Source organism: Halomonas faecis (assembly GCF_010993975.1).
GTDB classification, from domain to species: domain Bacteria; phylum Pseudomonadota; class Gammaproteobacteria; order Pseudomonadales; family Halomonadaceae; genus Halomonas; species Halomonas faecis.
The window spans coordinates 57,672-150,105 of sequence record NZ_JAACZO010000003.1 but is presented as its reverse complement, the minus strand read 5'-3'; the positions used below and the strand labels follow the sequence as shown (position 1 = coordinate 150,105).

88 protein-coding genes, 1 other RNA gene and 1 pseudogene (1 of these 90 running past the window's edge) are annotated in these 92,434 nt (G+C 65.2%); 31 read left to right on the top strand and 59 right to left on the bottom strand.

What is annotated here, in order from left to right:
* On the top strand, positions 1 to 977 hold a 977-nt coding region (locus tag GFD32_RS02435), incomplete at its 5' end, for an aminotransferase class III-fold pyridoxal phosphate-dependent enzyme (RefSeq protein WP_163574968.1).
* Positions 978 to 1,044: 67 nt separating this feature from the next.
* On the opposite strand, the gene lpxC is transcribed toward GFD32_RS02435, so the two are convergent.
* The 17 genes from lpxC to rsmI all read right to left on the bottom strand — a co-directional run bounded on the left by lpxC (position 1,045) and on the right by rsmI (position 19,917).
* On the bottom strand, positions 1,045 to 1,956 hold the full coding sequence (gene lpxC, locus GFD32_RS02430) for a UDP-3-O-acyl-N-acetylglucosamine deacetylase (protein WP_163574967.1): 912 nt from the start codon (positions 1,954 to 1,956) through the stop codon (positions 1,045 to 1,047).
* Between the two features lie 109 nt (positions 1,957 to 2,065).
* Positions 2,066 to 3,241: a cell division protein FtsZ gene (gene ftsZ, locus GFD32_RS02425; RefSeq protein ID WP_163574965.1), complete on the bottom strand. Its 1,176-nt coding sequence runs from the start codon at positions 3,239 to 3,241 to the stop codon at positions 2,066 to 2,068.
* Positions 3,242 to 3,274: 33 nt separating this feature from the next.
* The gene (gene ftsA / locus GFD32_RS02420) at positions 3,275 to 4,561 is read right to left on the bottom strand and encodes a cell division protein FtsA (RefSeq protein ID WP_089686343.1); all 1,287 of its coding nucleotides are present in this window, start codon (positions 4,559 to 4,561) and stop codon (positions 3,275 to 3,277) included.
* Between the two features lie 190 nt (positions 4,562 to 4,751).
* Positions 4,752 to 5,483, bottom strand: a complete 732-nt coding sequence (locus GFD32_RS02415; RefSeq protein WP_163574963.1) for a cell division protein FtsQ/DivIB — start codon at positions 5,481 to 5,483, stop codon at positions 4,752 to 4,754.
* Positions 5,480 to 6,406, bottom strand: a complete 927-nt coding sequence (locus GFD32_RS02410) for a D-alanine--D-alanine ligase (protein ID WP_163574961.1) — start codon at positions 6,404 to 6,406, stop codon at positions 5,480 to 5,482. Before GFD32_RS02410 ends, GFD32_RS02415 begins: the two co-directional genes overlap by 4 nt.
* Positions 6,403 to 7,845 (bottom strand): UDP-N-acetylmuramate--L-alanine ligase, encoded by a 1,443-nt coding sequence (gene murC, locus GFD32_RS02405; RefSeq protein WP_163574981.1) that lies wholly within the window; start codon positions 7,843 to 7,845, stop codon positions 6,403 to 6,405. Before murC ends, GFD32_RS02410 begins: the two co-directional genes overlap by 4 nt.
* A 28-nt stretch (positions 7,846 to 7,873) precedes the next feature.
* Positions 7,874 to 8,962 carry an undecaprenyldiphospho-muramoylpentapeptide beta-N-acetylglucosaminyltransferase gene (gene murG, locus GFD32_RS02400; protein ID WP_163574959.1) on the bottom strand — a complete coding sequence of 363 codons (1,089 nt, stop codon included), beginning with the start codon at positions 8,960 to 8,962 and terminating at the stop codon, positions 7,874 to 7,876.
* A complete protein-coding gene (gene ftsW, locus GFD32_RS02395) occupies positions 8,959 to 10,200 on the bottom strand; it encodes a putative lipid II flippase FtsW (protein WP_163574957.1) in 1,242 nt (413 codons plus the stop codon). The genes murG and ftsW overlap by 4 nt, the downstream gene beginning before the upstream one ends.
* Complete coding sequence (gene murD / locus GFD32_RS02390) at positions 10,190 to 11,608, bottom strand: UDP-N-acetylmuramoyl-L-alanine--D-glutamate ligase (RefSeq protein WP_163574955.1); 1,419 nt, start codon at positions 11,606 to 11,608, stop codon at positions 10,190 to 10,192. The genes ftsW and murD overlap by 11 nt, the downstream gene beginning before the upstream one ends.
* On the bottom strand, positions 11,608 to 12,690 hold the full coding sequence (gene mraY / locus GFD32_RS02385) for a phospho-N-acetylmuramoyl-pentapeptide-transferase (protein WP_163574954.1): 1,083 nt from the start codon (positions 12,688 to 12,690) through the stop codon (positions 11,608 to 11,610). Before mraY ends, murD begins: the two co-directional genes overlap by 1 nt.
* Positions 12,691 to 12,704: 14 nt before the next feature.
* Complete coding sequence (locus GFD32_RS02380; RefSeq protein ID WP_163574952.1) at positions 12,705 to 14,066, bottom strand: UDP-N-acetylmuramoyl-tripeptide--D-alanyl-D-alanine ligase; 1,362 nt, start codon at positions 14,064 to 14,066, stop codon at positions 12,705 to 12,707.
* Positions 14,063 to 15,571 carry a UDP-N-acetylmuramoyl-L-alanyl-D-glutamate--2,6-diaminopimelate ligase gene (locus GFD32_RS02375; protein ID WP_163574950.1) on the bottom strand — a complete coding sequence of 503 codons (1,509 nt, stop codon included), beginning with the start codon at positions 15,569 to 15,571 and terminating at the stop codon, positions 14,063 to 14,065. Before GFD32_RS02375 ends, GFD32_RS02380 begins: the two co-directional genes overlap by 4 nt.
* Before the next feature lie 22 nt (positions 15,572 to 15,593).
* Positions 15,594 to 17,306 (bottom strand): peptidoglycan D,D-transpeptidase FtsI family protein, encoded by a 1,713-nt coding sequence (locus GFD32_RS02370; protein WP_163574948.1) that lies wholly within the window; start codon positions 17,304 to 17,306, stop codon positions 15,594 to 15,596.
* Positions 17,303 to 17,632 (bottom strand): cell division protein FtsL, encoded by a 330-nt coding sequence (gene ftsL / locus GFD32_RS02365; protein ID WP_163574946.1) that lies wholly within the window; start codon positions 17,630 to 17,632, stop codon positions 17,303 to 17,305. Before ftsL ends, GFD32_RS02370 begins: the two co-directional genes overlap by 4 nt.
* Positions 17,633 to 17,638: 6 nt before the next feature.
* Positions 17,639 to 18,595 carry a 16S rRNA (cytosine(1402)-N(4))-methyltransferase RsmH gene (rsmH, locus tag GFD32_RS02360; protein WP_163574944.1) on the bottom strand — a complete coding sequence of 319 codons (957 nt, stop codon included), beginning with the start codon at positions 18,593 to 18,595 and terminating at the stop codon, positions 17,639 to 17,641.
* A gap of 59 nt (positions 18,596 to 18,654) precedes the next feature.
* An RNA gene (gene rnpB, locus GFD32_RS02355) (RNase P RNA component class A) lies at positions 18,655 to 19,021 on the bottom strand.
* 32 nt (positions 19,022 to 19,053) lie between these two features.
* Complete coding sequence (rsmI, locus tag GFD32_RS02350; protein WP_163574941.1) at positions 19,054 to 19,917, bottom strand: 16S rRNA (cytidine(1402)-2'-O)-methyltransferase; 864 nt, start codon at positions 19,915 to 19,917, stop codon at positions 19,054 to 19,056.
* Between the two features lie 38 nt (positions 19,918 to 19,955).
* Here rsmI and GFD32_RS02345 point away from each other — a divergent pair, with 38 nt between their 5' ends.
* From GFD32_RS02345 to GFD32_RS02330, 4 genes are read left to right on the top strand one after another with little or no spacing between them, the layout of a single operon-like run.
* The gene (locus GFD32_RS02345) at positions 19,956 to 21,788 is read left to right on the top strand and encodes a penicillin-binding protein activator (RefSeq protein WP_163574939.1); all 1,833 of its coding nucleotides are present in this window, start codon (positions 19,956 to 19,958) and stop codon (positions 21,786 to 21,788) included.
* Positions 21,772 to 22,140: a YraN family protein gene (locus GFD32_RS02340; RefSeq protein ID WP_163574937.1), complete on the top strand. Its 369-nt coding sequence runs from the start codon at positions 21,772 to 21,774 to the stop codon at positions 22,138 to 22,140. The genes GFD32_RS02345 and GFD32_RS02340 overlap by 17 nt, the downstream gene beginning before the upstream one ends.
* A 22-nt stretch (positions 22,141 to 22,162) precedes the next feature.
* Complete coding sequence (locus GFD32_RS02335) at positions 22,163 to 22,756, top strand: phosphoheptose isomerase (protein WP_163574934.1); 594 nt, start codon at positions 22,163 to 22,165, stop codon at positions 22,754 to 22,756.
* Between the two features lie 4 nt (positions 22,757 to 22,760).
* On the top strand, positions 22,761 to 23,339 hold the full coding sequence (locus GFD32_RS02330; protein ID WP_163574932.1) for a BON domain-containing protein: 579 nt from the start codon (positions 22,761 to 22,763) through the stop codon (positions 23,337 to 23,339).
* A gap of 72 nt (positions 23,340 to 23,411) precedes the next feature.
* Here the strand turns inward: GFD32_RS02330 and GFD32_RS02325 are convergent, their stop codons facing one another.
* The 8 genes from GFD32_RS02325 to zapE all read right to left on the bottom strand — a co-directional run bounded on the left by GFD32_RS02325 (position 23,412) and on the right by zapE (position 29,812).
* Positions 23,412 to 23,885 (bottom strand): ClpXP protease specificity-enhancing factor, encoded by a 474-nt coding sequence (locus GFD32_RS02325; protein WP_163574930.1) that lies wholly within the window; start codon positions 23,883 to 23,885, stop codon positions 23,412 to 23,414.
* A 50-nt stretch (positions 23,886 to 23,935) separates the two neighbouring features.
* Complete coding sequence (sspA, locus tag GFD32_RS02320; protein WP_163574928.1) at positions 23,936 to 24,562, bottom strand: stringent starvation protein SspA; 627 nt, start codon at positions 24,560 to 24,562, stop codon at positions 23,936 to 23,938.
* Positions 24,563 to 24,714: 152 nt separating this feature from the next.
* Entirely contained in the window at positions 24,715 to 25,482 is a 768-nt protein-coding gene (locus GFD32_RS02315; protein WP_163574926.1) for a cytochrome c1, read from the bottom strand.
* Entirely contained in the window at positions 25,482 to 26,741 is a 1,260-nt protein-coding gene (locus GFD32_RS02310) for a cytochrome b (protein WP_163574924.1), read from the bottom strand. The genes GFD32_RS02315 and GFD32_RS02310 overlap by 1 nt, the downstream gene beginning before the upstream one ends.
* Complete coding sequence (petA, locus tag GFD32_RS02305) at positions 26,741 to 27,334, bottom strand: ubiquinol-cytochrome c reductase iron-sulfur subunit (RefSeq protein ID WP_163574922.1); 594 nt, start codon at positions 27,332 to 27,334, stop codon at positions 26,741 to 26,743. The genes GFD32_RS02310 and petA overlap by 1 nt, the downstream gene beginning before the upstream one ends.
* Positions 27,335 to 27,548: 214 nt before the next feature.
* On the bottom strand, positions 27,549 to 27,938 hold the full coding sequence (gene rpsI, locus GFD32_RS02300; RefSeq protein ID WP_163574920.1) for a 30S ribosomal protein S9: 390 nt from the start codon (positions 27,936 to 27,938) through the stop codon (positions 27,549 to 27,551).
* Positions 27,939 to 27,951: 13 nt separating this feature from the next.
* Positions 27,952 to 28,380 carry a 50S ribosomal protein L13 gene (gene rplM / locus GFD32_RS02295; RefSeq protein ID WP_089686385.1) on the bottom strand — a complete coding sequence of 143 codons (429 nt, stop codon included), beginning with the start codon at positions 28,378 to 28,380 and terminating at the stop codon, positions 27,952 to 27,954.
* A gap of 262 nt (positions 28,381 to 28,642) precedes the next feature.
* Entirely contained in the window at positions 28,643 to 29,812 is a 1,170-nt protein-coding gene (zapE, locus tag GFD32_RS02290) for a cell division protein ZapE (protein WP_163574918.1), read from the bottom strand.
* Between the two features lie 168 nt (positions 29,813 to 29,980).
* Here zapE and GFD32_RS02285 point away from each other — a divergent pair, with 168 nt between their 5' ends.
* Complete coding sequence (locus tag GFD32_RS02285) at positions 29,981 to 30,430, top strand: YhcB family protein (RefSeq protein WP_163574916.1); 450 nt, start codon at positions 29,981 to 29,983, stop codon at positions 30,428 to 30,430.
* A gap of 19 nt (positions 30,431 to 30,449) precedes the next feature.
* Here GFD32_RS02285 and GFD32_RS02280 read toward each other — a convergent pair whose 3' ends face one another.
* Positions 30,450 to 31,211, bottom strand: a complete 762-nt coding sequence (locus tag GFD32_RS02280; RefSeq protein ID WP_163574914.1) for a Nif3-like dinuclear metal center hexameric protein — start codon at positions 31,209 to 31,211, stop codon at positions 30,450 to 30,452.
* A gap of 109 nt (positions 31,212 to 31,320) precedes the next feature.
* Here GFD32_RS02280 and GFD32_RS02275 point away from each other — a divergent pair, with 109 nt between their 5' ends.
* Entirely contained in the window at positions 31,321 to 32,541 is a 1,221-nt protein-coding gene (locus GFD32_RS02275) for a Do family serine endopeptidase (RefSeq protein WP_163574912.1), read from the top strand.
* A gap of 58 nt (positions 32,542 to 32,599) precedes the next feature.
* Here the strand turns inward: GFD32_RS02275 and hisD are convergent, their stop codons facing one another.
* The 9 genes from hisD to GFD32_RS02230 form a co-directional block, all read right to left on the bottom strand.
* Positions 32,600 to 33,922, bottom strand: coding sequence for a histidinol dehydrogenase (gene hisD / locus GFD32_RS02270; RefSeq protein WP_163574910.1), 1,323 nt, complete (start codon positions 33,920 to 33,922; stop codon positions 32,600 to 32,602).
* A gap of 58 nt (positions 33,923 to 33,980) precedes the next feature.
* Positions 33,981 to 34,637, bottom strand: a complete 657-nt coding sequence (gene hisG, locus GFD32_RS02265) for an ATP phosphoribosyltransferase (RefSeq protein WP_163574908.1) — start codon at positions 34,635 to 34,637, stop codon at positions 33,981 to 33,983.
* 33 nt (positions 34,638 to 34,670) lie between these two features.
* On the bottom strand, positions 34,671 to 35,933 hold the full coding sequence (murA, locus tag GFD32_RS02260) for a UDP-N-acetylglucosamine 1-carboxyvinyltransferase (RefSeq protein ID WP_163574906.1): 1,263 nt from the start codon (positions 35,931 to 35,933) through the stop codon (positions 34,671 to 34,673).
* Positions 35,934 to 35,946: 13 nt separating this feature from the next.
* Positions 35,947 to 36,216, bottom strand: coding sequence for a BolA family protein (locus tag GFD32_RS02255; RefSeq protein ID WP_163574904.1), 270 nt, complete (start codon positions 36,214 to 36,216; stop codon positions 35,947 to 35,949).
* A 136-nt stretch (positions 36,217 to 36,352) separates the two neighbouring features.
* Positions 36,353 to 36,688 (bottom strand): STAS domain-containing protein, encoded by a 336-nt coding sequence (locus GFD32_RS02250; protein ID WP_163574902.1) that lies wholly within the window; start codon positions 36,686 to 36,688, stop codon positions 36,353 to 36,355.
* Positions 36,685 to 37,344 (bottom strand): MlaC/ttg2D family ABC transporter substrate-binding protein, encoded by a 660-nt coding sequence (locus tag GFD32_RS02245; RefSeq protein ID WP_163574901.1) that lies wholly within the window; start codon positions 37,342 to 37,344, stop codon positions 36,685 to 36,687. The genes GFD32_RS02250 and GFD32_RS02245 overlap by 4 nt, the downstream gene beginning before the upstream one ends.
* Before the next feature lie 42 nt (positions 37,345 to 37,386).
* Complete coding sequence (mlaD, locus tag GFD32_RS02240) at positions 37,387 to 37,851, bottom strand: outer membrane lipid asymmetry maintenance protein MlaD (protein ID WP_163574899.1); 465 nt, start codon at positions 37,849 to 37,851, stop codon at positions 37,387 to 37,389.
* 37 nt (positions 37,852 to 37,888) lie between these two features.
* Positions 37,889 to 38,671 carry a lipid asymmetry maintenance ABC transporter permease subunit MlaE gene (mlaE, locus tag GFD32_RS02235; protein ID WP_163574897.1) on the bottom strand — a complete coding sequence of 261 codons (783 nt, stop codon included), beginning with the start codon at positions 38,669 to 38,671 and terminating at the stop codon, positions 37,889 to 37,891.
* Positions 38,668 to 39,480 carry an ABC transporter ATP-binding protein gene (locus tag GFD32_RS02230; protein WP_163574895.1) on the bottom strand — a complete coding sequence of 271 codons (813 nt, stop codon included), beginning with the start codon at positions 39,478 to 39,480 and terminating at the stop codon, positions 38,668 to 38,670. The genes mlaE and GFD32_RS02230 overlap by 4 nt, the downstream gene beginning before the upstream one ends.
* A 124-nt stretch (positions 39,481 to 39,604) precedes the next feature.
* Between GFD32_RS02230 and GFD32_RS02225 the strand changes: the two genes are divergently transcribed.
* The 11 genes from GFD32_RS02225 (at position 39,605) to GFD32_RS02175 (ending at position 47,677) form a co-directional block, all read left to right on the top strand.
* A complete protein-coding gene (locus GFD32_RS02225; protein WP_163574893.1) occupies positions 39,605 to 40,552 on the top strand; it encodes a calcium/sodium antiporter in 948 nt (315 codons plus the stop codon).
* 32 nt (positions 40,553 to 40,584) lie between these two features.
* Entirely contained in the window at positions 40,585 to 41,586 is a 1,002-nt protein-coding gene (locus tag GFD32_RS02220; protein ID WP_163574891.1) for a KpsF/GutQ family sugar-phosphate isomerase, read from the top strand.
* Between the two features lie 17 nt (positions 41,587 to 41,603).
* On the top strand, positions 41,604 to 42,161 hold the full coding sequence (locus tag GFD32_RS02215) for a KdsC family phosphatase (RefSeq protein ID WP_163574888.1): 558 nt from the start codon (positions 41,604 to 41,606) through the stop codon (positions 42,159 to 42,161).
* A gap of 3 nt (positions 42,162 to 42,164) precedes the next feature.
* Positions 42,165 to 42,770: an LPS export ABC transporter periplasmic protein LptC gene (gene lptC / locus GFD32_RS02210; protein ID WP_163574887.1), complete on the top strand. Its 606-nt coding sequence runs from the start codon at positions 42,165 to 42,167 to the stop codon at positions 42,768 to 42,770.
* Complete coding sequence (lptA, locus tag GFD32_RS02205) at positions 42,767 to 43,270, top strand: lipopolysaccharide transport periplasmic protein LptA (protein ID WP_163574885.1); 504 nt, start codon at positions 42,767 to 42,769, stop codon at positions 43,268 to 43,270. Before lptC ends, lptA begins: the two co-directional genes overlap by 4 nt.
* 5 nt (positions 43,271 to 43,275) lie before the next feature.
* The gene (gene lptB, locus GFD32_RS02200; protein ID WP_163574883.1) at positions 43,276 to 44,001 is read left to right on the top strand and encodes an LPS export ABC transporter ATP-binding protein; all 726 of its coding nucleotides are present in this window, start codon (positions 43,276 to 43,278) and stop codon (positions 43,999 to 44,001) included.
* A gap of 156 nt (positions 44,002 to 44,157) precedes the next feature.
* Positions 44,158 to 45,576: an RNA polymerase factor sigma-54 gene (locus GFD32_RS02195; RefSeq protein ID WP_163574880.1), complete on the top strand. Its 1,419-nt coding sequence runs from the start codon at positions 44,158 to 44,160 to the stop codon at positions 45,574 to 45,576.
* Between the two features lie 90 nt (positions 45,577 to 45,666).
* A complete protein-coding gene (gene hpf / locus GFD32_RS02190; protein ID WP_089686422.1) occupies positions 45,667 to 45,975 on the top strand; it encodes a ribosome hibernation-promoting factor, HPF/YfiA family in 309 nt (102 codons plus the stop codon).
* Positions 45,976 to 45,981: 6 nt separating this feature from the next.
* A complete protein-coding gene (gene ptsN / locus GFD32_RS02185) occupies positions 45,982 to 46,449 on the top strand; it encodes a PTS IIA-like nitrogen regulatory protein PtsN (RefSeq protein ID WP_163574878.1) in 468 nt (155 codons plus the stop codon).
* Positions 46,450 to 46,487: 38 nt separating this feature from the next.
* A complete protein-coding gene (gene rapZ, locus GFD32_RS02180; RefSeq protein WP_163574876.1) occupies positions 46,488 to 47,405 on the top strand; it encodes an RNase adapter RapZ in 918 nt (305 codons plus the stop codon).
* Between the two features lie 2 nt (positions 47,406 to 47,407).
* Positions 47,408 to 47,677 (top strand): HPr family phosphocarrier protein, encoded by a 270-nt coding sequence (locus GFD32_RS02175; RefSeq protein WP_163574873.1) that lies wholly within the window; start codon positions 47,408 to 47,410, stop codon positions 47,675 to 47,677.
* A gap of 130 nt (positions 47,678 to 47,807) precedes the next feature.
* Here GFD32_RS02175 and pmbA read toward each other — a convergent pair whose 3' ends face one another.
* The gene (gene pmbA, locus GFD32_RS02170; RefSeq protein ID WP_163574871.1) at positions 47,808 to 49,148 is read right to left on the bottom strand and encodes a metalloprotease PmbA; all 1,341 of its coding nucleotides are present in this window, start codon (positions 49,146 to 49,148) and stop codon (positions 47,808 to 47,810) included.
* A 168-nt stretch (positions 49,149 to 49,316) separates the two neighbouring features.
* On the opposite strand from pmbA, the gene yjgA reads away from it, so the two are divergent.
* Positions 49,317 to 49,823, top strand: a complete 507-nt coding sequence (yjgA, locus tag GFD32_RS02165; protein ID WP_163574868.1) for a ribosome biogenesis factor YjgA — start codon at positions 49,317 to 49,319, stop codon at positions 49,821 to 49,823.
* A gap of 156 nt (positions 49,824 to 49,979) precedes the next feature.
* Here yjgA and tldD read toward each other — a convergent pair whose 3' ends face one another.
* From tldD to GFD32_RS02130, 7 genes are all read right to left on the bottom strand, one after another.
* On the bottom strand, positions 49,980 to 51,434 hold the full coding sequence (gene tldD, locus GFD32_RS02160) for a metalloprotease TldD (protein WP_407081064.1): 1,455 nt from the start codon (positions 51,432 to 51,434) through the stop codon (positions 49,980 to 49,982).
* Entirely contained in the window at positions 51,431 to 55,267 is a 3,837-nt protein-coding gene (locus GFD32_RS02155) for a YhdP family phospholipid transporter (RefSeq protein WP_163574866.1), read from the bottom strand. The genes tldD and GFD32_RS02155 overlap by 4 nt, the downstream gene beginning before the upstream one ends.
* A 4-nt stretch (positions 55,268 to 55,271) precedes the next feature.
* Positions 55,272 to 56,735 carry a ribonuclease G gene (rng, locus tag GFD32_RS02150; RefSeq protein WP_163574864.1) on the bottom strand — a complete coding sequence of 488 codons (1,464 nt, stop codon included), beginning with the start codon at positions 56,733 to 56,735 and terminating at the stop codon, positions 55,272 to 55,274.
* 46 nt (positions 56,736 to 56,781) lie between these two features.
* Positions 56,782 to 57,381, bottom strand: coding sequence for a Maf family protein (locus GFD32_RS02145; protein WP_163574979.1), 600 nt, complete (start codon positions 57,379 to 57,381; stop codon positions 56,782 to 56,784).
* A 15-nt stretch (positions 57,382 to 57,396) separates the two neighbouring features.
* The gene (gene mreD / locus GFD32_RS02140) at positions 57,397 to 57,888 is read right to left on the bottom strand and encodes a rod shape-determining protein MreD (RefSeq protein ID WP_163574862.1); all 492 of its coding nucleotides are present in this window, start codon (positions 57,886 to 57,888) and stop codon (positions 57,397 to 57,399) included.
* Positions 57,888 to 58,745 carry a rod shape-determining protein MreC gene (gene mreC, locus GFD32_RS02135; protein ID WP_163574978.1) on the bottom strand — a complete coding sequence of 286 codons (858 nt, stop codon included), beginning with the start codon at positions 58,743 to 58,745 and terminating at the stop codon, positions 57,888 to 57,890. The genes mreD and mreC overlap by 1 nt, the downstream gene beginning before the upstream one ends.
* A gap of 71 nt (positions 58,746 to 58,816) precedes the next feature.
* The gene (locus tag GFD32_RS02130; protein ID WP_163574861.1) at positions 58,817 to 59,854 is read right to left on the bottom strand and encodes a rod shape-determining protein; all 1,038 of its coding nucleotides are present in this window, start codon (positions 59,852 to 59,854) and stop codon (positions 58,817 to 58,819) included.
* A gap of 179 nt (positions 59,855 to 60,033) precedes the next feature.
* Between GFD32_RS02130 and gatC the strand changes: the two genes are divergently transcribed.
* The 6 genes from gatC (at position 60,034) to GFD32_RS02100 (ending at position 66,110) form a co-directional block, all read left to right on the top strand.
* Positions 60,034 to 60,321 (top strand): Asp-tRNA(Asn)/Glu-tRNA(Gln) amidotransferase subunit GatC, encoded by a 288-nt coding sequence (gene gatC / locus GFD32_RS02125; RefSeq protein WP_163574859.1) that lies wholly within the window; start codon positions 60,034 to 60,036, stop codon positions 60,319 to 60,321.
* A gap of 78 nt (positions 60,322 to 60,399) precedes the next feature.
* Complete coding sequence (gene gatA, locus GFD32_RS02120; protein WP_163574857.1) at positions 60,400 to 61,860, top strand: Asp-tRNA(Asn)/Glu-tRNA(Gln) amidotransferase subunit GatA; 1,461 nt, start codon at positions 60,400 to 60,402, stop codon at positions 61,858 to 61,860.
* Complete coding sequence (gene gatB / locus GFD32_RS02115) at positions 61,860 to 63,314, top strand: Asp-tRNA(Asn)/Glu-tRNA(Gln) amidotransferase subunit GatB (protein WP_163574855.1); 1,455 nt, start codon at positions 61,860 to 61,862, stop codon at positions 63,312 to 63,314. The genes gatA and gatB overlap by 1 nt, the downstream gene beginning before the upstream one ends.
* Before the next feature lie 79 nt (positions 63,315 to 63,393).
* A complete protein-coding gene (locus GFD32_RS02110) occupies positions 63,394 to 63,945 on the top strand; it encodes a cupin domain-containing protein (RefSeq protein WP_163574853.1) in 552 nt (183 codons plus the stop codon).
* A gap of 253 nt (positions 63,946 to 64,198) precedes the next feature.
* Positions 64,199 to 65,899, top strand: a complete 1,701-nt coding sequence (locus GFD32_RS02105) for a methyl-accepting chemotaxis protein (protein WP_163574851.1) — start codon at positions 64,199 to 64,201, stop codon at positions 65,897 to 65,899.
* Positions 65,900 to 65,936: 37 nt separating this feature from the next.
* Positions 65,937 to 66,110 carry a DUF6435 family protein gene (locus tag GFD32_RS02100; protein WP_163574849.1) on the top strand — a complete coding sequence of 58 codons (174 nt, stop codon included), beginning with the start codon at positions 65,937 to 65,939 and terminating at the stop codon, positions 66,108 to 66,110.
* Positions 66,111 to 66,175: 65 nt separating this feature from the next.
* On the opposite strand, the gene GFD32_RS02095 is transcribed toward GFD32_RS02100, so the two are convergent.
* From GFD32_RS02095 to GFD32_RS02085, 3 genes are read right to left on the bottom strand one after another with little or no spacing between them, the layout of a single operon-like run.
* On the bottom strand, positions 66,176 to 67,678 hold the full coding sequence (locus GFD32_RS02095; RefSeq protein WP_163574847.1) for an aldehyde dehydrogenase: 1,503 nt from the start codon (positions 67,676 to 67,678) through the stop codon (positions 66,176 to 66,178).
* Entirely contained in the window at positions 67,675 to 69,051 is a 1,377-nt protein-coding gene (locus tag GFD32_RS02090) for an aspartate aminotransferase family protein (protein ID WP_163574845.1), read from the bottom strand. The genes GFD32_RS02095 and GFD32_RS02090 overlap by 4 nt, the downstream gene beginning before the upstream one ends.
* 28 nt (positions 69,052 to 69,079) lie before the next feature.
* On the bottom strand, positions 69,080 to 69,847 hold the full coding sequence (locus GFD32_RS02085; RefSeq protein WP_163574843.1) for a gamma-glutamyl-gamma-aminobutyrate hydrolase family protein: 768 nt from the start codon (positions 69,845 to 69,847) through the stop codon (positions 69,080 to 69,082).
* A 255-nt stretch (positions 69,848 to 70,102) separates the two neighbouring features.
* Between GFD32_RS02085 and GFD32_RS02080 the strand changes: the two genes are divergently transcribed.
* Positions 70,103 to 71,476 carry a glutamine synthetase family protein gene (locus GFD32_RS02080; RefSeq protein ID WP_163574841.1) on the top strand — a complete coding sequence of 458 codons (1,374 nt, stop codon included), beginning with the start codon at positions 70,103 to 70,105 and terminating at the stop codon, positions 71,474 to 71,476.
* A 68-nt stretch (positions 71,477 to 71,544) separates the two neighbouring features.
* On the opposite strand, the gene GFD32_RS02075 is transcribed toward GFD32_RS02080, so the two are convergent.
* Positions 71,545 to 72,198, bottom strand: coding sequence for a GntR family transcriptional regulator (locus tag GFD32_RS02075; RefSeq protein ID WP_163574839.1), 654 nt, complete (start codon positions 72,196 to 72,198; stop codon positions 71,545 to 71,547).
* 145 nt (positions 72,199 to 72,343) lie between these two features.
* On the opposite strand from GFD32_RS02075, the gene GFD32_RS02070 reads away from it, so the two are divergent.
* From GFD32_RS02070 to GFD32_RS19875, 3 genes and pseudogenes are all read left to right on the top strand, one after another.
* On the top strand, positions 72,344 to 73,633 hold the full coding sequence (locus tag GFD32_RS02070; protein ID WP_205599011.1) for an NAD(P)/FAD-dependent oxidoreductase: 1,290 nt from the start codon (positions 72,344 to 72,346) through the stop codon (positions 73,631 to 73,633).
* 86 nt (positions 73,634 to 73,719) lie between these two features.
* A pseudogene (locus tag GFD32_RS20100) lies at positions 73,720 to 74,085 on the top strand (Na+/H+ antiporter NhaC family protein); the annotation flags it as partial.
* A gap of 67 nt (positions 74,086 to 74,152) precedes the next feature.
* Complete coding sequence (locus GFD32_RS19875) at positions 74,153 to 74,542, top strand: hypothetical protein (RefSeq protein WP_240455518.1); 390 nt, start codon at positions 74,153 to 74,155, stop codon at positions 74,540 to 74,542.
* A 203-nt stretch (positions 74,543 to 74,745) separates the two neighbouring features.
* Here the strand turns inward: GFD32_RS19875 and GFD32_RS02060 are convergent, their stop codons facing one another.
* Complete coding sequence (locus GFD32_RS02060) at positions 74,746 to 75,942, bottom strand: glycine cleavage T C-terminal barrel domain-containing protein (RefSeq protein WP_163574835.1); 1,197 nt, start codon at positions 75,940 to 75,942, stop codon at positions 74,746 to 74,748.
* A gap of 270 nt (positions 75,943 to 76,212) precedes the next feature.
* Here GFD32_RS02060 and GFD32_RS02055 point away from each other — a divergent pair, with 270 nt between their 5' ends.
* Positions 76,213 to 78,780: a GcvT family protein gene (locus GFD32_RS02055; protein WP_163574833.1), complete on the top strand. Its 2,568-nt coding sequence runs from the start codon at positions 76,213 to 76,215 to the stop codon at positions 78,778 to 78,780.
* A 3-nt stretch (positions 78,781 to 78,783) separates the two neighbouring features.
* Here GFD32_RS02055 and GFD32_RS02050 read toward each other — a convergent pair whose 3' ends face one another.
* The gene (locus GFD32_RS02050) at positions 78,784 to 79,827 is read right to left on the bottom strand and encodes a GlxA family transcriptional regulator (RefSeq protein ID WP_163574830.1); all 1,044 of its coding nucleotides are present in this window, start codon (positions 79,825 to 79,827) and stop codon (positions 78,784 to 78,786) included.
* A gap of 214 nt (positions 79,828 to 80,041) precedes the next feature.
* On the opposite strand from GFD32_RS02050, the gene GFD32_RS02045 reads away from it, so the two are divergent.
* A complete protein-coding gene (locus GFD32_RS02045; protein WP_240455517.1) occupies positions 80,042 to 81,775 on the top strand; it encodes a formate--tetrahydrofolate ligase in 1,734 nt (577 codons plus the stop codon).
* 1 nt (position 81,776) lies between these two features.
* Here GFD32_RS02045 and GFD32_RS02040 read toward each other — a convergent pair whose 3' ends face one another.
* The 10 genes from GFD32_RS02040 to prmC all read right to left on the bottom strand — a co-directional run.
* Positions 81,777 to 83,069, bottom strand: a complete 1,293-nt coding sequence (locus GFD32_RS02040) for an NAD(P)/FAD-dependent oxidoreductase (RefSeq protein WP_163574828.1) — start codon at positions 83,067 to 83,069, stop codon at positions 81,777 to 81,779.
* A 95-nt stretch (positions 83,070 to 83,164) separates the two neighbouring features.
* Positions 83,165 to 84,532, bottom strand: coding sequence for a glutamine synthetase family protein (locus GFD32_RS02035; protein WP_163574826.1), 1,368 nt, complete (start codon positions 84,530 to 84,532; stop codon positions 83,165 to 83,167).
* Positions 84,533 to 84,587: 55 nt separating this feature from the next.
* Complete coding sequence (locus tag GFD32_RS02030) at positions 84,588 to 85,652, bottom strand: ABC transporter substrate-binding protein (protein ID WP_163574824.1); 1,065 nt, start codon at positions 85,650 to 85,652, stop codon at positions 84,588 to 84,590.
* A 40-nt stretch (positions 85,653 to 85,692) separates the two neighbouring features.
* Positions 85,693 to 86,490, bottom strand: a complete 798-nt coding sequence (locus GFD32_RS02025) for an ABC transporter permease (RefSeq protein WP_163574822.1) — start codon at positions 86,488 to 86,490, stop codon at positions 85,693 to 85,695.
* Positions 86,487 to 87,410 carry an ABC transporter permease gene (locus GFD32_RS02020; RefSeq protein ID WP_163574821.1) on the bottom strand — a complete coding sequence of 308 codons (924 nt, stop codon included), beginning with the start codon at positions 87,408 to 87,410 and terminating at the stop codon, positions 86,487 to 86,489. The genes GFD32_RS02025 and GFD32_RS02020 overlap by 4 nt, the downstream gene beginning before the upstream one ends.
* Before the next feature lie 9 nt (positions 87,411 to 87,419).
* Positions 87,420 to 88,538 (bottom strand): ABC transporter ATP-binding protein, encoded by a 1,119-nt coding sequence (locus GFD32_RS02015; protein WP_163574819.1) that lies wholly within the window; start codon positions 88,536 to 88,538, stop codon positions 87,420 to 87,422.
* Positions 88,539 to 88,568: 30 nt separating this feature from the next.
* Complete coding sequence (locus GFD32_RS02010) at positions 88,569 to 89,885, bottom strand: NAD(P)/FAD-dependent oxidoreductase (protein WP_163574817.1); 1,317 nt, start codon at positions 89,883 to 89,885, stop codon at positions 88,569 to 88,571.
* A 275-nt stretch (positions 89,886 to 90,160) separates the two neighbouring features.
* A complete protein-coding gene (locus GFD32_RS02005; protein ID WP_163574976.1) occupies positions 90,161 to 90,925 on the bottom strand; it encodes a HesA/MoeB/ThiF family protein in 765 nt (254 codons plus the stop codon).
* A gap of 5 nt (positions 90,926 to 90,930) precedes the next feature.
* Positions 90,931 to 91,431 carry an Lrp/AsnC ligand binding domain-containing protein gene (locus tag GFD32_RS02000; protein WP_163574814.1) on the bottom strand — a complete coding sequence of 167 codons (501 nt, stop codon included), beginning with the start codon at positions 91,429 to 91,431 and terminating at the stop codon, positions 90,931 to 90,933.
* 179 nt (positions 91,432 to 91,610) lie between these two features.
* A protein-coding gene (gene prmC / locus GFD32_RS01995; protein ID WP_163574975.1) for a peptide chain release factor N(5)-glutamine methyltransferase crosses the window boundary here: on the bottom strand, positions 91,611 to 92,434 show its 3' portion. 22 nt of this gene lie beyond the right edge of the window; the window shows 824 of its 846 coding nt (coding positions 23–846); its start codon lies beyond the right edge, outside the window — the gene reads right to left on this strand; the stop codon is at positions 91,611 to 91,613.

The window sequence follows — 92,434 nt, the reverse complement described above, 5'->3', positions numbered from 1 at the left end:
CGTGTTCGAGACTCTGCCGAGGCTTGGCGAAGATGACGACCTCGACACGCTGCTGCCGTGGCACTGGAAAGACACTCTACCGGGCTGACTCACATCGCAACAGGTGGGGTTACTGGATCGTTTACGGTGACACCGCCGGCTGCATGGCGGTGTGCGACCCCGAAGAGGGCATGCACGCGCTGTTCGCCGGCTACCTGCCACGCCACCGCTTCGCCCCGGCGCCCACGGCTCCCTTCGATGCCGAGCCGGCAGCGGTGGCGGCGGACCTGGCCGCTCTGCGCAAGGTACTGGAGACACACCACCAAGAGATCGCCGCGCTGCTCATGGAGCCCCTTCTGCAGGCTGCCGGCGGGCTCAACATGACCTCGCCTCACTACCTGGCTGGCGCTAGGGCGCTCTGCGACGAGTTCGACGTATTGCTGGTATTCGACGAAGTGGCCACCGGCTTCGGGCGTACGGGCAAGCTGTTCGCCAGCGATCATGCCCAAGTCGCCCCGGACATCCTGGTGCTCTCAAAGGGGCTCACCGGCGGCTATCTCGGCCATGCGGCCACGTTGGCCACGGACCGGGTGCACGATGCCTTCATCGGCGACGGCCCCGATCACGCCTTCATGCACGGGCCGACCTTCATGGGCAACCCGCTGGCCTGCCGGGTGGCCCTGGAGAGCCTGGCGGTGTTCGAGGAGGAGGATTACCTGGGCAGGATCGCTGCGCTCAATCGCGTGCTCAGCCATGAGTTGCTGGAAGACCCGGACCTGCGCGCGCATCCGGCGGTGGTCGATGTACGAGTGCTCGGCGCCACCGCCGTGATCGAGACCCGAGCGGCCGAGGAACTCACCGGCGTGGGCGACTGGGCACGCAGCCAGGGCGTGTGGCTTCGCCCCATCGGCCGCTGGTTGTACACCATGCCGGCCTATGTCACCTCGCCCGAAGAACTGCGCAGCATTACCGACACGATGAAAGCCTGGTTTCGCTGAGCCCCTACACGACCGACGCCCCGCAAGCGGGGCGTCGAGAGGAGCTTGAAGACACGCTGGCAGAGCGTCAGGCCATGGCAGGCGCCGCATAAGAGATGGGAGCCAGCTGACGCTCATTCTCGAAGGTGACGATCTCGTAGGCATCCGGCTGATCGAGCAGGGCCCGGCACAGCTGGTTGTTGAGGGAATGCCCCGACTTGATGCCCCGGAATTCCCCGATCAGGCTATAGCCAAGCTGGTAGAGATCGCCGATGGCATCGAGCACCTTGTGCTTGACGAATTCATCGTCGTAGCGCAAGCCGCCTTCGTTCACGATGCGGTAATCGTCGACCACGATGGCATTGTCGAGACTGCCACCCAGCGCCAGGTCGTTGGCGCGCAGATATTCGAGGTCGCGCATGAAGCCGAAGGTACGCGCTCGGGCGACTTCCTTGACGAAAGACGTCGTCGAGAAATCGACCACGGCCGTCTGCTTCTGCTGTTCGAACACGGGATGGTCGAAGTCGATCGTGAAGGAGACCTTGAACCCCTGATGGGGCAGGAAACGCGCCTCCTTGTCCTCGTCGCGCACCACTACCTCACGCTTGATGCGGATGAACTGCTTCGGAGCGGCTTGCTCGGCAATGCCTGCCGACTGGATGAGGAAGACGAAAGGGGCTGCGCTGCCATCCATGATCGGTACTTCCGGAGCGCTGACGTCCACGAAGGCATTGTCGATGCCGAGCCCGGCGAGGGCCGACATCAGGTGCTCGACCGTCGCCACCTTGACGCCGTCACGGGACAGCGCGGTGCATAGCGTCGTGTCGGTCACCAGGGCCGCATCCGCCGGCAACTGCACCTCGGGTTCGAGGTCGGTACGCACGAAAACGATGCCCGTGTTGACCGGTGCCGGGCGCAAAGCCAGGTAGACCTTCTTGCCGGAATGGAGACCGACGCCAGTGGCACGGATGGTATTTTGCAGAGTGCGTTGTCTGATCATGGGCAGAAGCCAGGCCGTTGTAAGTTATCAAACGCCGTTCACTATAACACCGAACGCACGTTTCAACAAAAAAACATCGCCTGACCCGCCCAATCGAACGATAGAGCCCTCAATCGGCCTGCCGCCGCAGGAAGGCCGGGATGTCGAGATAGTCATCAAGTTCCTGTGGCGAGCGGCGCTTTTCGGCCTGCGGCTTGGGCGCCTCCTGAGGCTCGGCCTTGGCCGCTGTCGTCTGCTGGCGCATCGCCGCGGGTTGCGGCTGGGGCTTGCGGTAGTCGCGCCCCTCGACGCGCTGGGTGGATTCACGCCCGGTCGACTTTTGCTGACGCCCCTCGAGGCCCGCCGCCACGACGGTGACCCGCAGTTCGTCGGTCATCTCCATGTCGATGGAAGTGCCGACCACGATGGTCGCATCCTGTGACGCAAACTCCTGAACGGTGGCACCCACGTCATTGAACTCGCCGATGGAAAGATCCGGGCCGGCAGTGATGTTGACCAGGATGCCGCGCGCGCCGTGCAGGTCGATATCTTCCAGAAGCGGGCTACGGATGGCCTTCTCGGCCGCCTCCCGGGCACGATTCTCGCCAGTGGCACCGCCGGTTCCCATCATCGCCATGCCCATCTCGGACATCACGGTACGCACGTCGGCAAAGTCGACGTTGATGATGCCGGGGCTGGTGATCAGTTCGGCGATGCCCTGTACGGCACCGAGCAGCACGTCGTTGGCAGCGCTGAAGGCATTGAGCAGACTGGCGTTCTTGCCCAGTACCGATAGCAGCTTCTCGTTGGGAATGGTGATCAGGGAGTCGACGTGCTCGGAGAGCTCCTTCATGCCCTCTTCGGCCACGCGCATGCGCTTGGGGCCTTCGAACGGGAACGGTCGCGTGACCACTGCGACGGTGAGAATCCCCAGCTCCTTGGCCACTTGAGCCACCACCGGGGCGCCGCCTGTGCCGGTGCCGCCGCCCATGCCGGCGGTGATGAACACCATGTCGGCACCGCTGATCAGTTCGGCGATGCGTTCGCGATCCTCCATGGCCGCCTGACGTCCCACATCGGGATTGGCGCCAGCGCCGAGCCCTTTGGTGATGTCGTTGCCGAGCTGGAGGACGGTTTTGGCCGCCACGCGCTTGAGCGCCTGGGCATCGGTGTTGGCGCAGATGAACTCGACGCCTTCGATGCAACTTTCGACCATGTGATTGACGGCATTGCCACCGCCACCGCCCACGCCGACTACCTTGATGACCGCACTGCTCGAGGGTGCGCTATCTACCAGTTCGAACATAAGCCCCGTCTCCTGGACCGCGCCGCGGCCCTGTCAGAAATTTCCTTTCAACCAGCCCTTGATCTTTGCCAGCGCCGGAATCCCTTCCTTCGTGCCACGCCGGGAGACGTCTTCACGCCTGGGTTGCGCCGTCACCACCCTGCCCTGGCGGCCTGCCCCATGCCGACCCTCTTGCTGTAAGGCGTAATGTAGCAAACCGACGCCGGTAGAATAAATCGGGTTGCGCACCACGTCGGCCAGTCCACGCACATTGTGCGGTGAAGCGATGCGCACGGGCATGTGGAAAATCTCCTCCGCCAGTTCCACCACTCCTTCCATCCGCGAAGTGCCGCCGGTCAGGACGACACCGGCAGCGACCAGATCCTCGAAGCCGCTGCGCCGAAGCTCATCGCGGATCAGCGTGAACAGTTCCTCGTAGCGCGGCTCGACCACCTCGGCCAGGGCCTGGCGAGACAGATCGCGGGCCGGCCGGTCGCCGACGCTCGGCACTTTGATCATTTCGTCGCTGGCCGCCAGCTGAGTCAGCGCGCAAGCATACTTGACCTTGATCTCTTCGGCGTACTGGGTCGGCGTGCGCAGCGCCATGGCAATGTCATTGGTGACCTGGTCGCCGGCGATGGGAATCACGGCCGTATGGCGGATGGCCCCTTCGGTGAAGACGGCGATGTCGGTGGTCCCCCCACCGATGTCCACCATGCACACGCCCAGTTCGCGCTCATCCTCGGTAAGCACCGACATGCTGGAAGCAAGCTGCTCCAGGATGACCGCATCGACTTCCAGACCGCAGCGCCGTACGCACTTGTCGATGTTTTGCACGGCGTTGAGAGCCGCAGTCACCAGATGGACCCGCGCCTCGAGACGCACGCCCGACATGCCCAGCGGCTCGCGGATCCCCCCCTGAGTATCGATGGAAAACTCCTGGGGCAGCACGTGCAATACGCGCTGCCCTTCCGAAATGGCTCGAGCACGTGCCGAGTCGATGACGCGCTCGATGTCGGAGGGAGTGACTTCGCGATCCTTGATGGCCACGACGCCATCGGAATTCATGGAACTGATATGACTGCCCGCCACGCCAACATAGACGGAATGGATATCGCATCCTGCCATCAGTTCGGCTTCTTCCACGGCACGCTGGATCGATTGTACGGTCGACTCGATGTTGATCACCACGCCTTTCTTCATGCCGCGTGAAGGGTGGGAGCCGATACCCGCAATCTCGATACCGCCATCATCGGTCGGTTGGCCCACGATAGCCACCACCTTGGATGTTCCGATATCCAGCCCGACTACCATGTTGGATGCGTTGGAGGTGACTGCCATGTGCCGGGGACACTCCTAGAACTTGACCCGTAGGGGATTTCTATTATCGCTGAAATGACTGTTAGGTCCATTATAGAAACAACAGACGTTAAATCACCAGCCCAATGCCAAAAAGAGACATCACGATACGGGGAAATCTTGCCAAAAGAAACACCCGAACTCGCCGTCTGGCGGGGCGATCCGGGAATAATCACTCCTCTTCGCGTGAAGAAAGCGTTGCCTGATCGCTATCCGTTTCACCGTGCCAGGCGACTGCGACCCCGTTGGGATAGCGCAGGTCGATGTAGCGAATGTGCGACATCGCGCTTCCGAGCTGTCGCCGCCAAGCCGCAGCGAGTCGTCCCAGCCTGGCATCGCGATCATTACGCCCCAGCATCACCCAGATACTATCATCGAGCTGAAGGCGCCAGGCCCCGCGTGCTTCGAGCCGCAGCTGGCTGATGCTCAGACCCAACTCGGCAAAGCGGCCCTCCAGACGCTCATGGTAGGCAAGCACCTCGGCGCTGCTGCCGCTCGGCCCGGCGAGATCTGGCAGGTCCGCTGCAGCCACTACCGGCTCGGGGTCGAACGGCTCGCCCTGAGGGTTGAGCAGAAGATCGTCGTTCCATCGCGCCACCGGCTGCTGTTCGCCCAGTTCGAAGGCCAGCCCATAAGGCCACTCTCGCGACACCCGCACTTCGGCGAGCCAGCCGATTTCGCGGGCCTGCCGCCGTAGTTCGGGTAGGGAAATCGACAGCCACGTCCGGTCGTCGACCAGCGGGGCCAGCTGACGGCGCAAGTAATCGGCCGTGACGTGGTTCAATTCGCCGCGAATCGAAACCCGTTCGATGGGGCGATCGAGCCATAGCCACAGCGCACGCCCACCGGCAACCAGCACCAGCAGCAACAGCACCGCACCCACCAGCGAGCCGCGCAATCTCATCGCTTCGGCAAGCCCAGCGTAGTATCCAGAATGCGCAGCACCAGGGCATCGAAATCGAGGCCGGCATGCGCCGCCGACTGGGGCACCAGGCTATGGTCGGTCATGCCCGGTACGGTATTGACCTCCAACAGCCAAAAGCCGCCGCGTTCATCGCGCATTGCATCGATCCGTCCCCAACCCTCTCCGCCAATGGCTTCGAAGGCATCGCGGCACAGTTCGCCTAGGGTGGCTTCATCGGCCGATGACAAGCCACAAGGCAGATGGTAGAGAGTCTCGTTGGAGACGTACTTGGCCTCGTAATCGTAGAAACCGCCGGGAACCTCGACGCGAATGGCTGGCAGAATGGTGTCACCGAGCAGCGACACCGTGTATTCCTTGCCGGCGACGAATCGCTCGGCCATCACCTTCGCATCGAAACGCGCCGCCTCGTGATAGGCGGCCTCCAACGCATCGCGGCCATCGACGATACTGATGCCCAGCGTCGAGCCCTCATGCACCGGCTTGACGATCAGCGGCAGGCCGAGTTCGGCCACCACGGCATCCCAGTCGGCGTCGGCCTCGAGCAACCGCGCAGCCGGCGTGGGCAGACCCAATGCCTGCCAAACGAACTTGGTGCGCTGCTTGTCCATGCCCAGTGCCGAGGCCAGCACCCCACTACCGGTATAGGGAATGCCCAGCAGTTCCAGGGCGCCTTGCAGGGTGCCGTCCTCACCACCGCGGCCGTGGAGGGCGATAAAGACCCGGTCGGGAGCCAGGGTTTCCAGACCGGAGAGTCCGCCTTTCGCCGGATCGTAACCCACGGCATCGACACCCTGACGCTCGAGCGCCGACAATACTGCCGCACCGCTCTTCAGTGACACCTCGCGCTCTGCGGAGTGGCCCCCATAGAGGACGGCGACGCGCCCATAGGCTCGTGCAGTCATGGCGTCACCTCACTGAACTGCAGACGGCTTTCCGCCAGCCCCTGGGCGATGCCGCCCACATCGCCGGCGCCCTGGGTGATCAGGATGTCGCCATCGCGCAACACCCGCGCCAGCAGTGCCGGCAGCTCCGTCTTGTCTTGCACGAATATCGGATCGACTTCACCGCGCTGTCGCAGCGAACCTGCCAACGCCCGGGCATCCGCACCGGGGATCGGCGCCTCGCCAGCGCTGTAGACATCCAGCAGCAACAGGGTGTCGACCTCGGAAAGCACCTGCACGAAATCCTCGTACAGATCACGCGTGCGCGTGAAGCGGTGCGGCTGGTATAACATCACCAGGCGCCGCTGAGGCCACCCCGCACGCACGGCACGAATGACCATCGCCACTTCCCTCGGATGGTGGCCATAGTCATCGACCAGCATCACCTCGCCCTCGCCTGTCGGTGGCGCGAAGTGGCCATGCACCTGGAAGCGTCGCCCTACCCCGGCAAACCCCGCCAGGCCGCGCTGGATGGCGGAATCGTCGACGCCGGCATCGCTGGCGATGGCGATCGCCGCCAGTGCGTTGAGGGCGTTGTGCCGCCCCGGCATGGACAAGCGTACCGGCAATGGCGCCAGACCGTCGGGGCGCTCGGCGGTGAAGCGGATCTCGCCGCCCTGCTGGACGAAGTCGCTGATGCGGTAGTCGGCATCCTCGCTGAAGCCGTAGGTGACGAACTGCCGATGCAGCCGCTCGCGAAGCCCCCGCACTTGGTCATCGTCGATGCACAGGATCGCCAGCCCATAGAACGGCAGGTTGTGCAGGAACTCGATGAAGGTACCCTTGAGGCGCTCGAAATCGCCGCCATAAGTGCTCATGTGATCGGCGTCGATATTGGTGACCACTGCCACCATGGGTTGCAGGTGCAGGAAGGAGGCATCGGATTCGTCGGCCTCGGCCACCAGGTAGTCACCCTCGCCGAGGCGCGCATTGGCACCGGCACTGGTCAGCTTGCCGCCGATCACGAAGGTCGGATCGAGACCGCCTTCGCCCAGCAGGGTCGCGGTAAGACTGGTCGTGGTCGTCTTGCCGTGGGTACCGGCCACGGCGATACCGTGGCGAAAACGCATCAGCTCGGCGAGCATCTCGGCGCGACGCACTACCGGCACGCGGTGTTCATGGGCCCAGCGAATTTCGGGGTTGGTCTCGTCCACCGCCGTTGAGACCACCACCACGTCGGCATCCACTACGTTGTCGGCGTCATGACCGATGGCCACGGGGATGCCCAGGCCGACGAGTCGAGCCACCACGGGCGAAGCCTTGATATCACTGCCGCTGACCCGGTAGCCCTCGTTGGCAAGCACTTCGGCGATGCCACACATGCCGGCTCCGCCGATACCCACGAAATGAATCCGCCGGATGCGACGCATGCCCATGCCGCGCCCACGATGGGGCGGCATGCTCTGTTCGGGAATCGGTCCCAGGGTACTATTGCTCAAGACCTGTCTCCATGCAGCCGGCCACCAGACGCTCCACCGCATCGAGGTGGGCGCCACCGCGTGCATGCACGGCCATGGTGGCAAGAGTGTCGGGGGCGAGCAGCGTCGTCAGGCGCTCGGCCAGCGCCGCTGCCGTCAGTTCGGATTGCACCATCAGTGACGCACCGCCGGCTGCGACCAGCGCCCGTGCGTTGGCCGTCTGGTGATCGTCCACGGCATGGGGGAAGGGCACGAACAGCGCCGGCTTGGCGGCGGCGGCGAGTTCGGCCACCGTCAACGCACCGGCGCGGCACACCACCAGGTCCGCCCAGTCGTAGGCCGCCGCCATGTCGTCGATGAAGGCGGTGACTTCCGCGTCGACGCCCTGCGCACGATAGTGCTCGAAAGTCGCCGTTTCTTTATCCCGACCGGCCTGGTGGCGCACGTCGGGTCGCGCTGCCTCGGACAGCCGAGCCAGCGCCTCCGGTAGCCGCTGGTTGAGCGCCAGCGCACCCAGCGAGCCGCCTACCACCAGCAAACGCAGTCGCCGACCGCGCATGGCAGAGGCGGGTCGCGGCGCCTCGCCCAGCGCAGCGATCTCTGCGCGCACCGGATTGCCGATCACCTCGCCACGTCCGGCGAACGCCTGGGGGAAAGCGGCGAACACGCGCCTTGCCAAACGCGCCAGCACGCGGTTGGTGAGACCCGCCACGGCATTCTGCTCGTGGATCACCAGGGGGCGATGCAGCAACCAGGCGGCCAAGCCACCTGGGCCGCTGGCAAAGCCCCCCAGCCCCACCACCAGTGTCGGATCGAGTCGGCGAATGATGCCGGCCGCCTGCCAGACCGCTCGCGTGAGATTGAAGGGGGCCAGCAGCCAACCCGCCAGGCCATTGCCGCGAAGCCCACTCACCGCAATGCGATGCAGCGGTATCTTCGCCTCGGGAACCAGGCGATTCTCGATGCCGCGCGGACTGCCCAGCCAGTGCACCTCAATGTCGCGCTCAGCCAACTCACGGGCCAGCGACAAGGCCGGGATCACATGCCCCCCCGTACCCCCGGCCATGATCAGAATGCGGCGAGGCGGCGACGAGGTCATGAGCGGGCTCCTTGGTTGCGAGCGGGTAGAGGGCGGGAAGGAGTGGGGCGAGAGCGCTTGACGCAGGCGCGGGTTTCGATATCCGCGCGCAGCAACATCGCCATCATCACGGCACTGATCAGCAAGCTGGAGCCGCCGTAGCTCAGCAGCGGCAAGGTCAAGCCCTTGGTGGGGAGCATACCAGTACTCACCGCGATGTTGATGAAAGCTTGAGCGGCGATCACGAAGGCAATGCCGTAGCTCATGTAGGCGGCAAACGCCAGGCCCACCACTTCGGCACGCCGCCCCACGGCCAAGGCCCGCACGATAAGTAGAACGAAGAGCCCCAGCACGATGATGGCACCGACCAACCCCAGCTCTTCGGCCAGTACGGCGAAAACGAAGTCGGTGTGAGCCTCGGGCAGGTAATACAGCTTCTGTACGCTATTGCCAAGACCCGTCCCCAGCCAGTGCCCGCGCCCGAAGGCGATCAGCGCCTGGGTCAGCTGATAGCCGCTGGCGAACTGATCCGCCCAGGGATCGGCAAAGCTGGTCAGTCGCGCCAGCCGATAGGGCTCGGCAATGGCGGCGTAGAACCCCAGCACGGCAGCCCCGCAGAGAATCAGAATAAAGCGCCCCCAAGGTGCGCCAGCCATCAGCAGCATGCCCATCGCGCAACCGGATATCACCACCGTGGCACCGTAGTCCGGCTCGAGGATGAGCAGCACCGCGAAGACACCGACCACTAGCAACGGGCGCAGGAAGGCTCCCCACTGACGTCGCACGTCGGGCAAGAAGCGCTCCAGGTAGCCGGCCAGATAGACGATCAGGCACAGCTTGGCGACCTCCGAGGCCTGCAGGTTCAGGGGCACCCCGGGAATGGCGATCCACCGGCGGCTGCCGTTCACTTCACGCCCCACGACGAGTACCGCAAGCAACAGCACGACGCCGACCAGCAGCAGTAGGGGCCCGTTGGCCCGCCACCAGGCCAGTGGCACGCGCAGCACCAGGGCCCCGGCCACCAGAGCCGCCACCACGAAGGTGCCGTGCCGTAGACTGATGTGATAGGGGTTGCCGGTGAGCCCGGCCGCCACTTCAGTGGAAGCCGAGGTGACCATCACCCAGCCGACCAGCATCAGGGCCAGTACCGCCAGCAACAGCCAGCCATCACAGGGCTGGCTCTGGGACGAGAGCCGCTGGCGCAGCCGTCGCAAGCGTTGACCGCCTTGCCTTGCGGAATGGTTACGCTCAACCGCCATGCATCACCTCCCGCCGCTGCCGCTTCACCCAGTCGCGGAACGCCTCGCCGCGGGCCCGGTAGTCAGCGAACTGATCCAGACTGGCACAGGCCGGCGAGAGCAGCACGCAATCGCCGGGGCGGGCCACCTGCCGTGCTCGCCACATGGCCGCCTCGAGGTCTGTCACACGGGTCACCGCCACCTCTCCGTGGAAGGCCGCCTCCAAGCGCTCGGCATCCGCGCCGAACAGTACCGCCTCCCGGGCATAGCGGGCCAGGGGAGCGGCAAGCGGAGTGAAGTCGGCTCCCTTCCCCACACCGCCGGCGAGCAGCACCAGCCGTCCTTCGAGGGTGGGCCCTAGCCCGGCAATGGCGGCGAGCGTCGCCCCCACGTTGGTGCCTTTGGAGTCGTTGATCCAGCGCACGCCATCAAGCACTGCCACCGTCTCGCCGCGGTGCGGCAGACCGGGAAAGCGTTCGAGCACTGCGGTCATGATGTCGAGTGGCAGCCCCAGCCGCTTGCCCATGGCGAGTGCCGCCAGGGCGTTGGCCTGATTGTGTCGCCCCGCCAGGCGCAGTGCCTGCGCAGGCATCAACGGCACTTCGTCATGCATCAGCCAGTCTTCGCCGTCACGTCGAGCGATGCCCCACTCGCCGGCCTGGGGGGCACGGGTCGTGAAACGATCCTGCGCCGGCAGAGGAGTCTCGGGCCAGGTCATCGGATCCTCGGCATTGGTCACGCCATGACGAGCCCCCCGGAAGATGCCGAGCTTGGCAGCACGATAACCCGCCATATCGCGGTGTCGATCCAGATGATCCTCGGAGAGGTTGAGAAAGGCTGCCGCCTCGGCACCTAACCAGGGCGTCGTCTCGAGCTGGAAACTGGAAAGCTCCAGCACGAAAAGTTCGGCATCGGGCTTCTCCACCAACAGATCGAGTGCCGGTGTGCCCAGGTTGCCTCCCACCGCCACGCGAACCCCCGCCTCGCGGGCCATCTCGCCGAGCAGGGTGGTGACGGTGGACTTGGCGTTGGAGCCAGTGATGGCGGCAATGGGCGCATGGCAGGTACGCACGAAAAGTGCGATTTCGCCCACCAGCAGCGGCTCGCCGGTGGTGGGATGGCACCGGTCGACCAGTCCCTCGAGCCCCGGAGTCGATGGGTCGACCCCGGGACTCAGCACGATCTCCTTCGCCGGGGCGAGATCGAGCGCCGTCAATGGCCCGCAGTGGACTGCAACCCCGGGATGGGCCTCTCGAAAGGCCGACAGCCCCGGCGGCTCCTGCCGCGTGTCGGCAACCATGAAGGGAATGCCCTGGCGCGCCAAGTGGCGACAGATCGCCCGACCGGAAATCCCCAGGCCCACCACCAGAGTAATGCTCTCGGGTATCCTGACCCGGTCCCCTGCCTCGCCCACGCCGTCGAAATGCATCAGCGAACCTTGAGGGTGGCCAGGCCGACCAGTACCAGCACGACGGTGATGATCCAGAAGCGCACGATGACCCGCGGCTCCGGCCAGCCCTTCAGCTCGTAGTGGTGGTGCAGCGGGGCCATGCGGAAGATGCGCCGACCGGTGAGCTTGTAGGAGCCCACCTGCAAAATCACCGAGATGGTCTCCATGACGAAGATGCCGCCCATCACGAAGAGCACGATCTCCTGGCGCACGATGACCGCCACCACGCCGAGAGCCGCCCCCAGCGCCAGCGCTCCGACATCGCCCATGAAAACCTGGGCCGGATAGGTGTTGAACCACAAAAAGCCCAGGCCGGCACCGGCGATGGTGGCACAAAACACGGCCAGCTCACCGGCACCGGGAATGAAAGGAATCTGCAGATACTCGGCGAACACGGCGTTGCCGCTAGCGTAGGCGAACACGGCAAGCCCCATGGCCACCATCACGGTGGGCATGATGGCCAGGCCATCGAGGCCGTCGGTCAGGTTGACGGCATTGGAACTGCCCACGATCACCAGATAGGTGAGCACCACGTAGAAAACGCCGAGTGGCAGCACGAACTCCTTGAACAACGGCACGATCAGGCTGGTTTCAACCGGCGAGACGGCGGTGACGTAAAGCAGCACGGCGGCCAGACCACCGATGAGCGACTGCCAGAAATACTTCCAGCGTGCCGGCAGACCGCGCGGATTCTTCTCCACCACCTTGCGGTAGTCGTCGACCCAGCCGATGGCACCGAAGCCCAGCGTCACCGCCAGTACGATCCAGACGTAGTGGTTGGCGAGATCGCCCCACAGCAGGGTGCTGACGGCCATCGACACCAGGATCATCGCGCCACCCATGGTCGGCGTACCGGCCTTGGAGAGATGCGACTGGGGGCCGTCGTCGCGTACCGCCTGGCCGATCTGGCGCTCGACCAGGCGACGAATCATCCATGGCCCCAGAAACAGGCACAGCAGCAGCGCCGTCAAGGTGCCCAGGATCATGCGTAGGGTCAGGTAGTTGAAAACATTGAAGGCGCTCTGGAACTGCGCCAGAAAATCAGCCAGAAAAAGCAGCATGTATTGCGCTCACCTCATGCATCGGCGCGCAGTGCGGCCACGACCTCTTCCATGCCGACACTGCGCGATCCCTTGACCAGCACGCTGGCGCCAGGAGGCAGGTGGTCCAGGACGTGGCGCGTCAGCGCCTCGCGGTCATTGAAATGGTACCCGCCTTCCCCGAAGGCGTCACAGGCAGGCCGCGCTTGCGCCCCGCAGGTACCGAGCATGTCGATTCCCCGTTCCCTTGCATAGTGCCCGACCTCGGCATGCAGACGATCGGCCTCTGCACCCAATTCGCCCATGGCGCCCAGCAGGCACCAGCGCGGCCCCGGCAACTCGGCCAGCAGTGCCAGCGCCGCCTTGACCGCGCCAGGATTGGCGTTGTAAGTGTCGTCCAGCACGCGCGTACCGCGAATGCCGTCCACCACGGCAAGACGCCCCGCCATCGGCGTGGCCTCCGCCAGCCCCGCGACGACGCACTCGGCCGAGAGACCAAGCGCCAACGCCGCCGCCGCCGCCGCCAGGGCATTGGCCACGCTGTGGCGCCCCAGCAGGGCCAATTGCACGCGCCCCACCGCAAGGCCATCCACGACAAGCGTGAAAGCATAGCGTCCCGACGCATCGCAGGCCAGCTCAGTGGCACGCACCCGCGCGGTCTCGCTGAAGCCGAAGTCGAGCACCTCGCGGGGTGACGCCAGCCGCGACCACAGCGGAAAGTAGCTGTCGTCGCGATTGATCACCGCCACGCCGTCGGCCGGCAGGCCGGAGAGAATTTCCGCCTTGGCCTGGGCGATCCGTCCCATCCCGCCGAACTCACCGACGTGAGCACCGGTAACGTTGGTGATGACCGCCACCTGCGGCTCGGCCAGCGCCGCCGTCCAGGCGATTTCCCCCAGGTGGTTCGCGCCCAGTTCGAGTACCGCATGACGGTGATGCGGCGTCAGCCCCAACAGGGTCAGCGGTACGCCAATGTCATTGTTGAGATTGGCATGCGTCGCGAGTGTCATCCCCTCGGCACTCAAAACGCCCTTGAGCAGCTCCTTGACGCTGGTCTTGCCGCTGTTGCCGGTGACGGCTAGCAGGGGTCTTCCCCAGGCGCGCCGCCGAGCCCGCCCCAGCAACCCGAGAGCGAGGCGGGTATCCGGCACCCGAAGCTGCGGCAGCGGGTCGTCCAGGGGACGCTCCACCAGTGCCGCTGCGGCACCAGCCTTACGAGCCTGGGCAATGAAGTCGTGGGCATCGAAGCGCTCGCCACGCAGCGCCACGAAGAGCGCACCCGCAACGAGCTGGCGACTGTCGGTGACGATACCCGCAAGTGGCATGTCCTCATCGAGTGGCGGCACGCCCAGTTCAGCAGCCACTGCGCACAGAGTGTCGAGACCGCATCGGCTCATGCCATGGCCTCCCGCCACTCCAGCGCCAGCGTCACCGCTTCCACGTCGCTGAACGGATGGCGAACACCGCCGATTTCCTGGTAGGTTTCGTGCCCTTTGCCGGCCACCAGCACCACGTCGTCGGGCCCTGTCTCGGCCAGCACCCAGGCAATGGCCGCAGCACGCCCCTCCCGGTTCCAGGCTCGCTGGCGCCCCGCCGACGAGAGACCGGCCATGACCTGCTCGCGGATCGCTGCCGGTTCCTCGCCGCGAGGGTTGTCATCGGTAACGACCAGCCGGTCGGCATGGCGCTCGGCGACGGCAGCCATCAACGATCGCTTGCCGCTGTCGCGCCCCCCCCCGCAGCCGAACAGACACCACAGCCGACCCGGTCCGGGGAGGTGGGCACGCAACGCCGCCAGGGCATTCTCCAGCGCATCCGGCGTGTGCGCATAGTCAACGATGACCCGGGGGCAACCGCGACGAATCAGCGGCTGTAGACGCCCCGGCACCGGCGAAATGCGCGCGGCCGACTCGAACAGCGCTTCCAGCGGTGCACCCAGGCCATACAGCGTGGCCATGGCCAGCAGCAGGTTGTCGAGAGTGAAGCGGCCCAGCAGCGGAAGCGCCAGGGGAAACTCCCCTTCCGGCGTTGCGACCAGCGCCAGTTGACCCTCCGGCGAGGCCTGCCAGTCGAGCACTCGTAACGTGGCCGCCGGGTCGCTGCCGACGGCCAGCACCCGTACTCCGTCGGCCACGCCGGCCAGCATCAGCCGTGCCAGCCGGTCGTCGGCATTGACCACGGCCAGAGCAAGCTCCGGCCGGCGAAATAGACGGGCCTTGGCCGCGGCGTAGGCGGCCATGCTGCCGTGGTAGTCGAGATGGTCACGGCTCAGGTTGGTGAATATCGCCGCCGAAACCCGGCAGCCCTCCAAACGCCCCTGTTCCAGAGCGTGCGAAGACACCTCCATGGCCACCCGCGCCATGCCGTCAGCGGCCATTTCGCCCAGTGCCGCTTGCAGTCCCAAAGGCCCAGGAGTGGTCAGCCGCCCTTCTGTCAAGGCGCCCGGCCGTCCGTACCCCAGGGTACCCACCACTCCGGCCTCGCAACCCAACTGCCGGCTCAGCTCGGCGATGAAGTGGGTCACCGAGCTCTTGCCATTGGTACCGGTGACGCCGATCAGCTCGAGCGAATCGGGCACGGCATAGAGCGCTTGTCCCAGTTCGCCCAGCCGTTGGCGCAGAAAGGGCAAAGGCACCACGCGCCAATCGGCCAGCGCCTCGGGCAGCCTTTCGTCCCGCCCCAGATGATAAAGCACCCGTTCGGCACCGGCCGACAGGGCCGCCTCGACGAAATCCCGGCCATCGACTGTCTCACCGGGAACCGCCACGAAGACATCGCCCGGTTCCACGTGGCGACTGTCCTCAACCACACGCAGGCGAGCCGGCAACGGGGCGTCATCCGCTACCAGATCGGGCCAACAGCGGCGCAGTGCCGCCTGAAAACGGGCTGCTGTCACGTGCATGGACACTTCTCCGGTACGCTGGTCATTGACGCTCACGCTGGTCGGGCGGCACATCGAGCAAGCGCAAGGCACTGCCGGCCACGCGTGAGAAAACCGGGGCGGCCACGGCGCCCCCGAAATAGTCGCCGCCGCGCGGGCGATCGATCATCACCACGGTAACGATGCGCGGGTCGGAAACCGGTGCGATGCCAGCGAACAGGCTACGATAAGCATCCTTTTCGTAGCCTCCCGCCGAGGATTTGCGCACCGTTCCGGTCTTGCCGGCCACCCGGTAGCCCGGCACGGCGGCCCGTCGACCACCGGTGCCGGGCTGCACGGAAGCTTCCATGATGCGCAACAACTCGTGGGCCACCTCCGGCTCGATGGCCTCGACGCCGCTCGCTGGCTGAGCGCGCTTGAGCAGCGACGGCGACATGCGCACCCCACCGTTGGCCAGCGCAGTATAGGCGCTGGCCAGCTGCAATGCCGAAACCGACAGGCCATACCCGTAGGAAAGCGCCGCCCACTGGCTGTGTGACCAGCGCACCGGCGCCGGGAGGTTCCCCACCGCTTCGCCGGGAAATCCGGTTTCGGGACTCTGGCCGAAGCCCAGGCTGCGATAGAGTTCGGGCACCCGTGGTTCGTCGAGTTCCAGAGTGAGCTTGGACATCCCGATGTTCGATGACTTCTCGAGGATACCGGCCAGATCCAGTTCGCCATAGTTGCGAATGTCGCGAATGGTGAACTGGTCGATGCGCATCCATCCTGGGGTCGTGTCGATGACGGTGTCGAGAGAGAACTCCCCGCTCTCGAGGATGGCCGCCATGGCCAGCGGCTTGACCACCGAACCCGGCTCGAACACGTCGACGATCGCCTGGTTGCGCAGACCTTGCGGATCGAGCCCGGCCCGGTTGTTGGGGTTGTAAGAAGGCTGGTTGGCCATGGCCAGCACTTCGCCGGTGCGCGCATCGAGCATCACCACGATGCCACCGTCTGCCTCGTGCGCCGCAACCGCCTTCTTGAGCTCGCGATAGGCCACGTATTGCAGCCGTTGATCGATGGACAGCGTCAGCTCGCCGCCGGGCTCGGCTTCGCGCAGCACTTCGAGGTCACGCACCAGTTGGCCACGACGGTCCTTGATCACGCGCCGCTTCCCGGGAGTGCCAGCCAAGTGGGGCTGATAGGCGAGCTCGAGTCCCTCCTGACCGCGATCGTCGACGTTGGTGACACCGACCAGCTGTGCCGTCACCTCTCCTGCCGGGTAGTAGCGCTTGTACTCATGCTGGGCATAGACGCCCGCCACGCGCAGATCGAGTACCCGCTGAGCGGCCTCGGGTGTCAGTTGACGCCGCAAATACATGAACTCTCGATCCGCATAGCGCTCCAGACGACCATCGAGTTCGTCCAGGCTCATGCCGAGCGCCTGAGCGAGCATCAGACGCTGGATGCGATCGTCGGCGATTTCCTGAGGGTTGGCCCACAGCGTCACCACCGGCGTGGAAATGGCCAGTGGCTCACCATGCCGGTCGGTGATCATGCCGCGATGAGCGGACAACGGTTCGGTGCGCAGAATCCGCGCATTGCCCTGCCCCTGGAGGAAGGGCTGATCGAAGACGTGGAGCGTCACGATACGCGCGCCCAGCAGCAACATGCCGAGGGCGACCAACACCAGCACCAGAACGTATCGCGCCCGCCCCATGGGGGGCGACACAGGGCGATGGCGCGGCGTGCCTCCCTGTCTCGAAGAGGCGCTCATGGGCGAATCACCTCAACGTCGGTGACATCGGGCAGACGCATGTCGAGCCGTTCCACGGCCAGACGCTCGATGCGCGCTGGCGACGACCAAGTGCTTTCCTCGAGCAGCAGGCGACCCCATTCGGTCTGCAACTGATCGCGTTCGCGCTCGAGTTGCTGCAAGCGGGCGTACTGCTCCCGGGTCTGGTGACTGACGGCGATCGACGCCATGGCCGAAGCCAGGCACGCCATCACCAGCAACACCACCAGTACCAAGCGCACGCCGCCAAGCCGGCCCAAGGGCCAACCGAAGCGCGACGAACCGGAATGCTGCGATGCTACGCTCATGATCCCTCAGGCCAGCTTGCGAGCCGCGCGCATGACTGCGCTGCGCGCGCGAGGGTTGGCGTCGACCTCTGCCGGTGATGGCCGCTGAGCCTTGCCCAGCGAGACCAACCTCCTCTCGAGCTGCGCGTCGCGAATGGGCACATCACGCGGCAAGTGGCTATCGCCTCGCACGTGCTCGCGGATGAAGCGCTTGACGCGGCGGTCCTCCAGAGAATGGAAACTGATCACCACGAGATGCCCACCCGGCGCCAGGGCTTCCAGGGCGGCAGCCAACGCCGCATCGAGCTGCTCGAGTTCGCCATTGACGTGGATACGCAACGCCTGAAAGACGCGCGTCGCGGGATGCTTGCCTTTCTCCCAGGCGGGATGCGCGGCCTTGACCACCTCGGCGAGGTCCGCCGTCCGCTCGAAGGGGCTCTCGACACGCCGGCTCACGATGGCTCGTGCCAGCCGACGCGCAAAACGTTCCTCGCCATACTCCTTGAAGACCCGAACCAGTTCGGCTTCGTCGGCATCGGCCAGAAAGTCGGCAGCACTCTTTCCGCGCGTGGGGTCCATGCGCATGTCGAGGGGCCCATCGCGCAGGAAGCTGAATCCGCGCTCGGGGTCGTCCAGTTGAGGCGAGGAGACGCCCACATCGAGCAGCACGCCGGCCAGGCGACCCTGCACCCCATGGGCTGCAGCAATCTCGTCGAGCCTGGCGAACTCCCCCTTCTCGATGGTGAAGCGCGGATCGTCGATACCTCCCGCCTCGGCCACGGCCTGAGGGTCGCGATCGATGGCCAGCAACCGCCCCGTCGGCGCCAACCGCGCAAGGATGGCCCGACTGTGACCGCCGCGACCGAAGGTACCGTCCAGATAGACGCCTTCCGGGTCGTGAACCAGGGTATCGACCGCTCCGTCGAGCAGGACGCTGGCATGGCGAAAGCCGCGGGAGGGCGATTCGGGGGCGGATGACGACATGCGCTTCTCGGTATTGTGAGGCGGACGACGGCCGCAACCGTCGTGCCAACCAGTAAAACGGAGGGAGTCGGCCGATAAGCCGGGTTCTGTCGTGGACAGTCATTCCTCTAATCACTGCGTCGCCGCAGTGCTCAAGCGACCTACCCGAACCCGACGCGGGCCACGCCATGGGGTTCCTATTTGGTCTTGCTCCGGGTGGGGTTTGCCGTGCCACGCACTGTTGCCAGGCGCGCGGTGCGCTCTTACCGCACCCTTTCACCCTTGCCGGCCTCCCGCAGGAGACGTAGGCGGTCTACTCTCTGCTGCACTTTCCGTCGGCTCGCGCCGCCCAGGCGTTACCTGGCACCCTGCCCTGTGGAGCCCGGACTTTCCTCCCCCGATACCGATCTTCGAGAACGGACCGGCGGCGACTGTCTGGCCAACTCCGAGCGCAAGAATACCAGCGCCAGGTAACCCTCTCAATGACTTTGCCGCGCCTCCTTGAGCGCCTGAGCCCGGGCATACCAGACCTTCCTGGCCCCACCCAGCAACCGAGCCGCCACGCCGGCGGCCTGCTTGACGCCCATGCCTTCGTCCAGCAACGCCCCCAGCAACGCCTCCCCTTCGATCACCGTCGCCGCAACCTGACGCGACTCGGCACCGGCCAGCATGACCACGAATTCCCCGCGGGCCTGGTTGGGGTCCTGCTCCATACGCGTCGTCAAGGCCCCAGCGCTGCCCTCGAGGAATGTCTCGTACGCCTTGGTCAGTTCACGGGCCAGCACTAGGTGTCGCTGGCCCAGCACGACGCCGATATCCGCCAGGGTATCCCGAATCCGGTGCGGCGACTCGTAGAACACCAGGGTTTCCTCACGCTCCGCCAGCGCTTCCAGTCGTGTCCGGCGTGCCGCACTTCGCGCCGGCAGGAAGCCTTCGAAGAGGAAGCGGTCGGTGGGTAAGCCAGCCGCCGAAAGCGCTGCCACCAGGGCGCAGGCGCCGGGTATGGGTATCACCCTCCGCCCCCTCGCCCGCAATTCCCGAACCAGCACGAAGCCGGGATCGCTGATCAGCGGCGTACCAGCATCGCTGATCAGGGCAATATCCTCGCCTTCCGCCAACCGTGCATCGAGCTGCGCGACCCGCGCCGCCTCGTTGTGCTCGTGCAGCGACAGCAGCGGACGGTGAAGTCCCAGGTGGCGCAGCAGACGAGCGCTGTGCCGTGTGTCCTCGGCCGCCACGAGGGCGACCTCGGACAGGACGCGTGCCGCCCGCGGCGTCAGATCGTCCAGATTCCCAATCGGTGTGGCGACCACGTACAATGATCCAGAGCTCGAATCCGACATGAGGGCTCCCGGCAAGCGACGACAAGGGACACGTTATCATGGACAAGACGCTTCGCGGCCTGCTGGCCACCGTACTGCTCGCTCTGCTGATCGGCGGCTGTGCGTATCAGCCAGGACCGACCGAGCGGCTCCCCGACGATCCGCAAGCGCTGCTCGAGCAGGCCAGCCAGCAAGAAGGCGAGCAGGCGGCCGTCAGCCGCCTTGAAGCGGCCGACATCCTAGCACAGCAGGATCAGCGCACCCAGGCGCTCGAGGTCGCCTTGGAGCTCGACGACGCGGCACTCGACGACGCCGACTACCAGCGCTGGGGACTGCTGCTGTCACGACTCGGCAGCGAGGCAGAAGACACCACAGCCGTGCTCCGCGCCACCCAGGACATCGACGCGCGCGACATCGACCGGGAGGCGGCGAACACCCTGCGCGAACGCCGCGGGCGCGCCCTGGCCGAGATCGGCGAACACCTGGCTGCAGCCCAGGCTCTCCTCGCCGTACAGCGCGACACCGACGCTACCGCGCTCAACGAAGGCATCTGGCATTCACTGTCACGCCTCGACGGTCAGCAATTGGCCGCACTGGCAGATGGCGCCGAACGACTCACCGAGGGCTGGATCGAACTGGCACGGTTGACCCGCGATGCCGGCAGTGACATCGAACGTCTATTCTCGCAGATCGACGCTTGGCGCGACCGCAACCCGCGCCATCCCGCTGGCCGTGAAATCCCCAGCGACCTGCTGGCCCTGCGCGAACTGCGCGGCCGGGAGATCCGCCACGTTGCCGTCTTTCTACCCGAGTCGGGCCCGCTGGCCAGCGTCGCCGAGGCAATCCGCGAGGGGCTTCGCACCCACCACCTCAACGCCGTGGAGCGTAACGGAGGGCTGCGCATGAGCTTTTTCGACTCGAGCCTGGGCGACCTAGAGCTCCTCTACGCCGAGGCGCGCGATGCCGGAGCACAGGTGGCCATCGGTCCTCTGGACAAAGAGCAGGTCTCTCGGCTCGAGGAACGCGATCGCGTACCACTGCCGACCCTGGCCCTCAACTATGGCGAAAACGACCGCAACCGGGCTGATCAGCTCTACCAGTACGGCCTTTCGGCCGAGGACGAGGCGCGCCAGGTCGCACGCCGTGCCCGTGAGGACGGCCACCGCCGTGCTGCCATGTTGATTCCCGATAACGACTGGGGACGTCGGGTAGGCCAGGCCTTCGAAGCGACATGGCAACGCAACGACGGCACCATCACCAGCCGTGTCGCCTACGCTCCGTCCGGTTCAGCCACCGAAAGCACTCGGCGCGCCCTGGGCGGCAACCCCGACATGCTTTTCCTGCTCGCCGTTCCCAGCTTTGCTCGGCAGGTTCCCCCCACGCTCGACTACTACGATGCCGCCGAGCTGCCCATCTACGCCACCTCGCACCTCCATGAGGGGCGTCCCCAACCCTTGCTGGACCACGATCTCGACGGTGTCAACTTCATCGACATCCCCTGGCAGATCCCCGATGCCGCGGTCGGCGGCGAGGAAGCCCTGCCCTTCCAGGCCAGCTACCGTCAACTGCGCGAAGATGCCGACCCATCGCTGTTCCGCCTGCTGGCCATGGGTGTGGACGCCTACGAGCTGGCATTACGGCTACCCCAGTTCCGCCTGCTCCCCGACAGCGAATTGTTCGGTGCGACCGGCACGCTGAGCGTGGGAAACGACGGTCGCCTTCACCGTCGCCTGCCATGGGCCCGTTTCGAGAACGGCCTGCCCCGTCCCGTGCTGGTTACCGACTTTCTGAATGACGGCGGCCTGACCGACGATGCCCAGCGCCTCGAAGGCACCCCGCTCGGCAGCGAGCCACTGGTAGCTCCGGAGAGTGGCGATGGCGCACGGCAGTGACGCCCGGGCGCGGGGTTCGCAAGTCGAGCAATGGGCGGCCGAATGGTTGGTCGCCCGGGGGCTCGTGCTGGTAGCCCGCAACCAGCACGCCAAGGGCGGCGAGCTCGACCTGGTCATGCGCGACGGCGACACTTTGATCTTCGTCGAAGTGCGTCACCGTACCGATTCCCGCCACGGCCACCCGCTGGAGACGATCACCGCCGCCAAGCAGCGCCGGCTGATCAAGGCAGCGCGTTTTTATCTCACTCGCAACCGGCTATCATGTCCCTGCCGCTTCGATGCCCTGGCCGTAACCGGCAAGCCACCCGAACTCGATTTCGAGTGGATTCAAGGCGCCTTCGAAGCTTTTTGAGCTCCGAGACCAGGACCCAAGAATGGATTTCCAGCAGCGAATACTCGGTCATTTCAACGCCAGCATCGACACCAAGACCTACGCCAGCGAGGTTCTACCGCCCTTCATCGAGGTCGCCAGCCAGATGATGGTCCAGTGCCTAGTCAACGAGGGTAAGATTCTCGCTTGCGGCAACGGCGGCAGCGCCGGCGACAGTCAGCACTTCTCCTCGGAGCTGCTCAACCGCTTCGAGCGCGAGAGGCCCAGCCTGCCGGCCCTGGCATTGACCACGGACACGTCCACGCTCACCTCCATCGCCAACGACTACAGCTACAATGATGTCTTCTCCAAGCAGGTGCGCGCCCTGGGCCAGCCTGGCGACATCCTGCTCGCCATCTCCACCAGCGGCAACTCCGCCAACGTGATTCAGGCAATCCAGGCAGCCCATGACCGCGACATGACGGTAGTGGCGCTCACCGGCCGCGACGGCGGCGACATGGCATCGCTGCTCGGCCAGGACGACTGCGAGATCCGCGTGCCGGCCACCTCCACGGCACGCATTCAGGAGGTGCACCTGCTTGTCATTCACTGCCTGTGCGACCTCATCGACGAACAGCTCTTCGGTACTAGCGAGTAGCCCCATGACCCGATATCGTCTCATTCCGATTCTGCTCCTGACCGCCCTGCTCGGCTTGACCGGCTGTACGGCCATCACGGGCGTCACTCATCCCGGCACCATCGAGGAAAACTACGGCACACGCACTCTGGGCACGCAGGTCGAGGACGAAAGCATCGAAACCAAGGTCACGCACAACCTGCGTCGCAGCGACTCGCGCCTGGACGATGCGCGCATCAACGTCGATGCCTACAACGGAGTGGTGCTGCTCACCGGCCAGGTGCCCAGCGAAGAGCTCAGGCAAATGGCCAGCGACATAGCCAGCGATGTACGCAACGTGCGCGACGTGCACAATGAACTGGCCATTGCCGGCAACCTTCCCGCCAGCCAGCGCCTGGCGGACACCTGGCTCAATACCCGCATCCGTACGACCCTGGCCGCCGATGAAACCATCGATACCAGCCGCCTGCGCTTCATCACCGAGAACGCCAGCGTCTATATCATGGGGATCGTCACCCGTGCCGAGGCCGACCGCATCGTCGATGCCGTCTCCGAAGTCGGTGGCGTGCAACGTATCGTCAAGGTCTTCGACTACCTGGACTGAACGTCGATAAACGACAACGGCAGGCCTCCCGGCCTGCCGTTGTGACTCCCTCTTCCCCGCACGGGGATTGCGCTACTTGACGACCCTCAGCGAAGGACGTCCGCGGGACGGCGACTCGTCATCAGCAGCGCGGCCGCTTTCCGATTCGCGCTCACGATCCTCGTCGGCCTGCACCGGCCGCTCCGTCTCCGGTGCAGACACGTCCTCGGTCCGTTCGGCTTCGGGCTGGGGCATCACCGGCTCGTGGCCGAATACCATGCCCACTCCTGTCTCACGGGCATAGATCGCCACCAAGGCACTCGTCGGCACCACCACCTGCATCGCCTGCCCCCCGAAACTGGCATGGAAGGAGAGGCAGGCATTGTCGATGACGAGATCCCGAACCGCCGTGGGCCCCACGTTCAGCACGATCTGGCCGTTCTGCACGAACTGACGGGGCACCTTGACGCCCGACTGCTCGGCATCCACCACGACATAAGGCGTTTGCTCATTATCCAGCAGCCACTCATAGAGGCCCCTGGCGAGATAGGGACGGCTCGACAGCATCGGTTGCCTTCCTCCAGTTGGTTACACTCGCCTCGCCAGCATCATGGCGTTCAAGCGCGGATTTCGCGCTCGCGCTCACTTAGCGAAGCAATGAAAGCATCGCGCTCGAACAGCCTGTCCATGTAGCTGATCAGCGGCTTGACCTGCTTTTCGGGCAGCTCGATACCCAGTTCCGGCAACCGCCACAGAATCGGGGCAATGCAGCAGTCCACCAGCGAAAACTCCTCGCTCATGAAATAGGGCATATCCTCGAAGATGGGCGAAATGCCGACCAGGCTCTCGCGCAGCTCCTTGCGCGACTTCTCGACGTCTTTCTTTCCGCCTCGCTCGATTTGCTCGACCAGGGGGCACCATTCACGCTCGATACGATGCATCCACAGTCGGCTCTGAGCACGCGCCACCGGATAGACCGGCAGCAAAGGCGGATGCGGAAAACGCTCATCGAGGTACTCCATCATCACCTTGGATTCATAGAGAACCAGATCCCTGTCCAGCAGCGTGGGCACGCTGTTATAAGGGTTGAGGTCGGCGAGCTCCTCGGGACGCTGATCGCCGCTGACCTCCACGATGTCCACCGCGACGCCTTTCTCGGCCAGCACGATGCGCACACGATGACTGAAGTGATCATCGCTACCGGAGTAGAAGGTCATCGATGACCGCTTGGCCACTACACCCATGAAACATTCCTCGCATCAAATCGAATTCGAATGATAACACGCGAGCCACCTGGCAGGGGCGCCGACGTTACACCCTACCTCGACCTCGCGACAACGCACAGGGGGCGCACGGCCTCGGCCATACGCCCCCTGAACTACCACTGACCGTGAGATCAGTGAACGTCGCGCCAGTATTCGCGTTTCAAAAGATACGCCAGCACGCCGAAGATGAAGATGAAGATCAACACCTTCGGACCCAGGGTCTGGGCCTGCAGCTTCGATGGCTCACCAACGTAGGCCAGGAAGTTGGTCAGATCGTAGACCGCCGCCTCGAACTCGTCGGGCTCCATGGCGCCCGGCTGGGTGACCTGCAGCACGTCGCACGACTGGTACTTGCCGGTCAACGGATCGAGCTCGGCGCCCTCCACCGGGCGGTCGCTCTCCGCACAGACCTGCTCTTGCACGCCCTGCAGCGGTTCGAGCACGTTGGGCATCGACACCATCTCGAACACCTGATTGTTGACCCCATTGGGACGCTCGGGATCGCGGTAGAAGGTGAGCAGATAGGAGTAAATCCAGTCGGTACCGCGCACGCGCGACTCCAGGGTCAAGTCAGGTGCCGCGGCACCGAACCAGTTGGCCGCGTCCTCTTCGGCCATCGCGTTGTGCATCAGATCATTGTAGGCCTGATCGGAAGAGAAGATCAGGTTCTGCTCGACCAAATCCTGGGGCATGCCCAGATCCTCGGCAGCCCTGGCAAAACGCTGATGCTCCAGGGAGTGGCAGCCCATGCAGTAGTTGGTATAGAGCTGCATGCCCCGCTGCAGTGATGCCTTGTCATCGAGATCCGGGGTCATCGAATGAGGCACGTCTGCAGCGCCGGCTCCCAATGCCGAGAGCGGCACCAGCGCGAAGAGCAGTGCGAACAGTTGCTTTTTCATTAGCCAGTCACCCTCTCCGGAACGGGTTTGGTCTTCTCCAGCCGAGTGTAGAGCGGCATCAGCAGGAAGAAGGCGAAGTAGAGCGCGGTGCACAGCTGGGCAACGGCAGTGCGCAGTGGCGTGGCGGGCAGTGCGCCCAGTATGCCCAAGATCACGAAGCTCACGGCGAACACCACCAGCATGACCTTGGACATCCACCCCTTGTAGCGCATGGAGCGCACCGGGCTGCGATCCAGCCAGGGCAGCACGAAGAGCACGGCAATGGCCCCGCCCATGAAAATCACACCCAAGAACTTGGCATCCAGCCCGAACACCGAGAAGGTAATGGCGCGCAGGATCGCGTAGAAGGGCGTGAAGTACCACACCGGAGCGATGTGATCCGGCGTCACCATCGGGTTGGCCGGCTGGAAGTTGGGCGCCTCGAGGAAATAGCCGCCGCCTTCGGGGAAGTAGAAGACCACCACCATGAAGACGAACAGGAACACCGCCACTCCGAAAATGTCCTTCACCGTGTAGTACGGGTGGAAGGGAATGCCATCCAGCGGCTTTCCGGACTCGTCCTTCTTGGCCTTGATGTCGATGCCGTCCGGATTGTTGGAACCGACCTCGTGCAGGGCGATGATATGCAGCACCACCAGCGCGAGAATCACGATGGGCAGCGCCACCACGTGCAGGGCGAAGAAGCGATTCAAGGTGATACCGGAAATCAGGAAGTCGCCACGAATCCATTGAGTCAGGTCCGGACCGATCACCGGGATGGCCGAGAACAGCGAGATGATGACCTGGGCGCCCCAGTAGGACATCTGGCCCCACGGCAGCAGGTAGCCCATGAAGGCTTCGGCCATGAGCACCAGGTAGATGGCCATGCCGAAGATCCAGACCAGCTCGCGAGGCGCCTTGTAGGAACCGTAGAGCAGACCACGGAACATGTGCAGGTAGACGACCACGAAGAACGCGGTTGCGCCGGTGGAGTGCAGGTAGCGCAACAGCCAGCCCCACTCGACGTCGCGCATGATGTACTCGACCGAACGGAAGGCCCCCTCGGCCGAGGGATTGTAGCTCATGGTCAGCCAGATGCCGGTGAGTATCTGGTTGACCAGCACCAGCATGGCCAGCGAACCGAAGAAGTACCAGAAGTTGAAGTTCTTCGGGGCATAGTACTTGGACAGGTGATCCTGCCACATCTGCGTGGCGGGGAAGCGATCATCGACCCAGCGCATGATCCCGCTTTCCGCCTTGGCTTTGTTCGGGTTACCCATCAGGCAGTCTCCTCGTCTTCGCCAACGATGATCACATCGTCGCTTTCGAAGCGGTACGGCGGGACCTCCAGGTTCGTCGGCGCCGGCACGTTACGGAACACGCGCCCCGACAGGTCGAAGAAGGAGCCATGACAGGGGCAGAAGTAGCCGCCCGGCCAGGCTTCCATGTCCACGTCTTCCGGTTCGGGGCGGAACAGCGGCGAGCAGCCGAGGTGCGTGCAGATCCCGATCAGCACCGATATCTCGGGACGAATCGACCGTAGCGGCCCGGAGACGTACTCGGGCTGCTGTGGCTCGTTGGACTCCGGGTCGGCCAACCGTGACGTATCGAAACTCTCCGTACGCTCGATCATTCCGGGTGTGCGCTTGACGATCCATACCGGACGCCCGCGCCACTCGACGATCATGCGCTGCCCTTCCTCTAGCTTGGAGACGTCCGCTTTTACGGGCGCGCCCGCTGCCCTTGCCCTGGCACTCGGCTGCCAGGAAGCCACAAAGGGAACCGCCACTCCTACGGCACCCACCGCACCCACCACGGTGGTCGCACCCAAGAGGAGACGGCGCCGCCCTTTGTTCACGCCGTTATCTGCCATGTTATGGTTTCTCCCATCAGCTTACCCGGTGATCCATCACGGGATTTTCTTCCCGCGACCACGGATACCAAATCCGCCACATAGTAAGGAATCGCGCCGTCATGCACAAGACGAACGAGGCCTGACGAAGGTGGCATTTATCTTGCAAGCCCCTGTCTGAAAAAGAAAAAGCCCAGGCAACCGCCTGGGCTTTTTTGTCGCAGTAATGACTGTATCAGCGCTTGGAGAACTGCGGGCGACGGCGTGCTTTGCGCAGCCCCACCTTCTTGCGCTCGACCTCGCGGGCATCGCGGGTGACATAGCCTGCCGCACGCAACGGCTGGCGGAACTCCTCGTTGTACTGCATCAACGCCCGAGTAATACCGTGACGGATGGCTCCTGCCTGAGCGCTGCCGCCACCGCCCTTGACGGTAACGTAGACGTCGAACTGTCCGAGAGTGTCGGTCAGCTCCAGCGGCTGGCGAACGACCATGCGGCCGGTCACGCGACCGAAGTACTGATCCAGCTCGCGGCTGTTGACGGTGATCTTGCCGGTGCCCGGCTTGAGAAAGACGCGGGCAGTGGAAGTCTTGCGGCGCCCGGTACCGTAATACTGCTGTGTCATGGCGATGACCCCCTCAGATGTTCAATTCTTGCGGCTGCTGGGCGGCATGCGGGTGCTCGGCACCAGCGTAAACCTTCAGCTTGGAATACATGGCGCGCCCCAGGGGGCCCTTCGGCAGCATGCCCTTGACGGCAGACTCGATGACGCGCTCCGGCGCATGAGCGATCATCTGCTCGAAGCTCATGGAACGCAGACCACCCGGATAGCCGGTGTGGCGGTAATAGTTCTTGGCCCGGGCCTTGTTGCCGGTCACCTGAACCTTTTCGGCATTGACCACGACGATGTAGTCACCGGTATCGACATGGGGGGTGAACTCGGGCTTGTGCTTGCCACGCAGGCGACGAGCGATCTCGGTGGCCAGTCGGCCGAGCGTCTTGTCCGTGGCATCAACGACGTACCAGTCGCGCTGCACGGACTGCGGTTTGGCAGTGAACGTCTTCATGGATGAAAGCACCACATTGGATGTATTGGATCCAGCCGCCGGCGCTGCCGGCATGGGATCGTCCCTATTTTTCTTGGTTGTCCGCCCGCAGGCGAAACAACGGTCGAGCGAGCGCGCATTCTACACGAGCGGCCACCGCCAAGGCAATGCTGGAAGCTGGAAGGCAGCATGGTGACACCAACCCTGACGTCACAAGGTTTTCTTCCAGCTCAAGCCCGCGCAGCGGGCGCTCTTCCCGCTTCATGCTCCCGGCGAAGCCGGGTCAGGGCTTGTGCGGCAAGGCCAGGTATTCCCGGGACTGCATCTCCCGCAGACGTGACAATGTGCGCTTGAATTCGAAGGCAAGACGCCCCTCGGCATACAACTGGTCCACGGGCACCTCCGCCGACATCAACAGCTTCACGCCGCGATCGTAGAACTCATCGACCAAGTTGATGAAGCGCCGTGCCTGGTCGTCGGTGGCCCCGCTCATGCCCGGCACGTTCGAGACCAGCACGCTGTGATACTCGCGGGCCAGCTCGATGTAGTCGTTCTGACTACGGGGCCCATCGCACAGTTCGTGGAACTCGAACCATACGACGTCATCGTGCAGGCGGCGCGCATGCAGCACCCGGTGGTTGATCTCGATGGCCACGTCGGACTCGCCTTCGTGCCCGGCAATCTCGCGAAAGCTGCGCGCTAGCTCCGTCTCGGCCGAGGCGTCGAGTGGCGCATGGTAGATTTCGGCGCGCTCGAGCGCACGCAGCCGATAGTCGATACCCGAATCGACGTTGACCACTTCGCAGTGCCGTTTGAGCAGATCGATGGCGGGCAGGAAGCGCGCCCGTTGCAGGCCGTCCTTGTAGAGTTCGTCGGGTACGATGTTGGATGTCGCCACCAGCACCACCCCTCTCTCGAACAAGGCCTCGAGGAGGTTGGCCAGGATCATGGCATCGGTGATGTCCTTGACGAAGAACTCATCGAAACAGATCACGCGGGCTTCGGCGGCGAACTTGCCGGCAACGAGGGTGAGCGGATTCCTCTCTCCCTTGTAGTGATCGAGGTCGTTGTGGACGCGCTGCATGAAACGATGGAAGTGAGTGCGCATCTTGTCCGGAAAAGGCAGCGCCTCGTAAAAGGTGTCAACCAGATAGGTCTTGCCACGGCCCACTCCCCCCCAGAAATAGAGGCCTCGAATCGATGGCAGAACCGGCTCCTCCCGCACCTTGTCGCCACGACCGAACAACCCCGCCACCTTCGACTTGAGGCCCTTGCCACTGGGCGTGTCGCGTGGCCCCGGGCGCGGGCTGGCAACGAGTTCGTCGTAGAGCCGCTGCAAATGTGCGACGGCGCGCTCCTGGGCTGGATCGTACTGAAAATCTTCCCGTTCGAGGTCAGCTCGGTAGCACTCCAGCGGTGTCGCAACGCCCTGAGCAGTCTCGGTATCGCGCATGACGGTTCCTGGTTCGGCGTGATCGCTTGGGTATGAAGGCAGCCATTATACGCATCCCAGCCACCCGGCGCAGGAAGACTTCTGGCGCGTTGACCCCGAGACCACCGGCACCTCTATAATGGGCACGCACGTCGGCCCACCACCCAGTCACGCGCACCGAACGGAGAGATGCAAGTGGAATACGGCAACATCAACTGGATTCTGGCCTTCGCCTGCCTGGTGGCTGGCGGCGGCTTCGGCGCGATGGGGTATCACCTGGCCGGCGGCGGCGCCAACCGGCGTCAGCGTCTTCGCCGACAGCTGGCCGAGCGTGAACGGGAACTGACTCAGCTGCGCGAACGACTCAGCGAACACTTCACTGAAGTCACCTCGCTGGTCAACCGGTTGCAGCGGGAATCTCAGGCTCTGGAGCAACGTTTGGCGGACGACGCGGCCGCCCTTGGCGAGAAGGCACCGGCTGAACGTCGAGGGCTGGAGGCGATCGCTGACGATACCGCGGCCCCTACCGTCCCCACTCCGCGTGACTATGCCGACGGCCGCGGCGGCACCCTCTCCGAGGACTTCGGCCTCAAGCCCAGCACGGAGTCTGCTGCGGAGCCGCAGCCCCCACGCTACTGACCTCGGCGCCCGGTGTCACCTAGGCGGGATTGTCGATATCGACGAAGCGATGTTCGACACCGAATTCCCGCGCTAGCCAATCGCCCAGCGCCTTGACGCCATAGCGTTCGGTAGCGTGGTGGCCGGCCGCCAGATAGTGGATACCCAGCTCGCGTGCCAGGTGCGTCGTGCGCTCGGAAATCTCCCCCGACAGGAAGGCATCCGCTCCTGCCTCCCAGGCCTGAACGATCATGTCCTGGGCGCCCCCGGTACACCAGGCAAGACGCTGAATATCGCTGCGCTCCGGCGCTTCGATCAGCAACGGGGCGCGTGACAAGGCGCTATCCACGCGCCCGGCCAGCTCTCGAGCGCCACAGGGTTCCGGTAGGCTGCCCAGCCAAACCAGCCCTTCGCCCAGCTCGCCATCGGCACATCCCTCGACCACGACACCGAGACGGCGAGCCAACTGCGCATTGTTACCGAGCTCGGCATGGGCGTCGAGCGGCAGATGGTAGGCCAGCAGATTGATGTCATTGACCAGCAGCGTTCGCAGCCGACGCCGCTTCATGCCGGTGACGGCCACCGGCTCGTTCTTCCAGAAATAGCCGTGATGAACCAGCAGCAGATCCGCGCGCCACGCCACGGCCGCATCGAGCAGCGCCTGGCAGGCAGTCACCCCAGTCATCACCCGGGCAACGTCTTCCCGGCCGGCGACCTGTAGACCATTGAGCGTATAGTCCTTGAAGTGCGATGCATCGAGCAGCGTATCGCAGGCAGCGACCAGTTGGTCTCGGGCAATCATTCGGGCCTCCGGACAGCGAATGGGTGGCAGTGATACACTATTGCACGCCATTTTGATTGTCACGACTGCACGGAACTCATCGCCCCCCTACCGATCAGGATAGCGCCGCATGCGTCGACCCTTCTCTGCCTATGTCTGGCCCGTCATCACTGGAATATTGCTGGCCATCGTGTTGCTGAACACCTTTCCGCAACTGCTAGAGCGCTCGTCGACACCCCGCGTATCGTCCTCGCCCGTGGAAGCCCCCACCGCTGCACCAGAGAGCGAGCCGGCTCCCCGCCCCACCCCTGAAGTGCGTCAGGCGGCACCGCTCAGTCGTGAACAGGGCCCCGCCAGCTACGCCACTGCCGTGGAAAACGCCGCACCCGCGGTGGTCAACATCTACTCCTCGCGCGTGGTCGAACGCGAAGAACACCCCCTGATGTCCGATCCGTTCTTCCGGCAGTTCTTCGGTGACGAACTGCCGAGCCAACAGCGCCTGCTCTCCAGTCTCGGCTCCGGAGTCATCGTCAGCGAGGATGGCTACGTGCTCACCAACCACCATGTGATCGACGGCGCCGACGAGATACAGGTGGCGCTGCGTGACGGCCGTGAGACCCTGGCCGAGGTGGTCGGGACCGACCCGGAAAGCGACCTTGCCGTGCTGCGCATCGACGTCGACGACCTGCCCGTGATCTCGCTGGCCAATAGCCAAGACGTTGCTGTCGGCGACGTGGCGTTGGCGATCGGCAACCCTTTCGGAGTCGGCCAGACCGTCACCATGGGCATCATCAGCGCCACCGGCCGCAGCCATCTGGGACTCAATGCCTACGAGGACTTCATTCAGACCGACGCCGCCATCAATCCAGGCAACTCAGGGGGGGCTCTGGTCAACGCCGATGGAGCCCTGGTCGGGATCAATACGGCGATCTTCTCCCGCTCGGGGGGCTCCCAGGGGGTCGGCTTCGCCATTCCCACCCGGCTGGCCAGCAGCATCCTCGATGACTTGGTGACGAAGGGGCGTGTCATTCGCGGCTGGCTCGGCATCGAGGCGCAGGAGATGACGCCGGAGCTCGCCGCGTCCTTCGGCCTCAATGCGCCAGAGGGGGTGGTGATTGCCGGCGTCGTTCCCGATGGTCCGGCCGACCGTGCCAATCTGCGGCCCGGGGACGTCCTGCTGGAGGTGGATGGACGCCCCATCCTCGATGCCCGCATCGCGATGAGCGATATCGCCGCCATCGAACCCGGTGCCGAACTACCGCTGACCGTGGTACGCGGCGGCGAAACGCTCTCCGTAACCCTGGAGGTCGGTGAACGCCCGACTCCTCAACGGCGCCAGCCCTTGCGCTGAGCGCACCTTCATCCTTTCCCAGAGCCGGAGAACACGCCAAGGCACCGGCTGCACCTGACTATTTGCGGATACGATACTCCGCCGAACGCGCATGAGCGGTCAGCGCTTCGCCGCGGGCCAGCACCGATGCCGTCTCTCCCAGGGTAGAGGCACCTGCTGCCGAACAGTGGATGAGCGAAGAACGCTTCTGGAAATCGGGGACACCCAGCGGCGACGAAAACCGTGCCGTGCCGGAAGTGGGCAGCACATGGTTAGGTCCGGCGCAGTAATCTCCAAGCGCCTCGGCAGTATAACGCCCCATGAATATGGCACCGGCATGACGGACCCCGGGCAACCAGGTCTCGGGATCGGCCACGGAGAGTTCCAGATGCTCGGGGGCGACGCGATTGACCAGTGCCAGTGCCTCTTCCCGATCGCGACAGCGAATCAGTGCACCACGACGCGACAGTGACTGTCGCACGATCTCGGCCCGCTCCAGCGTCGGCAACAGCCGCCCGATGGCCTCCTCGACGCCATCGAGGTGCGCCCCGTCCCAACTCACCAGAATCGCCTGTGCATCCTCGTCGTGCTCGGCCTGGGAGAAGAGGTCCATGGCCAGCCAATCCACGGCGGTCTCGCCATCGGACACCACCAGGATTTCCGAAGGACCGGCAATCATGTCGATGCCGACCTGACCGAACACCGCACGCTTGGCGGTAGCCACATAGATGTTGCCCGGACCCACGATCTTGTCGACTCGCGGCACCGTCTGCGTGCCGTAGGCGAGCGCCGCCACGGCCTGGGCACCCCCCAGGGCGAACACCCGATCCACGCCAGCGAGGTGGGCTGCCGCCAGCACCAGCTCGTTGAGCACGCCATCCGGCATGGGCACCACCATGATGATCTCTCCAACCCCGGCAACGTGAGCGGGAATGGCGTTCATCAGCACCGACGAGGGGTAGGCCGCCTTGCCACCCGGCACGTAGATGCCGGCACGATCGAGTGGAACGACCTGCTGGCCGAGCACGGTGCCGTCAGCTTCCGTATAATGCCAGGACTCGGGTTTCTGGTGTTCATGATAGGTACGGATACGCTCGGCAGCCCGCGACAGCGCTTCCCGCTGAGCCTCGGGCAGGCCTGTAAAAGCCTCTGCCAGCCGCTGGGCAGGAATCGTCAGCTCCGCCATGTTCGACACCGACACTCGGTCGAAGCGATTGGTGGCCTCGATCAGGGCCGCATCGCCACGCTCCTGCACGTCACGCAGGATCGCCTCGACGCGCTGCTGCACGTCGGTATTGGAGACGCCCTCCCAGGCCAGCAGCGCGTCGAGGCGAGTGTCGAAGTCGTCGTCGTCCGTGGCCAGCCGATTGATGCCGAAGAACGTATCTTGGGATTCGCTCATGCTGTCGCCAAGCCTCCTACTCAGAAAAAGTCGAAAAGCGCCCGGTCACTCAGTCGGCTCAAGCCGATACGTCGGCGGCATGACGCTGCTGCACCGCCGCCTCCAAACGAGCGAGCAGCGGCTTGATGCGCACGTGCTTCATGGTCATGGAGGCCTGATTGACCACTAGCCGAGTGCTGATCGGCGCGATCAGCTCACGCGGCGACATGCCGTTGGCACGCAGGGTGTTGCCGGTATCGACGATGTCGACGATCTCATCGGCGAGGTTCATCAGCGGCGCCAGCTCCAGGGCGCCGTACAGTTTGATCACCTCTGCCTGAATCCCCTGCTCGGCATAGTAGCGGCGTGCCACGTTGACGAACTTGGTCGCCACCCGACGCCGAGCCCGGGCCGGCTGGCTACCGTCGATGCCCGCCGTCATCAGCTTGCAGCGAGCGATCTCCAGATCGAGGGGTTCGTAGAGTCCCTCGGCACCGTGCTCCAACAACACGTCCTTGCCCGCCACCCCCAGGTCGGCAGCGCCCAACTGCACGTAAGTCGGCACGTCGGTGGCACGGATCACCACCAGCTTGACGTCGGGAAGATTGGTGTCGAAGAGCAGTTTGCGGCTCTTGCCGAGATCCTCGCCGGGCACGATGCCGGCATCGGCCAGCAAGGGCAGGGTTTCGTCGAGAATGCGCCCCTTGGAGAGGGCCAGAATCAGTTGCTTGCTCATGATTTCGCCTTGCCGGGATAGCGATGGTGGAACTCAGCCGGGCACGCGCCGTATGCGAGCCCCCAGCAGTTGCAGCTTCTCTTCGATGCATTCGTAGCCACGGTCGATGTGATAGATGCGATCCACCTGCGTCTCGCCATCGGCCTTCATGGCTGCCACCACCAGCGATGCCGAGGCGCGCAGATCGGTAGCCATGACCGGTGCCCCGGACAACCGCTCGACCCCCTCGATCACCGCGGTATTGCCTTCCAGGGCGATCTTGGCTCCCATGCGATTGAGCTCCTGAACGTGCATGAAGCGATTCTCGAAGATCGTCTCGACCACCCGAGCGGTCCCCTCGGCCACGGCATTGAGCGCCACGAACTGCGCCTGCATGTCGGTGGGAAAGGCGGGATAGGGCGCCGTACGCACATTGACCGCCCGGGGACGCCGCCCATGCATGTCCAGCGCAATCCACCCATCGCCGCTGGTCACCTCGGCGCCGGCCTCCTCGAGCTTGGCGAGCACCGCTTCGAGGATGTCCGCGCGGGTATTGCGCACCCGTACGCGACCCCGCGACAGTGCCGCCGCCACAAGAAACGTCCCGGTCTCGATGCGATCGGGCATGACATCGTGCTCGGCACCATGCAGGCGCTCGACGCCTTCGACGACGATGGTGTCGGTGCCATGGCCGCGTATCTTGGCCCCCATCTTGATCAGGCATTCGGCCAGGTCGACCACCTCCGGCTCGCGGGCGGCATTCTCCAGCACGGTGGTTCCGGCAGCCAGCGTCGCCGCCATCAACAGATTCTCGGTCCCGGTCACCGTGACGGTATCGAAGAAAATCGTCGCGCCTCTTAGCCGCCCATCGACGCGAGCACGGATGTAACCGCCCTCGACACGAATGTCGGCCCCCATCGCCTCGAGGCCGCGGATGTGCAGATCCACCGGCCGCGAGCCGATGGCACAGCCTCCCGGCAGCGACACGTCGGCATGACCGAAGTGCGCGAGCAGCGGACCGAGCACCAGGATCGAAGCGCGCATCTTCTTCACCAGCTCGTAGGGAGCATGGCAATAGCGCACCTGGGAGCCATCGAGCTGGATGCTCATCTTCTCACCCATCACCGGCTCCACGCCCATGCGACCGAGCAACTCGAGGGTCGTGGTAATGTCCTGCAGGTGTGGCAAATTGCCCACCGTCACCGGCTCGTCGGCCAGCAGCGTCGCGCAGAGGATGGGCAGGGCCGCGTTCTTGGCGCCGCTGGCCCAGACTTCTCCCTCGACGGCACCATTGCCGGTAATGATCAACTTGTCCATGGCGACTCGGCCGTCAGGCGTCCTGGTTGCGGGATTCGGGGTTCTCGGCAGCGCCCTGCCACTGCGTCGGGGTGTAGGTCTTGATGCTCACGGCATGCACGGCCCCGGAAGCGATCTCGTCGGCCAGCGCCGAATAGATCAGTTGCTGGCGCTTGACCGGCGAGAGCCCGTCGAAGACCTCGCCGACGGCAATGACCTGGAAATTGCAGCCTTCGCCCTGGATATGGAAGTCACACTCTTCGATACGAGTCTCGAGTAGCGCCTTGACGTCACTGGGTTGCATGGAAGCCGGAACTCCTGTGGTTGGGCCTGTCATCGACGAGGACACGACCGTCGCCCAGGAAGCCGACGTGTCGCGATCAGGGAAAACCTACATGGTAATGAAAAGCGGCGCGCTTGGCGATGCCGATGCCAGCGGCTCAGTACGCTTCGGCATCCAACGGCAACAGGGCATCCAGCCCCGCCACGCGGGTCAGGCTCGTCAGCGCCGAAGAGAGCCGTACGCGCTGGATGGTGATACCCGACGCTCGGGCACGGCGGGTCCACTCGAGAAGCACGCTCAGCGCCGCACTGCTGACCCGCTCGACCCCGGAGAGATCGAGAGTCACGCCAGCATCGGCCGACTGTTTCTCGAGCCAGTCGCTGCCTGCCCGGGCAAGCCTGGCGGCAACGTCGAAGTCTACGTCACCGCTCACGCACAGCACTCCGCCGTCCGCCTCGAGGCACACGCCGTCCTGCTGGAGGAGACGACTCATGCGCCGCCGCCCTCCTCGAGCTCGTCGACGTCAAGCTCCGGTGCCCAGGCGTCGATCACCGCACCGTAGTCGCGACCGTGGTCACGCATGGCCTGGTCGAACTGATTGCGAAACGTCAGCCCCAGATTGATGCCATTGACGATGACGTTGACCACTTTCCACTGGCCATCCGTGAGACGCAGCGTATAGCTCACCGGATAGATCGTACCGTCGGTGGCGACCACTTCCATGGACACGCTGGCCTGATCCTCATGACGAGGGGGCTGCTGGGTGTCGAGTACGCGCAGCTCTGCATAATCGAAAGTCACCAGCCCCTTGGCATACGTGTCGATGAGAGTCTGGCGAAACGTATCGACGAAGCGTGAACGCTGCTGGGGCGTGGCATTGCGGAAATAGCGCCCCATCACGCTGGCACCGATATAACGAAAGTCGGCGATGTCGTCGAGACTGTCGTCGACCAGCGCTTCCAGCTCATCCATGTTGTCGGCAAAGTAGTCACGGCGACCGTCGATCTGGCTTACCAACTCATCGATGCTGCCGCGGATCACCTGCTCGGGACTACGCTCGGGCTCGGCCTGGACGGGCAACGCCAGCAGTACGACGAGAACCGGCCAGAACCGGCGGAACAGGGCAAAAACAGCAGGCTTCAGGCTCATGGCAGACGTCCTCGGCACAGGAAAAAGAACAGATGGGCCACGCTAGTTGGTGGCCATGTTGGACACGAACTGCTGGATGAGTTCCTCGAGCACCACCGCCGACTGGGTGTCGCGTATGGCATCACCATCGGCGAGGGTTTCCGGATCGCCACCCACGGAAAGACCGATGTACTGCTCGCCCAGCAAGCCGGCCGTGAGAATCGCGGCCGTGGTATCTCGCGACAGCTGCCCCTCGAGCTCCCCATCGAGTTCCAGAACGACCCGAGCATCGTACCACTCGGTGTCCAGGTCGATCTCGGTGACCCGTCCTACCGTCACGCCAGCCATGGTCACCCGGGCCCGCGGCTTGAGGCTGCCGATATTGGCGAAATTGGCCTCCAGGCGAAAGGTATCACCGGGCGCAGTGAAGGTCAGGCCGCTGACGCGCACCCCGAGGAACACCAGGCCCAGGATGCCGGCCAGCATGAAAATGCCGACCCCAAGCTCCATCGTCTTGCTGCGCTTCATCCCGCTTCTCCGAACGTCAATGCCATGTCTCCAGGTATCAGGAAAGGCCGCCGAACATCACGGCGGTGAGCACGAAATCCAACCCGAGCACCACCAGCGAGGAGTAGACCACGGTGCGCGTCGTGGCCCGCGATATGCCCTCGGAGGTGGGAATCAGGTCGTAGCCCTGGAACACCGCGATCCATGTCACCACCAGCGCAAAGACCAGGCTCTTGACCATGCCATTACCGATATCGGCCCAGAAGTCCACGCTGGACTGCATGTTGCCCCAGAACGACCCCTCGAAGACGCCCAGCCATTCCACTCCTACCAGGTAACCGCCGCCGATGCCCACCACGCTGAACCCCACGGTCAACAACGGCAAGGCCACGAACCCCGCCCACAGGCGCGGCGCCACGACCCGACGCAACGGGTCGACGCCGATCATCTCCATGCTGGTGAGCTGCTCGGTGGCCTTCATCAGTCCGATCTCGGCGGTCAGTGCCGAGCCGGCCCGACCGGCGAAGAGCAGCGCCGCCACCACCGGCGACAGCTCGCGCAGCAACGATAGCGCCACCATCTGCCCCAACGCTTGCTCGGCACCGAAATCGACCAGGATGGTGTAGCCCTGCAACGCCAGCACCATGCCGATGAACAGCCCCGACACCAACACGATGGCCAGCGAAAGCACGCCCACGAAGTGCATCTGACGCAGCCACAGGTGCCAGCCCTCCCGCGAGGGTACGCCGATCGAGGACTGCACCAGGAAAAAGCCGGCACGGCCCAGCGTCTCCAGGCTATCGCAGCCACGTCGACCGAATTGCTGCAGGCGCGCCATCATCGCTGCACCCCCGTGGCCAGAATATCGGTGAAGAAGTCGACCGCCGGATAATGAAAAGGTACCGGTCCATCGGGCTCACCGTGCACGAACTGACTGACGCGCGGGTCATCGTCGACGTCGAGCGAGGCCGGAGAGCCATGAGCCATGACTTCGCCATCGGCGATCACGTAAACGTAGTCGGCGATGGAAAGGGTTTCCTTGATGTCGTGGGAAACCACGATGGCAGTGAGGCCCAACGCCTGGTTGAGTCGCTTGATCAGCTGCACCAGCACTCCCATGGAGATCGGGTCCTGACCGACGAAGGGCTCATCGTAGAGAACCAGCTCCGGGTCCAGGGCAATCGCACGGGCCAGCGCCACTCGTCTCGCCATGCCACCGGACAGCTCAGCGGGCGTCAACGTACGTGCCCCGCGCAGCCCCACGGCCTCGAGCTTCATCAACGCCACGTCACGAATCATGGCATCGGGCAAATCGGTATGCACGCGCAATGGAAAGGCCACATTCTCGTAGACATCGAGGTCCGAAAACAGCGCACCGCTCTGAAACAACATCCCCATACGCCGACGCATCGCGAAAAGCGCCTTGCGCGATAGCGCATGGACATCGTGCCCATCGATCAGCACCTGCCCGGAATCCGGCTCCAGTTGACCGCCGATCAGCTTGAGCAGCGTCGTTTTGCCGGTACCGCTCGGCCCCATGACGGCAGTGATCTTGCCGCGCGGAATCTGCAGGTCGACGCCGCGAAAGATCGACATATCGCCGCGCGAGAAGTGCAAATTCTTGACCACTACCAAGGGGGAGTCACTCATCGGCCGATTCCCGAAAAAATTATCGAACATCGTATCTTAACTCACTGCGACGACGCCAGTGCACTCTTGCACCGCACTTGCACAACACGTTTAATGGCCCCCTTCTCAGCCATCGCCCGATACCATGTTCTTGCCACTGATTCTGGTTCTTGCCGGCCTCGTCGGCCTGCTGTGGAGCGCCGACCGTTTCGTCGGCGCCGCCGCCGCGACGGCATGCCGTGCCGGCGTCAGCACTCTGCTGGTCGGCATGACCGTGGTCTCCATCGGCACCTCGGCCCCCGAGATCGCCGTATCCTTCATGGCCGCCGCCGACGGTACGCCCGACCTCGCCGTGGGCAACGCCCTGGGCTCGAATATCGCCAACATCGGCCTGGTGCTCGGCATCACGGCCTTGGTGGTACCGGTCCCCGTCCCCTTTTCCATGGTACGCCGGGAACTGCCGCTGCTGCTGGGTGCCACCGGGCTTGCCGGCTACGCACTGGCCAACGGCCACCTCGATCGTCTCGACGGCACCTTGCTGGTGCTGCTGCTGATCTTCAGCCTGTGGTGGCTGATCCGCGCCGACACCCCGGACGTGCACTCCGACGACTCCATTCCCGGCATGCCGTTGGGTCAAGCTCTGATGTGGCTGGCGGCCACTCTGGCCATCATGCTGGTCAGCTCTCGCGCCCTCGTTTGGGGTGCCAGCGAACTGGCCCGCGGGCTGGGCATCAGCGAACTGGTGATCGGGCTGACCGTGGTCGCCATCGGCACCAGTCTGCCGGAACTGGCGGCCTGCATCGTCAGCGCACTGAAGCGCCAGCATGGCCTGGTCATCGGCAACGTCATCGGCTCCAATCTGTTCAACATGCTGGCCGTGGTGCCGATCCCCGCCCTGCTGGCTCCTGGAGCCAGCGACCCGGCCGCCGGGGGGCGCGATTATCCGGTGATGCTGGCCCTGACGCTGGGCCTCAGCGCACTGCTGCTGTGGCAGCGTCGCGGCCACGTCGGCCGCCTGGCAGGTGCCGCCCTGTTGGCAAGTTACCTCATCTACCTGGCCTGGCTCGGCATGTCCGGCACCACGCCCACTTGAGTGAAACCCTGCAACGGGCAACAATCGCTGTCATGACCACCGATACCTCGATCGCTCCCGATGCCGACGCCTCGCCACTGCGCGACAGCGCTCGACGCACCCTGGCCGTAGAGCAACAGGCCATCGCCGCTCTTGCCCAGCGGCTCGACCATCATTTCGACCGCGCCTGCGAGCTGGTTCTCGCCTGTCAGGGGCGCGTGGTGGTGACCGGCATGGGCAAATCGGGCCACATTGCCGGCAAGATCGCCGCGACCTTGGCCAGCACGGGCACGCCGGCCTTCTTCGTCCACCCCGGCGAAGCGAGCCACGGCGACCTGGGCATGATCACCCCCGGCGATGTGGTGCTGGCGCTATCCAATTCCGGCGAGACGGGCGAGGTTACCGCCCTGCTGCCGCTGCTCAAGCGCCTGGGCACGCCGTTGATCAGCATGACCGGCCGCCCCGGCTCGACGCTTGGCCGCCACGCCGACGCCCACCTCGACTCGGGCGTCGCCCGTGAGGCCTGCCCGCTCGACCTGGCTCCCACTGCCTCCACCACCGCCGCGCTGGCGCTCGGCGATGCGTTGGCCGTGGCCTTGTTGGAAGCACGCGGTTTTACCGCGGAAGACTTCGCCCGTTCGCATCCCGGTGGCAGCCTGGGCAAGCGACTGCTGCTGACAGTCCGGGATCTCATGCACGAAGGCCGGCGACTGCCCCAAGTGCCGCTCGGCAGCCCACTGCGCGACGCTCTGCTCGAGATCACCCGGCAGGGGTTAGGCTTCACCTGCGTGGTCGACGCCGACGGTCGTCTTGCCGGTGTCTATACCGATGGCGACCTGCGCCGCACTCTGGACCATTACGGCGACCTCAGCGCACTCCGGGTCGACGACGTCATGACCCGCCCGGGCAAGCGCATAGCCCCCGACGTGCTGGCCGCCGAGGCGGTGCGCGTCATGGAAGACAATCGCATTACGGCTCTGGCCGTGGTCGACGAAGCCGGCTACCCCATCGGCGCCCTGCACATGCACGACCTGCTCGCCAGCGGCGTGATATGAACCACCGAGGAGAGCGCATGCCCCCGGCAACCCCAACTCCGGCCCCACATCTGATCGGCCGTCTGCGCCAGGTACGCCTGCTGGCCCTGGACGTGGATGGCGTCCTCACCGACGGACGTCTCTACTTTCAGGCCGACGGAATCGAGATCAAGGCCTTCCACACCCATGACGGCCACGGCATCAAGCTGCTTCAGCGGGCCGGCATCGTCACGGCACTGATCACCGGACGCGATTCGCCGATGGTGAGTCAGCGCGCCGCTGCCCTGGGCATCCGGCACGTTCACCAGGGCGTGGCCGACAAGCTCGACGTACTCAGCGAGCTTTGCCAGCGGCTCGATATCGGCCTTGAACACGTCGCCTATTGCGGTGACGACATGCCCGACATCGCCGCCATACGGCACGCCGGTGTGGGCATCAGCGTACCTGGCGCCCCCTCCTACATTCGCCGACATGCCGACTGGGTCACCGCAACGCCCGGCGGACATGGCGCGGTGCGCGAGATCTGCGACACCCTGCTCCAGGCTCAGGGACACTGGGATGCCGTGCTCGACATCTACCTGCACGGCACGCGCTGAACGATGCGCTGGCCACGCCCCGCCTTCCGCTTCTGGCTGCTGCTGTTGGTGATCGGCCTAGGAGGCATACTCCTATGGCTCGACCCCCGGGAACCTGCGCCGCCGGGACCAGTGCCCAGCGATGCCGCCGGCGAGCCCGACTATTATCTGGAAGAGGCCCGCCTGACACGCTTCGACGCCACGGGAGACGCCCATCAACGCCTGGTGACGCCCCGCCTGTCGCATACGCCGCATGACGACGTCACCCGCCTGGAAACTCCCCGTGTCGAGCTCATCGATGACAGCGGCCGACGCTGGCTCGCCAGCGGCGCTGCCGGCCGCCTCGGCGCCGACGGCAATCCTCTCACCCTGTCGGGCAATGCACGCCTCACTGCCCCCGCCGAACGCTGGCAGTTGGATACCGAGGTCTTGCACTACGACGCCGACCTCGGTCACGCATGGAGTGAAACGCCTGCCATCCTCCGGCAGCCGCCACAGCGCATGCGTGGCGACCGCTTCGATGCCTGGATCCATGACAACCGCGCCCGCTTGACCGACAATGTGCTCGGCCACCACCCCCCCGAGCCCCGCAGCAACTCACCCACCGACCGCGAGGAGCCCCAGCCATGATGCGTACCGCCCGCCTGCCCCTGCTCGCCCTGGCCCTGGCCAGCCTCCCCGTTCTGGCCCTGGAAGGCGATGCCGAGGCCCCCGTGGAAGTGACCGCCGACCAGCTCGACCTGAATGACCGAGCCGGCACCGCCATCTACACCGGCGACGTGGACATCCGCCAGGGCAGTCTTCAACTCACCGGCGAGCGCGTCGAGATTCAGCGCAACGAAACCGGCGAGCTGTCGCGCGCCATCGCCACCGGCGAACGTGCCTACATCGAACAGCAGCCCTCTCCGGAAGAGCCCGTGGTGCGCGGCTGGGGACGCACCATCCGCTATCACGTGAGCGAACGCCGTGTGGAGCTGATCGATCGCGCCGAGCTGCATCAGGGGGGCGACACCTTCGACGGCGGCTATCTGGAGTATTTCCTCGACCGTCGCGAAGTCCAGGCCCGTTCGGAAGCCGAGGGCGTCGATGAGCGCCAGCGCGTGCGCATGACCCTGCAGCCGGAACAGTGAGCGCCATGAAGACCCTACACGCCCGCCATCTGGCCAAGAGCTACAAGCGCCGCCGCGTAGTACAGGACATCAGCCTGGACATCGGCCAGGGCAGCATCGTCGGCTTGCTCGGCCCCAACGGCGCCGGCAAGACCTCGTCCTTCTACATGATCATCGGCTTGGTGCGTACCGATGCGGGCACGGTGGCCATCGACGAGCATGACCTGTCGCGGGCAGCCATGCACGAACGGGCCCGCGCCGGCATCGGCTATCTTCCCCAGGAAGCCTCGATATTCCGCAAGCTCTCGGTGGCCGACAACATCATGGCCATCCTCGAAACGCGCCGCGACCTGGATCGCCCGGGTCGTCGGCACCGCCTGGAAGAGCTCCTCCACGACTTCCACGTCACCCATATCCGCGACAACCTCGGCATGAGCCTCTCCGGTGGCGAGCGACGGCGCGTCGAGATCGCCAGGGCCCTGGCCACCGAGCCGGCTTTCATCCTGCTCGACGAGCCTTTCGCCGGCGTCGACCCCATCTCCGTCAACGAAATCAAGGGCATCATCCGCCAGCTCAAGGCACGCGACATCGGCGTGCTGATCACCGACCACAACGTACGCGAGACGCTGGACATCTGCGACACCGCCTACATCGTCGGCGACGGCCAGATCATCGCCGAAGGCGACGCACCAAGCATCCTCGCCAACCGCCGGGTCCGCGAGGTCTACCTGGGCGACGACTTCCGGCTATGATCCACATCGCAACGCACTGATAGATCGACGCACCGAGTGCTGCGGCATGAAGATTGCGCATGGCACGATTGTTGCTTTTAAGCGACGCGATCTCCGCTTGCATGCCAGCTGACAGCGGTCTAGGGTGAGCCTTTTCGGGACACGAGCATCCGCCCCATGGCCATGAAAGCTTCACTGCAACTGCGCATCGGCACCCAGTTGACCATGACGCCTCAGCTGCAGCAGGCCATTGCTCTGCTGCAGCTCTCCACGCTCGACCTGCGCCAGGAGATCCAGCAGGCACTGGAAACCAACCCCATGCTGGAGATCGACGACGACTTCGGCGAACAGCGCATCGACGACACGCGCGACGAGGAGTGGTCGAACGAAATCCCCAGCGATCTCACGGTTGACAGTGATTGGTCGGACACTTATCCCGATCACGGCGGCAGCGCAAGCGGTAGCGAAGGCCCTGACTTCGAACGCCAGGCCAGCGGCCAGAGCCTGACCGGCCATCTGGCCTGGCAGCTCGCCATGACCGACCTCACACTCCGCCAGCAGCAGATCGCCGAAAGTCTGATCGATGCCGTGGACAACGCCGGCTACCTGGCCCACCCTCTCGAGGAGATCCGCGACGGGCTCCGCCAGCAAGGGCTCGATGGCCTGCCCACCCGCGAGGTCGAACAGGTGCTCCTGCGGCTGCAACAGTTCGAACCCACCGGTGTCTTTGCCCGCGATCTGCGCGAATGCCTGATGCTGCAGCTCGCCGCGCTGCCCGACGACACCCCGCTACTGCCCCAGGCACGGCGCCTGGTCCGCCAGTTTCTCGAGGCGCTGGCCACCGACGATCGCCGCCTGCTGAAACGCCGTCTGGGTCTCGACGACGACGCCCTCGATACGGTCATTGCTCTGGTACGCTCGCTCGACCCCAGGCCCGGCAGCGCCTATGCCGATGTCGCCAGCGACTATGTCATTCCCGATCTGGTGGCCCGACACGACAACGACGGATGGCGTGTCGAACTCAACGCCGAGGCCCTGCCCCGCCTGCGCATCCAGCCCGACTATGCGGCCTTGATTCGCCGGGCCGACAAGAGCCAGGACAACCAGTTCCTCAAGGACCACCTGCAGGAGGCGCGCTGGCTGATGAAGAGCCTGGTCAGCCGCAACGACACTCTGCTCCGGGTCGGGCGTGAAATCATGGCACGCCAGATCGACTTCCTGGAACATGGCGAAGAGGCCATGAAGCCCCTGGTGCTAGCCGACATCGCCCAGGTGGTGGAGATGCACGAGTCGACCATCTCCCGGGTCACCACCCAGAAGTTCATTCACACTCCTCGCGGCGTCTTCGAGCTCAAGTACTTCTTTTCCAGCCACGTCGGGGGTGGCGAAGGTGCCGGCGATGCCCATTCGAGCACGGCGATTCGCGCCCGTATCCGCAAACTGATCCAGGACGAACCGCCGCGCAAGCCGCTCTCCGACAGCAAGCTGGTCGACCTGCTTGGGGAAGAAGGCATTCAAGTCGCCCGGCGCACGGTCGCCAAGTACCGCGAGGCCCTCGGCATACCCTCCTCCAGCGAACGCAAGCGCTTCCGCTGACACCCTGATGGCCGTCAAGTGACGGGGGGTTTGCAGGACAGGAAAAAGGGTTACAATCGAGGCACCACCCGAAGGACAAAGGAGCCTGTCATGCAAGTCAATATCACCGGCCACCATGTAGAGCTGACCGATGCACTGCGTGACTACGTCAACGAGAAGCTGGCACGCGTGGAGCGTCACTACGACAACATCACCACCGTCCAGGTCACGCTCTCCGTGGAAAAGGAGCGACAACAGGCCGCCTGTACCTTGCATGCCGCTGGCGCCGATCTTCACGCCGAGGCTCAGGACGTGGACATGTACGCCGCCATCGACGCCCTGACCGACAAGCTCGACCGCCAGTTGGTCAAGCACAAGGAAAAAGCCCAAGCCCGCGCCCAGGGCGCCGGCGCTCGCTGATTCCCCATGTCACTGGAAGCCATCCTGCCCCCCGAGCGCGCGCTGTTTGCCGTTCCCGGGGGCAGCAAGAAGAGGGTGCTGGAGTTCTTCAGCACCTTCATCGCCCAGAATACCCCCAGCCTGGACAGCCAGGAGGTCTTCGCCCGGCTGATCGGTCGCGAACGCCTGGGCAGCACCGGCATCGGCAACGGCGTGGCCATTCCCCATGCCCGCAGCCCGCACTGCAATGGGCCAGTCGCCGCGTTTCTCAAGCTCGCCGAACCCATCGACTTCGATGCCATCGATGGCGAGCCCGTCGACCTGATATTCGTTCTGCTGGTGCCCGAAGAGGCCGACGACACCCACCTGGCTCTGCTCAGCCAGGTGGCCACCGTCATGAACGATGCCGATACGCGCACGCGTCTGCGTCGCAGCACCACCCAGCACGAGCTGCATGAGACACTCCTGGAGGCAATCCGCCGCCAGGGCAGTTAACGCCCATTCCGATGACCTATCCGGGAGAGCCCGACCGTATGCAGCTCGTGATCATCAGCGGACGATCGGGATCGGGCAAGTCCATCGCGCTGCAAGCCCTCGAGGATCTCGGCTTCTATGCCATCGACAACCTGCCGGCCATGCTCCTCGGCGCCCTGGTGGACGAGCTGAGCGAGAGCCCCACCGGTCCCGAAGCCATCGCCGTCAGCATCGATGCGCGCAACCTGCCCCATGCCCTGCAGCGCTTTCCGCAACTGCTCGAGGATTTGCGCAGTCGCGAGGTCGATCGGCAAGTGATCTATCTCACCACCGACGCGCGCATCCTGCTCGAACGCTACTCGGCCACGCGCCGACGACATCCGCTCACCCGGGGCAGCGACATGACGCTGGCCGAAGCCATCGAATCGGAGGAGGATGCGCTCAGCGAGATCCGTGACCGCGCCGATCTGATCATCGACACCTCGCGCCTGTCGGTCCACGACCTACGCGGACGCATCGCCGAGCAAGTGGCAGGGCACTGTGCGGAAGAACTGACGCTGACCGTGGAGTCATTCGGCTTCAAGCGCGGCGTTCCCCTGGATGCCGACATCGTCTTCGACGCCCGCTGCCTGCCCAATCCCTACTGGGATCCGCGGCTGCGCTCGGCCACCGGCCGGGACCCCAGCATCGCTGCCTTTCTCGAGCAATACCCGCTGGTGGGTGAAATGCTCGATGACATCGTCGCCTGGGTGGAGCGCTGGCTGCCCGCCTATCGCGATAGCCATCGCAGCTATCTGACGGTGGCCATCGGCTGCACCGGCGGGCAGCACCGCTCGGTCTATCTCGCCGAAAAGCTCGCCCACCATCTGGCCGAACAGCAGACGGGAATCCGTCTGCGCCACCGGGAGCTCGGCATCCAGACACCGCTCACCCCGGAAACGCCGCCTGCGACATTTCCAGACGACGAGGAAACCTGAGCGTGGCCTGCCGCAAGCTCACTCTGACCAACAAGCGAGGCCTGCACGCCCGCGCTGCCACCAAACTCGTACAGTGCTGCCAACCCTTCCGAGCCAGCGTCACCGTCAAACACACCGGCAAGAGTGCCGATGCCGCCAACATCATGGCGCTGCTAATGCTCGCCGCCCCCTGCGGCACCGAACTCACGGTGAGCGCCGAGGGCGAGGATGCCGAAGCGGCCCTCGACGCCATTGAGGCGCTGTTCGACGCCCGCTTCGAAGAGGATGGCTGAAAGCTGGAAGACAGTCTGTTGTCACCCAATCCGGTGTCAAAGTTTTTTCTTCCAGCTTCCAGGCACGAAGTGCCGCTCTTCGAGCTCCCGGACGCAGTCCGGGCTCTTCCAGCTCCAGGCGAAGCCCGGGTCACGCGCCCGCCACGGTCATCTCGTCGATCAGCCAGCTGCCGGTATGGATGCCGCCGCGGGTGTCGAGATCGTCGCCCACGCCGGCGAGCCCTTTGAACAGGGTCTCGAGGTTGCCGGCAATGGTGAACTCTTCCACCGGATACTGTATCTCGCCGTTCTCCACCCAGAAGCCGGCGGCACCGCGCGAGTAGTCCCCGGTCACGCCGTTGACGCCTTGCCCCATCAGTTCGGTGACCAGCACCCCGCGCCCCATGCGCGCCAAGAGTTCGTCGCGTGACTGTAGCGGTGCCTCGATACGCAGGTTGCGGGCACCGCCGGCGTTACCGGTGGTCTGCATTCCCAGGCGACGGGCGCTGTAAGCCGAGAGCATGTAACTGGTCAGCCGGCCCTGCTCGATGAAGACGTTGTCACGGGTCTGCACACCGTCGTTGTCGAACGGCGAGCTGGCCATGGCGCCGCGCTCCATGGGACGCTCGAAGAGCGTGAACCACTCGGGAAAGAGCGTATCCCCCAGTCGCTCGCACAGAAAGGACGCCTCACGGTAGAGCGCGCCGCCGGCGATGGCGCTCATCAAATGTCCCACCAGACCACTGGCCACCGTCGCATCGAACATCACCGGCAGGCGGCCGGTGGCAGGTCGCTGCGCGCCCAAGCGCTGCAGCGTTCTTTCGGCAGCACGCTGACCGACCGTCTCGGCGGCTACCAGGTCGCGCGGGTCGCGAGCGGTCGTGTAATCGTAGTCGCGCTGCATGCCGCCGGCATCCTCGGCAATCAGCAGACAGGACAGTGAATGCCGACTGCCGCACTGGCTACCCAGAAATCCGTGGCTATTCGCATAGACCCGCACTCCCTCACCGCTGGACAGCGATGCCCCCTCGGACTGGCGAATGCCGGCCACGCGCCGCCCCGCCGACTCGCACGTCAGCGCCAGATCGATGGCCTGGTCCGTACTCAGTGCCCAGGGGTGGTGGACGTCGAGGTCGGGCAGTTCACGCGCCATCAGCTCGGCATCGGCCAACCCGGCAGCCGGATCCTCCCCCGTGTGCCGGGCAATGCTCAGCGCCTTCTCGACCACGGCCTGGATCGAGGCCTCGCTGGCATCGGTGGAGGACGCGCTGCCCTTGCGCAGTCCGACGTAGACGGTCACCGCGATCCCCTGATCGCGCGACAGCTCGACCGTCTCCACCTCGCCCTCGCGAACGCTGACGCCAATCCCCTGATCTACGCTGGCCCCCACCTCGGCGGCATCGGCACCCAGCCGACGTGCCAAGGCAAGTGCCTGCTCGGCACGGGACTCGAGCAGCCCCTGCTGGGTGGCAGCGTCGAAAGCCTGTGTCATGCGATTCTCCTTCCTATGCCGGCCCGCGGGCCGTACTGCGTTCGTGACCATGCGACCCATCAGCCGCATCGGATTCTTGTCGGGTCCGCTGCCAGCAGCGGACTGGTATACTTTGCCATGAGCGGCGTCGACTGCCGTTCTCTACCCTCCCACTCACTTGGATGCGGTATGACCCAGGAATTCACTTCTTCGGCCGACGAACGGCCGAGCAAATCCCAGCTCAAGCGCGAGATGCATGCGTTGCAGGCCCTGGGCGAGAAGATCATCGCCCTGCGCGACGCCGAACGCGCCCGCCTGCCGCTCTCCGACGACTTGTTGGCCGCCGTCGAGGAAACCGGCCGCATCCACTCCCGCGAGGCGCGCCGACGCCACATGCAGTACGTCGGCAAGCTGATGCGCCGTGAGGATCTCGACGCCATTCATGCCGTCTTCGAGCAGATGGAGCAGGAAACGCAGCGTCGCGACCTTGCCTTCCACCGCCTCGAGCGGTGGCGCGACCGGCTGATCGACGAAGGCGATGCCGCCGTCGAGGCCTTCATCGCCGACCATCACGACGTCGATCGTCAGGCGCTGCGCCAACTGGTGCGCAACGCCCGTCAGGAACGGGAACGGGACAAGCCGCCCACCAACGCTCGCCGGCTGTTCCGGCTGATTCGCGACACCGCCGGACTTTAAAGCGGCGAGCGACGGGCCTCGGGCTGCGAGCAAAGATCAAGGCTGGCAGTTCGAAGCCCGAAGCCCGAAGCCCGAAGCCCGAAGCGACAGGGTTTGACTTCCAGCTTCAGTCTTCAAGCTTCCAGCCGCGGAGCGGCGCTCTTCCGGCTTCCAGCTTTACGACTGCGTCCCCCCCACGGTGATCTCGTCGATCTTGAGGGTGGGTTGCCCCACCCCCACCGGTACCCCCTGGCCCTCCTTGCCACACACGCCGATACCGGTATCGAGCTCCAGGTCGTGGCCGATCATCGACACCCGCCCCATTGCCTCAGGACCGTTACCGATCAGCGTGGCACCCTTCACCGGCGCGGTGATGCGACCATCCTCGATCAGGTAGGCTTCGCTGGCCGAGAAGACGAACTTGCCGGAGGTGATGTCCACCTGACCACCGCCGAAGCTGACCGCATAGAGGCCGCGCTTGACGCTGCCGATGATGTCCGCCGGGTCGTCCTGACCGGCCAGCATGTAAGTGTTGGTCATGCGCGGCATGGGCAAGTGGGCGAAGGACTCGCGGCGTGCATTGCCGGTAGTCGTCATGCCCATCAGTCGGGCATTGAGCTTGTCCTGCATGTAGCCGGTCAGAATGCCGTCCTCGATCAGCGGGGTGTACTGCCCGGGGGTGCCCTCGTCATCGACGGCCAGGGAACCCCGGCAATCACCCAGAGTGGCATCGTCGACCACGGTGACCCCCTTCGCCGCCACACGCTGCCCCATGCGGCCGGCAAAGGCGGAACTGCCCTTGCGATTGAAGTCGCCCTCGAGCCCATGGCCCACCGCCTCGTGCAGCAGGATGCCGGGCCAGCCCGACCCGAGCACCACCGGCAATTGTCCCGCCGGGGCATCCACCGCCTCCAGGTTGACCAGCGCCTGTCGCACCGCCTCCTTGGCGAAACGCTCGGCGACATCGTCATCACGCAGCCGATCCATGGCGTAGCGGCCGCCCCCGCCAGCGCTGCCGCGCTCACGACGGCCATTCTTCACGGCGATGACGCTGACGTTGAAGCGCACCAGGGGCCGGATGTCCGCGGCCAGAGTGCCGTCGCTGGCGCGTACCAGCACGACCTCGTGCACCCCGGTAAGCGATGCGCTCACCTGGCTGACGGAAGGATCGGCAGCCCGTGCCACGCGGTCGGCGTGCTTTAGCAGGGCGATCTTCTCATCGGCGGAGAGCCCGGTGAGGGGGTCGACGGTGGCATAGCGCGCCGGCGCATGGCAGATCGCCCGCGGCGCGACACCGAGTCGCGAACCGCTGCGCACGATGCCCGAAGCGGTCCGTCCGGTCTCGGCCAGGGCGTCGGCGGTAATCTGGTTGGAATAGGCAAAGCCGGTCTTCTCGCCGGCCATGGCCCGCACCCCCACCCCGCCATCGATGTTGTAGCCGGCCTCCTTGACCTCACCGTCTTCCAGCACCCAGCTCTCGTGCCAGCTGCGCTGAAAATAGAGATCGGCATAGTCGATGCCAGGCGTCAGCACGTGGCCAAGACCGGTATCCAGCGCTTCGAGGTTCAGACCGCCGGGATGCAACAGAATCTCGGCGGCGGTATCGAGCAGGGCATGCGGTGTCATCGTCATTCGGCGTCTTCCAAGGTGATCTGCGGCGCCGTCCAGGGACCGCGCACGCGGTAGTGTATTCGAGTGACCCGGTCGATGGCGCTGCCGAACAGTTTATCGGCGATGAACAGTGCGCCACCGACCACCGGAGCGCCCGCCATCACGGCGGCCAGCGGTAGATTGCGGCTGATGGGAACTGTGACGCCCAAACGCTGGTCGAGTTCACGCCGCGCCAGGTCCACGGTGCCCTCCAGGGTAAAAGTTGTCGCCGGTCCTTTCACTTCCACCGGTCCACGGGTCTCGAGAATGCCTTCATACAACGTCGCGGCTCCCACGACGGAATCGAAGGCGGTACCTTGCCCGGTCACATCGGAAAAGTCCAAGCGCAGCCGACGCACCAGGTTATCGAGATTGAACAACCCGATCAGACGTGCCGAAGGCGACTCGACGTTAAGGAATCGTCCCTCGCTCAGTTCGACCTCCACGCTGCCTCGCGAACGCGCCAGGGCGAACTGCCAGGGGGCTCCCGGCCAGGCCAGCTGGCTGCGCATTCGAGTCATGGCGTTGCGCAAGGTTACCGGCTGGCCCAAGCGTTCCAGCGCCGTCCCCAGGTCACGCCCCTCCAGATCGAAACGCGATCGCGTCAAGCTCGCCCCTTCGCCGGCCGCTTCCCAGACCACTTGGCCACGCGCCGAGACCTCACCCAGCGTCAACCCCAGTGGGTCGACGCTGAGCCGTCCAGGCTGAGCCCGCCAGTACGCGGTAAAGGGGCCAACCGTCCCGCCACGATGTTCGACCTCGTCAACCCGCATGCGCCCATTCGGCAAGTCGGCCACCCACTCGGGCAACGCCACGGGGTCGGGAGCCACGTCGAGCTCGCTCATCAGTTCGCCGGTCCCGCCCGGGTCTTCCGTCGGCAAGAGCGCATTCAGGGTCAGCCGCTCGAGGGCCAGGTCCACCGGCTCCTCCAGAGCAGGACGGTAGTCGAGGCGCCCTTCCATCAAGCTGCCGTCGAGCCCCACACGCCAACCGCCGCCATCCAGTGAGACCGCCTCGGCGGCGAAACTCCCCACACAGCCACTGCCGCCATCCAGACAGTCGGAGTCCAGTGCGACACGTTGCAGCCAGCTGCTCCGGCCGCCATTCGCCGGGCCGACCAGTGACGACACGACACCACGCCAGGCCGGCAGCACCAGACGCGGTTGATAGGCCTCGACGTGCCAGCCAGCAGCATCGGGCCAGGGCGGTTCGGACGGCACACGCCCCAGCCACAGCTGTCCCTGGCCGATCGACGTCGAGGTCAGAGAGCGCCAGCGCAAGGCAGCCATGTCCCCCAACGAGGCATCTATCCGACCGCTGTCCAGGTCGGCATCGAGACGCAGCGCGCGCGAGGCATTGGCCGCCTTGCCGAACGGCGCCGGCAGATCGATGGCCAGCCCGTCGAGACCGCTGGTCAGGCGAAGCCGGTTGCGTCCCTCATCCAGCTCGAACTCAGCCTGCCAAGGGACACGCCCCGTCAGCCGATCTCCCAGCGCACTGGCACCCCCCCAGTCGAGCAGCGCCGCGGCCTGCGACGTACCGGTCAACGCGATGTTGCCGCGGCGCGTGTCGAACTGCGCAGTCAACGGGCCACCGAGAAATCGCGCTTCGACCTCACCGCTGAGCCCGCCTTCCTCGCCGCGCTGATGCCAGGTCAGCGGCCCTTGCACGTCATGGAATGCGAGCCCCAGAGCGTTCTGGGTCAGGCGCGTAAAGGCAGCCTGGGTTTCAATGGTCAAATCCAGGGATCCGGGCTCGTCCAGCGTCAACGCCAAGTCCAGGTCGGCCTCATTGACCCCCTCACCGCGCCAAGCTGACACGGCATCGATGCCTTCCAGCGGCATGGCCAACAGGTAACGGCGCAGCGACTCGCTATCGGCGATCAGGTCGCCACGCACCCTGAGGTCGTCGTTGCTGAGAGTGACGAGGCCGTTGGCCGCCGACACGCCGAGGCTCTCGGCATGATGCACTTGCGCCTCCAGTTCCTCGCCGTCCACGCTGAGCCGTCCGTCTACTGCCTCCAGCGCCGGCCAGTCGGGCGCAAAGGGCAAGCGCCCCTCTTCTACCGCCAGGTCCAGCCGCACGCGGGGATCGACCTGCGTCTCGCCGCGCCCGATCGGCACATGCAGCCGCAGACGCCCCTGCGGCACGTAGCCAGCCGCACCGCTGGCCAGCCACTCGGTCAGTCCGGGATCAAGCACTTGGGTAGGCAGCCAGTCAACCAGTGGACGTTGACGGGCGTCGGCATGGCGAAAGTCGATATCCAGACCCAAAGCGCCTCGCTCCTCCCCCCCCACAGCCAGGCCGAACCCGCCCTCGACGTCAGCGCCCTGCCAGCCGACGCGAAGTTCTCGCCCACTGACGAAGCTACGCGGCCCGTCGTAGGCCCAGCTCACCTCGCCGCTGGCGCGGGAGAGCGCCAGCGGTGCCGAAAAAATCTCGGGGAAGTCGAGCGTCATGCCATCGGCATCCACGAAACGCACGCTGCCGGCCAGGTCGCGCACCTCCACCCAGGCATCCAGCGGACCGCCACCGGGGGCCTGCTCCCAGGGCGATACCTCGACGTCATGCAATGCCGCGCGGGCCAGCCATTCACCGCTCTGCTGCCCCACGCCCAGGCCGGCGACCCGGCCGCGCGGTGCCAGGCTGTCGATGGTTCGGCTCAATCCCTCCGGCAGGGGAACGCGATCCCGCCAGGCCGCCAGAGACGCAAGTTCGAACTCACTGGTATTGAGCCACCAGCCCCGACCGTCGCGGCGCAGATGCCAGCGGTGCGGCAGCGCCGGCCCGCCGGCCTGCATCATCTCCTCGGGTGCCGCCCAATCCACGGTTCCGGCATCGCCCTCTACCCATGCCTGCCAACCGTCGCCGGCCTCGTCCCGAAGCCATTGGCCGCGGGCCTCCACGTTCTCCAAGGCGATGAGCTCTTCGGCGTGGCGCAACGCCAACCGCGGCGCCGTGAGATCGAGCCGTGCATCGGCCAGCGCGCCGCGGTGCCAGCGCCCCCACAGCCGCGCCTCACCGCGCGACTCGGCGAGGCGCAGCGGATCGTCGGTGCGGGTGAAAACGGCGGCCAGTTCGATCAAGGTATCGAGCTGCATGTCGGCCTGCAGGGCCGCACTGAAATCCCCGAACCCCGCGGGTCCGGGAAAAATTTCCAGCACGGCCTGCAGTGAAGCCTCGGGGTCGCCGTCCAGGAACACTTCGCCTTCGAGGTGGGTGCGCCGTGCATCGCCGGTCATCAGCACACGAGGCGCCGTGAGGCCAAGCTGTGCCTCGCGGCCATGCAGCACCACACGCAGCTCTTCCACCCAGGCGCGCTGGCGAAGCAGCACCCCAACCCAGAAATCCAGACGCTCGAGATCGAACGCCGTATCGGGGATCAGCTCGGGGGGCACCCGCGCCGGCTCGGGCCAATGCCACCCCCCCTGATCGTTCTGGTAGAGATGCAGGGTGAGTCCGTCGAGCCGAGCCTCTTCGACCACCGGCACGCCGTCACGCAAGCTGGACAGTGTATCGAGCCGCAACCGCGCCCCCTCGACCTCGAGCAGCGGCTGCCCTTCGTCCCCTTGACGAGTGCGGAGGACGAGCCCGCCCGCCTCGACACGCGGATCCAGGCCAGCCAAGCGCGCATCGAGACGCTCCAGCTCGGCCCAGGCGCCGAAGCGTGCCTCGATCAGTCGCTCCACGCGGGGCGCCAGGTCGTCCACCTGGGTCAGCGCCAGACGCAACAGCAACAGCAGCAGGGCCAACGCGCCCAGCATGACGGCAACGAGCGTCAGACCCCAGCGACTCAGCCAGCGGATCGGGTGCATCGGCTCACATCAGCACGATGTCGTACTGCTCCTGGGAATAGTGACTTTCGACCTGAAAACGAATCGTCTTGCCGATGAAGGTCTCCAGATCGGCCACGGCTGCAGAATCCTCGTCCAGCAGGCGATCCACCACCGCCTGGGACGCCAGCACCATGTAGGTTTCGGCACTGTAGGCACGCTCTTCGCGCAATATCTCGCGGAATATCTCGTAGCACACCGATTCGGCCGTCTTGAGAGTGCCACGCCCGCCACAGGTGGCGCAGGGCTCGCAGAGGGTCTGCTCCAAGCTCTCTCGGGTGCGCTTGCGGGTCAGCTGCACCAGCCCCAGCTCGGTGACCCCGGTGCACTTGGTCTTGGCATGATCGCGCTCCAGCACCTTCTCCAGCATGCGCAACACCTGACGCTGGTGTTCCGGATCATCCATGTCGATGAAATCGATGATGATGATGCCGCCCAGATTGCGCAGGCGCAGCTGGCGGGCAATGGCATTGGCCGCCTCGAGATTGGTCTTGAAGATCGTCTCCTCGAGGTTGCGATGACCCACATAGCCCCCCGTATTGACGTCGATGGTGGTCATCGCCTCGGTGGGATCGATCACCAGGTACCCGCCCGACTTGAGCTGCACCTTGCGCCCCAGCGCTTTGTGAATCTCGTCCTCGACGCTGTAGAGATCGAAGATCGGCCGCTCGCCCGGATAATACTCGATGCGCATCACGACTTCGGGCATGAACTCTTCGGCGAACGCCAGCAGCTTGAGGTAGTTTTCGCGGGAGTCGATGCGCACCTTCTCGATCTCGTCGTTACGCAGATCGCGCAACGTGCGGATGAACAGTGGCAGGTCGTCGTAGATCACGCTGGGCGCCGGGGCCGTGACCTTGCGCTCGCTGACCTTGCGCCACAGGCGAAGCAGGAAATGCATGTCCGTATAGAGCGCATCGCGTCCCACCCCCTCGGCAGCGGTGCGGACGATGAAGCCGCCGGTGATCTCCAGTTCCATGTCGCCTTGCACCGCATCGAGCAGTTCACGCAACCGCTCGCGCTCCGCTTCGTCCTCGATGCGCTGCGATACGCCGCTGTGGGGAGAGTCGGGCATGTAGACCAGATAGCGCGACGGCACCGACAGGTGCGTGGTCAGCCGGGCGCCCTTGGAACCGATGGGATCCTTGGTGACTTGCACCACCAGCGCCTGTCCTTCATGCAGCAGCGAGCCGATCGCCTGCTGCTCTTCCGCCGGCGTCCCCGGCGGCATGACCTCGTGGGCATGGATGAAAGCGGCACGATCGAGGCCGATGTCGACGAACGCCGCCTGCATGCCGGGCAGCACGCGGACCACGCGTCCCTTGTAGATATTGCCGACGATACCGCGCCGTCGCGTCCGCTCGATCAGGGCCTCCTGCAGAACCCCGTTCTCCACCACCGCCACTCGGGTTTCCATAGGGGTGAGGTTGATCAGTACTTCACCACTCATGCGGAAGTCCTTGTCCAAACGAATCTGCGCGCATTATGACACACTGTCATTGTGATACAGCGCGGTTCCAGTATGGTACGCCCTGCCGCTCCAACAGCGCAGCGGTCTCGAACAGCGGCAGCCCCACTACCGCCGAATGACTGCCCTCTATACGCTCGACGAACACCGCCGCATAGCCCTGAATGGCATAGCCTCCCGCCTTGTCGACCGGCTCGCCGGTGGCCCAATAGGCATCGATTTCGGCGTCTTCGATGGGCCGCATGACCACCCGAGTGGTCACGCAGGCATCGACCAAACCAGCCGGCCCGCTCACCGCCACTGCCGTCAGCACCTCATGAGTGCGCCCAGCCAGCCCACGCAGCATGGCGGCCGCATGGGCACGGTCATGGGGCTTGCCGAGGATGGCACCGTCGCAGATCACCGCCGTATCGGAGCCCAGGGTCGGCAACGATGAATCGCGCGAACCGGCCAGAGCCTTCTCGCCGGCCAGACGCAGCACGTAGTCGGCCGCCGCCTCATCGCGGTGCGGCGACTCGTCGAGGTCAACTGGGCATACCTCGACGGCCACGCCGATCGAGGCCAGCAGCTCGCGACGGCGTGGCGAGGCCGAGGCGAGCCGGAGAACGGGGGGATCTGCACCAACCATCATAGGCAATACCCCTCAATCCACGCCGGCCAAACGGCGCTCCATGGCGCGAAACATGGTGGCCAGCCACGGCCACAGCACGGCGCCGATGAGCGATGGCAACAGGAAGGAAAGGTGCATGGAAAAAGGCCCGAAGAGCGTGCGCAACCACTGCTCGGTGAGCTGAGAAAGCCCCAGCAGCACCAAGATCAACAGTGACTGCTGCAATAGAGAGTAGGCCCGAAACCGCGGATAGACGAGCGCACTGAGAAATGCCAGCAGCGACAACGCCAGGGCATTCTGGCCCAGCGTGGCGCCTTCGATGAGATCGAGCAGGATTCCCAAGACGAAGCCGTGCAAGACCCCGACGCGGTCGGGCGCCGCCATGCACCAGTAGATGAGCATCAGACCCAACCAATCGGGGCGCCATACCTGCCACCCTTCGGCCAGCGGCATCACCTGCAGGCACAGCGCCAGCAGCAGGGAAAGCCAGATCCACGGCAGCGCCGTGAGCGGAGCGCTCGGCATCAGGCATCCTCCTCGGCAGCGGCTCGCTCATCGCCGGTCCCCGAGCCGTCCGTCGATTTCGGCGGCGCTTCGGGCTCCGGCCCCGGAGGAAAGAGCAGCAGGAAGTGGCGCGAACGCTGCAGTCGTGCGGCCGGTTCGGCAGTCACCTGGGCAAAGGGTTGGCCCGGGTCGTGCACGACCTCGCTCACCCGAGCGACGGGAAAGCCCGGCGGAAACCGCCCCGCCAGCCCCGAACTGACCAGCAGGTCGCCCTCGCGGATATCGGCCGTATCCGGCACATGCAACACATCGAGCCTATCGTACTCACCAGCGCCTTGAACGATGAAACGCTGGCCATTGCGGTTGACCTGAACGGGCAACGCATGGCTGGCATCCGCCAGCATCAGCACGCGACTGGAGAAGGCCGACACCGCCGTGACTTGCCCTACCAGCCCCGAGGCATCCATGACCGGCTGCCCGACATAGACGCCATCCCGGCGACCGCGGTCCACCACCATCTGGAACGTGAACGGATCGGCATCCAGGGAGAGCAGCTCGGCGGTAATGTACGGAACGTCATGCCGACTGCCGGCATCGAGCAGTTCGCGCAGACGCACGTTTTCGGCCACGAGACTCGACATGCGCTGGACACGATGAGACAGGTGCAGCAGTTGCTCGCGCAGGCGACGATTCTCCTCCACCAGTGCGCGCTGTTCGGAAAGTGCCAGCGACCCCCAGGTCAGAACGTCACTGGGAACGCTGACCAGCCACTGGATGGGCGCCACCACGGTGGAGAGCTGGGCCCGCACGGCCTCCATGCGCGTGAGGCGATGGTCGGCGAACATCAACGCAGCAGCCAGCAATGCACACAGCAGCATGCGGTAGACGGGCACCGATCCGTGCGAGAACAACGGCTTGATAGACGTTTCCCCCGATATGCCTCACTGCGTCAGTCGCTGGAGAGCAGCTCGAAAGTATGCCGGTCGATCATCTCCAGCGCCTTGCCGCCGCCGCGGGCCACGCAGGTCAGCGGATCTTCGGCGACGATCACCGGCAGACCGGTCTCCTCGGCGATCAGCTTGTCGAGATCGCGCAGCAGTGCACCCCCACCGGTCAGCACCAGTCCGCGTTCGGCGATGTCCGATGCCAGCTCCGGGGGCGACTGCTCGAGAGCGCTCTTGACCGCAGCGACGATCGAGGCCAGCGTCTCCTGTAGAGCGTCGAGAATTTCGTGGGAGTTGAGCGTGAAACTGCGCGGGATGCCTTCGGCCAGATTGCGGCCGCGCACGTCGATCTCGCGCAGCTCGCCGCCGGGATAGGCGCAACCGATCTCCTCCTTGATGCGCTCGGCGGTGGCCTCGCCGATCAGGCTGCCGTAGTGACGACGCACGTACGCGGAGATCGCCTCGTCGAAGCGGTCGCCGCCGACGCGGATCGACTCGGAATAGACCACCCCGTTGAGCGAGATGATGGCGATCTCGGTGGTGCCACCGCCGATGTCCACGACCATGGAGCCCTGGGCATCGTCCACCGGCAGGCCGGCACCGATGGCCGCGGCCATCGGCTCCTCGATCAGGAACACCTCGCGCGCTCCGGCGCCCTCGGCAGACTCCTTGATCGCGCGGCGCTCCACCTGGGTCGACATGCACGGCACGCAGACCAGCACTCGCGGGCTCGGCGTGAGGAAGGTGCTCTGGTGGACCTTGCGAATGAAGTGCTGCAGCATCTGCTCGGTGACGGTGAAATCGGCAATCACCCCGTCCTTCATGGGACGAATGGCAGTGATGTTGCCCGGCGTGCGTCCCAGCATGCGCTTGGCATCGGCGCCTACCGCGGCCACGCTGCGCATGTTGCCTGACTGACGGATGGCCACCACCGACGGTTCGTCGAGCACGATGCCGCGACCGCGGACATATATCAGCGTATTGGCCGTGCCCAGGTCGATCGACAGATCGCTGGAAAACAGCCCCCTCAAACGTTTGAACATGGAAGTCGTTACCTAGTGCGGACCGGGAACCCTGTGCGGAGGCAAACGGTATCACCGCGGCCCCCTGGCAGCAAGCAACGCCATCGCTGCGCACCCGACCCGCGGCTGCCGTCACGCAGTGAATATGGTACATTCAGCGGCTGTTTCCCACTCTCAATCCGTGCGAGGACATCCAGCCCATGGCGCTTGAACAAGCAGATGTGCAGCGGGCAGCGCACCTGGCCCGGCTCGGCCTGAACGATGGCGACGCCGCTCGCTATGTCGACGACCTCAATCGCATCCTGGCAATGGTCGACCAGTTGCAGCGGGTGGACACCGACGACATTGCGCCCCTGTCGCACCCGCTCGACGCCACCCAGCGCCTGCGTGCCGACGAGGTGACCGAAAGCGACCGGCGCACCCAGTTCCAGCGCTGCGCCCCGGCCGTGGAGAATGGCCTCTATCTGGTGCCGCGGGTCGTCGAATGATCGCCGTCGGCACCCATTTTCGGAGTCGCTTCGTCCTCCACTCCACCCTTTCGGCACGTCTTCATGGAGCCATGCCGCATGCATGACAAGACACTGAGCGAACTCGCCGCCGGCCTCGCCTCCGGCGAGTTCACCAGCCATGAGCTGACCCAGCATCTGCTGAGCCGCATCGACTGCCTCGATGGCGAGCTCAACAGTTTCATCACCGTTACGCCTGACACTGCGCTGAAAGCGGCCGAGCGAGCCGATGCCGCTCGTGCCGCAGGCCAGGCCGGCGCGCTCACCGGCCTTCCTCTGGCACTCAAGGACATCTTCTGCACCCAGGGGGTGAAAACCAGCGCCGGGTCGCGCATGCTCGACGACTTCGTGTCGCCCTACGACGCCACCGTAGTCGAGAAGCTCGCCGACGCCGGCACCGTGAGCCTGGGCAAGACCAACATGGACGAGTTCGCCATGGGCTCCTCCAACGAGAACAGCCATTACGGCCCGGTGAAGAATCCTTGGGATCTCACCGCCGTGTCCGGCGGCTCCTCGGGGGGCAGCGCCGCTGCCGTGGCCGCCGGCCTGGTGCCCGCCGCCATGGGCACGGACACCGGCGGCTCGATTCGCCAGCCCGCCGCCTTCTGCGGCATCACCGGGCTGAAACCCACCTACGGGCGGGTGTCGCGCTACGGCATGATCGCCTATGCATCGAGCCTCGACCAGGCCGGCCCCTTGGCACGCACGGCCGAGGACTGCGCCCTGCTGCTGAACGCCATTGCCGGACACGACCTGCGCGACTCGACCAGCGTAGCGCGGGGCGTGCCGGATTACACCGCCGAACTCGACGCACCCCTGGCCGGCCTCAAGATCGGCCTACCCAAGGAGTACTTCGGCGAAGGCCTCGATCCGACCGTGGCAGCCACCGTGCACGAGGCGATCGAGGTTTTCGAGACGCTGGGCGCCAGCGTACGCGAGGTGAGCCTGCCGCATACGCACTACGCCATTCCGGCCTACTACGTCATCGCCCCGGCCGAAGCCTCCTCCAACCTGTCGCGTTTCGACGGCGTGCGCTTCGGTCACCGCTGCGACGATCCCAAGGATCTCATCGACCTCTACGAGCGTACCCGCGCCGAGGGTTTCGGCGAGGAAGTCAAACGACGCATCCTGATCGGCACTCACACGCTCTCCGAAGGTTTCTTCGACGCTTACTACAAGAAGGCCCAGCAGGTACGGCGTCTCATCCGCCAGGATTTCCTCGACGCTTTCGAGCAGGTCGACGTGCTGATGGGGCCCGCCTCCCCCACCCCGGCCTTCGACCTGGGGGCCAAGTCGGACCCGGTTTCCATGTACCTGCAGGACATCTACACCATCGCCGTCAACCTGGCGGGCATTCCCGGCATCAGCGTGCCGGCCGGGTTCGTCGACGGCCGCCCCGTCGGCCTTCAGGTGCTGGGCACCCACTTCGCCGAGGAGCGGCTGCTCAACGTCGCCCATCGGTTCCAGCAGGCCACCGACTGGCACCTGCGCCGTCCCGCCTTCGCCGAGGAGAACGCCTGATGCAATGGGAAACCGTGATCGGGCTGGAGGTGCACGTCCAGCTCGCCACCCAGTCCAAGATCTTCTCCGGCGCCTCCACCGCCTTCGGCGCCGAGCCCAACACCCAGGCCTGCGCCGTCGACCTGGGCCTGCCCGGCGTGCTGCCGGTGCTCAACGAGGCCGCCGTGGCCATGGCCGTGCAGTTCGGCCTGGCGATCCACGCCGAGATCCCCGAGGTCTCGGTGTTCGACCGCAAGAACTACTTCTATCCGGACCTGCCCAAGGGCTACCAAACGAGCCAGATGTACCATCCCATCGTCGGTCCCGGCGTGGTGGAGATATCGCTCGACGACGGCAGCACCAAGCGCGTCCGGGTCCATCATGCCCACCTCGAGGAGGATGCCGGCAAGTCGCTGCACGAAGACTTCCACGGCATGACCGGCGTCGATCTCAACCGCGCCGGCACGCCGCTGCTGGAGATCGTCTCCGAACCCGACATGCGCTCGGCCAAGGAGGCCGCCGCCTACCTCAAGGCGATTCACTCGATCGTCACCTACCTCGGCATCAGCGACGGCAACATGGCCGAAGGCTCGATGCGCTGCGACGTCAACGTCTCGGTACGCCCGCAGGGCCAGGAAGCCTTCGGCACCCGTGCCGAGATCAAGAACGTCAATTCCTTCCGTTTCGTCGAGCGCGCCATCGCCTTCGAGGTGGAACGCCAGATCGAACTGCTGGAAGACGGCGGCGAGGTGGTCCAGGAGACGCGACTGTTCGACCCCGAGCGCGACGAAACTCGCAGCATGCGAACCAAGGAGGAAGCCAACGACTACCGCTACTTCCCCTGCCCCGACCTGCTGCCGGTGGTGCTCGACGGGGCCTACGTCGACCACCTGCGCGAGATCCTGCCGGAACTGCCCGACGAAAAGCGGGCGCGCTTCCAGAACGAGCTGGGGCTCTCCGCCTACGATGCCAACGTGCTGTCGGCCACCCGTGACATGGCCGACTACTTCGAGGCCGTCAAGGACGTCTGTGGCGACGCCAAGCAAGCGGCCAACTGGGTGCAGGGCGAGCTCTCGGGCGCGCTCAATCGCGAGGGAATCGCCATCCAGGACAGCCCCGTCTCGGCCCCCCAGCTCGGCGAACTGATCGCCAGGGTGATCGACGACACCATCAACGGCAAAGCGGCCAAGCAGGTCTTCCAGGCCCTGTGGCATGGCGAGGGCGAGAACGCCGACGCCGTGATCGAAGCCAAAGGCCTCAAGCAGGTCACCGACACCGCGGCCATCGACGCGATGATCGACCAGGTCATCGCCGACAGCCCCGCTCAGGTGGCCCAGTACCGCGACGCCGAACCGGAGAAGCGCGGCAAGATGATTGGCTACTTCGTCGGCCAGGTGATGAAGGCTTCGCGCGGCACCGCCAACCCGCAACAGGTCAACCAGCTGTTGAAGGAAAAGCTCGACGCCCTGTGCTGAGCCCCACCGGCCAGAGGGTCGTCACGGGGCTCGACGCCCCGTGGCGACAACGACACTTCACGCCAGCAAGGAACCCCAGATGTCCGATGACGTCGGCACCCGATTGCGCGCCCTGCGCACTCTGCGCGGGATATCTCAGCGGGAACTCGCCAAGCGCTGCGGCGTGACCCACTCCAGCCTGTCGCTGATCGAGCAGGGCAAGGTCAGCCCCTCGGTGAGTTCCCTCAAGAAGATTCTCGACGCCATCCCCATCAGCGTCGGCGACTTCTTCACCATGGATCTGGAGAGTCGCAACCAGGTCTTCTACAAGCCCGACGAGCTGGCCGACATGGGCTCGGGCCAGGTGATCTACAAGCTGGTCGGAGCCAATCGCGAGAGCCGGGCGCTGGCCTTCATGATCGAAACCTATCCAGCCGGCGCCGACACCGGCCGCGAGATGATCGCCCACCAGGGGGAGGAAGCCGGCGTGGTCCTCGAAGGCCAGATCGAAATCACCATCGGCGCCGAAAGCCGCGTGCTCGGCCCCGGCGAGGCCTACTACTTCGACACCAACGTCCCCCACCGCTTCCGCAATCCGGGCCAGGCTCCCTGCCGCCTGGTCAGCTGCGCCACCCCGGCCCGTACCTTCTGAGGCTGGGGCGCCTCCCGATCACGCTTCCTTGACAACACCTTTACACCAACCCCCGTTCCACCAACAGTGCCATGGCATCGCTCGTCGGTGAATGGCTCATCCGCCGTTAGCGGGGGAGGAAGGGTTACTGGGTCATTTGCTATACAAAAACAAATTATTTGTACAAGTACAATATAAGTATTAGGCTGGGTAACGCACAGGGTCGCACGATGTCATGCACCCACCCCGACGTTACGCAGAAGGAACGCCCACAATGAAAACGCTATCGGCCAGAGTGGCACGCCTCGGTATCCGCACCCGCCTCGTCGGCGGGTTTTCCGCCGTCCTCGCTTTGATCGTCGTTCTCACCGCCATCGGCATCGATCAGGTCAACCGCATCGATCGTGACCTGACCACCATCAACGACGTCAACGGCGTCAAGCTCCGCCATGCCATCGACTGGCGCGGCAGCGTACATGACCGCGCCATCCTGCTGCGCGATATGACGCTGGTCGCACAGCCGGAAGAACTGGAACGCCTGCAAGCCGACTATCGGAAACTGGCCGACGACTACCGGGCCGCCGACCAAGGCATGGCAGACACCCTGGCAGCCCACGCCGCCAGTCGGGAAGAGGAGCGGCTGCTGGATACCATCGAGAACCAGGCTGAACGCACCAATGCCCTGGCCGGCGAAATCATTGCCGCTCGCCAAAGCGGCAACGTCGACGAGGCGCGCAACGCCCTGCTCAGCCAGGCCGGTCCGGCCTTCTTCCAGTGGCTCGACGACATCAACGCCTTCATCGACCACCAGGAAGCGGAAACGGCCACCGACACCGCCAGCGCACGGAACACGGCCTCCGGCTTCCAGATGCTCATGCTGGGCCTGTGCCTGACCGCTCTGGTGATCGGCGGCCTCATCGCCTACTTCCTGTCACGCCAGTTGCTGCGTGAACTGGGCGCCGAGCCGCATGAGGTGAAAGCGTTCGCCGAGGCCATCGGACGTGGCGATCTGGCCACCGAAGGGCAGCTGCGCCAGGGCGACCGGCACAGCATCATGGCCGCTCAGGTTTCCATGGCCCGCCAACTGCAAGGCATCGTCGCCCAGGTGCGCGCCGCCGCCGAATCGGTGGCCAGCAACAGCGAACAGATCGCCGAAGGCAACAGCGACCTCGCCTCGCGCACCGAGCAACAGGCCAGTGCGCTGACGCAGACCGCCTCGGCCATGGAAGAACTCAACGGCACCGTGACCCAGAACTCCGATAACGCCGAACAGGCCAGCCGTGAAGCCGAAGACGCCTCCAGCACGGCCACGCGCGGCGGCCAGGCCGTGCATCAGGTCACCGAAACCATGCGCGAGCTCGACGAGAGCTCCAGCGAGATCGCCAGCATCATCTCCACCATCGACGATATAGCCTTCCAGACCAACATCCTGGCACTCAATGCCTCGGTGGAAGCGGCGCGGGCCGGCGAACACGGTCGCGGCTTTGCCGTGGTCGCCGCCGAAGTGCGCAAGCTGGCCCAGAACAGCGCCGACGCCGCCCAGGAGATCACCGACCTGATCCAGCGCAACGGGGAACGCGTCAAGCATGGCAACGAACGCGCGGCCGAGGCCAGCCAAGCCACCGAAGACATCGTTGCCGCCATCGGCCGGGTCAGCCAGATCATGCAGGAAATCAGCCACGCCAGCGCCGAACAGCGTGCCGGCGTCGAGGAAGCCGGCACGGCGGTCACCCAGATGGACCAGGTCACCCAGCAAAACGCCGCGCTGGTCCAGGAGAGCGCCACGGCCTCGGGCAACCTGCGTCAACACGCTCAGCAGTTGATGGCGGCCATGTCGGCCTTCCAATTGCCGGACAGCAGCCGGGCGGTGAATCGCGCCCTGGCCAGCCTGAATGCAAGCGCGGATCCGACCCCGCAATCCACGGCAGCGAGAACGGAACGCACTCGACCGGAACCGGAGTGGGCCAGTTTCTGAGCCCGACATGGCGCCACGACGCACCAGGAGAGAGACAATGTTCGGATGGTTCAAGCGCAACCCGACCCGCCAGCTGCAGAAAGCCTATGAGCAGAAGCTGAAGCAAGCCATGGAAGCCGCCCGCAACGGAGACATGCGCGCCAATGCCACGTTCAGCGAAGAGGCCGACGCCTTGTTGGCCGAGATCGAGGAGCGACGACAGACCCCGTGAAGCATCGCACCAACGGCGACGCCGGCCTCTGAGGCCGGCGTCGCAATTCTGACTTCACCCTGAATTCAAGTCGACAACGCCATCCATACCGTCTTGAGTTCCGAGTACTCCTGCAGCGAGTGCATCGACTTGTCGCGGCCGTTACCCGACTGCTTGACGCCACCGAAAGGCACGGTCTGGTCACCGCCGGCCCAGTTGTTGACGAACACCTGGCCCGAATGGAGTCGGCGCGTCACGCGCATGATGCGGTCGATGTCCTGGCTCCACAGGCCAGCCGCAAGGCCGTAGACGCTGTCGTTGGCCAGTTCGATGGCCTCTTCCTCGCTGTCGAAACCGAACACCGAGAGCACCGGGCCGAAGACTTCCTCACGGCCGATGGCCATCGCCGGCGTCACGCCGTCGAACACCGTTGGCGGAATGAACAGGCCCGGCCCGGACAGCGCCTGGCCACCGGTGCGCAACCGGGCCCCCGCTTCCACCCCCTGGCGAATGTAGTCGAGGATACGGCGGTGCTGAGTCTCGTCGACGATGGCTCCCATGAAACTGTCGGGATCGAGAGGGTCGCCCGGCTGCATGGTCTCGGCAGCGGCCAGCACCTTGTCGACGAACGCTTCGCGGATGCTGTTCTCGACCAACAGACGTGAACCCGCGATGCACACCTCTCCCTGATTGTGGAAGATGGCCGCCGCGGCATGCTTGGCTACCCGGTCGAGGTTTTTGCAGTCGGCAAAGATCAGGTTGGGACTCTTGCCGCCGCACTCCAGGTAGACCCGCTTGAGGTTGGACTGCCCGGCATATTGCATCAGCTGCTTGCCGGTGGCGGTGGAGCCGGTGAAGGAGAGGCAGTCGACCTCCATGGAGAGCGCCAATGCCTTGCCCACGGTATGGCCAAAACCCGGCAGCACCTGGAAGACACCGCGCGGCAGGCCCGCCTGCTGGGCCAGCTGGGCGAGCCGCAGCGCCGAGAGGGGCGACTTCTCCGAGGGCTTGAGGATGACGCTGTTGCCGGCGGCCAGTGCCGGCGCGATCTTCCACGCGGTCATCATCAGCGGGAAATTCCACGGCACGATGGAAGCCACCACACCGAGCGGCTCACGCAGCACCAGCGCCAGGCTTTCCTCGCCGGTGGGCGCCACCTCGCCGAAGACCTTGTCGATGGCCTCGGCGTTGTAGCGCAAGCAAGCGATGGCACCGGCCATGTCGCCGAGGGAACTGCCGATCGGCTTGCCCATGTCGAGCGTGTCGAGCAGTGCCAGCTCGTCCTTGTGGGCTTCCATCAGCTCGGCAAGCCGCAGCAGGATCTTCTTGCGCTTGCCGGGAGCCAGGCGCGACCAGCCGCCAGCGGCGAAGGCGGCGCGTCCGGCAGCCACCGCGCGCTCGGCATCCGGGGCATCGCAGCTCGCCACCTCGGCCAGGAGCTCGCCGGTTGCCGGGTTGCGCGATTCGAAGGTCTCGCCGCTGGCCGCTGCCGCAAAGTCGTCGTCGATGAAGGCGCGAGACTCGAAGGTCAAGGAGTCGGCTAGGGCCTGCCAGTCGGCACGGCTCTCGGGACGCTGCTGGGCGCTCATGCGGATTTCTCCTTTGTATGGGGTTGATGGGCCAGACGTTCAGCGGTTTCGTCCAGCGCCTGGCGGGCCAGGCCAACCAGCTCGTCGACCTGCTCGCGGGTGATGACTAGAGGCGGCGAAATGATCATCGTATCACCCACCGAGCGCATCACCAGGCCGGCTGCAAAGCTGATGTCCCGGCACAGGTTGCCCGCTCCCCACGTCTTGGGAAAACGCTCGCCGCAGGCCGGATCGATCAGCTCCAGGGCGCCGATCAGCCCCAGCGAACGCGCCTCGCCGACCAGCGGGTGATCGGTCAGTTCGCCCCAGCGCTTGGCGAGGTAGGGGCCGATATCGTCGCGAACGCGTTCCACCACGTCCTCGGTTTCCATCAGTTCGAGATTCTTCAATGCCACGGCGGCGCAGACCGGATGGCCAGAATAGGTGAAGCCGTGGAAAAACTCGCCGCCCGCTTCGATCAGCGTATCGGCCACCCGATCCCCCACCAGCACGCCCCCGATGGGCAGATAGCCGGACGAGAGCCCCTTGGCAATCGGCATCAGATCGGGCTCGAGGTCGTAGTGCTGGCTACCGAACCATTCACCGAGACGTCCGAAACCGCAGATCACCTCGTCGACCACCAGCAGAATGTCGTGCTTCGCCAGTACCGTCTTCACCGCCGGCCAGTAGCTTTCCGGCGGAATGATGGCCCCGCCGGCACCCTGCACGGGCTCGGCAATGAAGGCAGCGACGTTATCTTCCCCCAACTCCTGGATCTTCGCTTCGATGGCAGCAGCACACTCGCGGCCGAAGGCCACAGGGTCCCGGCCTCGCCCTTCGTCAAACCAGTAGGGCTGGCGGACGTGGGCGATACCCGGCACCAGCGGACCGCCCTGAGCGTGCATCGGCGCCATGCCGCCCAGACTCATGCCGGCAACGGTGGAACCGTGGTAGGCGTTCTCGCGAGCGACCACCCACTGCTTGCGCGGCTTGCCCTGCAGCGCCCAGAAACGTCGCACCATGCGCAGCACGGTATCGTTGGCCTCGGAACCGGAGCCGGTAAAGAAGACATGATTGACGTGGGGCGGCGCCAGACGACACAGCGTCTCAGCGAGCTTCACGGCCGGCGGATGCGTCGTCTTGAAGAAATTGTTGTAGTAAGGCAGTTCGCGCATCTGCGCGCTGGCCGCAGCGACGAGCTCTTCGCGGCCATAGCCCAGATTGACGCACCACAGCCCGGCCATGCCGTCGAGAATCCGATGGCCTTCACTGTCGTGGATGTAGACACCCTCGGCATGGGTGATAATGCGACTGCCCTCTTCTCCCAGAGCCTTGAAGTCGGTGAAGGGGTGAAGGTGGTGAGCACGATCCAGTGCCTGAAGCGAATGCGACATGATACTCCTCCGGGTCGGGACGACGGCCTCAGGCGTCGACGGCGGATAACGGGATGCGGGCACCGCGATGGACGTCACAGGCTGCAGCGAAGGCCCGGAAAAGGGCGTCGTAGAGCGGGTGCTCGCGGGGCTTCCACTCGGGGTGCCACTGCACCGCCATCGCGAAGCCCGGGGCGCCGGAGACCGATATCGCCTCAACGAGCCCGTCCGGCGCCAAGGCTTCGGCGACGAGGCCGGGCCCCAGCTCGGCGATGCTCTGCTGGTGCAGGGAGTTGACCCGGGACGCCGGCTCGGGATGGAGCGCGGCAAGCCGTCCACCGGGCACCAGGGTGATGTCATGGCTCGGGGCATACTTCGCCTCGCGATCGCCCTCCGGCTCACGATGATCAAGCATGCCCGGCACCCGCTGCACCGCCTGGTGAAGGGTACCGCCGAAGGCCACGTTGAGCTCCTGTAAGCCGCGACAGATGCCCAGCAGCGGCAGCTCCAGGTCGAGGGCAGCGGGAATCCAGCCCAGCGCCGCGGCATCGCGATGGGTGTCATCCCGGGCGTTCTCCGGGGCACGTTCGGCACCGTAACGCTGCGGCTCCACATTGGTGTAGCTGCCGGTGAGCAGCAGGCCGTCGAGCGATCCCAGCAGCTCGCTCTCCACGGCGTCCTCCCATACGGGCAGGATCACCGGCGCCAGGCCATAATCGCGCAAGGCGGAGAGGTACTTATCGGTGACCATGTGCGCGGGGTGGCCTTCCACCTCGCGACGACAGGCGATCACGCCTACCAAGGGTCGAGTGCGCATGGCGGTCTCCTCGGAACACGCATGATGATTGTTATGCTTTTCTCAACATATCGCCGTTGATTAATCTTGCCAACCCCTGCCGAGGCCTCTAGGCCAAAAGTTCTCTTTACCAGCTGTACTTATTGATTAAAAAACAGTATCACGCAATCGAAAGGCCATCGAAGTCTGGCGACATGCGTAAAAGATTTGACAACATTGGTGTGTGCTTCAAAGATGACAGCCTCGAACAACGACCCAAAGCCGATAGGTGGCCCCATGTCCTCCCTTGCCGATGAAGCCCGCGACTTCCTCGACCGCCATCCTGACATCGACAGCGTCGACCTGCTGATCAGCGACCTGAACGGCGTGCTGCGCGGCAAGCGCATCCCCCGCGACAATCTCGAGAAGGCCTACCGCGACGGAGTCAACCTGCCGGCTTCGGTGTTCGCCTTGGATATCCTGGGCAATACCATCGAAGCCACGGGCCTGGGCCTCTCGATTGGCGATAGCGACCGGGTCTGCCGCCCCGTGGCGGGCAGCCTGATGCCTAGCCCCTGGCTGCGTGACGCTCGCCAGGCGCAGCTGCTGATGACCATGACCGAGGCCGACGGAACCCCGTTCTTCGCCGATCCTCGCCAGGTGCTCGCCCGGGTGCTGGAGCGGTTGCATCGCGCCGGGTTGACCCCGGTGGTGGCCGTGGAGATGGAGTTCAGCCTCGTCGACCGACGCCGAGACGCCCTGGGCATGGTCCAGCCGCCCTGCTCGCCGGCGACCGGCGAGCGCGCCGCGCAGAGCCAGCTCTATTCGATCAACGAGCTCGACGAGTATGCCGAGCTGCTCGAGGAGATCCACGCCGCCGCCCGAACCCAGCAGCTGCCGCTGGACACTGCCCTCAAGGAGTGTGCCCCAGGACAGTTCGAGATCAACCTGATCCACTGCGATGATGCGCTCGCGGCCTGCGACAGCGCGGTGCTGCTCAAGCGCCTGATCAAGGGCGTGGCCCTGCACCATGGCTTCGAGGCGACCTTCATGGCCAAGCCCTATGGCCAGGAGGCCGGCAACGGCACTCACGTGCACATCAGCCTGCTCGACGAGGCGGGAAACAACGTCTTCGCGGCCGAAGACGGCGACCCGCTCGGCTCGCCGCAGATGCAGCACGCCGTGGCCGGCCTGCTCGAGCTGATGCCGGCCTCGATGGCGCTCTTCGCCCCCAACCTCAACTCCTTTCGCCGCTTCCAGCCCGGGCTCTATGTGCCCATGGCCCCGACCTGGGGCTACGACAACCGTTCGGTGGCGCTGCGCATCCCCTCGGGGTCCAACGCGGCGCGGCGCATCGAGCACCGAGTGGCCGGCGCCGATGTCAATCCCTACCTACTGCTGGCAACCCTGCTCGGCGCCATCGACCACGGGCTTCGACGACGACTGACACCGCCGTCCGCCATCACCGGCAACGCCTACGACCAGGTTGCGCCCAGCCTTACCAACAGCTGGCGACAGGCCCTGGACCTGTTGGAACAGAGCGACCCCTTGGCCGAGGCGCTAGGCGCGGACTTCCTCGCGGTCTTCCTGGCCAACCGCCGTGCCGAGCGGGACCAGGCCATGCAGGCGGTCAGCAAGCTCGAGTACGACTGGTACCTGCGCCACGTGTGACCTCTCGCCATGCCCGTCGGGAGAGCGTTGTTGCGCTGTCTCGACACCGATCGCGCGACGCGGAAGGTCTACTCGAGCAGGCGCATTCCCTGTTCGATATCCGCGGCAATGGCGCTGCAGAACCCCTCCCTGTCTCCCCGGGACAGGGCCTGGGTCACGTCACGATGATGGTCATCGGCGATGCTCGATGCGCCCCAGCGAGTGCCGATCTGACGCATGCTGGGCCCGTACTGCAGCCAGAGCAGCTCGACCAGGGGCAGCAGCACCCGGGAGTGGCTGCGTCGATAGATCAGGAAGTGGAAGCGATGGTTGCCGCGCATGTACGCCTGCATATCGCCGGCTTCGATGGCCGCATTGATCCGGGCATCGATGCCCTCGAGCTCGGCCAGATCCTCGGCGTTCAGCCGGGGAAAGGCCTGGCGGGAGACTTCGGTCTCGAGGCTCTGGCGCGCAAACAGCACCTCGTGAAAGCGCTCGCGGCTCAGTTCGGGGACCCGGATCTTGCGGCTGTCGGAGAAGACCAGCGCCCCCTCCGTCACCAGCCAGCGCACGGCCTCACGCGCCGGCATCGCGCTGGTACCGTACTCGGTGGCGATACGGCGTATCGAGATCACGTCTCCCGGCGCAAAATCCCCCTCGCAGAGCCTCGTCCGCAGCTTCCGATGCAGCCGGGTGGCGGCGGTATCCGGCGAGAACCCTTCGCCCTGTGTCTGTTGGTCCATCGGCGTGCCATGTCGTCGTCATATACGCCGCCAGCATACCCCAAACAGACACCACTGCGGCTCCCCCCGCCCCGGGTTGCCACGTTCGCAAGCCCCTGCTAGTGTGATCACACATATGTGATCACACTTCATGCCGAGCGTTCTCATGGCCCAGTCGCACCCCCCTTCCTACTACTCTGCGTCCATCATCAACGAATCCGATTACCCCGTCCTCGAGGGCAATCACCGGGTCGACGTCGCCATCGTGGGGGGCGGCTTCACGGGCGTGGCCACGGCCGTCGAGCTGAGCGAGCGGGGCTATCGGGTGGCGGTGATCGAAGCGAACAAGATTGGCTGGGGGGCCAGTGGACGCAACGGCGGCCAGGTCACCGGCAGCCTGTCCGGCGAGGATGCCATGCGCCACCAGATGCGGCGCACCCTCGGCGATGAGGCCGCCCATTTCGTCTGGGATCTCCGCTGGCGTGGCCAGCGCATCATTCGCGATCGCGTCGAGAAATACGCCATTCCCTGCGACCTCAAACACGGGCATCTCCAGGCGGCCTACCAGCCGAGCCATCTGAAGGCACTACGGCGGGACTACGAGGCCTCCCAGTCCCACTGGATCGGCGAACATGTCCATTGGCTGGACAAGGCAGGGGTCGAGGAGCTGCTCGGCACGCGGCTCTACCACGGCGCCCTGCGCAACGACTACAACATGCACCTCCACCCCCTGAACCTCTGCCTGGGCGAGGCCCGGGCAGCGGCAAGTCTGGGGGCCAGGATCTTCGAAGCGTCACCGGTAGTGGAGGTGGTGCACAGCGAATCTCCGGCCGTCATCGGCGAGCATGGCCGCGTCGAGGCGGATAGCGTGATCCTCGCCGGCAACGCCTACCACCACCTCGAGCGCCGGCGGCTCGGCGGCAAGCTCTTCCCCGCCTCACTCGGTATCGTCACGACCGCGCCACTGGACGAAGCCACCGCCAACGCGATCAACCCCCAGGACCTGGCCGTCTACGATACCCGCTTCGTGCTGGACTATTACCGCCTCACCGCCGACCGGCGGCTGCTCTTCGGTGGCGGCGCCAACTACTCGGGCAGGACGTCAGACGACATCGCCGCCGAGCTCCGCCCGCGGCTGGAGCATACCTTCCCACAGCTCGAGGGCGTGGCGCTCGACTTCCAGTGGCAGGGACTCGCCGGGATCGTGATCAACCGCGTGCCGATGCTCGGCAAGCTCTCGCCCCATGTCTACTACGCCCAAGGCTACTCCGGGCACGGCATCGCCACATCCCACCTCGTCGGCGAGATCCTCGCCGAGGCGGTCGACGGCAGCAGTCGGGAGTTCGATGCCTTCGCCAATGTCCGTCACTGGCGAGTCCCGTTCAGCGACCGTCTCGGCAACACCCTGCTGGCCGCCGGCATGTGGTACTACCAGTTGCTGGAACGCCTGCGCTGATCCACCCCCTCCCCCTCACACAATGACAAGATCGAGGAGATACCCATGGAAGCCAACGAGAAGGTGATCGAGCAGGGTGCCCGCCCATGGCACCGCTGGATGGTCATGATATTGCTCGCTGTCGCATTGGCCACCGTCGTCAGCGCCGTGGTCGGCGCCACTGGTCCTTCCTGCTGCCCATGGCCTCCCTGGCCTTCTTCACCTGGTGGTTCGACCTGGACTTCCTGATGGGCATCTTCGTCACCCTGGCCGGGATGATCGTGACCTTCATCGCCCTGAAGAAGCTGTCCGCCAGCGCGACCTTCGACAATATCGTCGAGGGCTTCAAATCGATGATCGATGCCCTGGCCGTGCTGGTGGCGGCCTTCCTGTTCAACGAGGTCAACACCGCACTGGGCCTCAACGAGTACATCATCACCACGGTGGAGCCGTTGATCTCCGCCGAGCTGTTGCCCTTCATCATCTTCAGCATCATGGGCTTCGTCTCCTTCGCTACCGGCTCGAACTGGGGGGGTGTTCGTGATCATCCTGCCCATCGTCGCCACCCTGGGGCACAACCTGGGCGCGGACATGACGCTGGTGATCGGCGCCACCCTGTCGGCCAGCGGCTGCACCCCCTTCCAGCATGCCTTCACTCAGCTGCCCTACGCGGCGCTGGCGGGCATCCTGGCCGGCCTGTCACGACTCGTCGAGGGGCTGTCTCGAGATGAGCGACGGGCCTGCTGCCGGTTACTGGCCGACAACGTGGATGCGATCGGTGCCACGCTGGCCCGGGAGGGCATCGAGGCCGAGTTCCACAAGGGGGGTGCCATCTATGCCGCGGCCCGCTATCCGGGCCAGGAAGCGATTCAGCGGGCTTATCTCGAGCACCTCCATGCCCTCGGCCACGCCGAGGAGGCGTCCAACTGATCAGCCTGAGCTATGCCGGCGAAGAGGCACTGATGCGGCGCGAGCGCTCGCTGGGCATCGTGCGGCCCGCCCTTGCACGACTGAACGATGCCGTCGCGTCGATCATCGAATGATCGCAAGGCGCATCCTGTGCCTCTCGAGAATCGCCCTCAGCATGAGTCCCGCGATGGGCAGCACCGCATAGCGGGTCGCCGTCATCTTCCTCACCCCTTGGGAATCGCCTTGCTAGGGTCGTGGAACGGCTTGGAAACCACCCGCGCTTCCTGCAGCCCGGTATTGGCCTCGATGCGTAGCGGCGTGTCCAGCTCGGCATGCTCGATCGGCACCATGGCATAGCCGATATTGCGCTCCTGCCGCGGTGAACGGGTGGCCGAGGTCACCTGGCCGATGCGCGTGCCGGCACTATCGAGGACCGGGAAGGCGTCGATCATGGCACCGTCGGTGAAGTAGCCGACGCTAGGACCGTCGATTTCCACTCCCACCAGCTTGCGCGAAACCCCTTCGGCCTTGATACGCTCCAGCGCAGCGCGACCGATGAAGTCATCGTCGCCACGCAGGTCGACCATCCAGTCATAACCCATGCCCACTTCGAAGGGGTTGGTGTCGTACCAGATGTCGCAGCCGAACGCCAGGATCCCCCCTTCGATGCGTCGGATGTGGCAGGGGCCGATCACCTGCATGCCATGGGGTCGACCCGCCTCGAAGACCCGCTGCCACAGCGCTTCCCCGTGGCGGCTCGCCTCGCGCAGATAGATCTCGTAGCCGATTTCGCCGGAGTAACCGGTGCGCGAGATCACCACCGACATGCCGTCGAGTTCGGCTTCCATCAGATGGTAATAGGGCATCGCCAGCACCGCCTCACCGAACAAATCGACCATCACCGCCTTGGCCTTGGGTCCCTGAACCTGCACCGGGGCCACATCGACCTCCCGGAGGGTGACGTCGAAGTCGGAATGGTAGGCCAACCCCTGGCACCACAGCAGCACGTCGCTGTCCGCCAGCGACAGCCAGAAGCGGTTCTCCTCGATGCGCAGCAGCACCGGGTCGTTGATGATGCCGCCGTCGGGGGCGGTGACGAAGACGTATTTGCACTGCCCCACCTGACACTGGCGCATGTCGCGGGGCACCAGCTGCTGGGTGAAGGCGAAGGCATCCGGGCCGCTGATCTCGATCTGGCGCTCCACTCCCACGTCCCACAGGGTGACGCCCTCCACCAGCGCCCAGTACTCGTCCACCGGATCGGTGTAGAGGCGCGGGTGGTAATGGTGATTGTAGACGCTGTACTTGCGCACCCCGTGACGGCGCGAGGCGTAGAAGAACGGCGACTTGCGAATCCGCGGATAAAGCAATATCTCCGGCACCCCATCGGTTTGGGGAATATTCTCGATGGCCTGGGACATGATCGTTGCTCCTTGCCCGGCTGGCGGACCGCACCGCTGGCGGGGCGATGTCGTGTGTGCCCGGGTCGCCGCCTGGGGCTACCCTTGTCTCCAGGCTAGTGCGCATAACCGCCGGCATGGCACCGACGACGACGGCGTTTTTGGCCGCAACGACAGTCGTGACGCCCCTCTGTCGTCACGATGCAAATGCAAGTCGTCGCTGGACAGCAATCGCAGGCTGGGTGCATTAGCTTGAACAGTGACAGCGACGGACAACCCAGGAGGCGGAGCATGGCGGCATTCCCCCAGCAAGCACGCGCGGTCATCATCGGCCAGGGCGGCATCGTCGGCGCTTCGGTGGCCCACCACCTGATCGAGCAGGGCTGGGACGACCTGGTCGGCCTCGACAAGTCGTCGATCCCCTCGGACATCGGTTCGACGTCCCACGCCTCCGACTTCTGCTACATGACCTCCCACGACAAGATGTCGTGCTATACCACCACCTACAGCCAGCGCTTCTACGAACGCCTCGGCCACTATCGGAAGGTCGGCGGCCTGGAGGTGGCGCGCGTCGGCGACGATGCCCGCCTGGCCGAGCTCGAGCGCAAGGTGGCTTCGGGCAAGGCCTTCGGCACCAACGTGCGCATGATCAGTGCCGCCGAGGCCGCCGAACGCTTTCCACTGCTGGACCGCAACCGGATCCAGGGAGCGATGTGGGACCCCGATGCCGGCCTGGTCGTGCCGCGCTCGCAGCAGGTCGCCGGCGAACTGGTGGAGCGGGCGGTGGCATCGGGAGCCCTGAAGGCCTTCGCCGACACCCCAGCGCTGAGCATCGACGTACGCAACGGTCGCATTCATGGCGTGGAGACGGCCAAGGGCTATATCGCCACCTCGGTGGTCATCGTCACCTCCGGCATCTGGGGGCCGATTCCCGCCGCCATGGGCGGCGCCGCCCTGCCACTGATGCCCGTCGAGCATCCATTGCTCTTCTTCGGTCCCTTCGACACCTTTGCCGGCACCGGCCTGGAGATCGGCTATCCACTATTGCGCGACCAGGGCAACTCCGCCTACCTGCGCGATACCGGCGACCCCTCCAGCACCGAAGGCGGTCAGCTCGAGTGGGGCTACTACGAGGCCCGTTCGCCCAGACTCGTCTCTCCCCAGGACATCCTCGAGCGGCACCAGGCACGGCTGTCGCCCTCCATGCGCGATCTGGAGCTGGATCAGGTCATGGACGCCTTCGAGCGCGCCATCGAACTGACCCCCGCGCTCGGCGAATTGGGCTGGGACGAAAAGCACTCCTTCAACGGCCTGCTCTCCGTCACCAACGACGGCGGCTCCCTGGTCGGCGAATCGCCGGAGACGCGCGGGTTGTGGTTCTGCGAAGCGGTGTGGGTCAAGGACGGCCCGGGGATGGGCAAGGTACTCGCCGACTGGCTCACCCGAGGCAAGCCGGAGCTCGACCCCCACGGCATCGACATCGCCCGTTTCTATCCGGTACAGAAAACGCCCGACTACGTGTACGGGCGCTGTCGGGAGATCGCCAAGAAGATCTACGACCCGCCGGTGCACCCTCGCGAACCCTTCGAGAGTGGCCGCAACCTCCGGCGCAGCCCCTTCTGGCCCCGCGAGCGGGAGCTCGGCGGCCACTTCATGGAAGCCGCCGGCTGGGAACGCGCCCACGGCTACGCGGCCAACGAGCCACTGCTGGAGCGCTACGCCGAACGCATACCCGAGCGACCCGACGAGTGGGACGGCCGCCATTTCTGGCGCGTCTCCAACGCCGAGCACCTGGCGCTTTCCGACGACGTGGGCATGATCAACCTCTCCCACTTCGCCATCTACGACCTCTCCGGCCCGGACGCCGAGGCCCTGCTGGAATACCTCTCGGTCGCCAAGGTCGGCGGCGACACCCCGACCGGCAAGGGCGTCTACACCCATTTCCTGGACGAATGGGGCGGCGTGCATGGCGATCTCACCATCGTCCGCCTGGGCAACGACCGCTACCGGGTGATCTGCGGCGGCGACACCGGCCATCGTGACCTCGTGTGGATGACGCGCATGGCCGAGGCCCGCGGGCTCGAGGCGCTGCACGTCGAGGACCGCACCGACAGCCTGGCCACGCTGGGGCTGTGGGGCCCCAACGCCAGACGCACGCTGCAGGCCGTCGCCGACGCCCCCGAGGAACTCGACGACGAACGTTTCCCCTTCGCCACGGCGCGCGAGATTCGCGTGCGCGGCCTGCCGGTGTGGGCCTTCCGCATCTCCTACGTGGGCGAACAGGGCTGGGAACTCTACGTCCCCTTCAGCTACGGGCTCGCGCTCTGGGATCTTCTCCATGAACGGGGCGTGACTCCGGTGGGCATCGAGACCTACGCCAACAGCCGGCGTCTGGAAAAGAGCCTGCGGCTGCAGAATGTCGACCTGCTCACCGAATACAATCTCTACGAGGCGGGACTGGCCCGCCCCAAGGTCAAGGCCGCGGATTTCCACGGCAAGGCGGCCTATCTCGCGCAGCGCGAACGCGACCGTCAGCCCGCCTATCTGTGCACCCTGGTCATGGAAGAGCACCGCGACGCCTCGGGCACGCCGCGCTTCCCGGTCGGCCATGCCCCTATCCTCGACCCGGCCAGCGGCGACGTGCTGATCGACAGCGAGGGGCGCCGCTCCTACGTGACCAGCATCGCCTATGGCCCCTCGGTGGAAACGGTCATCGCTCTGGGCTACCTGCCGGCGGAACACGCCCGGGAAGGCAATGGCCTGCTCATGGAGTACTTCGGCGAGCACTACCCGCTGCGGGTGGCCGCCGTGGGGTATCGCCCGCTCTACGACCCCGAGAACCGGCGCCCCCGCAGTTGAGCCTCACTCGGTAGGATCGACCGGAGAATGCGATAGCGGGGGGCTGGCGGCCTGCGCGGCCGCTTCGCGATCGCGTCTACGCTCCCGTTCGCGGCTCGGCGAATGACCGAAGTGGTCTCGATAGCTCTTGGTGAAGTGCGGCGGAGAAACGAAGCCGCACGCCATGGCCACGTCGGTGATCGGCATGTGGGTCTGGCGCAGCAGCTGGCGAGCCCGCATCAAGCGCAGGTCCATGTAGTACTTCAGAGGTGGGCAGTCGACGTAGCGCTGAAACAGCCGCTCCAGCTGGCGCCGCGAGAGATCGGCATGGCTGGCCAGTTCGTCGAGGGTCAGCGGCTCCTGAAGATTGGCTTCCATCAGCGTGGCCACCTCCTCCAGTTTGGGGTGGCTATGCCCCAGGCGCACGCGCAGCGGATTGCGCTGGCGATCGCCCACGCCACGAATGCGCTCGTGGATGAACTCCTCGGCGATGGCCTCGGCCAGCCCCAGCCCCTGCTGACGGGCAATCAAGGTCAACATCATGTCCAGCGGCGCGATGCCACCCGAGGAGGTGTAGCGATCCCGGTCGAGTACGAAGAGCTGCGAGCAGAAGGTCACACGGGGGAACTGCAGGGCTTCATGGAGGCTCGATATGTGCTCCCAGTGCAGGGTGCAGCGATAGCCGTCGAGCAGCCCCGCCTGGGCCAGCACGTAGCCTCCAGTACACACGGCGCCCAGCGGCAGGTGCCGACCGGCCTGGCGACGTAGCCACTGCAGGGTGTCGCGATCGCAATGGCTTTGCACCTCGACGCCGGCACACACCACCACCAGATCGAGGCTTGGAGCCGACGGCAGGGCAGCGTCGACGCCGGTCGCCAAGTCGCTGCTGGCCGTGACCGGTTTGCCGTCACGGCTCAGCAGATGCCAGCGATAGAGCCGCCGCTCGGTGAGGTGATTGGCCATCCTCAGCGGCTCCAGTGCCGAGGAGAACGCCAACTGGGAAAACCCCGGGATCAACAGGAACCCGATGTCGTATTGGCCATCGCCCGGCAACTCGTGGGGTTCCATGCTCGCCTCCCGGAGCCATTTCGCCGTTCTGGTTAAACGACAATGAATATGGCCCCAAGTTGCACCGCCACGTCAACCATCCCACCGGCAGAGACAGCGCCTCGGTGTCGCTGCGACCAAGCCGGTTGACGCCTGCGCACAAACGGCGATGACGCATGGCGAAAATACTGAAACGAAGCGCACGCCTACCGCAACCGGCATCAGGAGACGCCTCATGGCCCCCGAAACCCAGGCACTGTCCACAGCGACACCGCCCATGCAGGACAATCTCAGCATCGCGCGACAGGCGCGGCTGTGGCCCATCGAGGAGATCGCCCATCGGCTGGGCGTGCCCGGCGATGCCGTGGAGCCCTACGGTCGCGGGGTGGCCAAGCTCGACCTGGGCGCACTCAACGATCTCGAGTGCCGCCCACGTGGCCGCTACGTGGTGGTTTCGGCGATCACCCCCACCCCCCTGGGCGAGGGCAAGACCACTACCGCCATCGGTCTCGTCCAGGGACTGCAGCAACTGGGCCATGGAGCCACGGTGGCCATCCGCCAACCCTCCCTTGGCCCTACCCTGGGGCTCAAGGGCGGTGCCGCCGGCGGCGGGCTCAGCCAGGTAGTGCCCATGGAGCGCATCAACCTGCACCTGACCGGCGACATTCATGCCGTCACCGCAGCGCACAACCTGCTCGCTGCAATGATCGACAACCATCTCCACCAGCGCCGCGGGGTCGATCTCGACCCTCTCTCGGTGCGCTGGTCGCGCGTGCTGGATCTCAATGACCGCGCCTTGCGCCACATCGTCACCGGTCTTGGCGGGCGCGGCGATGGCGTGACACGCCAGAGCGGCTTCGAGATCACCGCCGCCTCCGAGGTCATGGCAGTGCTCGCCCTGGCTGACTCCCTGGCGGACCTGCGCCAGCGGCTCGGCCGCATGGTGGTGGGCGAGACCCGCGACGGCGAGTCGGTCACCGCCGACGACATCGGTGCGGCCGGCGCCATGACCGTCCTGCTCAAGGAGGCGATCAAACCCAACCTGCTGCAGACGCTAGAGCACGCCCCAGCGCTGATCCACGCCGGCCCCTTCGGCAACATCGCCCACGGCAACTCGTCGATCGTCGCCGACCGCTTCGGCATCCACGGCAGCGACTACCTGGTCACCGAGGCAGGCTTCGGTGCGGACATGGGGGCGGAACGCTTCTTCAACATCAAATGCCGCAGCTCGGGGCTCACACCCGACACTGCCGTGCTGGTCGTCACGGTACGCGCGCTCAAGTACCACTCGGGCCGGCACACGGTGCGCCCCGGCCACCCCCTGCCGTCCGCGCTGCAGGACGAAAGCCCGCAGGATGTGCAGGCCGGCGCCAGCAACCTGATCAAGCAGATCGACAACATCCGCGCCCACGGCATCACCCCGGTGGTGGCCATCAATGCTTTCCCGACGGACTACCCCAGCGAACACGCCATCATCCGCGACATCGCCGCGGCGGCGGGCGTACGCGCGGCAGTCTCCACCCACGTGCGAGATGGCGGCGCCGGAGCCCTGGAACTGGCAGAGGCGGTCGCCGAGGCTGCCGATGCCGGTAGCGACTTCGGTTTCCTCTACCCGGATGCGCTGCCGCTCGCCGACAAGATCGAACGCATCGCCACGCGGATCTACGGTGCCGATGGCATCGAGCTCGCGCCCCAGGCTCGTCAGCAACTCGAGGCGTTCCAGGCCCAGGGCCACGGCCACCTTCCGGTGTGCATCGCCAAGAGTCACCTGTCGCTCTCCGCCGACCCGACGCTGCTGGGAGCGCCCACCGGCTGGTTGCTGCCGGTGCGCGAGGTGCGCCTCTCCGCCGGGGCCGGCTTCGTCTACGCCCTGTGCGGCGACATTCGCACCATGCCGGGTCTCAGCGCCGAACCCGCTGCCTCACGCATCGACATCGACGACGACGGCGAGATCGTCGGGCTGTTCTGATTCACATACCCAAGCGGTCGCGGGCCTGGTAATACCAGGCCCCGAGCGCCGACAGGGGAACGCGCAGCAGTCGTCCACCGGGGAACGGCAGGTGAGGCAAGCCGGCGAAGGCATCGAAGCGCTCGCTGCGTCCCTCGATCACCTCGGCTATCAGCTTGCCGGCGAGGTGCGTGCAGGTCACGCCGTGGCCGGAATAGCCCTGGGCATAGTAGACGTTGCCGTTGATCACGCCGAACTGCGGCAGGCGGTTGAGCGTCATCAGGAAGGTGCCGCTCCAGGCGTATTCGACCTTGACGTCCGCCAGTGACGGAAAGGTCTCGAGCATCTTGGGCCGAATGACGCTTTCGATGTCGCTGGGGTCGTCGCCACCGTAGTTGACCCCGCCGCCGTAGAGCAGGCGGTTGTCACGGGTCAGACGATAATAGTCCAGCAGGTAGTTGCAGTCCTCTACCGCCAGACCATTGGGAATCAGCGCACGGGCGCGAGCCTCGCCGAGCGGTTCGGTGGTGACGATCTGAGTCCCGCAGGGCATCGATTGGCCCTCGATCTCGGGCAGCACGCCCTTGAGATAGGCATTGCCGGCCATCACCACCCGCTCGGCCGTGATCCGACCCGATGGCGTACGCACGACCGCCGGCTCGCCATGGTCGATGCCGGTCACCGGGGACCGTTCGTAAATGCGACCGCCCAGCGATTCCAATGCCGCGGCCTGGCCCAGCACCAGGTTGAGCGGATGCAGGTGACCGCCACCATGATCGACCAGGGCGCCGCTGTAGCGCTCGGAGTCGACCTCGCGCTTGACGGCCTCGCCTTCCAGCAGCTCCAGCTCGGTGTAGCCGTAGCGTTCCCACAGTGCCTTGTGCTCGCGCAGTCCGTGCAGCTGCTTGGCATTGCAGGCAGCGAAGAGATTGCCGTCACGCAGATCGCAATCGATTCCATAACGAGCGACGCGGTCGCGAATGATGCGGTTGCCTTCGAAAGCCATGTCGCCCAAGGCGCGAGCGGTCTCGGCACCGTATTTCACCTCGATCACGTCCATATCGCGACTGTAGCTATTGACGATCTGCCCGCCATTGCGACCGGACGCGCCAAACCCCACGCGCGCCGCTTCGAGCACCACTACCGAGAGGCCCTGCTCAGCAAGATGCAGCGCCGCCGAAATCCCGGTAAAGCCCGCCCCGACCACGCAAACGTCGCAGTCGATGTCATCTCTCAGGGCAGGCCGCTCCGGTGCGGGGTTGGCCGTGGCCGCATACCAGGACGCCACGTGATCGGTGGCCGCCGTTGCCGTCATATCGACTTCCTCGATTGCGTCTGTATTCGATCGACAGGCCTACGAGCAGGCGCTGCCCACCCGCCTCGAGACACCTGGACCCTGTCCAGCATCGCTCAGACCCGCAGCAGCAGATGCTCTCGTTCCCAGGAACTGATCACCTGGAAGTACGCCCTGTGCTCGGCGCGCTTGACCGCCAGGTAGCTGTTGACGAATCGCTCGCCCAGCACGTCGGCGAGCGCCTGGCAGTCGCGCAGGTCGTCCAGCGCGGGGCCGACGTCGTCGGGTAGCTTGTTGCCGCCGGACCAGGCCGACCCCAGCATGGGCGGGCGCGGCTCGAGCTGGCCGAGCATGCCCAGATAGCCGCACGCCAGGGAAGCGGCAATGGCCAGGTAAGGGTTGGCGTCGGCCCCGGCCAGGCGGTTCTCGATGCGCGTGGCTGCCGGTGGCGATACGGGCACACGCAGACCGACGGTGCGGTTGTCGAGCCCCCATTCGACGTTGATCGGCGCCGACCCGCTGGTTTCGCCACGCATCAGGCGCCGGTAGGAGTTGACGTTGGGCGCCAGCAGCGGCATTGCCGCCGGCAGATAGCGCTGCAAGCCACCGAGGTAATGATGAAAAAGCGAACTGGGCTGATCGCCCTCGCCGGCGAAGAGGTTGTTGCCCGTCTGCTTGTCCACCAGGCTCTGATGGATATGCAGCGAACTGCCCGGCTCATTGGCCATGGGCTTGGCCATGAAGGTGGCATACATGCCATGACGCAGCGCCGTTTCACGTAGGATACGCTTGAACATCACCACCTGGTCGGCCAGCTGCAGGGGGTCGCCGTGCTGGAAGTTGACCTCCATCTGCCCGGCACCCTCTTCGTGGATCAGGGTGTCGAGATCGAGATCCATGGCCTCGCAGTAGTCGTACATCTCCTCGAACAGCGGGTCGAATTCGTTGACCGCATCAATTGAGAAAGACTGTCGGCTGCTCTCCTGGCGTCCGGTGCGTCCGATGGGCGGTTCCAGCGGATAGTCGGAGTCGGTATTGGTCTTGACCAAGTAGAACTCCACCTCGGGAGCGACCACCGGCTTCCAGCCACGCGCGGCATAGAACTCCAGCACGCGCTTGAGCACGTGACGCGGCGCCAACTCCACCGGTTCGCCGGTGAGATAGTGGCAATCGTGAATGATCTGTGCCGTCGGGTCATCGGCCCAGGGCACGAGATAGATGGCGTTGAGATCGGGCACCAACTCCATGTCCCGCTCGGCGGGATTCCAGAAGCGAATGTCCTCGTCGTCCGGATAGCCACCGGTGACGGTCTGGATGAAGATCGAGTCGGGCAGACGCGGACGCCCGCCGTTGAGGTACTTACCGGCAGGCATGATCTTGCCCTTGAGAATCCCGGTCAGGTCGCTGACCAGGCATTCGACTTCGGTGATGCCGTGCGACTGAAACCAGTCGTTGAGGACCGGCCGATCCTGAGAGTCACTCATGGGGTTGTCCTTGCGGAAATTGGCGGGCTCCCGACCGAGATCGGGAGCCGCTCGCTCAGCGAGACTGGACCTCTGACCACAACTGCTGAAAGGTCTGCAGTGCCTCACCCTCGAGGCTGGGCGTGAAACGCAGCCGCGCCATGTCAGCGTCGCTGGGCTGCACCGGCGGCTGGGTGAGCACTTCGTCGAGATGAGGCTCTGCCGCCGCGTTGGGGCTGGCGTAGTAGTTGTAGTTGGAGAGCCGTGCTCCGACCTCGGCATCGAGGATGAAGTCGATGAACTGGTGCGCCATGTCGGGATTGGGCGCCTCGGACGGAATCAGCATGGCATCCACCCACATCTCGGCGCCTTCATCGGGAATCATGAAGTCCAGCGTCTCGAAGGTCTCCGGATCCTCGTCCTTGAAGAACAGATAGTCGCCGTTGTAGCTCATGCCCACGTGAGTCACCCCGCGGGCCAACTGCTGCAGCGCCGGAGTACCGTCGGTGAAGCCGCTGAAGGTATCGCGCCGCTTGGTGTCGATGATCAGCCGGGCGGCCTCCTTCCAGGCCTCGGGATCGGTGCAGTCGTAGCCGTGCCCCAGGTAGGCGCACGCGGCCCCCATGCTCACCTGACCGTCGCCCATCAAGGCGAAGGGGTGCTCGGGGTTGACTTCGGGATCGAACATCAACGACCAGCTCTTGGGCGCGTCGGGAAAGGTCTCGGTGTTGTAGACCATGGCCGTGGTACCCCACTGGTAGGGAGCGGAGTATTCGGCACCCGGATCGTAGCTCGGGTCGCGGAACTGCTCCATGACATTGTCGAGATTGTCGAGCTTCGACTTGTCGAGCTTCTGCACCAGGCCGGTCTCGATCAGCCGCGGCACGTAGTAGTTCGAGGGAACGATGATGTCGTACTGCGACACCCCGCCGGCATTGAGCTTGGCGAACATCTCGGGCAGCGAGTTGAAGTAGTTCTGCACCACTTCGACGTCGTATTGCGCTTCGAAGTCCGCGATGATGTCGGGATCCATGTATTCGGTCCAGTTGAACAGGTACAGCTTGTTCTCCTGGGCGTGGACGCTGCCGGCGAGCAGCAGCCCACCGAGGGACAGGGCCAGAGTCGTCTTGTGGATTGTCATAGTGCTCTCCTCGTTTCCCCTTGGGTCATTGAGTGCCGGCTCAGGCCGGCCGGCGACGGCTGAACAGCAGGCTCGCGATGGCGGCGATCGCCACCGCTCCGAGCATCAGGGTGGCAACGGCATTGATCTCGGGAGAGACCCCCTTCTTGATCGCCCCCCAGATATAGATGGGCAGGGTGGCGCTCTCCGGTCCGGCGGTGAAGAAACTGATGACGAAGTCATCCACCGACAAGGTAAAGGAGAGGAAGAACGCCGAGATCAACGCTGGCTTGATGGTCGGCAACATGAAGTGCACCGCTCGCTTGACCGGCGAGGCGTAGAGATCCTTGGCCGCCTCGAACAGCGCCGGGTCGAGCCCGACGAAGCGTGAATACACGATCAGCGCCACGAAGGGGATCTGGAAGGTGACGTGGGCAATGATCATGGTGGGAAGCCCCGGTTGCAGGAACCCGGTCAGCCGGTGGATCTGCACGAAAAAGGCCATCTCGGAAATGCCGAAGACGATATCCGGCAGCACGATGGGCAGGTAGATCAGCACGATCAGCCAGCCGAGCTTGCGATGGCGATGACGATACATGCCATAACCGATGAGGCAGCCGATAGCGAGTGCCACCACCGAGGAGACGATGGCCAGGATCATGCTGTTGGCAAAGGCCGAGAGAATCTCTTCATTGCCCAGCAGGCGCTGGTACCAGCGCAAGGAGAAGCCGGTGAAGCTGGCCGCACTATTGGCCGCATTGAAGGAGAACAGCGCCACCACTGCCAGCGGCAGGTAGAGGAACAGCAGCGTCAGCCACCAGATGCCGGCCAGTGCACGCCGGAAGGACCGCTTGTTCATATCACCACCTCCTCGCCGCCACCCAGGCGTTTGCCGATGCGACGCATGGCGAACAGACCGATGAAGGTGGCGATCAGCATCAGGATGGCGCCGGCGGCGCCCAGCGGCCAGTTGGCGGATCCCGCGAACTGATTGGCCACCAGGTTGCCCAGCATCATGCCCTTGCCACCGCCGAGCAGTTCGGGAATCACGTACATGCCGAAGGCGGGAATGGCCACCAGCACGACACCGGCCAGCAGACCCGGCAGCGTCTGAGGAAAAACGGCATGCCAGAAAGCGCGCAGCGGCGAGGCGTAGAGATCCTGTGCGGCCTCCACCTGGGCTATGTCGAGCTTCTCGAAGGCGGCATACAACGGCAGAACCATGAACGGCAGGAAGTTGTAGACCAGACCCAACGTCACCGCAAAGTTCGATGGATAGAGCCCCATGTTGGGCGCAATCAGTCCCAGGCTCTCGGCCACGCCGGACAGGGGCGTTCCCGGTGCCAGCAGATTCATCCAGCCGAACGTGCGGATCACCTGATTGGTCCAGGAAGGCACCACCACGGCAAGCAACATGATCGGGCGCCACCGGGCACGGCAGGTCGAGATGTAATAGGCAATGGGGTAGGCGATGATCACCACCAGCGCCGTGGAGACCAGCGTCTGCCACAGCGAACGCAGTAGCGTGTACAGGTTGCCCGGACTCCAGCCAAGGAAGCCGAATCCAGCCAACTGACGGAACGACTCCAGGGAGAGCGGCATCTCTGGCAACCCATAGGTGCCGCTGGACATGAAGGCCACGCTCATCAGGTAGGCGCTGGGCAATACCAGGAAGAAGACGATCCACGATGCGCCGGGCGCCACGGTCATCAGCAGGTGGCGGGCCTCGCGAACCATGGCTCGGCTGCGAGCGGTGGGGAGCGTGCCGGAATAAGCCATGTCTCCTCCTCACTCGGCCAGGGTGACGAGGTCGTCGGACGCCACCACGACGGTGACCCGCTCATCGACCTCGGGAAGGTGGCGACCGCGGTTGTTGACCGTGGCCTGCAAGGTGGTGTCGGCGACGGCGAGACGATACTCGGCATGGCTGCCGCGGTAGAGGCACTCGACCACGCGAGCCGGCAAATGATTGGGCCCTTCGACGTCTCCAGGCAGCAGGTCCAGCGTCTCGGGGCGAATCAGCAGCAGCTCGCCGTCGCCGGCCTGCTCCACGCGCAGCTGACCCAGCGACGTGGTCACTCTGTCGCCATCCCGAGCGGTGATCGGGTAGAGGTTGTCATGGCCCATGAAACGAGCCACGAAGGCATTGACGGGCCGCTCATAGACGTCTCGCGGCGGTCCGACCTGTTGGATCAACCCTCCATTGAGCACGGCGATGCGATCCGACATCACCATCGCTTCCTGCTGGTCGTGGGTGACGAACACGAAGGTCATGCCGAGCCGTTTCTGCACTCGCAGCAGTTCCACCTGAAGCTGACTGCGCAGGCCTGCATCCAGCGCCGAGAGCGGCTCGTCGAGCAGCAGCACGTCGGGCTCGCAGACCAAGGCCCGCGCCAGGGCTATGCGCTGGCGCTGACCACCGGAGAGCTGATCGACACGGCGGTCGATGAGATCCCCAAGTTGGATGAACTCGGCGATCTTCGCGACACGGGCATCGCACTCGGCCGCCGCAAGCCCCTGCATCTTGAGCCCGAAAGCGAGGTTGTCGCGCACCGACAGATGCGGAAAGAGCGCATAGGACTGGAACACGGTATTCACGCTGCGCCGGTGGGGAGGCACGTCGGTGACGTCGCGCCCACCGATCTGCAAGCGCCCCTCATCGGCTTCTTCGAGGCCGGCGAGGATGCGCAGCAACGTCGTCTTGCCACAGCCGGATGGCCCCAGCAACGTAAAGAACTCCCCGGGCTCGATATCCAGATCGACACCGGCCAGGGCCACGGTATCGCGGCCGAAACGCTTGTGCAGCCCCTGTAGCTCGATGGCCGAGGCTTCACGGGTCGGGGCAACCCGCGCGGCCGAGGTCGGTGGGGTCTTGCCGCTAGCATCCGCCGTCATGGAGTCGCTCATGGTAGGGCCCTCGAAATGGCGACCGTCGGGTTACAACCGATCACGCAGTTTGTAGAAATGGGTAGCGAGCAACAGCAGTGGCAGACGCAAGCGGCGCCCACCCGGAAAGCGACGATGCGGCATGGCCGCGAAGACATCGAAGCGCTCGCTCTGTCCGCCGATGGCTTCTGCCAGCAGTTTGCCCGCCAGGCCCGCCAGCGCCATGCCGTGGCCGGAATACCCCTGTGCATAGAAGAGATTGGCACCCAGGCGGCCGAAGTCCGGCGCACGATTGAGGGTGATCGCCACGTCCCCTCCCCAGCGATAGTCGATGCTCACGCCCTGGAGAGACGGAAACAGACGGGCGATCTTGGCATCCATGCGCGCCGACAGGTTGCGCGGTTCACGGCCGTCGTAGCTCACTTCGCCGCCGTAGATCAGCCGCCGGGAGGCCGAGAGGCGATAGTAGTCGAGAACGAAATTGGCATCCGACAGGGCATCGTTGTGCGGCAACACCCGCGCCGCCTGATCCGCGGTGAGCGGCTCGGTGGCGATCATGTAGTTGGCGGCACGCATCACCCGACCGCTGAGCTCGGGCACCAGGCCGCTCTGATAGGCGTTGGTGGCCAGCACCACGTAATCGGCCCTGACCCGCCCGGCCTGGGTCGTCACGGCCGGCTTTGGTCCTCGCTGAATGGCCAACGCGGGGCTGTGCTCATGAAGCTGCCCCCCGGCGGCCTGCGCCGCCCTAGCCAGCCCCAAGGTATAGTTGAGGGGATGCAGGTGGCCCGCCTCGCGCTCGTAGAGCGCACCGGGATAGACATCGGTGACCACGCGCTCGCGCAGCGCATCGCCCTCGAGCCACTCCAGGGCTTCATAGCCGTAATCTCTGGCCATGCGGTCACGAAAGGCCTTCAGCTCTCTGACATGACGCGATTTCACCGCGGCGTGCAGATAGCCCCATGACAGTTCGCACGGGATCGCATGCCGCTCGACAAGGTCTGCCGTCAAACGCACGGCCTCGCGGCTCATCTCCCACACGTCGCGCGCCGCTTCTCGCCCCAGTGCCTTTTCGACGGTCGCCATGTCGGTACCCAACCCGGGCAGAATCTGTCCGCCACTGCGCCCGGACGCCCCATGACCGATCTCGCCGGCTTCCAGCAATGTCACCGCGTGGCCACGCTCGGCCAGATGCAGCGCTGTCGACAGTCCGGTGATGCCCCCACCGATGACGCAGACGTCGGCCCGCACCTCACCGGCCAGCGGAGGGCAGGCGTGCAGATCGACGGCAATGGAGTCACGATACCAGGAGGCGGCAGGCTCGAGGCGTCGCACGGGAGAAGCGGAAGGAAACGTCTGTGTATTCATGCGCACTGCGCTCATTGTTGTTGGCATCGGTCCGTGGACGCTCGGGCGAATGCCCAGACACCCTGCGTCCACCGCGACATCAGTTTGACACCAGGCGGTGTACGATTGTCAAGTATTCAACAACAATCCTACCTTCAGCATTTCTATGGCCCCGAAAAAAAAGCATGAATAATGCGAATATCAGGACGCCTCTTGCAATGCTTCGCCACCTTACTGTCAATTAAAAAATGCCAACACTATCCGCCGAGTCGAGCCGCGAGCGGCCCGGCCGAGGCTCAGCCATCCGCCTTCCCGGCATTCCCGCACACGACACACGCCGGATCCCGCGGCACCTGGAAATGACGCCACTGGCCGTGCAAACCGTCAAAGGTGGAGAGCCCGCGATGCGGCGTGCCGGCACCGCTGAGCAGCTTGACCGCCTCCAGCGCCTGGAAACAGCCGATGAGCCCCACCAGCGGCGCCACCACCCCACTCTCGGCACAGGAGAGCGCCTCGTCGCCCAGGTCATCAGGCGGGTAGAGACAGGCATAGCAGGGGCAGTCGGGATCGCGCGGGTCGAAGACCGCCAACTGGCCGGAGAAGCGAATCGCTGCCCCGGAAACCAGCGGCACGCCAGCACGCCGACAGGCGGCGTTGATGGCATAGCGGCTGGAGAAGCGGTCGGTGCAGTCGAGGACCAGGTCGGCGTCTGCCACGGCCGCCTCCATGGCCTCGCCGTCTAGATGCTGCGTCAACGCCTCGATCCGGCACCCGGGGTTTAGCTCCTGCGCCGCCTCGCGGGCCGAGGCAGCCTTGCTGTGGCCGAGGTCGGCCATGCCATGGGCGATCTGGCGCTGCAAGTTGGAAAGCTCCACCGTATCGGCATCAGCGATGCTCAGCCGCCCCACGCCAGCCGCGGCCAGATAGAGCGCCACCGGCGAGCCCAACCCACCGGCACCCACCACCAACGCGTGGGACGCGAGCAGGCGCTCCTGCCCTTCGATATCGATCGCCTCCAGCATGATCTGGCGGCTGTAGCGCAGCAGTGCCTCGTCGCTCATGGCACTCATTTTTCTTCGAGCTCCTCGATATCGGGTACGTAGAGGGAAAACTCCTCCTTGACCTCCTCCATCACCACATAGCTCTTGGACTCCTTGACGCCCGGCAGGGTCAGCACCACGTCGCCCAGCAACTGGCGATAGGCCGACATCTCGGGGATGCGACACTTGAGGATGTAGTCGAACTGCCCTGAAACCAGGTGACACTCCTGAATCTGCGGAAGCCGCGCCACGGCGCGACGAAACTCGTCGAATACCGCTGGCGACTGAGTCTCCAGGCTAATCTCCACGAACACCAGCAGGTTGGCCTTCAGCGCACGGGGGTCGAGTACGGCGCGGTAGCCGCGGATGACGCCGGCCCGCTCGAGGCGCTTGACGCGCTCCAGGCAGGGCGTGGTGGAGAGCCCCACCTGAGCGGCGAGGTCGACATAGGAGATGCGGGCATTCTCCTGCAAGCAACGCAGAATCTTCAGGTCGATGCGATCGAGCGAGCGGGTCTTGGCTTTCATTGTTGGATGGACACACCGGTCGAAATGGATGGAGGCTGTCGACGCGGCAGGCGATTCACCTGAAATTTCCCAGCGACGGAGAAAACCGCCAGCGTTCGTTCTCGGGATCGGGCCGACTATCGGTATTTTTTCCTGAACACATGTATCACAGTGGATGCCACCCCTCCAGTAACGCCCCCTCAACGCAGGCCGGGCACTCTCCCCAGGCTGACCCGCTCGTGACCCGCTAGGTCGTGGCAACTCGCCACCTCGACGTAGCCGGCCACCGACAACTGCTCGCGCACGGCCGCTCCCTGGGCGTGGCCGTGCTCCAGCGCGAGCCACCCCCCCGGCACCAGATGGTCGCACGCCGCCGCGACGATATGGCGCAGATCATCCAGACCATCGGAGCCGGCCACCAGAGCGCTCACCGGCTCGAAGCGCACGTCGCCGTTCACCAGATGGGGATCGTCCGCAGCAACGTAGGGAGGATTGGCGACGATCACGTCGAAACGCTCACCGACGAGTGCCGTGAACCAGTCGCTTACGAGGAAGGCGGCATTGCCGATGGCCAGCCGTTCGGCGTTGCGGCGTGCCAGAGCCACTGCCTCGGTCTGATGATCGATACCGACCACCGACCAACCCGGCCGTTCGCTGGCAAAGGCCAGAGCAATGGCGCCAGTGCCAGTGCCCAGATCGAGCAGCCTGCCCACCGCCACCGGTGCCAGTGCCAGCGCCACGTCGACCAGCGTCTCACTTTCCGGCCGTGGAATCAGGGTACTGGAGTGGGTCTCCAGGGCGAGCCCCCAGAACTCCCGCTCACCCGTGAGGTAGGCCACCGGATGACCCTCGGCGCGCGCGGCCACCAACGCCTCGTAGCGCGCCCGAACCAGAGTCGTCGCCTCACGGTCGCCCCAAGTGTAGAGCCAGGTGCGGTCGCACCCCAGCGCATGGCACAGCAGCACCTCGGCGTCGAGACGAGGGCTTGGCGATCCGGCGGCCCGAAGACGAACGGCCGCGCGGG

Bases quoted from the DNA above. Each gene is read 5' to 3' on its own strand.
- GFD32_RS02340 (WP_163574937.1), top strand. From the start codon at position 21,772: ATGGCGCACGGCAGTGACGCCCGGGCGCGGGGTTCGCAAGTCGAGCAA.
- pmbA (WP_163574871.1), bottom strand. From the start codon at position 49,148: ATGACACAGGCTTTCGACGCTGCCACCCAGCAGGGGCTGCTCGAGTCC.
- murG (WP_163574959.1), bottom strand. From the start codon at position 8,962: ATGACCTCGTCGCCGCCTCGCCGCATTCTGATCATGGCCGGGGGTACG.
- GFD32_RS02075 (WP_163574839.1), bottom strand. From the start codon at position 72,198: ATGGACCAACAGACACAGGGCGAAGGGTTCTCGCCGGATACCGCCGCC.
- GFD32_RS02310 (WP_163574924.1), bottom strand. From the start codon at position 26,741: ATGGGTAACCCGAACAAAGCCAAGGCGGAAAGCGGGATCATGCGCTGG.
- sspA (WP_163574928.1), bottom strand. From the start codon at position 24,562: ATGGGTGTAGTGGCCAAGCGGTCATCGATGACCTTCTACTCCGGTAGC.
- GFD32_RS02155 (WP_163574866.1), bottom strand. From the start codon at position 55,267: ATGCACCCGATCCGCTGGCTGAGTCGCTGGGGTCTGACGCTCGTTGCC.
- rplM (WP_089686385.1), bottom strand. From the start codon at position 28,380: ATGAAGACGTTCACTGCCAAACCGCAGTCCGTGCAGCGCGACTGGTAC.
- murD (WP_163574955.1), bottom strand. From the start codon at position 11,608: ATGCATTTCGACGGCGTGGGCGAGGCAGGGGACCGGGTCAGGATACCC.
- gatB (WP_163574855.1), top strand. From the start codon at position 61,860: ATGCAATGGGAAACCGTGATCGGGCTGGAGGTGCACGTCCAGCTCGCC.
- GFD32_RS02090 (WP_163574845.1), bottom strand. From the start codon at position 69,051: ATGTCGCATTCGCTTCAGGCACTGGATCGTGCTCACCACCTTCACCCC.
- GFD32_RS02410 (WP_163574961.1), bottom strand. From the start codon at position 6,406: ATGACTGCACGAGCCTATGGGCGCGTCGCCGTCCTCTATGGGGGCCAC.
- ptsN (WP_163574878.1), top strand. From the start codon at position 45,982: ATGTCACTGGAAGCCATCCTGCCCCCCGAGCGCGCGCTGTTTGCCGTT.
- GFD32_RS02325 (WP_163574930.1), bottom strand. From the start codon at position 23,885: ATGCTGTCGAGCCGTCCCTATCTCGCCAGGGGCCTCTATGAGTGGCTG.
- GFD32_RS02195 (WP_163574880.1), top strand. From the start codon at position 44,158: ATGGCCATGAAAGCTTCACTGCAACTGCGCATCGGCACCCAGTTGACC.
- mraY (WP_163574954.1), bottom strand. From the start codon at position 12,690: ATGCTGCTTTTTCTGGCTGATTTTCTGGCGCAGTTCCAGAGCGCCTTC.
- GFD32_RS02220 (WP_163574891.1), top strand. From the start codon at position 40,585: ATGACCACCGATACCTCGATCGCTCCCGATGCCGACGCCTCGCCACTG.
- GFD32_RS02415 (WP_163574963.1), bottom strand. From the start codon at position 5,483: ATGAGATTGCGCGGCTCGCTGGTGGGTGCGGTGCTGTTGCTGCTGGTG.
- murC (WP_163574981.1), bottom strand. From the start codon at position 7,845: ATGCCGCCCCATCGTGGGCGCGGCATGGGCATGCGTCGCATCCGGCGG.
- ftsL (WP_163574946.1), bottom strand. From the start codon at position 17,632: ATGAGCGTAGCATCGCAGCATTCCGGTTCGTCGCGCTTCGGTTGGCCC.
- GFD32_RS02040 (WP_163574828.1), bottom strand. From the start codon at position 83,069: ATGACGGCAACGGCGGCCACCGATCACGTGGCGTCCTGGTATGCGGCC.
- GFD32_RS02105 (WP_163574851.1), top strand. From the start codon at position 64,199: ATGAAAACGCTATCGGCCAGAGTGGCACGCCTCGGTATCCGCACCCGC.
- GFD32_RS02055 (WP_163574833.1), top strand. From the start codon at position 76,213: ATGGCGGCATTCCCCCAGCAAGCACGCGCGGTCATCATCGGCCAGGGC.
- lptB (WP_163574883.1), top strand. From the start codon at position 43,276: ATGAAGACCCTACACGCCCGCCATCTGGCCAAGAGCTACAAGCGCCGC.
- lpxC (WP_163574967.1), bottom strand. From the start codon at position 1,956: ATGATCAGACAACGCACTCTGCAAAATACCATCCGTGCCACTGGCGTC.
- GFD32_RS02215 (WP_163574888.1), top strand. From the start codon at position 41,604: ATGCCCCCGGCAACCCCAACTCCGGCCCCACATCTGATCGGCCGTCTG.
- GFD32_RS02045 (WP_240455517.1), top strand. From the start codon at position 80,042: ATGGCCCCCGAAACCCAGGCACTGTCCACAGCGACACCGCCCATGCAG.
- mlaE (WP_163574897.1), bottom strand. From the start codon at position 38,671: ATGATGGCGCGCCTGCAGCAATTCGGTCGACGTGGCTGCGATAGCCTG.
- rapZ (WP_163574876.1), top strand. From the start codon at position 46,488: ATGCAGCTCGTGATCATCAGCGGACGATCGGGATCGGGCAAGTCCATC.
- mreC (WP_163574978.1), bottom strand. From the start codon at position 58,745: ATGCTGCTGTGTGCATTGCTGGCTGCTGCGTTGATGTTCGCCGACCAT.
- mlaD (WP_163574899.1), bottom strand. From the start codon at position 37,851: ATGAAGCGCAGCAAGACGATGGAGCTTGGGGTCGGCATTTTCATGCTG.
- GFD32_RS02375 (WP_163574950.1), bottom strand. From the start codon at position 15,571: ATGCACGTGACAGCAGCCCGTTTTCAGGCGGCACTGCGCCGCTGTTGG.
- GFD32_RS02070 (WP_205599011.1), top strand. From the start codon at position 72,344: ATGGCCCAGTCGCACCCCCCTTCCTACTACTCTGCGTCCATCATCAAC.
- rng (WP_163574864.1), bottom strand. From the start codon at position 56,735: ATGAGTGGTGAAGTACTGATCAACCTCACCCCTATGGAAACCCGAGTG.
- GFD32_RS02380 (WP_163574952.1), bottom strand. From the start codon at position 14,066: ATGAGCCGATGCGGTCTCGACACTCTGTGCGCAGTGGCTGCTGAACTG.
- GFD32_RS02020 (WP_163574821.1), bottom strand. From the start codon at position 87,410: ATGGCTTATTCCGGCACGCTCCCCACCGCTCGCAGCCGAGCCATGGTT.
- rsmI (WP_163574941.1), bottom strand. From the start codon at position 19,917: ATGTCGGATTCGAGCTCTGGATCATTGTACGTGGTCGCCACACCGATT.
- hisD (WP_163574910.1), bottom strand. From the start codon at position 33,922: ATGAGCGAATCCCAAGATACGTTCTTCGGCATCAATCGGCTGGCCACG.
- GFD32_RS02010 (WP_163574817.1), bottom strand. From the start codon at position 89,885: ATGAATACACAGACGTTTCCTTCCGCTTCTCCCGTGCGACGCCTCGAG.
- rpsI (WP_163574920.1), bottom strand. From the start codon at position 27,938: ATGACACAGCAGTATTACGGTACCGGGCGCCGCAAGACTTCCACTGCC.
- tldD (WP_407081064.1), bottom strand. From the start codon at position 51,434: ATGACGATGACACCGCATGCCCTGCTCGATACCGCCGCCGAGATTCTG.
- GFD32_RS02060 (WP_163574835.1), bottom strand. From the start codon at position 75,942: ATGTCCCAGGCCATCGAGAATATTCCCCAAACCGATGGGGTGCCGGAG.
- GFD32_RS02000 (WP_163574814.1), bottom strand. From the start codon at position 91,431: ATGAAAGCCAAGACCCGCTCGCTCGATCGCATCGACCTGAAGATTCTG.
- rsmH (WP_163574944.1), bottom strand. From the start codon at position 18,595: ATGTCGTCATCCGCCCCCGAATCGCCCTCCCGCGGCTTTCGCCATGCC.
- petA (WP_163574922.1), bottom strand. From the start codon at position 27,334: ATGGCAGATAACGGCGTGAACAAAGGGCGGCGCCGTCTCCTCTTGGGT.
- murA (WP_163574906.1), bottom strand. From the start codon at position 35,933: ATGGACAAGTTGATCATTACCGGCAATGGTGCCGTCGAGGGAGAAGTC.
- GFD32_RS02145 (WP_163574979.1), bottom strand. From the start codon at position 57,381: ATGGTTGGTGCAGATCCCCCCGTTCTCCGGCTCGCCTCGGCCTCGCCA.
- GFD32_RS02250 (WP_163574902.1), bottom strand. From the start codon at position 36,688: ATGAGTCGTCTCCTCCAGCAGGACGGCGTGTGCCTCGAGGCGGACGGC.
- GFD32_RS02110 (WP_163574853.1), top strand. From the start codon at position 63,394: ATGTCCGATGACGTCGGCACCCGATTGCGCGCCCTGCGCACTCTGCGC.
- gatC (WP_163574859.1), top strand. From the start codon at position 60,034: ATGGCGCTTGAACAAGCAGATGTGCAGCGGGCAGCGCACCTGGCCCGG.
- lptC (WP_163574887.1), top strand. From the start codon at position 42,165: ATGCGCTGGCCACGCCCCGCCTTCCGCTTCTGGCTGCTGCTGTTGGTG.
- GFD32_RS02100 (WP_163574849.1), top strand. From the start codon at position 65,937: ATGTTCGGATGGTTCAAGCGCAACCCGACCCGCCAGCTGCAGAAAGCC.
- yjgA (WP_163574868.1), top strand. From the start codon at position 49,317: ATGACCCAGGAATTCACTTCTTCGGCCGACGAACGGCCGAGCAAATCC.
- GFD32_RS02370 (WP_163574948.1), bottom strand. From the start codon at position 17,306: ATGAGCGCCTCTTCGAGACAGGGAGGCACGCCGCGCCATCGCCCTGTG.
- GFD32_RS02025 (WP_163574822.1), bottom strand. From the start codon at position 86,490: ATGAACAAGCGGTCCTTCCGGCGTGCACTGGCCGGCATCTGGTGGCTG.
- GFD32_RS02275 (WP_163574912.1), top strand. From the start codon at position 31,321: ATGCGTCGACCCTTCTCTGCCTATGTCTGGCCCGTCATCACTGGAATA.
- GFD32_RS02015 (WP_163574819.1), bottom strand. From the start codon at position 88,538: ATGAGCGACTCCATGACGGCGGATGCTAGCGGCAAGACCCCACCGACC.
- GFD32_RS02085 (WP_163574843.1), bottom strand. From the start codon at position 69,847: ATGCGCACTCGACCCTTGGTAGGCGTGATCGCCTGTCGTCGCGAGGTG.
- lptA (WP_163574885.1), top strand. From the start codon at position 42,767: ATGATGCGTACCGCCCGCCTGCCCCTGCTCGCCCTGGCCCTGGCCAGC.
- GFD32_RS02335 (WP_163574934.1), top strand. From the start codon at position 22,163: ATGGATTTCCAGCAGCGAATACTCGGTCATTTCAACGCCAGCATCGAC.
- ftsW (WP_163574957.1), bottom strand. From the start codon at position 10,200: ATGGCGGTTGAGCGTAACCATTCCGCAAGGCAAGGCGGTCAACGCTTG.
- gatA (WP_163574857.1), top strand. From the start codon at position 60,400: ATGCATGACAAGACACTGAGCGAACTCGCCGCCGGCCTCGCCTCCGGC.
- GFD32_RS02345 (WP_163574939.1), top strand. From the start codon at position 19,956: ATGGACAAGACGCTTCGCGGCCTGCTGGCCACCGTACTGCTCGCTCTG.
- GFD32_RS02315 (WP_163574926.1), bottom strand. From the start codon at position 25,482: ATGAAAAAGCAACTGTTCGCACTGCTCTTCGCGCTGGTGCCGCTCTCG.
- GFD32_RS02005 (WP_163574976.1), bottom strand. From the start codon at position 90,925: ATGAGCGACGAGGCACTGCTGCGCTACAGCCGCCAGATCATGCTGGAG.
- GFD32_RS02080 (WP_163574841.1), top strand. From the start codon at position 70,103: ATGTCCTCCCTTGCCGATGAAGCCCGCGACTTCCTCGACCGCCATCCT.
- GFD32_RS02245 (WP_163574901.1), bottom strand. From the start codon at position 37,344: ATGAGCCTGAAGCCTGCTGTTTTTGCCCTGTTCCGCCGGTTCTGGCCG.
- GFD32_RS02230 (WP_163574895.1), bottom strand. From the start codon at position 39,480: ATGAGTGACTCCCCCTTGGTAGTGGTCAAGAATTTGCACTTCTCGCGC.
- GFD32_RS02095 (WP_163574847.1), bottom strand. From the start codon at position 67,678: ATGAGCGCCCAGCAGCGTCCCGAGAGCCGTGCCGACTGGCAGGCCCTA.
- GFD32_RS02050 (WP_163574830.1), bottom strand. From the start codon at position 79,827: ATGGAACCCCACGAGTTGCCGGGCGATGGCCAATACGACATCGGGTTC.
- GFD32_RS02255 (WP_163574904.1), bottom strand. From the start codon at position 36,216: ATGCAACCCAGTGACGTCAAGGCGCTACTCGAGACTCGTATCGAAGAG.
- mreD (WP_163574862.1), bottom strand. From the start codon at position 57,888: ATGCCGAGCGCTCCGCTCACGGCGCTGCCGTGGATCTGGCTTTCCCTG.
- zapE (WP_163574918.1), bottom strand. From the start codon at position 29,812: ATGCGCGATACCGAGACTGCTCAGGGCGTTGCGACACCGCTGGAGTGC.
- GFD32_RS02130 (WP_163574861.1), bottom strand. From the start codon at position 59,854: ATGTTCAAACGTTTGAGGGGGCTGTTTTCCAGCGATCTGTCGATCGAC.
- ftsZ (WP_163574965.1), bottom strand. From the start codon at position 3,241: ATGTTCGAACTGGTAGATAGCGCACCCTCGAGCAGTGCGGTCATCAAG.
- GFD32_RS02285 (WP_163574916.1), top strand. From the start codon at position 29,981: ATGCAAGTGGAATACGGCAACATCAACTGGATTCTGGCCTTCGCCTGC.
- GFD32_RS02225 (WP_163574893.1), top strand. From the start codon at position 39,605: ATGTTCTTGCCACTGATTCTGGTTCTTGCCGGCCTCGTCGGCCTGCTG.
- hpf (WP_089686422.1), top strand. From the start codon at position 45,667: ATGCAAGTCAATATCACCGGCCACCATGTAGAGCTGACCGATGCACTG.
- hisG (WP_163574908.1), bottom strand. From the start codon at position 34,637: ATGAGCAAGCAACTGATTCTGGCCCTCTCCAAGGGGCGCATTCTCGAC.
- GFD32_RS02330 (WP_163574932.1), top strand. From the start codon at position 22,761: ATGACCCGATATCGTCTCATTCCGATTCTGCTCCTGACCGCCCTGCTC.
- GFD32_RS02030 (WP_163574824.1), bottom strand. From the start codon at position 85,652: ATGACAATCCACAAGACGACTCTGGCCCTGTCCCTCGGTGGGCTGCTG.
- ftsA (WP_089686343.1), bottom strand. From the start codon at position 4,561: ATGGCAGTCACCTCCAACGCATCCAACATGGTAGTCGGGCTGGATATC.
- GFD32_RS02280 (WP_163574914.1), bottom strand. From the start codon at position 31,211: ATGATTGCCCGAGACCAACTGGTCGCTGCCTGCGATACGCTGCTCGAT.
- GFD32_RS02035 (WP_163574826.1), bottom strand. From the start codon at position 84,532: ATGAGTGACTCTCAGGATCGGCCGGTCCTCAACGACTGGTTTCAGTCG.